A 114,779-nucleotide genomic window follows, 5' to 3' on the forward strand; every position below is an offset into this window, starting at 1 on the left:
CATCGTGCACTTTGTGTAGTAGCTGTAGCAATCACGGCACTCATAGCGGGACCATGAGTTTTCTCGAAGGCGAAATCGCTCACTTCGAGAATATTCTAAATGATTTTAGCCAATCTGCCTTGAAACACGAACACGCGAAGACGAAGTTAGCGCGTTTGCACGAAGCGAAGCAATATCACCTTGCGGAGTATGAAAGAAATAAAAAGATAACTATTGAGATATTCCCTGTTCCAGCATAGAAACGGGACGCTGATGCATGGAAAACCAATTTTAAAAGACTATGCAAAAAGATTCAAAAAAAGGTTCTGACGCTTTTTCATCTGCCCATATATCGCAGGTGTCGCACAGCACTGCAAGAAAGAAAATTGAGGTGAAAGTAGCGCTCCTTGAATATTGGGGTCGAACAGGCGTTCCCTGGAAAAGAGATGTAGAGGGAAAATACGTGTTTGATCAAAATGGACAAAAGATTCTTGAACACGTGCCTGACTCTGAGAATGAGGTGCGCCGCTGGAAACAAACAGACAACAGTGATGGAATCATTGCTCAAGCATTAAACGAAATGCTTCAACAAGAGCTAATCCAGCCAGATCATGTCGATGCATTTGGCAGTTACGACGCAGCAGCCTTGACACCAGGGGGAATTCAGAAAATAAGGAATAAAGAGGAAAAAGCGCATTACTTTACGTTAAAACAAAACTTAAATCGGGCGCTAGAAATTCTTAAGGCGACGAAAGAAAGACAGTTCGAGTCGGAAAACAAGCAAGGCTTGATTTCCGAATTGAACAGCCGACTTAAAACCATGGATAGCCAGCGGGAAAGCGCTGCATTACAGTCTCTGGCGGATCGGAAAGAACTACGGGCATTGTTAGCAAGATGGAAAGAAGCGGAAGAAAGGTACATGCGCCGAGAAAAAGAGATGAAAGCGCTTCTTGCTGAAAAAGATGAACAAATTGCGTTGCTTGACGCCAAAGTTCGCGATTTGGTGAAAGAAAGACAAAAGGTGATCGGGTTAAACAACACAAAAGGGTCACCAAATGAAACGTGAAACGGCCAGTAATAACGAAAAGGCGGCAACATTTGTAAAAAAAATGAGGGAGTTTGTTGACGAGGCACTACAAGGTAAAGCCGAAGTTCCAATGAGGCATGGGCAGGTGAATGTCACAGCGGTAGCTGAGAAACTTGGTTTTGCGCGGGAGCGCTTTCATTCAAACAAAGCTTTGGCACAGGAAATGGCGCGACTGCTGGGATTTATGGGGCAAGTCGCTATAACAGAAGCCAAGCCAAGTCATTCCAACAAGGAGATGAGAGCACTTGAAGCGCGTGTGAAAACATTAGAGAAAGCTTTATTGTTGAAGACAATTGAATTGGAGGCAGTCCGGGAGCAGACGCTCCGCAGAGACCAGGCTGAGGAGTATCTACTGCGTACAGGTCGTGTGATCCACCCATACCACCGACAGCATCCGGACGGAAGTTGCAACTCTTTCAATAGTTAAAATGCAATCCCCCTACCCGACATTTTCAGGCATCGTGGAGAAGTCGTGGAACAGGTTTTTCACGATGAGGCGTGGAGACAAACTCTACCGCGTTTGCCTTCAGACCGACGTGAACGATGCACGACCTCTGCCAGGGGAAGTATGGCAAGTCAGCGGCGAACCGTTTATTGATGAAAAAAATAGCCGATATGGCTGGCAACTGCTCGCTCATGAAGCGTGCATGATTATGCCGTCCGGGGAGTTGCTCATTGATTTCCTTGCCACGCAGTTTGATGGCATCGGTCGAGCGAAAGCTAGTGCAATGTGGCGTAGTGCGGTGGAACAATCTATAGATTTACACGATGCATTAGATAATAGGAAAACTGATCTTCTCTCAGCGTTATTAGATAAAAAGAATAAAAAGTTGTTAGCACCTGAATTTATTCCGATTTTGCTGCGTCGCTGGCATGAGGTCTTAGCCGAATCGAAAGCCATGCGGTGGATGCAAGAACATGGCTTTTCAAAAACGTTGGCTCGCCGGGCAAGACAAGCTTGGGGAGCGGACGCCGTGGAAGCCATAGAAGATAATCCTTACCGTCTATTGGCGTTCGTACCAAGCAACAGCGCAGCCGCATCGTTTGCCAAAGTCGATAATTTGGCCATCCGTAAATTCAAACTTGCCCAACACGACAGTCGCCGCCTTCTCGCAGCGTTCGAGTGTGCGATGTACCAGGAATGGGATAATGGCAATACAGCAGCAACTTTAAGCAAACTTAGTGAGCGCCTTGACTTGCTGCTCGGCCGGACCAGAACAAGTAATGACAATATCCTCAAAAACGCAGCAGCAAATTTAGCCGTTGAGTTCACTGAGGGATCAGGTGACGAAATACTTGTTCAACTGCGTGGCGTGGCCTTGATGGAACGCACAATATCGGAGCGGTTCATCGCGATGATCGACGGGCGAGAAGAGTTTCAAGGCGCACTTTTCCGAGCAAAATTCGATTTATTTCAGCTTGAGTATTTTGAAGAAACGACTCGCATCCGAAGTGGTTCTCCCGATTTCGCATTAAATGGGCACCAAAAATTAGCGGTAGAGATGTCGCTAAGTGCACCGTTATCTATAATTGCAGGCGATGCAGGCACCGGCAAAACAACGACCCTTAACGCGTTATTTGATCAAATTATTTCGCAAGGTGGCGCTATTTTTCCGATGGCACCGACTGGTAAAGCTGCAAAGCAGATCCGTGAGGCAACTGGTCAAGGACATGCCAGCACAATTGCGAAATTCGTCCTTGACAGGAAAAAGGGTCGAGTTTCCCCCCAACCGGGTGCGTACTTTGTCATCGATGAAGCCAGTATGGTTGATACTTCGACATTATATGAACTACTAAAATTTATCCCTTCGGGCTCACGAATCGTATTTGTAGGAGACCCCTATCAACTTCCGCCGATCGGGGCTGGATTAACCTTTCACATCCTGGCCAAGTCGCCGGAAGTACCACAGACGTATTTAACGGAAGTTCACAGATCTGCTGTAGAGACCGGCATACCAGCAGCCGCTAAGCTTATCCGCGACCAAGTGATGCCCCACATGGCACGTTGTCAATATGTGCCGGACGCCCCTGGACGAATAATTACCAGCGACACAGGCGTCCTTTTTATAACCACCGAAAGAAACGAAATTCAGAGTGCGATTATTCGCGCCTATCGCGAAATGAGAACAAAAGGCGAAGTTCAGATTATCGCTGCTATTAACCGTGCTAGCACAGAGAGCCCAGCAGTAGGTGTAGCAAACCTTAACGAGAATTTGCAGAATGTTTACTCCACTTCCAGCCGAAAAACCTTAGAGATCACTCAGTACAAAAAATTTGCAGAAGACGATCCAGTGATTTTTACTAGAAATCTTGCGGCGCGAGATTTATGGAATGGAAGTATGGGCCGCATCGTGGAAATTCTTCCGAAACCGCAGTACGGATCTCAGACATGGGACCATGAAGAAAAGGCAGTTGAGATCGTGGCCATTGCGGAGCTTGACGGGATCCGTCGAAACATGGCATTAGAAGATTTCGACTGTTTAGAATTGGCTTATGCTATTACCTGTCACAAATCACAAGGAAGCTCATTCGAACGGGTCATTATCGTATCGAATGAATCTGCGGTGTTAGACAATACCTGGTTTTATACTGCGTTTACTCGTGCAAAAAAACAGATTGTTCTAATAGGCGACTGGAACACCATGAATAAGCATGTGGTTCGACCCCCAAGGTCGTTTAACAGGATCGTAGGCTTAAGACTAAAGGTGAGAAAACATGGCTAGCGAAGAAATCGCCATTGAGTTGGTATGGGTTGGAAAAGACTTACTCACGTCGTATAAGCTTCCCGTATATTTCACTTCTGACGGTGAACTGTTGGTCTGGCTCAATGATTACATGTTGGATTTCGCAAAACCAAAACGCCAATCGAAAGAGACAAACAAAAACACGTTTGATGCACGTGCCCGTGACCTCAAGGCTTTCGCAGCATATCTCTATAAATACAAGATAGATTGGAAAAACTTTAACAATGAAAATTTCCAGGAATTTATAGAAAAAGAGGTTATAAAGGTTAAGGCTTGGCAAGCCAATCAGCGATATGAACAAATAGATGAATCTGGAGCAAACCTTAATGTGAACCGGAAAATTCATGCCATTTACGATTTCTATGAATGGGCACAATCCGAAAAGATGGTCGCTAATGTAATAGGGCCAGGATGCCAAATTGACACTCTAATTTCGACAGACAAAGATAGTAAAGGCGTACTGAATCACAAAAGCTCCCGTACCCAGCCTAATAAACTTTCAAAAAAGGTGATATCTGTTCTTTACCGCCCCCTCACATTGCCGGTGCCAATATCAAGAAAGACTATAAAGCATTTCCCAACGGACAAAGAACTTAATCTTTTAAATATTATGATAACGCAGGGTACCGAGAGCCTATTCATAGCTGAGCGGGACTCACTCTTTATCGCTATCCTTCGGGAAACCGCATTGCGTGCAGAATCTGCAAATTCATTAACAACGTTACAAATCCCTCCGCTCGCCGAGTTAGAACAAGAAACCGACACCCGAAAAGAGTTCCCTGTAAGACCGTTCATGCAAAAACTGGGCTACCAAAATACTTTTATGCTGAGTTATCCGCTTTGCTTGGAAATACGGAAATTCATAGATGGTCCACGGGCAGACTTACTTACCACTCTTGGCATAAATGATTCCTTAGTAGACGATGCTATCTTTCTTAACTCTAAAACAGGGAAAGCAATGACCGCCAAATCGATGCGGGAAAATATCCGAAATGGATTTAGGAAAGCTGGAATTACTGTGCGAAGAACTGGCGCTCCTGCGATAAGACGCGCACGCGCAAATCAGGAAGGCGTGGACACAATAAGAAGAACACGTGAATCTGGTGGAATGGTAACTAAAGACAGCGTGCAAATGGCAATTGCCAGAAAACTCGGGCATTCCAGCATGGCCTCTCAAGATGCATATATTTATGCACTGAATGCAGTCGAAGCTGAGACTGACGAGGCGGAAATTGCCAAAAGACGCACGGAACTTGAATTACGAGAAAATCGCATTGCGTTAAAAGAAGCAGAGCTTGCGCTGAGGGAGAAACGTTTGCAGATGCCTAAAAAACGGGATATTGGTCTCGACCGGAATAATATGGGAGAAGACGAATCAGGTAGTTTTTAAATGGAATGACCTTTCATTCATGGTCGTTGTTGCGTTGCAAATCGAAACCCGGCTGACGTTAAGTTCATGCAGGAAAGAAACTGTCGTATGCTGTTTTACCCAAAACGATTGAGGCCATTTTCGCCTTCCAGCCATAATCGTAGCGCAATACCTTCACGCCCCAGTTCGCCGCCGACTCGTCGATCGCATTGACGATGGCGGTATTGATGTGCTCGCGCTCCTCGAAAGTCTTGTCCAGTTCCATGCGGCCGATCACGGAACGCAGCGTGGTCTGCGCCAGCTGGGTGATCGCGGCGACATAGTTCGACGAGCCGTAGGACGCGCGCATTGGGTCGGTCACCTGGAAATACAGGATGCCGTCCACCTGCAGCTGGGTGTTGTCGCGCGTGATGCAAACCTGTGGCGGCACATCCAGCGGGATCTCCTTCAGGATGTGCTTGTAGGCCACCCGGTCGATGAAGGGAATCACGATATTCAGGCCAGGCCCGAGTATCGCGTGATACTTGCCCAGGCGCTCCACCACCCAGGCATGCTGCTGCGGCACGACCTTGATGGTCTTGATCACGAACACGACGGCGAGGATGAAAAAGACCAGGGTCAAAGAGCCAAACGTGATTTCCATAGGTGCTTACTCCGGTTGATTGCTGACGATGAGACGGCTGCCGCGGACCTCACGTATGACGAACTGCCCTGCCCTCGCGTGCGCGCCATGGGCCAGTTCCACATCCCACAGGGCGCCGCGGTACATGGCCCTTGCGGTTCCTTCGTGCCAGTGGCTGACATGCAGGCTCTGGCCGATGTCGAGATTGATGTTGGGGTCGCGCGCCGCATCGGTCTTTCGCGGACGGCGCCGGCGCAATGCCAGCGCACCCGCGGCGCCGACCAGGGCCGCCAGAAGGATCTGCACTTCCGCCGACAGGCCGAGCAAGGCGGCCAACGCGCCGGCCGCCATGCCGAGCGCAATCATCAGCAAATAAAATGTCCCGAAAAACATTTCCAGAATGACCAGCATGCCGGCCAAGGCCAGCCATACCATCCAAGCCGTCATATTTTCTCCAGTGGGAAATAAGAAACCCCTGGAACCGTATGGTTGCAGGGGCATGAGAAAACAGCAAGAAACTTTGTTGTTGGTTGTTATCCGGCTGGAATGAAGGCAAGTCTAGCGGATGGGTTTTTCGTCAGCAACTCTTTTCCGGCAGACTGTGCCTAATTCACCACTTAACCGAGGCGCTTGGCCAGGTTCTGCCAGGTATCGACAACCGAGTCCGGGTTGAGCGAGATGGAGGTAATGCCTTCCTTCATCAGCCACTCGGCGAAGTCCGGATGGTCGGACGGGCCCTGGCCGCAGATGCCCACGTATTTGCCCTGCTTGCGGCAGGCGCCGATCGCACGCGACAGCATCGCCATCACCGCCGGATCGCGCTCGTCGAAGTCCGCCGCCAGCAGCGCCATGCCGGAATCGCGGTCCAGGCCCAGGGTCAGCTGGGTCAGGTCGTTGGAGCCGATCGAGAAGCCGTCGAAATATTCCAGGAACTCATCGGCCAGGATGGCATTGGAAGGCACTTCGCACATCATGATCAGGCGCAGGCCGTTCTCGCCGCGACGCAGGCCATTCTTGCCCAGCAGGTCGATGACCTTCTGCGCCTGGCCGAGGGTGCGCACGAAGGGCACCATGATCTCGACGTTGGTCAGGCCCATGTCCTCGCGCACCCGCTTCATCGCCGCGCATTCCATCTCGAACGACTCGGCGAAATCCTCGGCCAGGTAACGGGCCGCGCCGCGGAAACCCAACATCGGATTTTCCTCGTCCGGCTCGTAGCGCGAGCCGCCGATCAGCTTCTTGTATTCATTCGATTTGAAGTCGGACAGGCGAACGATCACCGGCTTGGGCCAGAATGCCGCCGCAATCGTGGCCACGCCTTCGGCCAGCTTGTCGACGTAGAACGCCTTGGGCGATGCATGGCCGCGCGCCACCGACTCCACCGCCTTCTTCAGCGAAGCGTCGATGTTCGGGTATTCCAGAATGGCCTTCGGATGGACGCCGATATTGTTGTTGATGATGAATTCCAGGCGCGCCAGGCCGACGCCGGCATTCGGCACCGACTGGAAGTCGAATGCCAGCTGCGGATTGCCGACGTTCAGGCTGATCTTGACTGGCAGTTCCGGCAGTTCGCCGCGCATCACCTCGGTGACTTCGGTTTCCAGCAGGCCGTCATAGATCCGTCCTTCATCGCCTTCGGCGCAGGACACGGTGACCAGGTTGCCGTCGATCAGCACGTCGGTTGCGTCACCGCAGCCAACCACCGCCGGCACGCCCAGTTCACGGGCAATAATAGCGGCGTGGCAGGTGCGGCCGCCACGGTTGGTGACGATGGCCGAGGCGCGCTTCATCACCGGCTCCCAGTTGGGATCGGTCATGTCGGCCACCAGCACGTCGCCCGGCTGCACCCGCTCCATTTCAGACGGATCGCGGATCACGCGGACCGGGCCGGCGCCGATCTTCTGGCCGATTGCGCGGCCAGAGGTCAGCACCACGCTGCTGCCCTTCAACTTGTAGCGCTGCTGGGCATCGGTCGATTTCTGTTGCGACTTTACGGTTTCCGGACGCGCCTGCAGGATGTAGAGCTTGCCGTCGCGGCCATCCTTGCCCCATTCGATATCCATCGGGCGGCCATAATGCTTCTCGATGATCACCGCATACTTGGCCAGCTCGACGATTTCCTCGTCGTTGAGCGAATAGCGATTGCGCATCTCGATCGGCACATCCACCGTGCGCACCGAGCGGCCAGCCTTGGCTTCGCCGGTGAATTCCATCTTGATCATCTTGGAACCGATGTTGCGGCGGATGATGGGCAGCTTGCCCTGCGCCAGCATCGGCTTGTGGACATAGAACTCGTCCGGATTCACGGCGCCCTGGACCACCGTCTCGCCCAGGCCGTAGCTGGAGGTGATGAAGACCACGTCGCGGAAGCCGGATTCGGTGTCCATCGTAAACATCACGCCGGCGGCGCCGACATCGGAGCGGACCATACGCTGCACGCCGGCCGACAGGGCCACTTCGGCGTGGGTAAAGCCCTTGTGGACGCGGTAGGAGATGGCGCGGTCGTTATACAGCGAAGCGAACACGTGCTTCATTGCTTCCAGCACGTTGTCGATGCCGACCACGTTCAGGAAGGTTTCCTGCTGACCGGCGAAGGACGCATCCGGCAGATCCTCGGCGGTTGCCGAAGAGCGGACGGCAAAGGACATTTCCGCGGTGGAATCGGCGACCAGGCGCTCGTAGAACTGGGTAATTTCCTGCTGCAGACGCGGCTGGAAGGGAGTGTCGATGATCCACTGGCGAATCTCGGCGCCGGCGGCGGCGAGCGAGCGCACGTCGTCGATGTTCAGGCCGGCCAGGCGATCCTCAATGCGTTGCGCGAGAGAAACACCGCCGACTTCGCTATGGGACAGAAAGTCGCGGAAGGCCTGCGCGGTGGTGGCAAAACCCGTCGGCACGCGAACGCCGGCGCCGGCGAGCTGACTGATCATCTCGCCCAGCGATGCATTCTTGCCGCCGACCGACTCGACGTCGGTCATCCTGAGTTCTTCAAACGATGCTACGTAGGTGGCCTCCGGGGAGCCCCCCTGGTTTGCTGCATTGGACATAACAACCTCTGGTTTGATGGGAAATCGGGACGTGCGCCGTCGCACCCGGGGGTTTTTGGTATTCTTCTGCGGGTCTGCGCGGTTTTCATTTGCGGCATTTTACAGGCGCGGCCGGATTTTTGGCTTGCACTCTCGACAATTCACTCTTTCCATCAAACTCTCCCATGCGCGATATCGTCTCTCCCCACCTGCCAGCAGCCGAACGCACGGTGTTTTTCGTCTCCGACGGCACCGGCATCACGGCCGAGACCTTCGGACACTCGGTGTTGACGCAGTTCGAGCTGCGCTTTCGCCAGATCCGGCTGCCGTTCATCGATACGCTGGAAAAAGCGTACGACGCGGTGCGCCGCATCAACGAATGCTGCGCCGCCGACGGCAAGCGGCCCATCGTGTTCTCGACCCTGGTCAAGGCCGACCTGTCGGCCGTGGTACGGCGTTCCAGCGGTATGCACATGGACCTGATCCATACCTTCGTCGAACCGCTGGAACAGGAACTGGGCATCAAGTCCAGCCACACAATCGGTCGCAGCCATAACATTGCGGATTCGGACGAATACAAGAACCGGATCGAGGCGATCAACTTCTCGCTGGCGCATGACGATGGCCAGTCTGACAAGAACCTGGCGATGGCCGACGTAATCCTCGTTGGCGTGTCGCGCTCCGGGAAGACCCCGACCAGCCTGTACCTGGCGATGCAGTACGGCATCAAGGCAGCCAACTACCCGCTGATTCCGGAAGATTTCGAGCGCGGCAGGCTGCCTGGCAACCTGGTGCAGTTCAAGTCCAAGATCTTTGGCCTGTCGATTGCCCCGGAACGGCTGGCCGAGGTCCGCAACGAGCGCCGGCCAGGCAGCAAGTACGCGGCGCTGGAAAACTGCCGGTACGAGATCAACGAAGCGGAAAATATGATGCGCCGCGAAGGGATACGCTGGATGTCTTCCACTGTCAAATCCATCGAGGAAATCGCCACCATGATCCTGCAGGAGATTCGCCTCGACAAGCGTTCCTATTGACAGCACGATCCGCGTCCCGTTTGCAGCAGACACGCGGCTGCGCAAGGCCTCCGGCGCTGGTCTTTGCTAGCATGGAATCGACGTCTGGAGGACATATGGACATTGTGCTTCTGGAACTGGTGCTGTGGGCCGGGCTGATCTGTTTTCTCTGGGTAATGAAAGACTCACTGGGCAAGATCGAGTCCGAACTGGAAAGGACAGCGGCGCAAAAAGCGGCCGGGCGCGGCGCGCGCAGCGAGGACACGGTCCATATCGACCGCCTGTACGATCCGATTGGCCGGCTCGGCGATACCACGATTTATCGGTTCGCCATTATCGATGGCCAGAATTACGAATTCGACTACGTGGCTGCTGACAAGGACATTCGCCTTGCAGCCAACCAGCGCTGCCTGCCTCCCGGGCTGGTGTACACCCTTAGTAAGGATACCAACGCCGCAATTGCCGGCTGACGCAACACTTCCTATGGAACCCTCAGGGTCTGCTCTCACACGAACGTTCCTTTTTTTGATCGTCGTGATCAGGGATCCATGGACCATTTTTTCCGGCGCCGCAGGCGCATCCTGCAAGCTATTCCGTCGTTACTCGTAGCCTCTGTCTGCCCTGCCTGCACTTCCCACGCACCAGACCAGCTACATTCCGCACTTCTTGCGTTAGACCAGTTCGCATCGGAGACCCTGAATAAGTCAGGCATACCAGGCATGGCGATTGCGGTTGTGCACAATGACCGCGTCGTCCATCTCAAAGGCTACGGCGTGCGCGAGGCGGGCCGTCGCTCTACAGTCGACACCGACACTATTTTTCAACTGGCATCGGTTTCCAAGCCCATGGCTGCGACAGTGCTGGCTGGCCTGGTCGGGGATGGCGTGATTGGCTGGGATGACTTGATTACCAAGCATGTGCCGGGCTTCGCACTGGCCGATGCAGCAGCGACCCGGCAAGTCACCTTGCGTGACATGTTCTGTCACCGCTCCGGCCTGTCCGAGCACGCCGGGGATCTGCTGGAAGACATCGGTTACGATCGCGACGCCATTCTTTACCGACTCAGGTATTTGCCGCTCGACAAGCCACTGCGCGCCGGGTTTGCCTACACCAATTTCGGGATAACCCAGGCGGCGGTGGCAGCAGCACGGGCAGCCGGGCAATCCTGGGAGGACTTGGCCGCACAACGTCTGTTCCGGCCGGCCGGGATGACTTCAACCAGCTTCCGCTACCAGGACTTCGTCGCCTCAGGCAATCGAGCCAGGCTGCATGTGGCCGAAGACGGCACAACCTACGTTGCGAAGTACGAACGTAATGCCGATGCACAGTCGCCTGCCGGAGGCGCAAGCGCCAGCATCGCTGACATGGCACGCTGGTTGCGGATCATTCTCAACGATGGCCAGCTCGACGGCGTTCGCCACGTCGCCGCCACCGAGCTGGCGCAAACGCGTCAGCCGCAGATCGAAACGCTTCCAGCGGCCCTGTCACCGGTAGGCAAGAACTCGTATTACGGTCTTGGCTGGACTGTCGATATTGACGCCAACGGACGCGTGTTTAATGGCCACTCCGGTGGTTTCATGCTTGGCGCAGCCACCAACGTGACAGTATGCGTCGAGCAGCGCCTGGGCATTGTCGTGCTCACCAACGCCTGGCCGGTGGGGGTGGCAGAGGGCATTGCGAGAACCTTCATGGAGTGGGCGCTCGACGGCACGCTCAGCCGGGACTGGATGACCCTGTACAGGGAAGGATTCACCGCCAAGCTCCAGGCCGGATTGCGCGGCCCGGGCGATTATGTCCAGCCATTGCCTGAAGCGGAACCTGTCAAGGATCTGCAAGCTTATGCCGGCGACTATCGCAACGACTACTATGGCAATGCCTCTGTCGTGCAGAACGGGAATGCGCTGACGCTGACGATCGGCCCTGACAAGGCAGCGTATTCGCTGCGCCATTGGAACGCAGATGACTTTCTGTACGAGCCGTACGGCGAGAATGCGGTCAGGATCGCGAAAGTCAGTTTCGGCGTGGCAAATTCAGGCAAGGCGGAGCGCCTGCGGGTCGAGTATCTCGACCAGAACCGGGAAGGCGACTTCCTTCGCGTCCCATTGCCGCAGTCATAGGCACCTGCCACGAGAATACCGGTGCGGCGGCGTGCGTCATGTCGCGGTTTTCTGCCTGACCTGCTCGAACAGACAGATCGCAGCGCTGGCGGCGACATTCAGCGACTCCATCTCGCCCAGATGCGGGATGCTCACCTGCCGGCTGGCCAGGGCGATCAGCGGTTCCGACACGCCCTGCCCTTCATGGCCGAACAGCCATGCCACGCTCTGCCGCAGGTCGACGTCGTAGATCCTTGCATCGGCATGGGAACTGGTCGCCAGCACCGGGATGGCGCTGGAACCGATCAGCGCAGCCAGATCGACCTGCTCATGGATTTCCAGCCCAAAATGCGCACCCATGCCGGCCCGCAGGACTTTCGGCGACCAGGCGAAGGCAGTGCCGGCGCTGCAGTACACGGCCTTGATGCCGGCCGCGGCAGCGCTGCGCAGGATGGAGCCCAGGTTGCCGGGATCCTGCAGGTTGTCCAGCAATACCGCATCGCCGGTGAGCGCATTCGCCGGCGATGCCTGCGGCGTATCGATTACGAACAGCAGGTCGATGCCGTTTTCCACCTGGCTCAGCGCGTGGTAGAGCGCGTCCGGCAGAACCACGCACTGTGCGTCGCCGCAGCGCGCCAGCAGCGCCGCGACTTCCGGGTTCGACTGGGCGCTTTCCCCAACCACGCACAAGGCCGGCAGGCCACGCTGCGCCAGGAAGGCGCCGCACAGGTGCACGCCGTCGAGCAGCGTGCGACGGGCGCGGCGGCGCGCCTGTGAACTGGTCGCCAGTTGCTTCAACTCCTTGTACAGCGGGTTGTCGCGCGAACTGATGAACTTGATGCTCATGGCTGCGGGTCCAGCATCGCCCGCACCGGGGCATAGGAACGCCGGTGCGCGGGCGACACGCCGTGCAGTTGCAGCCGTTCCAGGTGCAGCGCGGTCGGATACCCCTTGTGCTGGTCGAAGCCATATTGGGGATAGGTCTGGTGCAAGGCCACCAGCGCGGCATCGCGTCCGGTCTTGGCCAGGATGGAGGCGGCGGAAATCGCCTCCACCAGGTCGTCGCCGCCGACGATGGCTTCACAGCGCACTGCCGCCGGCGGACAGCGATTGCCGTCGATCAGCGCCAGCGTCGGCTGCCGATGCAGCCCTTCGATTGCGCGCCGCATCGCCAGCATGGTGGCGTGCAGGATGTTAAGCGTGTCGATCTCGTCTTCACAGCATTGGGCGACCGACCAGGCCAGCGCGTCGCGCCGGATCAGCACCGCCAGTTCCTCGCGGCGCGCGGCGGTCAGTTTCTTCGAATCGCGCAGGCCGGGAATCGGGCGCGCCGGATCGAGAATCACGGCTGCGGCAAACACCGGGCCGGCTAGAGGCCCACGGCCCGCCTCGTCGACGCCGCAGACGATTTCATTGGCATGATCAAACAGCGGCAAGGTGCGCTCGCGGGGTGTCTTTTTCAAGGGCGTCCTCGATGGTTGGCTATCATTTCAAGCACCGCATCCGCGCTCAGGCGGGCGGTGTCGCGCAGCAGCGTGTGGTGCATGTCGGTAAAGCGCTGCACCAGCGCCTGCCGCGCATTGCCGTCAGTCAGCTGCTTCCACAGGGCATCGGCGATTGCTTCCGGCGTAGCCGCATGCTGCAGCAATTCCGGCACCAGGAATTCGCGCGCCAGGATGTTGGGCAAGCCAATCCAGGGTTGGTAGCCCATGTGCCGCATCACCTGCCAGGAAGCGGCCATCATTTTATAGGCAATCACCATCGGCTTCTTGTAGAGCGCCACTTCCAGCGTCGCCGTGCCCGAGGCCACCAGGACCGCGTCGGCGGCCGCCAGCGCCGCATGCGACTGGCCATCCAGTACCTGCAGCGGCAGGTCCCCCAGCCCCGCGCCGGCCAGCAGGCTTTCGAAGTACTCCCGCTGCGCCTGGCCTGCCATCGGCGCGATGAAGCGGATCGACCGGTCGCGTGCGGCCAGCAGTTTTGCTGCCGACAGGAAGGCAGCGCTGTTGTACTTGAGCTCGGACATGCGGCTGCCGGGCAGGATCGCCACTACGGGCGCGCTGCCTTGCAGGCCCAGCGCAGCGCGTGCCGCGCCGGTGTCGGGCTGCATGGGAATCACTTCCGCCAGCGGATGCCCGACGTAGGTGGCCGGGATGCCGGCCTCGCGATAGATTTCTTCCTCGAACGGGAAGATCACCAGCATGTGCGACACGGCGCGCGCAATCTTCTTGATGCGGCCGCCTCGCCAGGCCCAGATCGATGGACCGATGAAATGCATGGTGGGTATGCCTGCCTGTTTCAGCTCGGCTTCCAGCCCGAGGTTGAAATCCGGCGCATCCACGCCGATGAAGGCAGCCGGCCGCTCGCGCAGCAGCTGGTCGCGCAGCGCAAGCTGGATGCCCTTGATCTCACGGTAGTGCGCAAGCACTTCGAACAAGCCGCGCACCGACAGCTTTTCCATCGGCCAGTCGCTGATGAAGCCATGCTCGGCCATGCGCTCGCCGCCGATGCCGTGCAGGCGGGCATGCGGCAGTTGCGGACGCAGGCCGGACAGCAGGCGCGCCGCCAGCAAGTCGCCCGACGTTTCGCCGGCTACCAGCGCGATCGACAGTTCAGCGGACGATGCCACGGGAAGCGTTGTCGAGGAAGGCGCGCAAGTTGCGCAGCCGTCCTGCGGGATTGCCGTCCAGCCCGGATTCCTCCTGGGCCAACGCAGCGCGTGCCTCGTCGAGCGTGAGGCCGGACTTGTAGATCAGCTTGTAGGCGCGGCGCAGCGCGGCGATTTCATCGGCGCCGAAGCCGCGTCGCTTCAAGCCTTCGATATTCAGGCCGCGCGGCGCGATCGGCGTGCCGGCGGCCAGGATAAACGGCGGCACATCCTGCGACAGGCTGGCATTCATGCCGACGAAGGCATGGTCGCCGATCTTGCAGAACTGATGCACCGCGGCGAAACCGCTCATGATGACCCAGTCGCCGACGTGAACGTGTCCGGCCAGCGTGGCATTGTTGGAAAAGATGGTGTTGCTGCCGACCTGGCAGTCGTGTGCAATATGCACATAGGCCAGTATCCAGTTGTCATTGCCAAGGCGCGTGACGCCGGCGTCCTGGACGGTGCCCAGGTTCAGGCTGCAGTATTCGCGGATCGTGTTGCGGTCGCCGATCTCCAGGCGCGTCGGCTCTCCGCGGTATTTCTTGTCCTGCGGCGCGCCGCCCAGCGAGCAGAACTGATAGATCACGTTGTCGCGCCCTATTGTGGTATCGCCCTCGACGACCACATGCGACGCAATGCGGGTGCCAGCGCCAATGCGCACCCGCGGGCCGATCACGCTGTAAGGGCCAACCTCGACCGAGGGGTCGAGTTCAGCCTTCGCATCGATGATGGCGGTGGGATGAATCAGGGCCATTACTGTCCCGCTGGCTGGCTGGCGTCGGTGCTGCTGCGCATTGTGCACATCAGTTCCGCTTCCAGCGCAACCTCGCCGTCCACCAGGCCGCGCGCGTTGTACTTGTAGATGCCGCGCGAGGAACGGGTGATTTCGACTTCCATGCGCAACTGGTCGCCAGGGCCGACCGGACGCTTGAAGCGCGCCGCGTCGATGCCCACGAAATACACCACCGAGCTGCTGTCGGGCTTCTTGCCCATCGTGAGGAAGGACAGCAGCGCAGCCGTCTGGGCAAGCGCCTCGATCATCAGCACGCCGGGCATGACTGGCTTGTGCGGGAAATGCCCGTTGAAGAATTCCTCGTTGATGGTGACGTTCTTGATTGCGGTAATCGACTTGCCAACTTCGTAATCCAGAACCCGGTCGACCAGCAGCAAGGGGTAACGGTGTGGCAGATATTCCTTGATCTGGTTGATATCCAGCGTGTTCATAGTGGTTTCTTTCATTGCTCGTTCTTGTTTTGACTGGTCAGCATCGCTACCGTTTTTTCCAGCTCCCGCATCCTGCTGCGCATGCCGGAGAGATTGCGCACGATGGCGGCCGACCTCTCCCATTCCGCATTGGTGGCAAGAGGATAAAACCCGGTGTACTGGCCTGCTTCGGCGATGGAGCGGCTGACCAGGCTTCCTGAAGAGATATGGACATTGTCGGCGATCGTCAGATGTCCCAGTATCATGGCCGCGCCGCCAAAGGTGCAGTACTTTCCTATCGTCGCGCTGCCGGCTACGCCAACGCAGCCGGCCATCGCGGTGTGGGCGCCGATATGGCAGTTGTGCCCGATCTGTATCTGGTTGTCCAGCTTGACGCCATCCTCGATCACGGTATCGGCCAGCGCGCCGCGGTCGACGGTGGTATTGGCGCCGATCTCGACATCATTGCCGATCACGACCCTGCCGGTCTGCGGGATCTTGATCCAGGCGCCGCCCTCATTGGCGAACCCGAAGCCATCCGCGCCGATCACGGCGCCGGCATGCACAATGCCGCGCTCGCCGATGATGCATCCGGCTAGAAAACACACACGGGGGTGGAAATGGGTGTCGGCGCCGACCACGGTGTCGCGGCCGATCACGCAGCCGCTGTCGATGGTGCAGCCCTCGCCGATCACGGCCCCCGCCTCGACGGTGACATGCGGACCGATGCAGGCGCTTGCCGCCACCTTCGCACTTGGGTCGATTGCCGCGCTGGGATGAATGCCGGGCTGAACCGGCGGCGCCGCCAGCGCTGCAAACAGCTGGGCTGCGCGCGCGAAGTAGGCATAGGGCCGCTCGGTCAGGATGCGGGCGCCGGCATACTGGCTGCCGATGCGTTCGCTATCGGCTTCCGTCAGTATCAGCGCGGCGGCGGCGCTGGCCGCGGCCTGGGTCCGCAACTTGGGATTGGACAGAAAGCTGACATGGGAAGCGCCGGCCGCGTCGAGCGGCGCAATGCCGGAGACCAGCGTGTCCGGATCGCCCTGCAGCTGTCCGCCTACCTGTTCAACCAGTTGCCGCAGGGGTATCGCCATCGTATCGCACCGCTTACTTGTTCAGCGCCTTGAGCACTTTGTCGGTGATGTCGATGCGTGGGCTGATATAGACGGCTTCCTGGAACACGATGTCGTATTTTTCCGCCTCGGCGATCTGCTTGATCACGCGATTGGTGCGTTCCAGCACCGTTGCCAGTTCTTCATTGCGGCGCTGGTTCAAGTCTTCGCGGAACTCGCGCTGACGACGCTGGAAGTCCTTGTCCAGATCGCTCAATTCCCGCTGGCGCCGGACGCGGTCAGATTCCGACAGAACCGGCGCATCCTTGTCGAGCTTGTCGGCCATGGACTTCAGGCGCGCGCCCATGTCCTGCAGGTCCTTGTCGCGCTTGGAGAACTCCTGCTCGATCTTGGCGTTGGCCGATTTTGCCGGCGCTGCCTCGCGGAAAATACGCTCGGTGCTGACGAAACCGACTTTCACTTCCTGTGCCTGGACTGCGCCCATGCATACGACGGAAGCGGCAAACACGGCCGCACAGCGTGCGACCAGAGACTGTTGGATGGAAAACTTCAAGGATCTTCTCCGCAATTCAAAAAATCTGTTATCGCCGCAACATATCAGAAACCGGTTCCCAACTGGAACTGGAAGGGCTGCGTCAGGTCGGCGTCCTTGGCATTGAGCGCCTTGCCGAAGCTCAATTTCAACGGACCGATCGGCGAGACCCAGCTGATGCCCACACCTGCCGAATAGCGCAGATTGGACACGTTGACCTTCTCGTCGGCGGTAGTGTTGAAGACCTGGCCGGCGTCGAAGAAGGTGAACCAGCGCAGCGTGCGATCCGCGCCTGTGCCCGGGAACGGGAACTGCAGTTCGGCATTCATGATGAGACGCGCATTACCGCCGGTAATATTCGCCCGGTCGCTTCCCTTCACCGACAGCGACGAACTTTCGTAGCCGCGAACCGATCCTATGCCGCCGGCATAGAAATTCTTAAAGACCGGATAGGGACGACTGCTCAGTGCGTTGCCGTAATCGACTTCACCGTTCAGCGCCAGCGTCATGGTGCTGGAAAGCGGCTTGAAATACTGGTGCTGATAGACGGCGCGATAGTAACGCAGGTCGCCCAGCATGGAAAGCTCCAGGTTGGCCCTCTGGTAACGGCCAGTGGTCGGTATCAGGGCGCTGTCGCGGTTGTCGCGCTGCCATGCGACGGTCAGGGGAAACGACGTTGCCTTTGCAGTGTTGTCGCTGCCGAAGTCAGAGACAAACCTGCGGTACAGCAGCGGGCTGGTTTCATCCACGTCGACCTGCGTATGCTCGGCGCCGGCGCCGAAGAACACCGTGTCGACCTCGGAAAACGGCACGCCGAACCGGACGTTGCCGCCAATTGTCCTGATGCGGTAGTTGCTCGTCGTGACAATGGGTGGCCGCGTGGTGCGCACGAATGCTTCATAACTGCGGCTGACGCCGTCGTCGGTGAAATACGGGTTGGTCTGCGACACCGCGATGGTGCGATAGCGCCGGCTGGTGTTGACATCGAGGCCGATGGTATTGCCGCTGCCGAATGCGTTGGCCTGCTGGATCGAGCCGGTCAGGGTCAGCTTCTCGCTGCTGGAGAAACCGGCGCCCAGCGAAATCGCGCCCGTCGGCTTCTCGACGATGTTCATGTTCAAGTCGACCTGGTCGGTCGTGCCCGGCACTTCCGGCGTATCCACGTTCACCTCGGTGAAATAACCCAGGCGATTGACGCGGTCGCGCGAGAGCTTGATCTTCGAGGCGTCGTACCACGAGCTTTCCAGTTGGCGCATCTCGCGGCGGATGACTTCATCGCGCGTGCGGGTATTGCCGCCGATATTGATGCGCCGGACATAGACGCGCTTGCCGGGATCGACCAGGATGGTGAATGCAACCTGCTTCTTTTCCCGGTCGATCTGCGGGTTGGCATTGACGTTGGCAAAGGCGTAGCCGAAGTTGCCCAGGCGCTCGGAGATTTTCTTGGTGGTCTCGGTCAGCTTGGCGCCCGAGAACACGTCGCCGGACTTGATCTGCACCAGCGACTTGAGCTCTTCCTCGCGGCCAAACATTTCACCTTCCAGCTTGACATCCGATACCGTGAACTTGTCGCCCTCGGTGATGTTGATGGTGACGTAGATGTCCTTGCGGTCAGGCGTGATCGACACCTGGGTCGATTCCACCTGCATTTCGAGATAGCCGCGGTTGAGATAGAAGGACTTGAGGGTCTCGATGTCGCCGGTCAGCTTCTGCTTGGAATACTGGTCGTTCTTGGTGTACCAGGTGAACCATCCGGGCGTGGTCAGCTTGATCACGTCCCGCAGTTCCTTGTCGGAGAAAGCCTTGTTGCCGACGATGTTGATCTCGCGGATGCGCGAGATGTCGCCTTCGTCGACGGCGAAGTTGATATTGACGCGGTTGCGCTCGATCGGCGTGACGGTGGTCGTGATCTGCACGCCGTACAGGCCGCGCGACAGGTATTGCCGTTTCAGTTCCTGCTCTGCACGGTCCAGCAATGCCTTGTCGTAGATGCGCGATTCGCCCAGTCCGATTTCCTTCAACGCCTTGGTCAGGGTGTCCTTGTCGAATTCCTTGGTGCCGGTAAATTCAACCGCGCCGATGGCCGGGCGCTCTTCCACGGTCACAACCAGAACGTCGCCTTCCGCTTCGACCCGTACGTCCTTGAAAAAACCGGTGGCGTACAGGGCCTTGATCGATGCCGCGCCCTTCTCGTCAGTGAAGGTATCGCCGACCTTCACGGGCAGATAGTTGAAGACGGTGCCGGCTTCAGTGCGCTGTATCCCTTCCACGCGGATGTCTCGTACCGTAAAGGGATCGACTGCCAGCGCGGAGCCGGAACAGAGTGCGATGATGGCGGAGACAATCAGACGACGAGGACGAAGAGACAGAAAAAAACGCTCTGAATGTAATTTCATTTGCTGTTGTTGTGTAATGGACTGGTGTGAGGCGAGCCCGAGATATGTCGGGCTTCTGCCTCAGGAGATCAGGCGGACGATGTCGTTAAAGACCGCCACCATCATCAGGGTCATCAGGATGCCGATGCCGGCACGTTGTGCCAGCTCACCGAAACGCTCGGACACGGGGCGCCCGGTCAAAACTTCCAGCGAATAATACAGCAAAAGGCCGCCATCAAGCACCGGTATCGGTAGCAAATTCATCACGCCCAGGCTGATGCTGATGAAGGCGATAAAGCTGATGTAACTGACCATGCCGATACGTGCGGTCTGCCCCGCGTAATCGGCGATGGTGATCGGCCCGGTGATGTTCTTCAGCGAGACTTCGCCGACGATCATGCGGCCCAGCATGCGGATGGTCATCACGCTGGTATCCCAGGTCTTCTGGGCGCCGCGCGCGATCGCCTGCAAGGGACCGGACCGGACATTGACCATTTCCGGCGCCATTGCCACTTCGGCCTGTATGCGGCCAATGCGCTTGCCGCCGCTTTCCACGACCTGCGGCACCACGCTGATTTCCATGGGCCTGCCGTCGCGCAGTATGGACAGCATCAGCGCCTGGCCAGCCGACTTCTGCACCGTCTCGACGAATACGCCGCCGTCGGCTACCGGCTGGCCATTGATCGCTTTCACCGTGTCGCCGGTACGCAGTCCGGCGCGGGCCGCGGGGCCATCGACGACGAGCTTGCCCAGCACCGCCGGCGGCCGCGCGAGGTCGAGGCCGAGCCGCGGCATAAAGTCGGTTTCGAGTTCGGATGCATCGAGCATGTTGGTTGGCAGCGTGACGCTGGCGGCAACGACACCGTTCGCGCCGGCAGGATCGGGCCGCTCGACCTCCAGCCGGGCCGGCGCCTTGTCCACCGCCGCGCGCAGCAGCGTCCAGCGCAGGTCGGACCAGATATGGATAGGTTCGCCATTGACCGATTTCACTAGTTCGCCGCCGCGCAGGCCTGCGTCGTAGGCGGCGCTCTGCTGCGGCACGGCCCGCAGGCGCGGCGCCGGCTCGGGAATGCCGTACATATAAAGCGCGCCAAACAGCAGGATGGCCAGAAGGAAGTTCGACAGCGGTCCGGCGGCAACGATGGCGATGCGCTTCCAGACCGACTGTACGGTGTATTCCCGCTTGCGGTCGGCTGCGCTGACCAGCGACATGTCCTGTTCGCGCGCATCCAGCATCTTCACGTAGCCGCCGAGCGGCAGCGCCGACAATGCCCATTCGGTCTGGTCGGGCCCGAACTTGCGGGACCAGACGATCTTGCCCATGCCGACCGAAAAACGCAGAACCTTGACCCCGCACCATTTGGCAACCCAGTAGTGGCCGAGCTCGTGCACCACCACCAGGATGCCCAGCACCACCACGAACGCCACCAGCGTCTGCAGCAGCGTGATCATTGCAGGCACTCCCGCGCCAGCGCGCGCGCCCTTCCGTCCTGTTCCAGCAGTGCGCCGATATCGGCCACAGGCTCGTGGGGAATGGTATTCATCACCCGGTCTATCAGCTGGTCTATCATGCGAAATCCAATCTGGCGGTTGAGAAAGGCTTCGACGGCGATCTCGTTGGCGGCATTGAGCAATGCCGGCGCGGAGCCTCCGGCCTGCAGCGCATCATACGCCAGTTTCAGACAGGGAAAGCGGCGCAGGTCCGGGCGCTCGAAACGCAGCTGGGCCATGGCGGTCAGGTCGAGCGGCGCGACGCCGGAGGCGATACGTTCGGGATAGGCCAGCGCATGCGCAATCGGCGTACGCATGTCGGGATTGCCGAGTTGCGCCAGCACCGAACCGTCGATGTAGGACACCATGGAATGGATCACGCTCTGCGGATGGATCAGCACTTCGATCTGGCCGGCCGAGGCGCCGAACAGCCAGGCGGCCTCGATGACTTCCAGCCCCTTGTTCATCATGGTGGCGGAATCGACGGAAATCTTGCGCCCCATGACCCAGTTCGGATGCGCCACCGCTTCCTCCGGCGTCACCGTGTCCAGCGTCTCGACCGCGCGGTTCAGAAAGGGGCCGCCGGAGGCGGTCAGCAGTATTCGGGAAATGCCGTGGCGCTCGGGCTGCCGCGAGAAGTCGCCGGGCAGGCACTGGAAGATCGCATTGTGTTCGCTGTCGATCGGCAGCAGGGTCGCGCCGCTTTCGGCCACAGCGCTCATGAACAGCTGGCCCGACATCACCAGCGCTTCCTTGTTGGCCAGCAGCACCTTCTTGCCGGCACGCGCGGCGGCGAGCGACGGCGCCAGGCCGGCGGCGCCGACGATGGCGGCCATCACCGTGTCGCAGCCGGATGCCGACGCCACCTGGCACAGCGCTTTCTCGCCCCACAGCACCCCGGTGGCGACGCCGGCCTGCTTCAGCAGCACCGACAGCGCGGACGCCGCCTCCGCGCTGCCGACCACCGCCACCTCGGGCTGGAAGCGGGCGCATTGCGCGGCCAGTTCGTCGACCTTGCTGTGCGCAGTCAGCGCGTAGATCCGGTAACGGTCGGGATGGCGTGCGATCACGTCGAGCGTGGAAACGCCGATCGATCCGGTCGCACCCAGAATGGTGATGTTTTGCATTAAAACGATTCCAGCCTTGTAGCCTTGTGGCGTTATAAACGGAAGGCGATCACGATTGCCAGCGGCAGCACCGGAACCAGTGCATCGATGCGGTCCAGCACGCCGCCGTGGCCCGGCAGCAGGTTGCTGCTGTCCTTCATGCCGGCGCGACGCTTGAGCATGGATTCGAACAGGTCGCCGACCACGCTGGCGGCAGCCACCAGCGTCATCACCGCCAGCATGCCGAACCAGCCCAGGCTGCGCTGCAGATGCACCGCGAAGGTATCCTGCAAGGCGCCTGAAAAGACGCTGGCCGATGCCAGCAGCAGCACTGCCAGCCAGCCGCCGATGGCGCCTTCCCACGACTTGCCGGGCGAGATCGTCGGCGCGAGCTTGCGCTTGCCGAACGCCTTGCCGGCGAAATAGGCGCCGATGTCGGCAACCCATACGATCGCCATGACAGACAGCAGGTAGATGGGAGAACGGTGGTAGAAGGCGGCAATCGCGGCAAAGCAGCCGAGGATGGCAATGCCGTACACCACGGACACCAGGCGGTTGGGCAGCGTGCCGAGCGGCGGCAGGCCCAGGCCCAGCGCCGGCGCAAGGCGTATCGCCCAGATCGCCACGCACAGCATGCAAAGCGGATACACCGCGCCATCGAGATAGCGCAGCAGCACGAGCAGCAACGCCACCGACCACAAAGCCGGGGCCAGCAGGGGCATGGGCAATTGAAACAGGCGGGTGCGCTCCCAGATCGCGGCAGCGAAAAAGAGCGTCAGGACGACATTGAACAACAGCGTCGAACCCGACCACACCACGCCCAGCAGCACTGCCAGGAGCACGACCGCGGTAACGACTCTGGTCGCCAGCATCAGGAAGCTTTCTTCGGCGTGATGAGTTGGGCGCTGGTGCGTCCGAAACGACGCTCGCGCTGCTGGTAGGAGACGATGGCTTCGTCGAGCGCATCGCCGCCAAAGTCGGGCCAGTAGGTCTCGGTGAAATACATCTCGGTATAGGCCAGCTGCCACAGCATGAAATTGGAAATGCGCTGTTCGCCGCCGGTACGGATGAACAGGTCAGGCTCCGGCGCGAAGGCCAGCGCCAGATGGGGGGCGAGCTGTTCCTCGCTGAAGTCGGTGGCGCCGGGATTGGCTGCCACCATCTTGCCGACCGCCTGCATCACGTCCCAGCGGCCGCCGTAGTTGGCGCAGATATTCACGGTCAGCCGGGTATTCCCGGCGGTGCGCCGCTCGGCGCTGGCAATCATTTCCTGCAGCTTGGGATCGAACCGCGACAGGTCGCCAACCACCTTCAGGCGGATGCTGTTGACATGCATCTTGGTGACTTCACGTTCGAGCGCCGTCATGAACAGCCGCATCAGCACCGAGACTTCCTCGGCCGGCCGGCGCCAGTTCTCGGAGCTGAACGCAAACAGGGTCAGGTACTCGACGCCGCGCTCGACGCATTTTTCCACCACATCGCGGACCCGCTCGACGCCCTTGGCATGACCCGCCACGCGCGGCAGGAAGCGCCGCGTGGCCCAACGGCCATTGCCATCCATGATGATGGCAATGTGACGCGGCACCGCCGATACTTCAGGCACCCCTTGCGTCGAACTGGTTTGCTTCATGAGCTTGCTTTTCATTAATGATTGGCGGGCCGCTACGGTATGACAAGGCTATGCCGCCTGTCAAACCGTCAGCACTTCCTTTTCCTTTTCAGCAACCAGCTTGTCGATTTCCGCAACGAAGCGATCGGTCAGTTTCTGCACGTCGTCCTGGGCGCGCCGCTCGTCATCCTCGGAGATTGCCTTGTCCTTGAGCAGCCGTTTCAGGCCCTCATTGGCGTCACGGCGGATATTGCGCACGGCGATCTTCGCGTCTTCGGCCTCGGTCTTGACCAGCTTGACCATTTCCTTGCGGCGCTCTTCCGTCAGCGGCGGCGTCGGCACGCGGATCAGGTCGCCCTGGGTGGCCGGATTCAGGCCCAGGTCGGACTCGCGGATCGCCTTTTCGATGGCGCCCACCATTTTCTTTTCCCATGGCTGGACGCCGATGGTGCGGGCGTCGATCAGGGTGATGTTGGCAACCTGGCTCAACTGGGTCGGATTGCCGTAGTAGTCCACCTTCACATGATCGAGGATGCCGGCGTGGGCGCGGCCGGTACGCACCTTGGCCAGGTCGGCCTTGAGCGTCTCGATCGACTTGTTCATCTTCTGTTCGGTACTTTTCTTGACGTCGGCGACAGTCATGCTGCTCTCCTGTTATTCACAAATGTTGGAGTTCGTATGCTCGTATTAAACATGCACCAGGGTGCCCTCGTCGTCACCCATCACGATGCGGCTCAGCGCACCGGGCTTGACGATGGAAAACACCCGGATCGGAAGCTTCTGGTCGCGGCACAGCGCAAAGGCGGTGGCGTCCATCACCTGCAGGTGCTTGGAAATGGCCTCGTCGAAGCTGATGCTCGCATAACGCGTGGCGGAAGCATCCTTGTTCGGGTCGGCGCTGTAGACGCCGTCAACCTTGGTTGCCTTCAGGACAACCTCGGCGCCGATTTCCGAGCCGCGCAGCGCGGCGGCGGTATCTGTGGTGAAGAACGGGTTGCCGGTGCCGGCGGCGAAGATCACCACCTTGCCCTCTTCCAGATACTGCAGCGCCTTGGGCCGCACGTAGGGCTCCACGACCTGCTCGATGCTGATGGCCGACATCACGCGCGCGGTCATGCCGAACTGCCGCATCGCGTCTGCCAGGGCCAGGGAATTCATCACGGTGGCCAGCATGCCCATGTAATCGGCGGTGGCGCGGTCCATGCCCTGCGCGCCGGGTGCGACGCCGCGGAAGATATTGCCGCCGCCAATCACGATGGCAAGCTCGACACCCATTTTGACGACTTCGGAAACATCGGCCACCATGCGCTCGATCGTGGCGCGGTTGATGCCGTAGGAGTCGTCACCCATCAGGGCTTCACCGGAAAGCTTGAGGAGAACGCGCTTGTACGCTGGTTGGGTCATGAAATGGCTCCTTATGGTGATCCGGTTTTGCTTGAATGCAATATACCGCCCGGATAGCTGCTTGATGGTGCGACATTTTACAGCGATGAAGCAAGAGCCCGGGCGCGGTGCGGCGACATGGGCGCCGCACCTTGAAAAAAACGGGCCTTTCGGCCCGCTTGCTGATTACGCCTGCTTGGCGGCTGCCACCTGGGCAGCCACTTCGGCCGCGAAGTCATCCTGCTTCTTCTCGATGCCTTCACCAACGATGAACATCACGAACGATTTGATCGTGGTGTTATTGGCCTTGAGCATCTGCTCGACGGTCTGCTTGTCGTTCTTCACGAACGGCTGGGCCAGCAGCGACACTTCCTTCAGGAACTTCTGCACCGAACCTTCGACCATCTTGGCGGCGATATCGGCCGGCTTGCCGGACTCGGCAGCCTTCAGGGAGGCAACCGAACGCTCGCGCTCGATCAGTTCGGCCGGCACCTGGTCGGACGACAACGACACCGGCTTCATTGCGGCGATGTGCATGGCCACGTCCTTGGCGACCTGCTCGTCGGCGCCGTCATATTCGACCATCACGCCGATGCGGGTGCCGTGCAGGTAGGACACCAGCTTGGAGCCGCTGTCGAAACGCTTGAAGCGGCGGAACGACATGTTCTCGCCGATGCGGCCCACCAGCTCGGTGCGCTGCTCTTCCAGGGTTTTGCCGTCCAGCTGCAGCGCGCCCATCGCGGCGACGTCGGCCGGATTGCCTTCCGCCACCAGGCGGGCAGCTTCGGAAGCCATTTTCAGGAAGTCGTCGTTCTTGGTCACGAAGTCGGTTTCGCAGTTGACTTCCACCAGCGCGCCAACGGTGCCCTGGATATAAGCGGCAACCACGCCTTCGGCGGTGATGCGGGAAGCGGCCTTGGAAGCCTTGCTGCCCAGCTTGACGCGCAGGATCTCTTCCGCCTTGACCGGATCGCCGCCGGCTTCGGTCAGGGCCTTCTTGCATTCCATCATCGGTGCATCGGTCTTGGCGCGCAGTTCGCCTACCATTGCTGCTGTAATTGTGGCCATCGTATTCTCCTTGCTGATCGGCTGCCGCTCGGGCCTGCCGGATCGAAATTGTGGGGATTCAGCTCGAAAAAAAGGGGCGAACGGATGTTGCCCCTTTTCTATTCACCCGCGGACGCTGCCGCGGGCAGAGGCGTATTATGCCTGCTCGTTGACTTCGACGAATTCGTCGCCGGCATCGCTCTTGATGGACTCGACCAGCTCGCTGGCGGCGCTGTCGCGGCCTTCGAGGATCGCGTCGGCAACGCCGCGTGCGTACAGTGCGATGGCTTTCGAGGAGTCGTCGTTGCCTGGGATGACGTAAGCCACGCCGTCCGGGGAGTGGTTGGTATCAACCACGCCGATGACCGGGATGCCCAGCTTGGCGGCTTCGGTGACGGCGCCCTTGTGGTAGCCGACGTCGATGACGAAGATGGCGTCAGGAATGCCGTTCATGTCCTTGATGCCGCCGATGGACTTCTGCAGCTTTTCCATTTCGCGGCTGAACATCAGCCCTTCCTTCTTCGACAGCTTCTCGACCGAACCGTCTTCGATGGCCTGCTCCATTTCCTTCAGGCGCTTGATCGAGGTCTTGATGGTCTTGAAGTTGGTCAGCATGCCGCCCAGCCAGCGCTGGTCAACGTAAGGCACGCCTGCGCGCTGGGCTTCCTGGGCAACCAGGTCGCGCGACTGGCGCTTGGTGCCAACCATCAGAATGGTGCCGCGGTTGGCCGACAACTGGCGAATGTACTTCATCGCCTCGTTGTACTTGGACAGCGTCACTTCCAGGTTGACGATATGAATCTTGTTGCGATGACCGAAAATGAACGGGGCCATCTTGGGGTTCCAGAAGCGGGTTTGGTGACCGAAATGGACACCGGCTTCCAGCATTTCACGCATGGTGACAGACATGTTTGCTCCAGGGTTGGGTCTGGAATCCGGCCAGTGACCCATATAGGGCACCCTTGTGGACCGGATTCGCGATTTAAAAAGAATTGTCGATTGATGACTGGCCCGACGCTGCGCCGGCAATTGCCGGCTCGGCTTGACTTCAGGCAAGACAATCAAAGGAACCCGAGATTCTACCCCAAATTGCCCTGCCCTTTCAAGTCTGCTTTCGCCCTCCCGGGCGAACGCCGGGCCGGTGGTCTATAATTGCCGATTCCAGCGCTTCTGCCGCACTGCGGCAATTCCTTCCGGACTTTCCCGACTATGCCTATCACCATCAAGACTGAAGAGGACATTCGCGGCATGCGCGTGGCCGGCCGGCTGGCCGCCGAAGTTCTCGACTACATCACGCCCTTCGTCAAGCCGGGCGTGACCACTGCCGAACTGGACCGCCTCTGCCATGAATACATGACCAATGTGCAGGGCAGCATTCCGGCGCCGCTCAACTACTGCCCGCCGGGCTACACGCCTTATCCGAAAGCGATCTGCACCTCGGTCAACGACGTGATCTGCCACGGCATTCCCGGCGACAAGGTGCTGAAGAATGGCGACGCGGTCAATATCGACGTCACCATCATCAAGGATGGCTACCACGGCGACACCAGCCGGATGTTCTACGCCGGCCAGCCGTCTATCCTGGCCAAGCGCCTGGGCGACATCACCTACGAATGCATGTGGCTGGGCATCTCGAAGATCAAGCCGGGCGCGCACCTCGGCGACATCGGCTACGTCATTCAGCAGCATGCGGAAAAGGCCGGCTACAGCGTGGTGCGGGAGTTCTGCGGCCACGGCATCGGCAAGATATTCCATGAAGAGCCGCAGGTGCTGCACTATGGCCGTCCCGGCACGCTGGAAAAGCTGGAAGCCGGGATGATCTTTACCGTCGAGCCGATGATCAATGCCGGCCGCCGCGATATCCGCGAGATGGGCGACGGCTGGACCATCAAGACCAAGGACCGCAGCCTGTCGGCGCAATGGGAGCACACGGTGCTGGTGACCGAGACCGGCTACGAAGTGCTTACCGTGTCGCCGGGCATGCCGGCGCCGCCGGCCTTCATCATCAAAAACGCCAGCCAGGCGGAAACGGCCTGATCGATGAACACGCTGGTGCTGCCCCTGAAGGAGGAGCTCAAGTCCGGGCGCCAGAATGAGATCGTCTCGTACGAAGCCCACGGCAAGCCGGAACGGCTGACCACGGCGCTGCGGCAGCTGGTGGACCGGGTGCTAACCCAGGCATGGCGCGCCTGCGGCATGCCCGAGAAAAGCGCGCTGGTGGCCGTGGGCGGCTACGGCCGGGGCGAACTGTTCCCCTATTCCGACGTCGACGTGCTGATCCTGCTGGCCGCACCGCCCGATGCCCAGGAGCAGGCGCAGCTGGAGGAAATGGTGCAGTTGCTGTGGGACCTGGGCCTGGAAATCGGGCACAGCATCCGCACGGTGGAGGAATGCCTGAGCGAATCCGCTGCCGACATCACGGTGCAGACCAGCCTGCTGGAAGCGCGTCTCGTCACCGGCAACCGCGCGCTGTTCGGCGAGCTGGTGGCGCAATGCCGGCAGGCGATGGATGCACAGGCCTTCTTCGAGGCCAAGATCCTGGAACTGCACCAGCGCCATGCGAAGTACGAGGACACGCCCTACAGCCTGGAGCCGAACTGCAAGGAAAGTCCAGGCGGCCTGCGCGACCTGCAGGTCATCCTGTGGGTGGCCAAGGCGGCCGGGCTGGGCGACTCGTGGCGCAAGCTGGCCGAACGCGGCCTGATCACGCCTACCGAGGCGCGCCAGCTGACGCAGAAGGAACGCGCCTTCAAGGACATCCGCATCCGCCTGCATATCCATGCCAGGCGGCGCGAGGACAGGCTGGTGTTCGACGTGCAGACGCCGATCGCGCAGTCGCTTGGCTTCCAGAACACCGAGACGCGGCGCGCCAGCGAATACCTGATGCAGCGCTATTACTGGGCGGCCAAGGCGGTCACCCAGCTCAATACCATCCTGCTGCAGAACATCGAGGCGCAGCTGTTCCCGCAGTCGACCTGTCCGCTGGCGATCAACCCGCGCTTCAATGAAGTCAATGGCCTGATCGACATCGCCCGCGACGACCTGTTTTCCGAGACGCCCTCGGCGATGCTGGAAATTTTCCTGCTGATGGAACAGCGACCGTCGCTGCGCGGCATGACGGCGCGCACGCTGCGCGCCCTGTGGCATGAGCGCTTCGGCATCGACCGCGATTTCCGGCGCGACCCGGCCAACCGCGCGCTGTTCCTGGAGATCCTGAAGGCGCCGGAAGGCATCACTCATGCGCTGCGACGCATGAACCAGCTGAGCATACTCGGCCGCTATCTGCCCAACTTCCGGCGCATCGTCGGCCAGATGCAGCACGACCTGTTCCACGTCTACACCGTGGACCAGCACATCCTGATGGTGGCGCGCAACCTGCGCCGCTTCACGATGTCCGAACATGCGCATGAATACCCGTTCTGCAGCCAGCTGATGGCCAACTTCGCCCAGCCCTGGCTGCTCTACATCACCGCCCTGTTCCACGATATCGCCAAGGGACGCGGCGGCGACCATTCCAGGCTGGGCATGGTCGATGCGCGCCGCTTCTGCCGCGACCATGCGCTGTCGGACGCCGACACCGAGCTGGTGGTGTTCCTGGTCGAGCATCATCTGTCGATGTCGCAGGTGGCGCAGAAGCAGGACCTGTCGGACCCGGACGTGATCCGCGATTTCGCCGCGCTGGTGAAGGACGAACGCCACCTGACGGCGCTGTACCTGCTGACCGTGGCCGACATCCGCGGCACCAGCCCCAAGGTCTGGAACGCCTGGAAGGGCAAGCTGCTGGAAGACCTGTACCGGATGACGCTGCGGGTGCTGGGCGGCGAGGCGCCGTCGGCCGACCGCGAACTGAAGAACCGGCAGGAAGAGGCATTGAAGACGCTGCGCCTGTACGGCCTGCCGGCGCAGGCCCACGACGCGCTGTGGAACCAGCTCGACGTCGCCTACTTCCTGCGCCACGACGCCTCCGACATCGCCTGGCAGACGCGCATGCTGTACAACCGCATCAACAGCAGCGTGCCGGTGGTGAAAAGCCGGCTCGCGCCGATCGGCGAAGGCCTGCAGGTGACGGTGTATGTGAAGGACCAGCCCGATCTCTTCGTGCGCATCTGCAGCTATTTCGAGCGCAAAAACTTCAGCATCCTGGATGCGAAGATCCATACCACCCGCAACGGCTATGCGCTCGACACCTTTCTCGTGACCGAACCTGCGTTCGCCAACAACTACCGCGACATCATCAACCTGATCGAGCACGAGCTGGGCCAGTCCCTGTCGAGCAGCCAGCCCCTGCCGCCGCCGCGCAAGGGACGGCTGTCGCGGCTGTCGCGCACCTTTCCGTTTACGCCGACGGTCGATCTGCGGCCGGACGAGCGCGGCCAGTATTACCTGCTGTCGGTCTCGGCCAGCGACCGCAACGGCCTGCTCTACGCCATCGCCAACGTGCTGGCCAAGTACCGTGTCAATCTGCATACCGCCAAGATCATGACGCTGGGCGAGCGGGTGGAAGACGTGTTCCTGGTCGATGGCCCGGTGCTGCAGCATGCGCGCAGCCAGATCCAGCTGGAGCGCGAACTGCTGGACGCGCTGCATACCTGATTCCGATTTCCTTAACGATTGCTTCTGATTCACATGACTGAACCGCTACGCCTGTCCAAACGCATGTCCGAACTGGGCCTGTGCTCCCGCCGCGAGGCCGACGAATGGATTGCCCGCGGCTGGGTGCGGGTGGATGGCGTGGTCGTCTCCGAACTCGGCAGCAAGGTGCTGCCGCACCAGAAGGTGACGGTGGAGCGCCAGGCCGCCGCCGAGCAGTCCAAGCGGGTGACGGTGCTGGTGCACAAGCCGGTCGGCTATGTCAGCGGCCAGGCCGAAGACGGCTACCGGCCGGCGCTGGTGCTAGTGACGCCGGAAAACCGCTGGGAGGAAGACCGCGCACCGCTGCGCTTTCATCCGACCCAGCTGCGCAGCCTGGTGCCAGCCGGACGGCTCGACATCGACTCGACGGGTCTGCTGGTGCTGACGCAGGACGGGCGCGTGGCCAAGCAGCTCATCGGCGAAGACAGCGCGGTGGAAAAGGAATACCTGGTGCGGGTGGAGTACACCCGGCCGGGGCGCCTGCCCGACAGCGACCTGAAACGCCTGAATTACGGCCTGACGCTGGACGGCAAGAAACTCAAGCCGGCGCAGGTGCGCTGGCAGAATGAAGACCAGCTGCGCTTCGTGCTGCGCGAAGGCAAGAAGCGCCAGATCCGCCGCATGTGCGACATGGTCGGCCTGAAGGTGCTGGGCCTGAAGCGGGTACGGATAGGCGGCGTTACGCTGGGCGACCTGCCGCCGGGCCAGTGGCGCTATCTGGGCGCCGACGAGCGTTTCTGACGGCCGGTTGCCGACCTGTCAGAGGCGAATCCTCGCCCTGTTCATCCGAGCAGCTGCGCGAGGGAGAAGGCGGAACGGTCGCGGGATGACTGCGCGGCCCGGCGCTTCTTCACCTGCGCAATTTCGCGCTGGATCACTGCCAGCGCGTCCTGGTTGAGCACGATCTCGAAGTGATTGCAGGCGATATCCACCAACTGGATATCGTCGCGGTGGCGCATCGAGTCCTGGGTCACCACGCCGTCATTGGCCGCCAGCATGAACGGCGAGGCGCCGGCGGTGCTGACCAGGTTGGTCCAGGGCACATTGAGCGCAATCTGCTTGCCCTCGAGAATTGGCGCGCTGCGCGGGCGGATATCCTTGAGCACCTGGCTGAAAGGGAGCAGGCAGGCAACCATCTCCGCCGCCTCGCTGCCGCCGTAAGGTGTGCTCATCGTCACGCCGCCCAGTACCTGCTCGCCCAGTTCCGCCGCCAGGTGCAGCGCATGGATGCCGCCCAGGGAGTGCGCGATGAAGAACAGGTCTGGCATGTCCGCCAGGCGTTCCAGCATCCTGGCGTGATTGCTGTAGAAGCCGTGGGCGCTGTCGTATTCGAGCAGGATGTCGTTATGGCCGGAAAGCTTGCTGCGGATAAAGTTAAAGCTGTCGGCGGTGGCGTGGTTGCCGTGTATGTACACAAGATTCATCGGTGTCCTTATCGGCGGCGCCCAGGCGCAAGGTTGCGCAGAGGCGGGTTGATCACCATAAGGCGACAGTCTATGCTGCATCGCAGCATGCTGCCAATGCCGATTTGGAATGTCTGGTATCGCCGACACGTAATCCATCAAGAAAGCGGCAAAAAAGACTATTTTGCCGGGACGGATGTTTGTCAGTCGTCGTCAGCGTCGCTCAGGCCGGGAAACAGGACGTCCGTATAGCCAAAGCGGGTGAAGTCACGCACCCGCATCGGGTACAGGATGCCGGCGAGGTGGTCGCATTCATGCTGGACCACCCGGGCATGGAAGCCGTCGACTTCGCGCCGGATCGGCGCGCCGTGCTGGTCAACCCCCTCGTAACGCAGCTGCGTCCAGCGCGGCACCACGCCGCGCAGGCCAGGCACCGACAGGCAACCTTCCCAATCCTCATTGGTTTCCTGCGACAGCGGCGTCAGCACCGGGTTGATCAGCACGGTTTCAGGCACCGGCGCGGCATCCGGATAGCGCAGGTTCTGCTTGAAGCCGAAAATCACCAGCTGCAGATTGACGCCGATCTGCGGCGCGGCCAGGCCGGCGCCGTTGGCGGCGTACATCGTGTCGAACATGTCGGCGATCAGCTCCCGCATCGCCGGCGTATCGAACTCGGTGACCCGCTCGGCCTGACGCAGCAGCCGCGGATCTCCCATTTTCAATATTTCACGGACCGTCATTGTCTGCTCTGCAGGTATTCGGCCAGGGCCGGGCCGGTTTCGGGATGACGCAGTCCCATTTCCACGGTGGCCTTCAGATAGCCCAGCTTGGAGCCGCAATCGAAGCGCTGGCCGCGGTAGCGATAGGCCAGCACCGATTCGCGCTGCATCAGCGCGGCGATGCCGTCGGTCAACTGGATTTCGCCGCCAGCGCCCTTGCCCAGGTTTTCGATGCACTCGAAGATCCGGTTGGAGAGCACGTAACGGCCCACCACCGCCAGCGTCGACGGCGCGCTGTCGGGGTCGGGCTTCTCGACGATGGCATTGACGCGCTCCAGCCCCGGCTGGTATTCGGTGGCGCTGACAATGCCGTACTGCCGGGTATCGGCGCGCGGTACGTCCTGCACCGCCAGCACGCTCAGCCCTTCCCGCTCATAGACTTCCGTCATTTGCGCCATCACCGACTTTTCGCCCTCGGGCACATCCATGAAGTCGTCGGCCAGCAGCACGGCAAACGGCTCGGTGCCGACCACCGGCTTGGCGCACAGCACCGCATGCCCCAGGCCCAATGGCTGGGACTGGCGGATGAAGATGCAGTTCACATGCTTGGGAATCACATTGCGCACCAGGTCCAGCAGCTGCTTCTTGCCTGCCGCTTCCAGCTCGGTTTCCAGCTCGTAAGCCTTGTCGAAATGGTCTTCAATGGCGCGCTTGTTGCGGCCGGTGATGAATACCATTTCAGTGATGCCGGCGGCGACCGCTTCTTCCACTGCGTACTGGATCAGCGGCTTGTCGACGATGGGCAGCATTTCCTTGGGCTGCGCCTTGGTGGCGGGAAGGAAACGGCTGCCGAGTCCGGCAACGGGAAAGACAGCCTTGGTGATTTTTCTCATGCTTCGCTTTCTTTGGTCTGATGCAGCATTTCCAGCAATGCTGCTTCATCGATCACAGGAACACCCAGCGTCTCCGCTTTTGCCAGCTTGCTGCCGGCATCGTCGCCGGCCACCAGGTAACTGGTCTTTTTGGATACGGAACCGGCCACCTTGCCGCCGGCGCCCTCGATCCGTTCCGCTGCTTCGTCACGGCCCATGGTAGGCAAGGTTCCGGTCAGCACGAAGGTCAGCCCGGCCAGCGGCTTGGGACGGGCTTCCGAGGCGCCCTCTTCCCAGTGCACGCCATTGGCCCGCAACTGCTCGATCAGCTCGACATTCATCGGGTCGGCCAGGAACTGCAGTATAGAACGGGCGACAACCGGCCCGACATCGGCAACATCCAGCAATTGCACTTCATCAGCTTTCAACAGCGCATCAATTCCACCGAAATGCCTGGCCAGCTCCTTGGCGGTCGACTCGCCGACATGACGGATGCCGAGCGCAAAGATGAAGCGCGCCAGCGTGGTCGACTTCGATTTCTCGATTGCCTTGATCACGTTGCCGGCCGACTTGTCGGCCATGCGGTCCAGGCTGGCCAGCGAGGTCAGGCCCAGCCGGTAGAAGTCGGCCGCTGTGGTGACCACATTGCGGTCGACCAGCTGTTCGACCAGCTGGTCGCCCAGGCCCTCGATATCCATCGCGCGGCGCGACACGAAATGCAGCAGGCCGCCCTTGCGCTGCGCCGGGCACTTGACCCAGCCGCCGGAACAGCGTGCCACCGCCTCCTCCTCGGGACGCACGATGGGCGAGGAACAGACCGGGCACAGCGCCGGCATCACGAACGGCCGGGCGTCGGCCGGGCGCAGTTCCGGCACGAAGGACACGACTTCCGGGATCACGTCGCCGGCCCGCCGCACGATGACGGTGTCGCCGATCTGGATATCCTTGCGCCGCACCTCGTCCTCGTTGTGCAGGGTGGCATTGGTGACGGTCACGCCGCCGACCAGCACCGGGGCCAGCCTGGCCACCGGCGTCAGCGCGCCGGTGCGGCCCACCTGGACGCCTATGTCCTGCACGATGGTCATCGCTTCCTCGGCCGGGAACTTGTGGGCCAGCGCAAAGCGCGGCGCGCGCGACACGAAACCGAGCTGTGCCTGCTGGGCGACCGGGTTGACCTTGTACACCACGCCATCGATCTCGTAGGCCAGCTGTGCCCGGCGCAGGCCGATGTCGCGATAGAAGGTCAGCAGCCCTTCGGCGCCGAGAGCCACCCGCCGCTCTGCCGCGACCGGGATGCCGATCTGCGCATACCAGTCCAGCAGCGCCGCATGCGACTGCGGCAGCTCGGCGCCTTCCAGCACGCCGATGCCATAGGCGAAGAAGCGCAGCGAGCGCTGCGCCGTGATGCGCGGATCGAGCTGGCGCAGGCTGCCGGCGGCGGCGTTGCGCGGATTGGCGAATTCACGCTGGCCGGCATCGCGCTGGCGCGCATTGAGCTTGGCGAAATCGCTTTTGAACATCAGCACTTCGCCGCGGATGTCGATGATCGCCGGCGGATTGTCCATCTGCAGCCGCAGCGGAATCGCGCGCACGGTGCGGATGTTGGCGGTCACGTTTTCGCCGGTGGTGCCGTCGCCGCGGGTCGCCGCCTGCACCAGCAAGCCGTTCTCGTAACGCAGATTGATGGCCAGTCCGTCGAACTTGAGCTCGCAGTTGTATTCGACCTCGGTTTCCGACTTCAGCGCTTCCCGCACGCGGCGGTCGAAGTTGACGATGTCGTCGTCGCGAAAGCCATTGTTAATCGACAGCATCGGTGCGGAATGGCGCACCTGCTCGAACTGCGGCAGCGGTGCGCCGCCGACCCGCTGGGTGGGCGAGTCGCTGGTGATCAGTTCGGGATGCGCCTGTTCCAGCGCCTGCAGCTGGCGGAACAGGCGGTCGTATTCGGCGTCCGGGATGGTGGGGTTGTCGAGGACGTAATAGGCGTGGTTGTGGCGGGCAATCTCGGCGCGCAGGCGCGCCGCCCGCTCCAGCGCATCGGGCGGCGTGGCGGTGGAATCGTGTGGCATGGGTCAGGCAAAGAGTCGCAGCGCGCGCGTCGATCCGGCAGGAATTTCAGAGCTTTCCATCTCGGCATAGAACGCGTGCACCTGGGATGCTATTTCTTCCAGGGTGGCATCGGACAGGGCTTGGTTGGAGTCGTCGACCACGGTGCCGTCGAGGCGCGCGGCGAGCGACTTGGCGCAGGAGATCATCGCGCCATAGCCATCGCGGGCGGCGGCCACCAGGGCGACATCAAGCAGCAGCGTCAGCCGGGACGTGGTTTCGTCGCCGCCGCTGGCGTTGGTCGAAATGGAAAACAGCACGCCGCCGTCGCCGTCGGGCATCACCAGCCTGCCGTCCGGGCGCAGGTCGAAGCCCTGGCGCGCCAGCGCGGCCAGCAGCGTGCTGATCTGCCAGGGCGCGCGGTTGGACTGGACGTTGACGCTCAGTTGCGCGCCATACTCGGCAACGAATTGATGCAGGCCGCGCGCAATTGACACGATGCGCGACATGTCAGGCACGTCGCACTCGGCGCCGAGCTCGTCGGCCACCTGGCGCAGCCGGCTGACGAACTCGGAATATTCGATCTCGTTCAATGCCGAGGTGCGGCTGGCGAGCTGGATGCCGGCCTGCAGCATGGTGTAGGTGCGGCCATGCGCAATCGCTTCCCAGCGGCCGTCGTCGGCCAGGCCGATGAAATGCACCGGCTTGTTGCCGACGTGGCGCAGCGTATGGACGATGGGCAGCACGCGGTCGCCGCGCAGCGGCGACTCCAGGCCGAGGCCGATGGTGCAGTCGATCAGTTGGTCGACCGGCAGGTCATGGCGCGGCGCATGCAGCACCGTTTCCTCCATGGCGCTGGGTTCATGCTGCGGCACGGGCGCTGCTTCCGCTGCCGCTGCGGCCGGGTCGTCGGCCGCGGCGCCGGCGGGCATCGCCGATGGGGCATATTCCGGCTCGGCCTGCTGTTCCGGCTGCGCCGCCGCCGCGCCGAAACCCGGCTCCACCCGCTCGTGCGGCGCCGCATCCCCATGCATCAGCACGTCGTGCTGGTCATCCGCAAAAGCCCGCTCTACAGTCTTGCGGGTCTTGTATTCCTGCCATTTGTTATAGGAAAACACGCCCACGACAATGGCGCCGCCGATGGCGATCAGACTGGCTTGTAAATCGGTCATGCAGCTGCCTTCAGGGCATGCGAAACGCCGGCCGGGGCCTGCGCCGTGCGGTCTCGGTTGCTGGCCCACGCGGGGGATACGAATCGGGTCATTATTGGTTCCAGAAAGTCGACGGGCTGTAGCGTTTTCCACGCTTTCGTAGCAGGGATAAGCCGCTTGAGCGCGGCCGGGGCGTCAACCGCGCTAGGGTAAGTGTTCGTATGTCAAGTTGTCAAGCCGATGCAAGGGCGCCATCCGGCCGCCAATTCCCTGTTCCATCAGAAATTTAGCGATGAATCCGGCCGCAGAAAACGTTGACAACAATCAATACAATTTGTCGTTTTGACCATAGAATGAATTCCTGGCAACTGGCCCGCGCTTTTTGCCCAAAAGAAAAATCCGGACAACCGTCACGCCCATCCAGAGAGGAAATCATGTCTGACGTCAAATCGCTGAAATTACACGAGCTGACCATGTTGCCGCTCAATCCGATCAAGGCCATGGTGCGGCGCTGGTGGTGGAAGCGGGCCGAGTCGCATTACCTCATCTGCGCCGACGTGGAGCAGGACCGCATGCGCGAAGCCCAGCAGAATGCCGCCTACTTCCAGAAGAAAGCCGCGCTCGCCCGCTCCCAGTGGCTGGGCATGCACTGAGGCCGGCTTCATTTCCCCTGTCAAGCCGCCCGCGCTTCGGTGGCGAAGCCCGCGGCTGCTTCCATGTCCACTGCCACGATGCGCGACACGCCCTGTTCCTGCATGGTCACCCCGATCAGCTGCTGCGCCATTTCCATGGCGATCCGGTTGTGCGAGATGAACAGGAACTGGGTCTGTGAAGACATGCGCTGCACCATCTTGCAGAAGCGCTCGGTGTTGGCATCGTCCAGCGGCGCATCGACCTCGTCGAGCAAGCAGAACGGCGCCGGATTGAGCTGAAACATCGAGAACACCAGCGCCGTCGCCGTCAGCGCCTTTTCGCCGCCCGACAGCAGGTGGATCGTCGCGTTCTTCTTGCCCGGCGGCTGCGCCATCACCTGCACGCCGGCGTCCAGGATTTCCTCCCCCGTCATGATCAGGCGCGCATTGCCGCCGCCAAACAGCACCGGGAACAGCTCGCCGAAGTGATGATTGACCTTGTCGAAGGTGTCCTGCAGCAGGTCGCGGGTTTCCTTGTCGATCTTGTGGATCGCGTCTTCCAGCGTGGCGATGGCCTCGGCCAGGTCGGCGGTCTGCTCGTCCAGAAACTGCTTGCGCTCGGAGGCCTGCGCCAGTTCGTCCAGCGCGGCCAGGTTCACCGGGCCGAGCGCGGCGATGGCGTTGGTCAGGCGCGTCACCTCGCCCTGCAGCCAGGATGGCTTCACATCGCCGTCCAGCAGCGCGGCCAGGGCCGCCTCGTCGGCGCCGGCTTCGGCCAGGTGCTGCGCATACTGTTCCTGGTTCAGGCGCGCCGCCTGTTCCTTTAACTGCAGTTCCATGATGCGGTCGCGCTGCGGCTGCAAGCTGCGCTCGATCTGCATCCGCGCCTCTTCCAGGTGGCGCAGTTTCTGGGTCAGCTGGTCGAGCTCGTGACGGGCGTTGGCCAGCGCGCGCTCCTGCTGGCTGCGCCGCTCCAGCAGGTCCTGCAACCCGTCCTGCGCGGTCTGGTCGTCGAGGCCCGCGAGTTCGCTCTGGCCAGCCTGCATGCTGGCGTTGATCTGGACCACCTGCTCGGCGGCAGTGGCGATGCCGCGCCGCAGTTCCTCGATCCGGTTGCGATGGGTTTTTTCGGCGAACTGGGCTTCCTGCGCGGCCCGCTCAAGCTCGCGCAACCGGGCGCGCGCCTCGTTGAGCCGCTGTTCGCGCCCGATGTAGTCGTTCTGGCCTTCCTCGTGCCGCTCCTGCAGCTCGCCCAACTCGATATCGAGCTGCTCCAGCCGCGCCTCGGATTCGGCGCTGGCCTCCTGCTGCTCGGCTTCCTGCGCCGCGATTTCCGACAGGTCGCCGACGATCTGCGCATGGCGCTGGTCGTAGCGGGTCTGCACTTCGGTCTGCTTCATCAGGTCGATCTGCAGCGCGTGGGCGCCCTGCGTCAATGCATTGACCCGCTGCCGCAGCTCCTGCAGCCGCTGGGTCGCCTGCGTGAGTGCCGAGTCGGCACTGGCTGCCGCCGCGCGCGCTTCCTCGGCCAGCATCTGCTGCGCCCGCAACTGGCGCACGATATTCTCGATGTCCTGCTGGCGCGCCAGCATGCCGTCCTGCTCGGCATCGGCCGCATAGAAACGCACGCTGGAGCGGCTGACCAGGTGGCCTTCGCGGGTCAGCAGCATCGCGCCGGCCGGCAGCCTGTCGCGGCCGGCAAAGGCGCTGGCCGCGTCGTCGGCGACATAGACCTGGTGCAGCCAGTCCTGCATCAGCGCCCGCAGGCCGGGATCATTCACATGCAGCAGGCTCATCGCGCTTTTCAGGCCGGCAACGCCGTCGACGCGACTCTCCACCGCGTCGGCGGCGTACAGCGCCATCTTTCCCGGCGGCGGGTCGGCGAGGAAGCCCTGCGCCCAGTCGAGCTTCGACACTTCCAGCGCCGACGCCCGCTCGCGCAGCACCGATTCCAGCGCGGTTTCCCATCCGTGCTCGATCTGCAGCTTCTGCCACAGGCGCGGCAGCGTATCCAGGCCATGTTTCTTCAGCCAGGGCTGGACCTTGCCCTGCGATTGCACCCGCTCCTGCAGTTGCCGCAGCGCGTTCAGCCTGGCTTCGAGCTGGGCATTGGCCGCGTTTTCCGCATTGACCCGGGCCTGCGCCTCGCGCCGTGCCTGCTCCAGCGCCGGTTGCTGTTCCTGCGCCTGTTCCTGCAGCAGGCGCGCCTCTTCCAGCTGCGCCTGCTTTTCCTCCAGCTGTGCCCGCAGATTTTCCAGGTGGACGCCGTCGGGCTGATGCAGCCCCTGCTTTTCCTGCGTCAGCCGTTCGCGCCGGGCCGCCAGGCTGTTCAATATTTGGGACGCGTTGCGCTGCTGCGCCGCTTCCAGTTCGATGCGCTGCTGTGCCTGCAGGATGCGGGTGCGCGACTCGGCGCTTTTCGCCTGGGCGTCGCGCCAGGCCTGTTCCAGTTCGGGCAGCAACGCAGTCTGCTGCTCGGCCGACAGCTCGGCCTGCTCGACCCGGGCCGCGTGTTCCTCCAGCCCGATGTCGGCTTCGGCCAGGTCTTCCATCTGCTGGTCATGCTGGCGCTGCCACTGCTCGCGCTGGGTGGCCAGCGACGTCAGCTGGGATTGCAGCCGTCCGCGCGACTCGATCACGAAGCGGATCTGGGCTTCCAGTCCGCCAATCTCGGAATTGGTCTGGTACAGGTGGCCCTGGGCCTGGTGCATCCGGTCGCCGGCGGCATAGTGTCCCTGCCGCATCTGCTCCAGTTCGGCTTCCACATGGCGCAGCCTGGCGGTCTGCTGCTCCAGCTCCAGCTGCCCCAGTTCGATCTCGCGGAAATGCTTCTCCTGCTCGGCCTTGGCCTCATTGCGGCGCAGCAGCCACAACAGCTTCTGCTTCTGCGACTGGTCGGCCTGCATCTCGTGGAACTTGCGCGCCACCACCGCCTGCGCCTGCAGCTTGTCCAGGTTGGCATTGAGCTCGCGCAGGATGTCGTCGACGCGGGTCAGGTTCTCGCGCGTGTCGTGCAGGCGGTTTTCCGTCTCCCGCCGGCGTTCCTTGTATTTCGATACCCCGGCCGCCTCTTCCAGGAAAATCCGCAGGTCTTCCGGCCGGGCTTCGATGATGCGGGAGATCATGCCCTGGCCGATGATGGCGTAGGCGCGCGGGCCGAGGCCGGTGCCGAGAAAGATGTCCTGGATGTCGCGCCGGCGCACCGGCTGGTTGTTGATGTAATAACTGGAGGTGCCGTCCCGGGTCAGGGTGCGCTTGACCGCAATCTCCGCATACTGGCCCCACTGCCCCGCCGCCCTGGCATCGGCATTGTCGAACACCAGCTCGACCGATGCCCGTCCGGCCGGCTTGCGGTTGGTGCTGCCGTTGAAGATCACGTCCTGCATCGACTCGCCGCGCAGCTCCGAGGCCTTGGATTCGCCCAGCACCCAGCGCACCGCGTCGATGATGTTGGACTTGCCGCAACCGTTGGGGCCGACCACGCCCACCAGCTGGCCGGGAACCTGGAAATTGGTGGGATCGACGAAGGATTTGAAGCCGGATAATTTAATCGAGGTTAAGCGCACTTTTTGATTCTTCCAGACCGAATTGCATACACGGGAAAGCTTGCCCGGTGGGTGATGGCCGGCACGGGCGGCGCCAGCCGTCAGGCACGGGATGATACCACCGGGCGCCAGCGCTTCCGCGTTCAGGCAGGCGAATTGATTCCCCGTTTTTGGCCGGGACGGATGCGGCAACAGGCCGGCACGGAACTGAAGCCGATCCGGGCCCACGTAGTTGACGTCCCTTCAACAATCCACTCACCGAGCGAGGAACCATGCAGATCGATCCGAAAGACGTGTTGCCCATCAAGGAAGTACTCAAGGAATCGGGCCTTACCATAGCCGATGGCCAGGTCGAGAAAATTGTCGACGCGTTGAACAAGCTGCTGCAGTACAGCGATGACCTTGAAAAACAGAGCGAAGCCGAACTGGGCCCGGAAGAGTGGGCCAAGGTGAAGGCGGAAAGAGAGGAAACCGTCGCCAGGTTCAGCAATGACTTCACCGAAAAGCTGCAGAAAATTCTCGGCAGCATGGAGCCAACCGACAAACTATAATGCCGCCTTCATTTGCTTTTCTGGCCGGCATTCGTGAATCCACTCCTTGACAAGCTCCAGCCCTATCCCTTCGAGAAATTGCGCCGCCTGCTGGCCGACAGCCAGCCGGACGCGGCGCGCCGCCCCATCAGCCTCGGGATAGGCGAACCCAAGCATCCGACGCCGGACTTCATCCGGCAGGCGCTGGCCGACAACCTGGGCGGTCTGGCGGTCTACCCCAGCACGCCCGGCGGCGATCCGCTGCGCCAGGCCATCGCCGGCTGGCTGGAGCGGCGCTATGGATTGCCGGCGGTCGATGCGGCAACCCAGGTGCTGCCGGTCAATGGTTCGCGGGAGGCGCTGTTCGCGCTGGCCCAGGCCGTGATCGACCCGCGCGCCGATGCGCTGGTGATCTGTCCCAATCCGTTTTACCAAATCTACGAGGGCGCGGCGCTGCTGGCCGGCGCCACGCCGTGGTTCGTCAATTCCGACCCGGCGCGCAACTTCGCGCCCGACTTTTCCAGCGTGCCGGAAGAGGCCTGGAAGCGCGTGCAACTGCTCTATATCTGCTCGCCCGGCAACCCCACCGGCGCGGTGCTGTCGCTGGCCGACTGGCAAGAACTGTTCGACCTGTCCGACCGCTACGGTTTCATCATTGCCGCCGACGAGTGCTATTCCGAGATCTATTTCAAGGCGGAAGCGCCGCTGGGCAGCCTGGAGGCCGCGCACAAGCTGGGCCGCACCGGCTTTGAACGCCTGATCACCTTCTCCAGCCTGTCCAAGCGCTCCAACGTGCCCGGCATGCGTTCCGGCTTCGTCGCCGGCGACGCCGCGGTGCTCAAGCGCTTCCTGCTCTACCGCACCTACTGCGGCGGCGCGATGAGCCCGCCGGTGCAGGCCGCCTCGATCGCCGCCTGGAACGACGAAGCCCATGTAGAGGAGAACCGCGCCAAGTACGTCACCAAGTTCAACCAGGTCACGCCGCTGCTCAGGGAAGTGCTGGATGTGGAACTGCCGGATGCCGGCTTTTACCTGTGGGCGAAGGTCGACAAGCTGACGCAGATTTCGGATGTTGATTATGCGAAACGTCTTTATGCCGAATATAATGTGACGGTCCTGCCGGGCAGCTATCTGGCCCGCGAGGCGCACGGCATCAATCCCGGACAGAACCGCATCCGCATGGCGCTGGTGGCAGAGGTGGACGAATGCCTCGAAGCCGCGCACCGCATCGTCGAATTCACCGGCAAGCTCGCCAGCCGCTGAGCGCCGCAACCGCAAACCTCAACTCACCAAGCAAACAAGATGACCCAACAGCTGCAGCAACTCATCGATCAGGCATGGGAAGACCGTGCCAACATTTCCTCCAAGTCGGCGCCGGCCGAAGTCCGCGACGCCGTCGCCCATGTGCTGGAGCAGCTCGATGCCGGCACCCTGCGCGTGGCCGAGAAGGCCGGCGGCAGCTGGACCGTGAACCAGTGGATCAAGAAGGCGGTGCTGCTGTCGTTCCGCCTGGAAGACAACGTCGTGATGCCATCCGGCAGCCTGCAGTTCTACGACAAGGTGCCCAGCAAGTTCGAGAACTACAGCGCCGAAGACTTCGCCCGCGGCGGCTTCCGCGTGGTGCCGCCGGCCGTCGCGCGCCGCGGCAGCTTCATCGCCAAGAACGTGGTCCTGATGCCTTCCTACGTCAACATCGGCGCCTACGTCGATGAAGGCACCATGGTCGACACCTGGGCCACCGTCGGCTCCTGCGCCCAGATCGGCAAGAACGTCCACCTGTCGGGCGGCGTCGGCATCGGCGGCGTGCTCGAACCGATGCAGGCCAACCCCACCATCATCGAGGACAACTGCTTCATCGGCGCCCGCTCGGAAATCGTCGAAGGCGTGATCGTCGAGGAAAACTCGGTGATCTCGATGGGCGTCTACATCGGCCAGTCGACCAAGATCTACGACCGCGCCACCGGCGAAGTCAGCTACGGCCGCATCCCGGCCGGCTCGGTGGTGGTGTCGGGCAACCTGCCCTCCGCCGATGGCAAGTACAGCCTGTACTGCGCCGTCATCGTCAAGCGCGTGGACGCCAAGACCCGCGCCAAGACCGGCATCAACGAACTGCTGCGCGAAGCGTAATCAGTTCCCCGGCGCACGGGTCCGTCGCGGCCCGTGCCGCAGCATGTTCCCCACTACGCAAGCAGATAGCAGGAGCCGATGATGGCGATGGAACGTCTGTTCCAGCTGATGAAGGAAAAAGGCGCGTCCGACCTGTTCCTGGCGGTGAACTCGCCGATCCAGGTCAAGATCAACGGCAACCTGATTCCCGTGAACCAGCAGCGCATGGACCAGGGTTCCATCATGGCCCTGCTCTCCGAAGTCGTGCCGGCCGACCGGCTCGACGAACTGCGGCGCGAGCATGAGCTCAATCTCGGCATCCAGGCCAGCGGCATCGGAAGGCTGCGCCTGTCCGCCTTCCAGCAGCGCGGCTCGGTCTCGGCGGTGCTGCGCTTCGTGCCCTACCAGATACCGGCGCTGTCTGAACTGCGCCTGCCCGCGGTGCTGCCGGAACTGATCATGGCGCGGCGCGGCCTGCTGCTGGTGGTGGGCGCCACCGGCTCCGGCAAGTCCACCACCATCGCCTCGATGCTGGACCATCGCAATGCGATGTCCAACGGCCATATCCTGACGCTGGAAGACCCGATCGAATTCCTGTTTTCCGCCAAGCGTTCCATCGTCAACCAGCGCGAGATCGGCACCGATGCCCACAGCCTGGCCATCGCGCTGAAGAATGCGCTGAGGCAGGCGCCGGACTGCATCCTGATCGGCGAGATCCGCGACCGCGACACCATGACCGCGGCCCTGTCCTACGCCCAGTCCGGCCACCTGGTGGTGGCGACGCTGCATGCCAACAACAGCTACCAGGCGCTGAACCGCATCATCAGCTTCTACCCGGTCGAGGCGCGGCAGTCTCTGTACCCGGACCTGGCGGCCACGATCCGCGCCATCATCTCGCAGCGGCTGGTGCCGGCCATCGATGGCGGCCGCCGCGCGGCGGTCGAAGTCATGCTCAACACCCGCCATGTGTCCGAGCTGATCGAGCAGGGCGAGATCGGCCAGATCCGCGAGGCGGTGGAAAAGAGCCTGTCAGCCGGCTCCCAGACCTTCGAACAGGCGCTGATGGCGATGATCAGGGAAGGCGTGATCACCGAGGAGGAAGCGCTGGCGCATGCGGATTCGGCCAGCAACCTGTACTGGCTGCTCAACAATGGCCAGGCGCAGGAACAGGTGGAGGAAAGCCGGAAGGATGACGACGAGCCGACCTTCACCGAATTCACCCTGAACATTTGACGCGGGCCGGCGGCTCGCCGCCCAGGCCCGCCGCACCTGCATCCACCAACCATGACCATCACCCTCTACGGCATTCCCAACTGCGACACCGTCAAGAAAGCCCGCGGCTGGCTGGCCGACAACGGTATCGACTACGTTTTCCACGATTTCAAGAAAAGCGGCGTCACCCGGCCGATGCTGGAAGCCTGGCTGGCCGACATTCCCTGGGAAACCCTGCTCAACCGGCGCGGCACCAGCTGGCGCGGGCTGCCGGAGGAGCGCCGCAACGCGGTCGGCAGCGCCGACGATGCGATCGCACTGATGCTGGAAACGCCCTCGCTGATCAAGCGGCCGGTGCTGGCGCTGGAAGGCGGCGTGCACTGCGGCTATAGCGAAAGCCAGTATCGGGATCTGTTTCAACGTTGAGAAGGCAAGGCTGCGCGCTTTCCCGACCGGGCGCTGTCCGTCAAATGCATGGCGCCCGCAAATCCCACGCCGCAAGCCAGAACGACTGGCCATGCCTCGCAGGGTCCCATCCACATGGCACGGACCATGCGCAGCGGTATGCCGAGCGCGGCGACGGCCAGTAGCGACAGCATCAACTGCAGGCCAAATTTCCACGCGCAGGAAAGACACCCGGCGCGCGAAGCGATCCAGCGCCGCTCACGCGCCCCGGCCAGCACCATCGCATGTCCGGTGTACAGCATGAGCCCGGCGCCAAGCAGCAGTTCGCCGAACCGGGTCTGGATGAAAAACGCCGTCTCGTCTTGCGGCGTTACAGCGCCAGCGCCGCCCGCGACATCGATGGCGGCAAACACGAGAATCAATGACAGCGCGCCACAACTCCATCGCCGCATCTGGCTTGCACTGAGCCAGCCGAAGCCGCTGAGCCACAACACCGGCAAGAAGAGACTGGCCATCAGCAATGCGGAAAAGAGATAGGACGACTTGCCGGGCCAGAGATTGTCGTGATGGATGACGAGCAGGCCCGACAAGGCCGCCGCCTGTAGAAAGCCGATCAGCAGCCGAAGAGGCGCCAGTGCGCCGGTTTGTCCGGCTGGCATGTCGGGTAGCACAGTTTGCATCGCGGTCCTTTCGTGGTCGGCGCCTGGCTGGACGAAAGGCGAAGAATAAGACAGCGCAATGCCCTGGCAGGCGGATCGCGCCCGACAATTAGCATTGTTAGCCCGGGCGATCTGCCCAGCCATATCGCGCCACCGCGAACCGTATTAGAATCCCGGTCTTTCGTCCCAACTACCGCCCCGCAGCCCGCCCATGAATGCCAACGATTCCACCTTGTCCAGCCGCACCCGCGCCCTCACTGAAGAGCTGATCGCCCTGTCCTCGGTCACGCCGGACGACAACGGCTGCCAGCGCCGCCTGGCCGAACTGCTCGCGCCGCTGGGCTTTGCCTGCGAGACGGTGCAGTCGGGCGAGGTGACCAACCTGTGGGCGCGGCGCGGCACCGCACAGCCGCTGGTGGTGTTTGCCGGCCATACCGACGTGGTGCCGACCGGGCCGCTGACGGCCTGGCAGTCCGACCCGTTCCAGCCCACGGTGCGCGACGGCAAGCTGTATGGCCGCGGCGCGGCCGACATGAAGACCTCGCTGGCGGCCATGGTGGTGGCGGTGGAGGAATTCACCGCAGCCCATCCCGACCACAAGGGCTCGATCGGCTTTCTGATCACCAGCGACGAGGAAGGCCCCGCCATCGACGGCACGGTGGTGGTCTGCGACATGCTGCAGCAGCGCGGCGAACGGCTGGACTGCTGCATCGTCGGCGAACCGACCTCGGTGGATCGCCTCGGCGACATGATCAAGAACGGCCGCCGCGGCACCATGTCGGGCAAGCTCACGGTGAAGGGCATACAGGGCCATATCGCCTATCCGCACCTGGCGCGCAACCCGGTCCACCAGGTTGCGCCGGCCCTGGCCGAACTGGCCGCCACCGAATGGGACGCGGGCAACGAATACTATCTGCCGACTTCCTGGCAGGTATCCAACATCCACGGCGGCACCGGCGCCTCCAACATCATTCCAAGCGAGGTCGTGATCGACTTCAATTTCCGCTTTTCCACCGCCAGCAACGTGGAAGGCCTGCAGCAGCGGGTGCGCGACCTGCTCGACCGGCATGGCCTGGAATACGACCTGAAATGGACGGTCGGCGGCCTGCCCTTCCTGACCCCGCGCGGCACGCTGTCGGATGCGCTGTCGGCCGCCATCCAGGCTGAGACCGGCATCGCCACCGAACTCTCCACCAGCGGCGGCACGTCCGACGGCCGCTTCATCGCCCGGATCTGTCCGCAGGTAGTGGAGTTCGGCCCGGTCAATGCCAGCATCCACAAGATCGATGAACATATCTCCCTGTCCGATATCGATCCGCTGAAAAACATCTACCGCCGCACGCTCGAAAACCTGCTGCGCTAAGCGTTCACCTCCATCACGGGCAAGGCCGCGCCGCCGGCCTTGCCCATCCCCGGAAATCCACTCATGACCTCCACCTACTTTGCCACCCTGCGCGACGTCCTGCGTTTCGCCACCACCCGCTTCAATGGCGCCGGCCTGTTCTTCGGCCACGGCAGCAGCAATGCCTTCGACGAAGCCGCCTACCTGCTGCTGCACACGCTGAAGCTGCCGCTGGACCGGCTCGACCCTTTCCTAGACGCCCGCCTGCTGCCGGAGGAAGTCGATGCCCTGCTGAAGGTGGTCGAGCGGCGCGCGGTGGAACGGGTGCCGGCCGCCTACATCACCCGTGAAGCCTGGCTCGGCGCCTACCGCTTCTACGTGGATGAGCGCACCATCGTGCCGCGCTCCTTCATCGCCGAGCTGATCCCGGAACAGTTCGCGCCTTGGGTCAGCGACCCTGAGGAAGTCACCAGCGTGCTGGAACTGTGCACCGGTTCGGGGTGCCTGGCGGTGCTGCTGGCCGACACCTTCGGCAATGCCCATGTGGACGCGGTGGACCTCTCGGCCGATGCCCTGGAAGTGGCCGCGCGCAACGTCGCCGACTACCAGATGCAGGACCGCATCACGCTGCTTCGCTCCGACCTGTACGACGCGCTGCCCGACACCCGGAAATACGACCTGATCGTCACCAACCCGCCCTATGTGAATGCCGGCTCGATGGCCAAGCTGCCGCCGGAATACCAGCGCGAGCCGCAGATGGCGCTGGCCGGCGGCGACGACGGCATGGACCTGGTGCGCCGCATCGTCGACGGCGCCCGCTCGCGCCTTGCGCCGGGCGGCGTCCTGGTGGTGGAAATCGGCAACGAGCGGGAGCACGCCGAAGCAGCCTTCGCCGACCTGGAACTGACTTGGCTGTCGACCAGCGCCGGCGACGACATGGTCTTCCTGCTGACCGCCGAGCAACTGGGCATCCTGGAATAACGGGCAGGCGACCATGATCCGTTTCCAGCAAGTGAGCCTGATGCGGGGCACCAAGGCCCTGTTCGAGAATGCCGACCTGACCCTGAACCCCGGCGAGAAGATCGGCCTGGTGGGGGCCAACGGCGCCGGCAAGTCCAGCCTGTTTGGCCTCCTGCGCGGCGAACTGCATGCCGACCAGGGCGACGCCGGCTTCCCCTCGACCTGGCGCGTGGCCTACGTGGCCCAGGAAACACCGGCGCTGGACCGCTGCGCGCTCGACTATGCGATCGACGGCGACGCCGGTCTGCGCCGGCTGGAAGCCGAACTGGCCGCCGTGGAAAGCCAGCCGGAAAGTGCCGCCAATGGCCATCGCATCGGCGAGCTGCATGCCGCGCTGGCCGATGCCGACGCCTACACGGTGCGCTCGCGCGGCGAGCAATTGCTGACCGGCCTGGGTTTCACCCAGGAACAGATGGGCCAGCCGGTGGCCAGCTTTTCCGGCGGCTGGCGCATGCGCCTGAACCTGGCGCAGGCGCTGATGTGCCCGTCCGACCTGCTGCTGCTGGACGAGCCGACCAACCACCTGGACCTGGACGCCATCATCTGGCTGGAAGACTGGTTGAAGCGCTATGCCGGCACCCTGGTGGTGATCTCCCATGACCGCGACTTCCTCGACGGCGTCGTCAACGTGATCGTGCATATCGACGAGCGCAAGCTGAAGCGCTATTCCGGCAACTACTCCGCCTTCGAGCGCCAGCGCGCCGCGCAGCTGATCCTGACGCAAGGCATGATCGAGAAGCAGACCCGCGAGCGCGCCCATCTGCAATCCTTCATCGACCGCTTCAAGGCCAAGGCAACCAAGGCGCGCCAGGCGCAGAGCCGGATGAAGGCGCTGTCCAAGATGGAGGAACTGGCGCCGCTGCGCGCCGCCGCCGAGTTTTCCTTTACTTTCCGCGAGCCGCAGAATGCGCCGAACCCGCTCTTGGTGATGGAAGACGTGAATGCCGGCTACCGCGTGGAAAATCCGGACACCCATGCCGTCACCGAAAAGACCATCGTCAGCAACATCACCTTTTCGATGCAGGCCGGCCAGCGCATCGGCCTGTTGGGCATCAACGGCGCCGGCAAGTCCACCCTGATCAAGACCATTGCCGCCGAACTGCAGCCATTGGCCGGCGACGCCCGCTTCGGCAAGGGCCTGGCGATCGGCTATTTCGCCCAGCATCAGGTCGAGATGCTGCGCCATGACGAATCGCCGCTGTGGCACCTGGCGCGCATCGCGCCCGACGTGCGCGAGCAGGAGCTGCGCAATTTCCTCGGCGGTTTCAACTTTCCCGGCAACATGGTGACCAGCCCGATCGCGCCGTTCTCCGGCGGCGAGAAGGCGCGGCTGGCGCTGGCGCTGATCGTCTGGCAGCGCCCCAACCTGCTGCTGCTGGACGAACCGACCAACCATCTCGACCTGGAAACCCGCGAGGCCCTGACCGAGGCGCTGGCGCAGTTCGAGGGCACGCTGCTGCTGGTATCGCACGACCGCCACCTGCTGCGCGCCACCACCGACGAATTCCTGATCGTGGCCGACGGCCGGCTCACGCCCTTCGACGGCGATCTCGACGATTACCGCGACTGGCTGTTCAAGACCAAGCTGGCCAACCGGGAAGCCCAGGCAAGCGCCCAGAAGGAAGCGTCGGGAACCGCCGACCGGCGCGAGCAGAAGCGGGTCGAGGCGCAGGACAGGCAGCGGCTTTCCACCCTGAAGAAGCCGATCGAAAGCCGCATCAAAAAGCTGGAGCAGCAGATCGCCGCGGCGACGGAGAAGAAAGCCGCGCTCGATGCCCGGCTGGCGGACGCGTCCATTTATGAAGCCGGCAAAAAGGAAGAGCTCAAGACACTGCTGGCCGAGCAGGCTGCCTGCGCGCAGTCGCTGGAAGAACTGGAGATGGCATGGCTGGAGCAGCAGGAAGCGCTGGAAACCATACTGGCATGACGCCGGCGCAAGCGACCGGCCACATTCCGGCGAAGGCAGGCGAAAACATGCTGCCCAGGCTCTCCCTGGTCGGCAGCGGCCACGTCGCCAAAACGCTGGGCCGCCTGTGGCATGACGGGCAGCGTGTGCTGCTGCTCGACGTGCTGAGCCGCTCGAAGGACAACGCGCAGGCCGCCTGCGAATTCATCGGCGCCGGCCGCCCGGTGCAGGACTACGCCGCCCTGCGGCAGGCCGACATCTACCTGATCGCCACGCCAGACGACCAGATCGCCGCCTGCTGCAAGCTGCTTGCCGACAGCGGCCGCATCCTGGGCGGCACGGTGGTGTTTCATTGCAGCGGCGCCCTGCCCGCCTCGGTGCTGCAGCCGGCGCTGGCCTGCGGCGCGCTGGTCGCCAGCGTTCATCCCATCCGCAGCTTTGCGCTGCCGGAACAGGTTGCCGCATCCTTTGCCGGCACCTGGTGCGGCATTGAAGGCGATGCGCAGGCGCTGGCCGCGGTGGCGCCGCTATTCGAAGCCATGGGCGCCCAATGCATCGCCATCGACCCGGGCGCCAAGACCGTCTATCACGCGGCCGCGGTATTCGCCAGCAATTACCTGGTCACGGTGATCGATGTCGCGCTGCAGGCCTATGGGCAGGCCGGCGTGCCGCGGGAGGTGGCGATGAAGCTGATGGAACCGCTGGTGCGCAAGACGGTGGACCAGGTGTTCGAGGCGGGCACGGCGGCGGCGCTGTCCGGCCCGATCGCGCGCGGCGACATGGCGACCGTGGAAAGGCAGGCACGCGCCTTGAACGAATGGAACCAGGGATACGGCAGCCTCTACGACTGCCTGGCGCAGGCCACCCTGCAGCTTGCCGGGCAACGCCGGCGTTGACCGGCATATCAAGGGCAATGCCCGCTTTGGGCACGGCGGCCGCGGCACGCGGCCTGCCGGCGCATGCCTTCCTGCCTCATCGCCAGTCCAGCAGCTTGTTGCGCCATGACAGGATGGCATGCGCATGCGCCTCATGCGCGAGGGAGCTGCGGCCAACATAGCCGTCCATGGAATCGTCGGCCTTGCAGCCGTTGCCGACCAGCGAGCAGGGATCCCAGGCATTGACGATCAAGGTCTTGCCGGTTATCCAGGCGCCCGGCACTCTGCCCTCGTAGCCAATCGCGGTCTTCAGGGCCCGATTGACCTCGTTCCAGAATGGGGAGGCCTGTGCTCCGTCGGTATAGCCCAGGGGCTTGTCCAGTTCCTGCAACTTTTCAATCAGGGCCCGCATGCTGGCCACGCCAATGGCGAACGCTTCCGCCCTGGCGTCATCGGTCAATCCGCTGAGGTAGTTGTTCATCCCGAATGCGCACAGCACCACCTTGTGGTCCGGGTAGCACGATGCGGCGTCGACGATCTGTTCCGCAATCGTTGCCATGGCAAGCACGTAGGCTTTCGTCCTGAGCGCGCCATTGGAATCGACGTATTCGTTCCATTCGGGTTCGTCGGATTCGTCCAGCGCAGGCGCGCAGACCGACAAGATCAACGGACTTGCAGTGACTTCCCTGTCAATGTCTCGTGGCTGCCCATGCCCCGTCCACATTGGCACCCGCATCAGCAGCGCCAGCTGATTGCCTGGCGTGCGCGCCTGCGGCAAATCGCGCATGGCTGCCCTGGCGTTGCCAAGAACTGCTTCATTGACTCCGGACGGAAAATGCGCGCGACCGTCGCGCGTCTCCAGTTCGCGTTCAAACACCACCGTCTGCGTGCAGGCCGCGGGCATGGCGCAGAATGCCTGGATGTCGCTTGCAAAATGCGCTTCTTCATTACCGAACAGTGCGTACAAGCGGTTTTGTGCTTCGCTGCGGTCGAGAAATCGCTGGCGGTAGCGGTGCATTCCTTCATTGACGGCGTAAGGCAGCGCGTTTTCCTGCCGCACTGTCAGCACGTAATGGTTTTGCCTGGCGGCTGCGGAAAAATGCACCCCTGCTGCCGGACCTGGCGCTGCGAGCCGTTCCCGTACGCTCACATTCAAGGCCCCGTCCATGGGACTGTTGGCGTTCGCCGGTACAGTGCTGCCGGACGCGTTGCCTGTCTTGAACTCCCGCAGGTCTTGCCGGACGTGCGTCTCCGATTGAGGCGCTTCGAGACCCGTGGGCAATTCGGCCAGGAATGTGCCCTGCTGCGCAAGCACCTCGAGCCTGTGCAGCTTCACTTGCAGGCCGTCCCTTGCTTGCGCTCCAGCATTGCCAAACGCCTCCCGGGGATATCCGGCCGCGTCTATCAGCGCTTCATACTGCTGTGACAGGTACACCGGGAGGCTTGCGCGAACCATGGCCAGCGACGCCCGCCGTATCGAGCCCGGCTCGGCGCCCGTGCGCTTCGCAGCCTGAAGCAGGCGGTGCCCGGTTTCAAGGCCCGTCCAGACGGAATCATATTGGCGTGCCTGGTAATGCCTTCCCGCCGCTTCCGGATCGATCAGGTGGCGCAGCACGGCGATCTTGTATGCCGGCGTCGCGCGCCGAAGGTCGCCGACGACGTATCGTGCCTGATCGTCCAGCGTTGCATCCGTGGGCAGCGGCATGCCTGTGTTCGCAATAGGAAAGACGCGATTCGAATACTGCAAAGGAATCATGGAAGGCCTCGCAAGGTTGGACATCAAACAGCAGCGCGCCACGGCGCGGCGATCTCTGTAACGAGGGCCATAGGCGATATCCAGAGCCTGGGCCAGGCGTCAGGACGTGCTTGCCGGCATGCTGGGTGATTCGATCATTGAACGGATGTCGCCATGCCTTGTGACACCGCGCAGGCTGCGAAGCAGAAGGCGGCGCGGCCTGAACGGCTTATTGCCCGTATCAGAGGCAGCCACGCCATGGTCCGGACCGCCTGGCGCCGGAGAGCCCGCTCATCAAGACACAAAGGACGCCGAGCGCCCGCCCAGTACACGCTGCGGCAGCGAACGCCAGGCCGCGAACGCCCCGCCGGGGCCATACATGGGCTGGACGGTTACTCGCTCTTCTCGGCCGCTTCTAACGACAGGGCCGCCACTTCCGCTTCGAACTGGTAGTCGATTGTCGCATCTGCATGTTCGGGCTCATTGCCCTTCACGCCTGTCGCAGAGGGCTGTGGCAAGACATCCGACGGGATCGCTTCATGTTCCCGCGGCAGGGCGGCACCGACCACAGCGGCCGTAGTGATCGCAGGCGCCATCTCGCTCACAGGCGTCGGGATACCGAACCACGCGGCGGAAACCGCATCCGGCGCTTCGAGGAAGTTCAGAATCGCCACTTCCAGTGCTTCCTTCCGCTTTTCGTAATCAGGTTCCGTCATGACTTTCTTGAAGCACATCTTCTGATTTTCAGGAAGGCCTTCGATCAGCAACGCATTGAAACCGTCCTTGTAGGCAAAGCCGACTTGCTGCGGACTCAGATAAGGCTGCTTGTACGCCTCATAAAGCCCGGGCAGGCCCATGGCTCTCAGGTCCTCCAGGAAGAATCGGGAGTGCGAAAACCCAAGTAGCTTGAGCTTGGTCTGGTTGTCGCATTGAGAAAAGTGACATACCGCCGCCGCGCCTGCATGCTGCGCCGCGCACATGGCGTCCACTTGGTCGATAAAGGCACGGTCGACATTTGAACGATGCTGCACCGGCTCGCCAATCGCTTCACGCATATAAGCAGGCAGGCTTGCCTTGATCCCCTGCAGCAACGTGACCCGCGCCGACTCAGCCTTCGCCCTTGCCACTTCCAGCGCGACAAGGCTTTCCTGCACCTCACGAAGAACCGGGTCGGCGTCTCCGGCGCTGAACGATGACTGCTGCGGATCGCCCGGTATGGTGTGCCGCGACAGGAACGCCAGCAACTCCAGCCTGTCCGCAACACGCACTTGTTCGATCCCCTGGAGAAGGCCAGCCACCACTTCCCTGGCGTACAGGCCGGGAAGGTTGTCTTGCCGATGCGCGGGGTTAAAGCGGGACGACGATGAGTTTCTGTCAACAACATTCTCGTGGAGCCGTGCTGCGGGAATATCCATTGCTTGCCTTCCTGGTCTGGTAAGTGGGAGCGCTTATGCGCGACGCCATCAGTAACGGGAACGGGAGATTTGATGCAGCAGAGCCGGATATCTTGTCGTGCCCTGCTCTTGCGGCGGCAATAAGCATGCGCAACTGCACCGTTGGATCACGCGGCATGTTGATGATGCCGGAGGAATTTTGCCGGGGTTTGCAGCCATGGGCAGGCTGGCGCCCATGGCGGCGCGCTGCATGGCTGCATGGTCGATGCCGCCCTGCAACCAGTGGCTCGGCGTACGCGTCAAACCCGCGGCGCAAGCGCTTGCGCCTTTAACAAGCCTTCCCGGAAGGCCTGAATCAGCAGGACATGTGCCTCATGGACCAGAGAGAACCTGCCGATGATGCCATCAATCGAAGTGTCAAAGATACAGCCATTTCCGATGACGGAGCACGGGTCCCAGGCATTGACGATGATGACCTTGGATGAAAGGCCTTTTCCCGGCAAGGCGCCGAAATACTCAATTTCCCTGGAAATTCCGCCATTGACCATTTGCCAAAAGGCGCTGCCTTTTTCTCTATCCGTGTACTTGACTTCGATATTTATTGCCTGCAAATCCGTTATTAATTTCCTCATGTTTGCAACGCCAATAGCTGTCGCCCTGGCATGGGAATCGCCAATCTTCAGGCCACTGATAAAATTGTTCATGCCAAATGCGCTCAAAACCACCTCATGATCTGGATTGGCCTTCACAGACTCAATGATCTGTTTCGATATCGTACTAAGTCCGTCGCCGTAGTCTTCGTCCCTCAAGTTGCCGTTGTGGTCGACATATTCCTTCCATTCAGGCTGGCTTTTGAAATCAAGCGCGGGCGCGCACACTGACAACACCAGGGGCGATGCTGTTTGCTCCCTTGTTAGCGTTTCGGCATTGCCCGTTCCATTCCACATTGGCACACGCATCAGAAAGGCAAGCTGATTTCCTGGCTTGCGCGCATCCACGGAAGTTCTCATCTCCGCACGATCATTGCCAAGTACCGAATAATTTGCGTTCTCCGAATGCTCATTGCGCCCATTCACGGTACTTAGTTCACGGTTGAAAGCCACTTTTTGGCTCGTATCCAATGGTGCCGTGCAGAATATTTGGACGTCGCTCACAAAGCGATCCTTGTCATCCTTGAATTCTTCGTAGAGCTTTTTCTGTACCTGACCGCGGTTTCTATTAAAAATCTTCGTGTAGAGCGCCATCTTGTCTGCGATGGTTTCATTCGACATGATTCCCGGGTCCAGCGTGAAGAGGTAAGAATTCTGCTCCTTTCCACCGTCGAGATAAGCCTGTGCGGCCACAATCAGTGCATGGAAATCGACATCATCATTTTCTTCGGCAACAGTCGTGGCTGCAGCCGTTATTGTCGGGAGCGAAGCCGTTGTGGTTGTGGTGGCGGTGGTATTGGTTGTTGTAGTAGTTGTAATAGTTGCGGTAGTGCTGGTCAGGGAAGAATCGTGAGCGCCATCGTCTGTCTCTTTGGCTGCATTGTCTTGATCTGCAATGAAACGTGAATCGCGAGAAAGCACTTCGATCAAATCCAGTGTTTTTTTCTTCCGGGATTCATAATCCGGATCCGCCAAAGCCACGTCAAATCTTTCCTTACAATCCGGAGGAAATTTTTCCAAAATTTTTGAAATAAAGCCCTCTTTATATTCAATGCCCAGCATACTTCCTTTTGCGTACATATTGTGGCTGCCATGAGTCTGGGCGAATTCAGATTTCTTTTTTTCAAATTCCCGGGCTGCGTCCCTTATTTTTTTTGAATATTGACCACAGAGCGCAAAACCAAGCAGCGGAAGCTTCACGGAAAGAGACAGACCGGAAAATTCTCCTGCGGCCTCAGCCCCATCCTTTCGTGCGAATTTAATCTTCTGCTGTAACTTATCCAACTTTTCATCGCATTCATCTTTTGGGCGCGACAATATATTTTCCGGAATTTCTTTCGCAAGATAAGCCGGCAAACTAGCTCGGATTTTATTGAAGGCAATATTACATACCGCGCTTTTATCAAGCCTTTCATCATTCATCGATTTTTGCAAGCGAGCGCGAAACTCATTGACCTTTCCCTCATCGGCTTTACTGAAAAATTCGGTCTTATTCTTTCTCTCAGAGATAATCGTCAGCATTGAAAATTTTTGGGCAGTACTGGCATCAGCCAAGTTGCCAACGATCGTTTCAGCTTCCTTGTTTTCCGTCTCGTTTCCCCGAAACAGATTTAGCAAACGGTCCATCCAAGCTCCTAAAATTTTAAATTGAAGGTTCAATGATCGAACCTGGAAATCTTAGTGTCGCTTATCCGCTCATCGATCCGACCTTCTTCCGGGCAATACGTAAAGGATGTTTGTCCCCGCTGCTTCGGTAGTTCTGTTGGTGTTGAACTCCGCGCTCCACGCCTGTATCACAGCTGCGGATAAGATGGGTGGCGAGCGCTTTGACGGGAAAGATGATGTCCCTGCATGGACTGGCGCATAAATGGCGCCGGGATTGCCGTAAAGAGGTTCTGGCTGTATGCCTGCTGTTCATCGCAAGTGAAGATCTTGTGATGGCAAAACTGCTCTGGCGGGCTTTCATCGCGGCGCGATTTCCTACCCGGCAAGCGGCAGAGCGTCTAACGGAATGAGCGGAACGGTCCTTGGCAAGGCATGCAAGCGCTGGCGGTGCAAGTAAAGGGGCAAGCCGGTGTCGCAACGCCGGAGGCGTTTTGGCAGACGCTTGTGGCGTATTTTTCGCACAGAACCGCTGGGTGATGCACAGGGCATATCCGCGACCCGCCTTGATGTTTGTGTGTGCAATGAACCGGCATCATTCCGCGAATGCGCCGGCCGCATACCCACAAACGCCGATTCAACCCAGGTGCCGTGCTTCGTCCGGTCGGGTCAGGCGCTTCTTATCTCGATGCGTCCCTCGCGCAGCTTCAGCCTGCGCACGCCTGGCAGATTGATCAGGTCGCGGTCGTGGCAGGCCATCACCACGCTGCTGCCGGCATGCACCAGCGTCGGTATCAGCCCGATCACCGCCTCGCGCGCGGCGCCATCCAGGTTGGCGGTGGGCTCGTCCAGCAGCAGCAGCCTCGGCCGCAGCACGCGTGCGCGCGCCAGCGCGACCCGCTGCTTTTCGCCGCCCGACAGCGTGGCCGGCGGGCTGCGGCGCAGGTGATCGATGCCAGCCCAGGCGATGGCCTCGTCCACCCTGCTGCGGATCTCCTCGCGCGACAGCCCGCGTCCCTTCAGGCCGTAGGCAATGTTGTCGGCAACGCTGGTGGAAAACATCACCGGGTGCTGGTGCACATAGGCGATTGCTTCCCGCATCGCGCGCGGATAGGGTGAGAGCCGCAGGGACTCGCCCATGAAGACGAGACGGCTTACCTCGGCCGGCTCCAGGCCGCACAGCACCCGCAGCAGCGTGCTTTTGCCGGCGCCGTTGGCCCCGGTCAGCACATAGGCCGCGCCAGCGTCGATGTGGAGATGGTCGATATCGAGCAGCAGGCGCTGCCCGAAGCGCTTGCGCAGGCCGTTGATCTGCAGCAGCCCGCTCATCGCGCCGCCGGCGCCGCATGGGCGTCGCCCTGCAGCAGCATCAGGCCGGCATTGATCACCAGCGAAATCGACACCAGCACGATGCCCAGCGCAATGCCCTGGGCAAACTCGCCCTTGCTGGTTTCCAGCGCGATTGCGGTGGTGATGGTGCGGGTCTCGCCGGCGATATTGCCGCCCACCATCATCGCGCAGCCGACCTCGGAAATCACCCGGCCGAAGCCGGTGATGACGGCCGCCATCACGCCGAAGCGCACTTCATGCAGCACGGTCAGCATCACCCGCCAGCGCGAGGCGCCGAGCGTGATCGCGGTTTCGGCCAGGCGCACGTCGGCTGCCTGGACTGCCGCCAGCGTGAAGGCGATCAGCACCGGCAAGGCGATCAGCACCTGCCCGGCGACGATGCCGGTCTGCGAGAACAGCCAGCCCAGTTCGCCCAGCGGGCCGCGGCGCGACAGCAGCAGGTACAGCAGCAGGCCGATCAGCACGGTGGGAAGGGAAAGCGACACCTGGGCCAGCCAGATCAGGATGCGGCGGCCGAAAAAGCGGTGGGAGGCGATTGCATAGCCGCAGACAACCGAAAACGGGGCGGCGATCAGCAGCGCGAGCAGCGTGGTCTTGACGGAAATCCAGATGATGCGCCAGAGGTTCGCATCGCCGGAAACAAGCAGTGCGAAGGCGTCGTGGATAGCCTGGATCAAATGCATTGCGTGGTGTGAGAGGCGGCGGCCGCCCGCTGGATTGCCGCCGCCATTCAGGCAACGCGACGCGTCTGCTCGGCCAGGCCCGGCTCGAACTGCAGGCGTTCCTTGCCGGTCAGCAGCAGGAAATGCTTGCCGGTGCAGCGCGCCAGCAGCGACATGCCCAGCTTGTCGGCCACCATGTGGCCCATCTGGGTGGTGCCGGAGCGCGACAGCAGAAAGGGGATGCCCATCTGCGCACCCTTGATCACCATTTCGGAAGTCAGCCGGCCGGTGGTATAGAACACCTTGTCGTGGCCTTCCATGCCGTCCAGCCACATCTTGCCGGCGATGGCGTCGACCGCATTGTGGCGGCCCACGTCCTCGACGAAATGGATCAGCTCGCCCTCGGCGGAGAACAGCGCGCAGCCATGCACCGAGCCGGCCTGCTTGTAGATCGAGGGCTGGGTGCGGATGGTGTCGACGATGCGGTACAGCACCGACTGCTTCAGGCGCGCGCCCGGATCAAGGGTGATGGCGTCGACATCGTCCATCAGGCCGCCGAACACCGAGCCCTGGCCGCAGCCCGTGGTGACCACGCGCCTGGAAGTGCGCTCCTCGACATTGGCGATGCCGTGCCGGGTCGTGACCGCCACAGCGTCGACGCTCCAGTCCACCTGCACCGACGCGATGTCTTCCAGCGACTTCACCAGGCGCTGGTTGCGCAGATAACCCAGCACCAGCGCCTCGGGCGCGCCGCCCAGGGTCATCAGCGTGACCAGCTCGCGCTTGTCGACATACACCGTCAGCGGCCGCTCGGCCGGTATCGCGATGGTGGAGATGCGGCCGCGCTCGTCCATCACCTCGACCTCATGGGTGAGCGCGGCGGCGGCGTTGCTGAGCTGGGGACGGCTGGACATGGCGGTGCGGATGGCTACTTCCTTCTTACTTCTTCGCCTCGCCAGGCACGGGCGGCTTGCCGGCGGCCGGCACCGGCAGCGAATCGGCGACGCCGACCTTGGCATCGGCCGCGGCGGCGACATAAGGGCCGGGATCCTGGCATGGCGGGATTGCCGGCGCGGCACTGGCGGCCGGCGCAGCGGGCGCCGCCGCGGCATCCGCCGGAGCGGCAACCGGCTCCTTGGGCTGCGCGCCCTTGGCCTTGCGATAGGCCGCGGCCACGCGGTCCTGCGCCTGGCACAGCTGGTAGGCGGCTACCTTATCCGACCATGCAGTCTTGTGTTTTGCTTCATCCGCCTTGGCCTGCGCTTCCGGACTCAGCGGCGGCAGCTTGGCCAGTGCCGCGCCAGCCAGGGACATGCCCAACAGGGCGATCAGTAATTTATTCATCCATCACTCCTCAAACCGCCTTGACCGGCGTGCCGACGCGGTTCGCGCCTTCCTGGGTGCGCACCCGCGGCACCTTGCCGCTTTCGATGTCGTCGTACCAGAGCTGGTGGTGTTCCTTGGCCCAGGTGTCGTCGACGTAACCATGGCGCATTGCCGCATACGCGCCTTCCATGCCTATCGTGCCCAGATAGATGTGGCCCAGGGACATCGCGGTTACCAGCACCGCCGCCACCAGGTGGATCACATTGGCGATCTGCATGTTGCCACGGCTGTAGATGATGCCGGGCACCAGCATGTCAAGCACGAAGCCCGATGCGCTGACGATCAGGCCCAGCACCACCACGCCCAGCCAGAACCAGACCTTCTCGCCGCCGTTGAAGCGTCCGGCCGGCGGATGGCCCTTGCCCAGCACGCCGCCCAGCCGAGCCAGCCAGCGCAGGTCGGTCAGGCCCGGTATGTTGTCCTTCACATAGGTGATGAACATCACCACCAGCGAACCGGCGAACAGCGGGCCCACGAAATTGTGGATATTCTTGCCAGCATAGTTGATCCAGCCGAACAGCGTATGGCCAAAAATGGGCATCAGCACGTATTTGCCGAACAGGATCATCATGCCGGTCAACGCCAGCGTGACGAAGCTGATCGCCACGGTCCAGTGCACGATGCGCTCGAACGAGGTGAAGCGTTCGATCAGGCGGCCCGTCATCGGCGCCTTCATGCGGATCTTGCCCGCTATGAAGTAGACAGCGGCCAGCAGGATCAGTGCCCCAAGCAGCAGCCAGCCGCCGAATTTGGTCAATGGGCCGTTGCGGTACTGGCGCCAGGCTTCGCCCGCGGTGGTGGCGCGCATCTGGCCCGGGAACTGGGCCTTGGGCTGGATCAGCACGCCGGCGTCCAGCGCCGGCAGGCTGGAATAGTTGGTGGTGCCTTCCTTGACCACGCGCCAGGTCGGCGCGGCATTGCCAGGCTGCACCTGGGTGCGCTCGGCCTGGTTCTGCTTCAGGATATCGGCCGATTCCACACCCGGAAAGCCGGGGCTGGGCGCGGAAGTGATGCCGGGCGGCGACTGCGGCGGTGTGCTGACGACGATGCCGCCCGGCGGCACCGGTGTCTTGTCCTGCGCCGGCGCGATGGCCGTCGTTGCCAGCAACGACAGGCCCAGCGCCAGGCTGGCTAAGCATTTTTTCATGGCTGCTCCGATACAGAGGGCATCAATTGGTCTTGTTGTACTCGTTCTGGGTCTGCGCGCGGTTGCGCAGCTGGGTTTCCCAGCCGGCCTTGTCGCTCGGCGTCCAGTTCTTGGCAACAAATTCATTCTTGGCGCCCTGCCATGGCTGGTCGGGCGACTTGTTGCGGCTGGCGGCCAGCGTCTGTTCCCGCTCGCCGCAGGCCGACAGCGTCAGCATGGCGGCCATCATCAAGGCGACGCGCATCATGACTTGGCTCCGGCCGAGGTCTTGGTAGCGGCGGGCGCCGGCGCCGGAGCCGGGGCCGGCATCGGCGCGGTCGCATTGGCGTTCGGCGCGCGGCCGTAGGCGGTGCCCCAGCCCCACACTTCGCTACCCTTGCCGCGACGCAGCACGCGGTTGCGGAAGATGTCCGCCACCACGTCGCCGTCGCCGCCCAGCAGCGCCTTGGTCGAGCACATTTCGGCGCAGGCCGGCAGCTTGCCTTCGGCCAGGCGGTTGCGGCCGTATTTCTCGAACTCCGCATGCGAGCCGTCGGCTTCCGGGCCGCCGGCGCAGAAGGTGCACTTGTCCATCTTGCCGCGCAGGCCGAAGGTGCCATTGGACGGGAACTGCGGCGCGCCGAACGGGCAGGCATACGAGCAGTAGCCGCAGCCGATGCAGATGTCCTTGTCGTGCAGCACCACGCCTTCGTCGGTGCGGTAGAAGCAGTCGACCGGGCACACTGCCATGCAGGGCGCGTCGGAGCAGTGCATGCAGGCCACCGAGATCGACTTTTCCTGGCCGATCACGCCGTCGTTGATGGTCACCACGCGGCGCCGGTTCACGCCCCAGGGCACCTCATGCTCGTTCTTGCACGCGGTCACGCAGCTGTTGCACTCGATGCAGCGCTCCGCGTCGCAGATGAATTTCATTCTTGCCATTTGCTATTCCTCTTTATTCGCTGTTGGCTACGCCGCATCAGGCCACGATCTTTTCGATGTTGCAGATGGTGGTTTTGGTTTCCTGCATCATCGTCACCACGTCATAACCGTAGGTGGTGGCGGTATTGACCGCCTCGCCGCGCACGATAGGCGACGCGCCTTCCGGGTAGTACTCCTTCATGTCGCGGCCCTGCCACCAGCCGGAGAAGTGGAAGGGAATGAACGCAGTGTCCGGGCCAACTCGCGGCGTCACCAGCGCCTTGACCTTGATGCGCGCGCCAGTCGGCGTGGCCACGATCACGTATTCGCCATCACGGATGCCGCGGTCGGCTGCCGCCTTCGGGTTGATCTCCACGAAGTTTTCCTGCTGCAGTTCGGCCAGCCACGGATTGGAGCGGGTTTCCTCGCCGCCGCCCTCGTACTCGACCAGGCGGCCAGAGGTCAGGATGATGGGGAATTTCTCGTACAGCTTCTGCTCGACGTTCTTGTCCTGCACCGACTTGTACAGCGTCGGCATGCGCCAGAACGCCTTCTTGTCGTCATGCGTCGGATACTTGGCGACCAGGTCGGGCCGGGTGCCGTACAGCGGCTCGCGATGCTTCGGAATCGGGTCCGGGAAGTTCCAGACCACGGCGCGCGCCTTGGCATTGCCGAACGGATGCACGCCATGCACCTTCATCGTCACGCGCTGGATGCCGCCGGACAGGTCGGTCTTCCAGTTCTTGCCTTCGGCGGCCTTCTTCTCCGCCTCGGTCAGGTCGTCCCACCAGCCCAGCTTCTTCAGCAGGATATGGTCGAACTCCGGGTAGCCGGTGGTGATGTCGGAGCCGACCGAATGCGAGCCGTCCTCGGCCAGCAGGCTCACGCCGTCGCGCTCGACGCCGAAGTTGGCGCGGAAGGTGCCGCCGCCATCCATCACGTGCTTGGTGGTGTCATACAGGTTGGGCGAGCCCGGATGCTTCATTTCCGGCGTGCCGAAGCACGGCCATGGCAGGCCGAAATAGTCGCCGGTAATGTCGTAGCCGGTCGCCGCGTCCTTGCCGCCCTTGGCGCGCAGGGTCTTCACGTCGAACAGGTGCATGTTGCGCATGTGCGCCTTCAGGCGCGTCGGCGACTGGCCGGTATAGCCAATGGTCCAGGTGCCGCGGTTGATCTCTTCCAGCATCGACTCCGGTTCCGGCTCCATCATGCCGCCCTTGCCCGGCACCAGCTTGATCTTGGCCACCAGCTCCTTGGCGAAGCCCAGCTTTTCCGCCAGTTGGTACATGATCATGTGGTCGGTACGGGACTCGAACAGCGGCTCGATGACCTTCTCGCGCCATTGCACCGAGCGGTTCGACGCGGTGGCCGAACCCGAGGTCTCGAACTGGGTGGCAGCCGGCAGCAGATACACCGCGCGGTTGGGGTTCAATTCCTGGCCGTCGACCTTCATCGCCGCCATGGCCGCGGTGGCCGACGGATACGGGTCGATCACCACCAGCAGGTCCAGCTTGTCGAAGGCCTTCTTCATTTCCAGGCCGCGGGTCTGCGAGTTCGGCGCATGGCCCCAGAACACCATTGCCTTGACATTGCTGTCCTGGTCGATCATCTCATTCTTTTCCAGCACCGCATCGACCCAGCGAGACACCGTGGTGCCGGACTTTTCCATCATGGCCTGCGAGGCGAACTGCTTCTTCACCCACTCATAGTCCACGCCCCAGACATTGCACCAGTGCTTCCATGCGCCGGTGGCCAGGCCGTAATAGCCGGGCAGCGAATCCGGGTTGGGGCCGACGTCGGTCGCGCCCTGCACGTTGTCGTGGCCGCGGAAGATGTTGGTGCCGCCGCCGGCCACGCCGACATTGCCCAGCGCCAGCTGCAGGATGCAGGAAGCGCGCACCATCGCATTGCCAATGGTGTGCTGGGTCTGGCCCATGCACCACACCACGGTCGAGGGCTTGTTCAGCGCCATCGTCTGCGCGGCCTTAAAGACTTCCGCTTCCGGCACGCCGCAGGCTTCCTCGACGCGCTCGGGCGTCCATTTCATTACTTCTTCCTTGACCGCTTCCATGCCGTAGACGCGGTCGTGGATGTACTTCTTGTCTTCCCAGCCGTTCTTGAAGATGTGGTACAGCATGCCGTACAGGTAGGGAATGTCCGAGCCGGAACGGATGCGGATGTACTGGTCAGCCTTGGCCGCGGTGCGGGTGTAGCGCGGATCGACCACGATCATCTTGCAGCCGGTTTCCTTCGCATGCAGCATGTGCAGCATCGACACCGGATGCGCCTCGGCCGCGTTGGAGCCGATATACATCGCCGCCTTGGCGTTCTGCATATCGTTGTAGCTGTTGGTCATCGCGCCATAGCCCCAGGTGTTGGCAACGCCGGCCACCGTGGTGGAGTGGCAGATGCGGGCCTGGTGGTCGCAGTTGTTGGAGCCGAAGAAGGAAACGAACTTGCGCAGCAGCTGCGCCTGCTCGTTGTTGTGCTTGGACGAGCCGACCCAGAACACCGAGTCCGGGCCATTGGTCTTCTTCATGTCCAGCAGCTTGGCGGCGATCTCGGTATAGGCCACGTCCCAGCTGATGCGCTGGTATTTGCCGTTGACCAGCTTCATCGGGTATTTCAGGCGGTACTCACCATGGCCATGCTCGCGCAGCGCCGCGCCCTTGGCGCAATGCGCGCCTAGGTTGATCGGCGAATCGAACACGGGCTCCTGGCGCACCCAGACGCCGTTCTCCACCACCGCGTCGACAGCGCAGCCCACCGAGCAGTGGGTGCAGACGGTGCGGCGGACCTCGATCTTCGCGCCCGGCGCGCCGGACTTGGCGCCGTCGGCCGCATTGGACTTGCGGATCAGACCCAACTGCGCCGCCGCGATGCCGGCGCCTACGCCGATGCCGGAGCGCTTCAAGAACATGCGCCTGTCCATGGTCGGCAATGCGCGCGACAGGGTATCGGCCAGGCTGGATGAAAAACGCGTGTTCGAACGCTGGCCCGACTGGCCTTTGCGAGTCAACAGCATGGGGGTCACCTCGAAATTAGATAGTGGTAGTGCGGTAGTACTTCTTGACGTGCTCGCTTAAGCGATAGCTATTGCCTTCCGGCTCGGCAGGCTGCTCGGCGATGGCTTCGGCGACGTTGGCGGGGGCCAGTTTGGCTGCCACGCCCGCGGCTGCAACCAGCCCCAGACCCGCGAAAAAACTCCTGCGCGCGATTTTTTTCTGTTCGGACATGATGTCTTCCTGGTAGTAGTGCGTGGTTGTGTCTTTGTTATTTTTATGGCGCCACGCAGGGCGATGAAATGACTGTCTTATTTATACAAATCTTGACCTGTCGCATTGTAGGTCGAAAATAAACAAATGCAACGGAGAAATGCACTCAACAGTACGCGATTGTGGAAAATACGTAGAGACATGAAACGCATTTCATGTTGCGGCGCCGCAAAATTGCGGCGCCAGGCAGGCGCCTAGCTCATGTCGAACGCCTGCATCTCGACTTCGAAGAAGGTCTGCGCAAGTCCCGTCACCACGCGGTAAAAACGGGCTTGCGGGTGCGCGGCGATGGCTTCGCACAATGGCATCACCCACGGCTGCAGGTGCGTGGCGAAGAATCGCTTCTGCCCGGCGATGCCCACAGGGGCAATTTCATTGGACGCAATCAAATAGCGCATGACTTCGCACAGCATGGCGATATGGTCCTCGCTCTCGGTGACCGATGCGTCGCGCTCAAGGCCGAGTTCGGCCAGGTCGGTGCGCAATGCCGCCAGCGGCTTTTCCATCAGGAAGCCCGACAGGTAGTAGGAGCCGTACAGCATCACCTCCGGCTTGCCCACGCCGATGAAGAGCGATTCGTATTCATCCCGCAGGCTTTCCGCATCGGCCTCGCGGCAGGCTGCCACCAGGCCGGCCCATGCCTGCTCCAGCACGCCCTCGCCCTCGCTGCGGGCAGAAGCGATGGTATCGATCAGGTCCTGCGAAGGCGGCGCCGCGTACAGCGTGGCCAGCAGGCCGTACAGGTCTGCGCGGGCGGTTTCCTCGCCACGGTCGGCGGATTCGAATCTGATCGGCTGGGAACTGCTCATGGACATCGTCTTTCTCGGACTGCGGCGCTCAGTGCGGCCGCTTCAGGCTGGTAATGGTTGCTTCGGTCTTGTTTTCCATCATGTCCACCACACGGCAGTCGCCGCACATCTTGATGCGGTTGATGTTGCCGGCGAACGCGCCATGCAGGGACAGCTTGGACACCATGTTCTCGATCATCTGCAGCGTGCCGAACGGCGCATTGCAGCGGATGCAGTGGAAGGGCTGTGCCTCGTTGAGCACCACCGGCTGGCGCGCCGCCTCGGTCAGCAGCAGGCGCGGCGCCAGGCTGATCGCGTTCTCCGGGCATGTCTTCTCGCACAGGCCGCACTGCACGCAGTTCTTTTCCACGAAGCGCAATTGCGGCGAATTGGCATTGTCCATCAGCGCCGACTCGGGACAGGCGCCGACGCAGGACATGCACAGCGTGCAGGCATCCCTGTTGACGATGACCTGGCCATACAGCGCGCCAGCCGGCAGCGCGATCTGGTCGGGCTTTTGCGGCGCGTTCTTCAGCAGATGGTCCAGCGCCAGGTCCAGGGTGCCGCGCTTTTCGGCTGCGGCATTGAAGCCGGCCCGCCGTTCCGGCGCCTGGGCCGGCGCGAGCGCCGCCAGGCCGGCATCGAGCCCGGTTGCCGTATCGGCGCGCAGCAGCGAGAAGTGCACGCCTTCATAACCCAGGCCACCGACGATGGTTTGCGCCACCGCCATCTGCGCCTGCAGCGCATCGACATACTGCGGCGCTTCCTGGCTGGTGATCAGCACGGTGATATTGGTCGCGCCATAGGCGATGGCCGACAGCCACAGGTCGAGCCCGGTGGCGGCGGCATGATGCATGCCGACCGGGATCACCCGCGCCGGCACGCCATGCAGGCGGCCGCCGGCGCGCGCCATGCGCCCCAGCTGGCCCAGCAGTTCGGCGCCGCGCTCATGGCCATGCAGCAGCAGCGCCGGCGCCTTGCCGCCGGCGCTGAAATAGGTTGACAGCAGGGTCTTGAAGCGGCGCGCCGTATCCGGCGCACGCGGATAGGCATAGGTCAGCGCGCCGGACGGGCATACCGTGGTGCAGGCGCCGCAACCCACGCACAGGTTGGGATTGACCTTAATCAGGTTGCCATCGTGGCTGACGGCCTCGGCCGAGCAGACGTCGATGCAGGCGGTGCAGCCGACCTTGCCATTGCGACCGTGGGCGCACAGCTTGTCCTTGTAGGAGAAAAACTTGGGCTTTTCGAACTCGCCTACCATCTGCGCCAGCTTGAGCGCCGCCTCGGCCTGCGCCATCTCGCTGGCGCCGGGCGCGAAATAGCCCTGTGGCGGCTGGTGCATGGAAAGAAGCGGCGTGTCCGACAGGTCCAACACCAGGTCGTAGCTGCCTTCGCGCGCCGTGTCTTCCCGCATGAAGTCGATGGCGCCGATCGCGCCGCATGCCTTGGTGCAGTCGCGATGCGAGGTGCACTTGCTCATGTCGATCTGGTAGGTCAGGTCGATCGCGCCCTCCGGGCACACATCGACGCAGGCATTGCAGCGGGTGCAGACTTCCAGGTCGATCGGATTGGCCTGCTGCCAGCGCACGGTGAAGGCGCCGAGCCAGCCTTCGACGTCGATGCCGCTGCCGGAAAAGGTCGGGAAGGTGCGCTCCTCCAGCATGTCGCCGGCGCTGCCCGACGTCAGCAGCAGGCTCACGTCCAGTTGCACGGCCAGGCGTTTCGCCCAGGGCAGCGCGCGCGCCGCCGGCCCGACCACCAGCACATGGCCGGCCGAGTCATAGCTGACGGTGGGCACCGGCTCCGGGTCGGGCAAGGCGGCGGCGGCCAGCAGCGCGGCCATCTTGGGCAGCGCCGCCCCGCCCTCCTTGCCCCAGCCGCCGGTTTCGCGGATGTTGACGAAGCGCAGCGGCGCCACCGACTTGCGTTCGGCGGCCAGTTCGGAAAACAGCGCCTGCTCCTGGGTGCAGGCTACGACGACATCATCGACGCCTTCGATTGCGCCCAGGAAGCCGCCGACTTCACGGCGGCAGAGTTCGGTGGCGACCGGCAAGGGCTCAACGCCCAGGGCTGCGCCCAGCGCGGCGCCCGATCGGGCTTCCAGCGGCATGGTCCGGTTACAGTTGCAGACTTTGAATTGGGTGGTCATTTTCGGGTGTTGCAAAAATCTTGAGAAGTGGGGTCAGGCAGGTCGGCTTGCGGCTCCTCCGCCGCCATATCGGCAGCAGCAGCGCCAGCGGCAGCATCGGCGCTGACAGTACCGGCCTGCGGCGCGTGGTCGTCCGCATCGCCGGATTCATCCTGCGTGGCCTCGCTGGCAGGCTGCGCCTCGGCGGCCTGCGCATCGGCTTCAGGCTGCGGTTCCGTCTGCACGGGCGCTGGCGCCAGATCCAGCATCCGCATGACGGGCTGCTGCAACTGGCCAAGCGGATCGAGCAGCGGCTTGGCATGCTCCAGCATGGCCAGCATCGCTGCCGGCAGGGGTTCGAACTTGTTGTAGTCGTCTATATAAATGTCCAGGCCATCCATCACGTTGAAATGCGGATCGGTGAACAGCTTCTTCATCGCGGTGCGACGCACTGTTTCATCCACGCCGGGCGCAACGAAACGCCGGAAGTCGGCTTCATGGGTCAGTGCCGCCACGTCGTCCAGCGTCGGGGGCGGCAGCGGTTCGGCTGGCGCCACGGGTGCAGCCGGCGCCTCATGAGCAACAGGCAACGCATCCGGCGCCTTTTCGCCAATCGACGCCTGCTTGCGCCGGGACCAGCGGCTGAAGAAATCATCGGCGCTCATGCGGCACCCTTTTCCCGGTCCGCCATCTGCTGCACAGCCGCGCCCCCTTCGAACGAAGGCTTGCGCCGCTTGCGCTTGGGCTCGGGGCGGTAATGCTCGGCGGCGAAGCCCGCCACCAGCGCCACCATCTCTTCCGACAGCGGCACGGTATCGACCTGCTCGCCGCCGTCCATCAGCCGCGCCGCTTCATTGTAGGAAAGGGTGACTGACTTCGGCACAGCCACCTCGACGCCATCGATCTCGTCGATGCGCCACATGATGAACCAGCACGGCTGCGGCGCATCGACGTTGAGGTGATAGCCCTCGCCTTCATCGCTGTACAGCGCCACCTCCAGCCCGGCATGCAGCCAGCGGCTATCGGCATCATCCTCGCGCAGGCAATAGACGCCGGGCGGCCTCTGCAGCAGGTCGCCCGCGATGACTTCCAGCGGCCGCCACTGATGCGACTGCCAGCGGTTATCGAGCCGGCGCCGTTGCATCACGACGCCGACTGGCATTGCTTCCGTATGCATGATTGCTTTCCTGGCCTGTCCGCTTCGTCAGTCGTTGCGGATGACGATGTTGGGGAACTTGCCGGACATGTCCTTGGCCTTTTCCGCCACCTTCACCGCGATCTTGCGCGCAATCTCGCGGTAAATGGCAGCGACCTTGCCATCCGGGTCGGCCACCACGGTGGGCATGCCGCTATCGGTCTGCTCGCGGATAGACATCGTGAGCGGCAGCGCGCCGAGGAAGTCGACGCCATACTCGCCACACATCTTCTGCCCGCCGCCTTCGCCGAAGATGGCTTCGGCATGGCCGCAATTGCTGCAGATGTGCATGCTCATGTTTTCGACGATGCCGAGAATCGGGATGCCCACCTTCTCGAACATCTTCAGGCCCTTGCGCGCATCCAGCAGCGCAATGTCCTGCGGCGTGGTGACGATCACAGCGCCGGTGACGGGCACCTTTTGCGACAGCGTCAGCTGGATGTCGCCGGTGCCCGGCGGCATGTCGACGATCAGGTAGTCGAGCTCGTGCCAGTTGGTCTGCTCCAGCAATTGCTGCAAGGCCTGGGTAACGATGGGGCCGCGCCAGACCATGGGCTCGTCCGGGTCGATCATGAAACCGATGGACGACACCTGCAGGCCGTAGTTCTCCATCGGCTCCATGGTCTTGCCGTCGGTGGTCTCGGGACGGCCGGATATACCCATCATCATCGGCTGCGACGGTCCGTAGATATCGGCATCGAGAATGCCGACGCGCGCGCCCTCGGCCGACAGCGCCAGCGCCAGGTTGACCGCCGTGGTCGACTTGCCGACGCCGCCCTTGCCCGAGGCGACCGCAATGATGTTTTTCACATTCGACAACAGCTTCACGCCGCGCTGCGCGGTGTGCGCAACGATCTTGCTATAGGCATTGACGCTGACATTGCCGGCGCCGGGCACGGCGCGGATGGCGGCGATCACGGACTTGCGGATGCCATCGATCTGGCTCTTTGCCGGATAGCCCAGTTCGACATCCAGCGTCACATCGTCGCCTTCGACCTTGATGTTTTTTGCGGACTTGCCGCTGACCAGATCGCGGCCGGTGTTAGGGTCGATAACCTGCGTTAACGCGGTCTTGACTGCTTCTATCGTGATGCTCAATTCGTTCTCCTGGCTGGAATGGCGCAAGTCTAAACCAAACGGTCGTGCTGCGCTGCGCGTGTCGGGTGCGGATTATATTTCTTCGTGGGAAATGTTGCCGGGTGTGGCGGAACGGCACATCAAACCCGAAGAAGATGCCAATGTTTTTGGCGAGGCTGTTGATGGAATGGAACGGGAGTGGCGCTATCAGCAGCAAGCGCCAAATGCGTGTCAGATCTCCATTGAACCAATTCAAGGAAAACTGCTACAGACAGCAGGACGCTTCAGCAAGCGTTGCGTTCATATGCTGATCAGCGTGGAATTCCAGCTTAAGTCTCGACGAATATCTTTCGTTGATCTCAACACTCTTTTAAAAAGGCAAAATACCATGACGAAAAATTTTTCTTCCTTTGGCAACGAACTTTCATTGGGTGAACTGGCGACTATCGCAGCAGGCAAGGATGGAGAACTGTTTGCTGGCGAATATGAAAATTCAGGCAAGCAAGTTGGGAAGATGACCAGAACGGAACTCCTGAAATTCTATAAAACCCTAGATATCGGTTATTGCATTAGCGACGACGACGCCAACCTGCGCTTAGGTTTCTTGTCTATTTTCCCAGTGACTCTTCAAACAGAAGGCTGGTAACTCCCTGAATTAAACATGCGGCAGGACATGCCTCAAGATTTGACAGGGGCAGCACGTAGCCTGGGTTGAGCGCAGCGAAACCCGGGTGCAACCGCAACTGCAACAGCCGTGCAATACCCCTCCGGGGTATTGCACCCTAAGGGCCTCGAGAGTTCAGGCCCGATCCATCTCCTCCAGTATCTGCCCTCCCCCGTAGCTGCTTTGCCTCGGCGGCTCGCCACCAGGCGTTACCCTGATCGCGCAGTACTTGAACTCCGGGATCTTCGCGAACGGGTCCAGCGCGTCATTGGTCAGCGTGTTGATCGCCGCCTCGTAATAGCAGAACGGCACGAACACGGCGCCGCGCGGCGTGCCTTCATCGGCGCGGGCATAGAGCGACACCTGGCCTCGGCGTGAGGCAATGGTGATCACATCGCCCGCCGCGACGCCCAGCCCGGCCAGGTCCAGCGGATGCACCAGCGCCACCGGGTCCGGCTCCAGCGCGTCCAGCACCGCGGCGCGCCGCGTCATGCTGCCGGTGTGCCAGTGCTCCAGCTGGCGGCCTGTGATCAGCACATTCGGATACTCGGTGTCGGGCCGCTCGGCTGCGGGAATGATGTCGGCCGGGACGAACCGGGCGCGTCCGGTGGCGGTCGGGAACTGGTCCTGGAACACCACCGGCTCGCCGGGGTCGCCCTCTTTCATGCAGGGATAGATCACCGCGCCTTCATTGGCCAAGCGGTCCCAGGTGATGCCGGCAATGCTGGGCATGCTGCGCCGCATCTCGTCGAACACTTCCGACACATGGCCGTAATTCCACTGCAGGCCCAGCCGCTCCGCCAGCTGCTGGATGATCCACAGGTCCTGGCGCGCATCGCCTGGCGGGTTGATGGCCTGGCGGCCCATCTGCACCAGGCGGTCGGTGTTGGTGAAAGTGCCGGTCTTTTCCGGGAAAGCCGAAGCCGGCAGGATCACGTCGGCAAGATAGGCAGTCTCGGTCAGGAAGATGTCCTGCACCACCAGGTGGTCCAGCGCAGCCAGCGCTTCGCGCGCATGGTTGGCGTCGGGGTCGGACATGGCCGGGTTCTCGCCCATGATGTACATGCCGCGCACGCTGCCGGCCTTGATCGCCTTCATCACTTCCACCACGGTCAGGCCGGGCTGCGGGTCCAGCGGCTGGCCCCACAGCTTCTCGAAGCGCTCGCGCGCCTCGGCATTGTCCACGCGCTGGTAGTCGGGATACATCATCGGGATCAGGCCGGCGTCAGACGCGCCCTGCACATTGTTCTGCCCGCGCAGCGGATGCAGGCCGGTGCCTGGACGGCCGATCTGACCCGTCATCAGCGCCAGCGCAATCAGGCAGCGCGCATTGTCGGTGCCATGCACATGCTGCGACACGCCCATGCCCCACAAAATCATCGACGACTTCGAGGTCGCATACAGCCGCGCCACATAGCGCAGCGTCTCGGCATCGATGCCGCAGATCGGCGCCATCTTCTCCGGGCTGTATTCCGCCACGTTGGCCTTCAGCTCCTCGTAGCCTATCGTGCGGCTCTCGATGAAGGCCTGGTCCACCAGCCCTTCATCGACGATCACATGCATCATCGCATTGAGCATGGCGACGTCGGTATCGGGCTTGAACTGCATGTAGCGGTGTGCGAAGCGCGCCAGTTCCGAACGGCGCGGATCGCAGACAATGAGCTTGCTGCCGTTGGCCACCGCGTTCTTGATCCAGGTCGCCGCCACCGGGTGGTTCACGGTCGGGTTGGCGCCGATGATCACGATGACTTCAGCCTTGGTCACATCCATCACCGGATTGGACACCGCGCCCGAGCCTATGCCTTCGAGCAGCGCCACCACCGAGGAGGCATGGCACAAGCGGGTGCAGTGGTCGACGTTGTTGCTGCCAAAGCCGGTGCGCACCAGTTTCTGGAACAGGTAGGCTTCCTCGTTGCTGCCCTTGGCCGAACCGAAGCCGGCCAGCGCGCCCTTGCCATGGGTGTCGCGGATGTCGCGCAGGCGGCCGCCGGCAAAATCCAGCGCCTCTTCCCAGGTGGCTTCGCGGAACACTTCCATCACGCGGTCGGGGTCCATCGTGAAGTCGCCGGTCTTGGGCATGCCTTCGCGGCGAATCAGCGGCACGGTCAGGCGTTGCGGATGGCGCGCATAGTCGAAGCCATAGCGGCCCTTCACGCACAGCCGGCCATGGTTGGCGGGGCCGTCGCGGCCTTCCACGTACAGGATCTTGTCGTCCTTGACGTTATAGGTCAGCTGGCAACCCACACCGCAATACGGGCACACCGAGTCGACCTTCTTATCCGGCACCGCCAGGCCCGCTTCACGCGCCGGCATCAGCGCGCCGGTCGGGCAGGCCTGCACGCATTCGCCGCAGGACACGCAGGTGGAATTGCCCATCGGGTCGTCCATGTCGAAGACGATCTTTTCCATCTGGCCACGCAATGCCAGGCCGATCACGTCGTTCATCTGCTCGTCGCGGCAGGCGCGCACGCAGCGGGTGCACTGGATGCAGGCATCGAGGTTGACGGTAATGCCAGGGTGCGAATAATCGGGCGGCACGCTGGGGCGCGGCTCGAAGCGCGGCTTGCCGACCGCAAGCGCTTCGGCCCACTGGTCGACTTCATTGTGCAGCGTGTAATCGGCTTCCGGCATGTCCGACTGCAGCAGTTCCAGCACCATCTGCTGCGCCTTGACCGCGCGCTCGCTCTCGCTGCTGACCTGCATGCCGGCCGTCGGATGGCGGCAGCAGGACGGCGCCAGCGTGCGCTCGCCATTGATCTCGACCATGCAGGCGCGGCAGTTGCCGGCGGTGTCCATGCCGGGCTTGTAGCACAGGCGTGGAATCGACATGCCTTCGCGGTCGGCGATCTCGATGATGGTTTCGCTGGCCCGCCCCTGCACCGGGCGGCCATTCAGCGTGAACTCGACCACGGGCGCGTCGAGCTGGGCAATTTCATTACGGGTAATGGCATTCATGTTCAGTTCCCGGTCAGTTCATGGGGGAAGTAGCGGACCACGCAGTCCACCGGATTCGGCGCGGCCTGGCCCAGGCCGCAGATCGAGGCGTCGCGCATCACCTGCGACAGCTCCGCCAAGAGCGGCACATCCCATACCGGCTTCTCGATCAGCGTCAGCGCCTTGGCGGTGCCCACGCGGCACGGCGTGCACTGCCCGCACGACTCGTCCTTGAAAAAGCGCATCAGGTTGCGCGCCGCGCCCTTGGCGCTGTCGGCGTCCGACAGCACCACCACCGCCGCCGAGCCGATGAAGCAGCCATGCGGCTGCAGCGTGTCGAAGTCCAGCGGAATGTCGTTCATCGTCGCCGGCAGGATGCCGCCCGATGCGCCGCCCGGCAGATAGGCATAGAAGGCATGGCCCTGCTGCATGCCGCCGCAGTATTCGTCGATCAGCTCCTGGATCGTGATGCCCGCCGGCGCCAGCTTCACGCCCGGGTTCTTCACCCGGCCCGACACCGAGTACGAGCGCAGGCCCTTCCTGCCATGCCGGCCATGCGAGGCAAACCAGTCCGCGCCCTTTTCCAGGATGTCGCGCACCCAGTACAGCGTCTCGAAGTTGTGCTCCAGCGTGGGCCGGCCGAACAGGCCGACCTGGGCCACGTACGGCGGGCGCAGCCGCGGCATGCCGCGCTTGCCTTCGATGGACTCGATCATGGCCGACTCTTCGCCGCAGATATAGGCGCCGGCGCCGCGGCGCAGCTGGATGCGCGGCATGCCGGGCATCGGCGGCTGGGCCTGCAACGCCGCCAGCTCGCGCTGCAGCAGCGCGCGGCAGCCGTGATACTCGTCGCGCAGGTAGATGTAGATGTCCTCGATGCCCACTGCCCAGGCGGCAATGAGCATGCCTTCGAGGAAGCGGTGCGGATCGGTTTCGAGATAGACCCGGTCCTTGAAGGTGCCGGGCTCGCCCTCGTCGATGTTGACCGCCATCAGACGCGGGCCGGCCTCGGCGCGCACGATGCGCCACTTGCGCCCGGCCGGAAAGCCGGCGCCGCCCAGGCCGCGCAGGCCGGACGATTCCATCGTGGCCAGCACGCTGTCGACATCGCGCTCGCCGGAGAGGCACTGGCGCAGCAGCTGGTAGCCGCCCTGCTGCAGATAGCCGGCATGGTCGAGATAGCCGGATGCGGGCGTGTCAAGGACTTCGCCTGCCTGCACCGCAGCCTGCACGGTTTCGCATTGGGCCTGCGGAATCGGCTTCTGGCCGACCACGGCCACCGGCGCCTGCTCGCAGCGGCCGACGCAGGGCGCGGCCAGCACGCGCACGTCGGCGCCCAGGATGGCGGGCAGGCGCTCGATCAGTTCGCCGGCGCCGGCCAGTTCGCAGGCGATGCCGTCGCAGACGCGCACGGTCAGCGCGGCCGGGACATCCTCGCCTTCGCGCACGATGTCGAAATGATGATAGAAGCTGGCGACTTCATAGACCTCGGTCTGGGCCATGCGCAGTTCCTGGGCCAGCGCGGCGAGATGCTGGGTCGACAGGCAGCGGTAGCGGTCCTGGATCAGGTGCAGGCACTCGATCAGCAGGTCGCGCCGGCGCGGCATGTCGCCCAGGAGCGCCTGCACTTCGGACAAGGCCTGCGGATCGACCCGCCGGCCCTTGGGCGCCTGGCGCTTGCGTTCGCGGGTGGCGCCGACGGCCAGGATGGGAATGACGATCTGGTTCAAGATGTTCCTCGCATGGGATGGGTGGCGACAGCTTCTGGGGCTGCCTCTGCAGCGCCTTTATGTTTTCATGAACATAAAGACTTATGCATTTTTTAACCTATGTGCGCAAAATAGCACTGGCCCGCCGACATCGCAATAAGCTATATTAAGCCGAATGTACAAGGTCACCATCAGTCCCCAGTGGGAAATCAGCAGCGGCGCGGAGACACCGCTGGACACCGGCGCCCTCTTGCGGCTGCTGCGCGCCATCGATGAGACCGGCTCGATTGCCGAAGCCACACGCTCGGTCGGGCTGTCCTACCGTTATGCCTGGGGACTGTTGCGCGATGCCGAACGCATCTTCGGGCATAGCCTGATGCAGAGTGGCCGCGGCCGCGGCACGCGGCTGACGCCACTGGCCGAGAAACTGATCTGGGCCGACCGCCGCATTGCCGCCCGCCTTTCTCCCACGCTGGAAAGCCTGGCCTCGGAACTGGAAGCCGAACTGGCCAGGCTGGTCGGCGCGGACACGCAGGCGATCCGGCTCGATGCCAGCCACGGCTTTGCGGTGGCGGCTTTCCTGAACCACATCAACGCCGCCGGCCTGCCGATCGAACTGCGCTACCGCAACAGCAGCGACGCGGTGGCCGCGCTGGCGCGGCGCGAATGCGACCTGGCAGGCTTTCACGTGCCGCTCGGCGAGCATGAGCAGCAGGCCGCCGCGCGCTACCGGCAATGGCTGTCGCCGCGCTCCCATTGCCTGGTGCACCTGGCTACCCGGACCCAGGGCCTGATCGTGGCTGCCGGCAATCCGCTGGGCATTGCCGGCCTGGCCGACCTGGCCCGGCCGGGTGTGCGCTTCGTCAATCGCCAGGCCGGCTCCGGCACCCGCATGCTGCTGGAACTGATGCTGGCCGGCGCCGGCCTGAAGCCGGACGCCATCAACGGTTATGAGAATGCCGAATTCACCCACTCGGCGGTGGCCGCCTACATTGCCAGCGGCATGGCCGATGTCGGCTTCGGCGTGCAGACCGCGGCCCAGCGCTTCGGCCTGGGTTTCGTGCCGCTGCTGGCCGAACGCTACTTCCTGGCCGCGCGCAGCGCCTCGCTGGAAGAACCGTTGATGAAACAGGCGCTGGCTATCCTGCGCTCGGCGCCGTTTCGCACCGCCGTGGATGCGCTGGCCGGCTATGAAGCCAGCGACAGCGGCGCCATCCTGTCGCTGGGCGAGGCCTTCGGGCCGGCATTACAATAGCGCCCGCCCGGCGCCGCCAGCGGCTTATACCAATCCCAATCCATAACGTCCCAGATGGAACCGATGGATTTTTATGTCTGGCAAGACGGGTGAGGAGTCAACAGCCCAGCTATTGACGACGATCCCAACGCAGCCAGGCGGAAAAAGACACGGTTTCATGGGACGTTATGGGTTGGGGTTGGTATTAAACACCATGCAGCAAAGGACGAGAGAAGAATGGACACTGAACAGATTACCGGGCTGATCCTGGCCGGCGGACGCGGCAGCAGGATGGGCCACGTCGACAAGGGCCTGCAGAACTTCCGCGGCGCGCCGATGGCGCTGCACGTGATGATGCGGCTGCAGCCGCAGGTGGGCGAACTGATGATCAATGCCAACCAGAACCTGGGACCGTACGAGTCCTTCGGCCTGCCGGTCTGGCCGGATGAGATCCAGGGTTTCGAAGGGCCGCTGGCCGGCATGCATACCGGCCTGGTTCACTGCATGACCGACTACATGGTGACCGCGCCCTGCGATTCGCCCTTCCTGCCGACCGACCTGGTGGCGCGCCTGGCCGCAGGCCTGTCCGATGCCGATGCGGACCTGGCGGTGGCCGTCACCGAAGGCCAGGGCAAGCGCCAGGCGCACCCGGTGTTCTGCCTGATGAAAGCGTCGCTGCTGCAGCACCTGACCGAATACCTGCGCGGCGGCGGGCGCAAGATCGATGCCTGGTATGCATCGCTCAGGACCGCCGAAGTGCTGTTCGAGGACGAGGATGCGTTCCGCAACATCAACACGCTGGTGGAGCTGAAGCAGTACGAATGAGGTGAGTCGGAGAAGCGCCTTAACAGACGCCCTTGGCTGCCAGCACCGGCGGACAGAACTCGCCGACGATGCCTCTCGGTTCGGCAACCACCGGCAGGTTCTGCAGGGCGCCGACCTGCGACGGCAATTCCGACAGCGGCTGCGAGGCATGCAGTCCGCTCTGGCTGCAGGCGCCGAGCAAACTCGCCAATAGCAAGGGATAAGCCAGGCGGTGCATGCCGGCGCTCAGGAAACCTGCTGCAGGCCGCAGTCGCTGGCCGTGAAGCGTGCGGTACCCAGCGGGCGGCCGTCCTTGCTGCGATATTGATAGGAAATGGTGACGCCATGCTTGAGGAAGCCGCGCATTTCATTGCTTACGCACAGGCGCGCCTGCAGCGGCGGACGAACCAGTTTCAGGAACTCGGTGCGCTTGATGTCCCTGGATTCGACCGACGTCAGCGTGTAGTGATACGTCAGCTTGTGCCCGGGCTCGGAAGTGACCTGGTCGAGCCGCGTATCGGCGTCGAGCGTGATGGGCACATCGCGGTTCAGATGGGCGCTGACATTGGCCAGCGTCTGGTCGAGATTGCGGCCCTGGCCGCCGTCATTCCATCCGCCGCCCAGGCCGTCCATGAAGTTGTTGAATGGCCCGGCGTGGGCCAGGGTGCTTGCTGCGCATGCCAGGAAAATGGCCAGAACGCGGAATCTCATCTCCATCCCCCTTGTTAAAAGATGGCGAAATCTTACCCCGGCATGTGCCAAAAAGTTTCAATATTGTCCAGATTACTGAAGGAAACTTGATTTAACTTAAAGGTTGGCGCAACCCCGCCTCCAGCGCATACGGCCGGCTTTCCCCTTCGTCAGGCAGCCTCAGGCGCTATGGTGGCGCACCGGCAAACGGGCGCGCAGGCGCTCGATTTCCTGCTCCAGGGCATCGATGCGCTGCATCAGCCGCAACGCCAGCGCCAGGCCCGCGCGGTCGAGCTCGAAGTCATCGCGCAGCCGGCGCGCCAGCATCGCCACCGGCAACGCAGCCGCGGGAAAACTGAGGCTTTCCTGCGCCTGCTGCTGCGGCGGCTGCGGTTCCGTCTGCGCCGCCGACAGCGGCATCAGGGCGCCGCTTTCCATCAGCCATTGCACTTCCTCGCCAGTCAAGCCAGATGCTTCGATCAGGGTGAGGAAGCTGCAGGTCTGGCCCTCGGTGAGCCATACCGCTTCCATCGTCATGCCATCCATGCTCAGCCTTTCCGGGAAAAGTGACTGCGCGGATTGAATGCCGACACCTTGGCCAGCTCTTCGTACAGTTCACGCTCGCGCGCAGTCGGCGACGATGGCACCTCGATGCGCACCACCGCATACAGGTCGCCGTGGCCGCCATCGGCGGTTGGCAGGCCGCGGCGCGACAGCCGCAGCTGGCGCCCGCTGGCGGTGCCGGGCGCCACCTTCAGTTCCACCCGACCACGCAGGGTCGGCACCTCGACGCTGGCGCCCAGCACGGCTTCGGCCGGCGTCAGCGGCAGGTCGATATACAGGTCGCGGCCGCTGACCCGGTACAGCGGGTGCGGCTGCAGCCGGATCACGATGTAGAGGTCGCCGGGCGGACCGCCATTGCGGCCCGGCCCGCCCTTTCCGGCCAGGCGCAGCCGCTGGCCGTCGCCGGCGCCCTTGGGGATGCGCACGCGAAAGGTGCGGGGAACATGGTGCAGCAGGCCGCGCGCATCGTATTCCGGCAAATTGAAGCGCAGATCGACTTCGGCGCCCTCGCTCACCTGCTCAAGCGTTACCGGCGCGGCTGCTTCGGCATCCTGCCCGCGCTGCGCCCGCCGCCCGCCGCGCCCGCCGCGCGCGGAAGCGAAGGCGGCCAGCAGGTCGGCCAGGTCGACATCGGAAAAATTTTCGCCGGAGCCGAAGCCCTGGCCCCAGTCGGGCGGCGGCTCGAAGCTTTCGCCGGCGGGCCGGCGGCCCAGCTCGTCATAGGCGGCGCGCTTCTCCGGGTCTTTCAGGGTGGCATAGGCTTCCTGCACTTCCTTGAACTTGGCCTCGCCTTCGGGGTCCTTGGAAATGTCCGGATGATACTGGTGCGCCAGTTTCCGGTAAGCCTTCTTGATCTGCTCGGGTGTGGCATCGCGTTCCACGCCGAGGGCGGCGTAATAGTCCTTGTATTTCATCCGCAGTGTTTTCCTCTGCCCGGTGGCATCCATCGCCGGGCTACGGGTCGCCCGCTTACCGGCCGGTTCGCACAGGTTCGGCGATACGTGGCGAACAAGCCTTGATCAAGCACAAATTTTTTATTGGCGATGAGAAAGCGGCTTGAGGAAGGCGCGGGAATCGATTGGACAGGCGGGTTCGACGACCCGGCCTGTGTTTGCCTTATCGACGCCCGGCATCGGGCGGGCAATGCTCAGGGCCGGGGTGCGGGGCTGTCCGGCAGGTGGTAGGCGTCGGCCACGTAGGCATGGCCTTTCATGACCATCACGATGGCGCACAGGATGGCCGCCTGCATCACGACCATCCAGTTGAACAGGATGGCGCCGGTGGCAAGATAGCGCGACATCTCCACTTTGCGCGCCATGCCCTCGCCGCTGTCGAGCGTGAACAGATGCAGAAGGAGAATGTAGACGGCCGGCAGCATCGTGCCCAGGGCCAGCACGCCGGGCAGCGCGCGCCAGATGCGGCGCTCCAGGCCGGGCGGCGCGGTTCTGGAATTTGGTAGACGGTTGAACAGATTCATGGCCTGGCCCCGACGACGCGAATGGATGTCGCAGCATAGCCCCATTGCCATTGCTCATGCAGTCGGACAGCCGGCCAAGCTGGTGTAGGACTCCACGAACCGGCGGCGCCTGCCCGGCTTGCCCGGGCAGGCGCCGTTGCCGCTTATTGCATGCGGATCACGCCACAGGCAACGCGCTTGCCGGAGTTGCCGGCCGGCTGGCTCGCCAGGTCGTCCGGATCGGCATGGATCACCAGCGCCTTGCCGGCGATGGTGTTGCTGGCAAGCTTGCTCATGCCGAAGCGGGCGGTATCCAGAGTCACATCGAGGGTGGCGTCGCCGTTGGCATCGGCGGTGAGATTGCCGAGGTCGCCGCCATGATGTTTTGCGCTGCCCGGCGCGCCGTGCGGCTCGCCGGTGGGGTTGTAATGGCCGCCTGCGCTCATGGCATCGGGCGCGCTGCAGTCGCCCTTCTCATGGATATGAATGCCGTGCTGGCCGGGCGTGAGGCCCTTGAAATGGCCATCCACCAGGATCTTGCCGCTGCGCTCAACGAAGGTGATGGTACCGCTGGCGGTATTGCCCTGGGTCGGACTCAGGTCGGCCACCGCGATCGGCACGGGCGGCAGAAAGGCACACCCGGACAGCGCCGCAAGCGAAAGGGAGGCGGCCAGCATGGCGGTTCGTTTCATCGGGATTCCTTTGGATTATTGTCAGATGCAGAACATTAACCGATCTGGAAAGCATCTGTCGATTCCGCAGGCTGCCGCGCATGGATTGACTGCGCCTGCGCAGCCCGGTCGCGGTCCGCGCAGCGCAGGCAGGCCGGCAGCTTGTTATGGACGTCGGTGGCGGCAACCGCCGCCTGTCCGGTCGACACGCTGATCTGGTTGATGCCCACGACCACATCGCCGATCGCATACAGGCCATCGACCGCGGTGCGCTGGTGTATGTCGACGATCAGGTCGCCGCAATCGCCCAGTTCCGCGCCCAAATCAGCGGCCAGCCGCGACCGCGCGTTTTCACCGAGCATCGGGTACAGCACGTCGAAGGCATGCTGCTGGCCATCGGCGGTATGCACCAGCGGCGTGCGGCTGTCCTGGGTCGACACATCCAGCGCCGGCGTCTCCAGCCAGGCCACGCCCGCCTCGCGCAGCTGGACCTTTTCCTCCTCGTCCAGCGGCGGTGCATCCTGCGGCAGCAGCAGCGTGATGTCGGCGCTGAAGGTGCGCATGAAGCGGGCATGCGCCACCCGGTTGTCCTGGCCGCAGACGATGGCGATGCGGCGGTCGGTGACATCGTAGCCGTCGCAAATCGGGCAGAGCCGGATCGCGCCATGCTTGACCGCGGCGCGCCAGTTTTCTGTCGGAAGGCCGATGTCGACGATGCCGGTGGCCATGATCACCTTGTGTGCCCGCACCCGGCCGCCGTTCCAGTCGGCATAGAAGCTCTTCCCGTCGCGCCCGACGCAGGTGACTTCGCCCTGCGTGACTTCGCCGCCCGCGGCCCTGAGCTGGTCGCGCAGGCTCTGCAGCAGGGCCGTGCCCTGGACGCCCTCCGGGAAGCCGGGATAGTTATGGCTTACCGGAATCAGCGATAGCCGGCTCTCGCCCTTGTCGATCAGCATGATGTTGCGGTGAAAGCGCCGCAGGTAGATGGCGGCCGTCAGCCCGCCCGGGCCGCCGCCGATGATCAGACAGTCCAGCACAGGTATCTCGTCCGGCGGATTCAGTGCATTGCCCATATCGTTTCCGACATTCATTGATTCTCCCTTGTGCTGCGTGGCGCCACATGCGTCGTTTGGCTTGGTATGAACTCGCCGTAGGGCGGTCCGGGCCAGCGCGGGCGCATGTCAAAGCGTTTTAGGCAAAGTGGTGCAGACGCAAGTTCCATGAAAAGCGTGCGGTCATGGGCATTATCAATCATGCATGAAACAGACGCCTGCCCTCCACCTTGCGCTCGCACAAGCCGGAGGTATAGTAGCGGCTCGATACAGTGCGCCTCCTGTACCGCATTCCTTCATGTCAACGCGCCTGGCTGCGCCCTCAATCCGGAACTCATCATGGACCAAACATCAAGCAAGGAAGACCAGCTGCGCGACGCAGCCCTCGAATACCACCGCAGCCCGACCCGCGGCAAGATATCGGTCACGCCGACCAAGGCGCTGTCGAACCAGCGCGACCTGTCTCTTGCCTACTCGCCCGGCGTTGCCTATGCCTGCGAGGCGATTGCCGCCACGCCAGCCATGGCCGCCGAATACACCTCGCGCGCCAACCTGGTGGCGGTGATCACCAACGGCACCGCGGTGCTCGGGCTGGGCAATATCGGCCCGCTGGCGTCCAAGCCGGTCATGGAAGGCAAGGGTTGCCTGTTCAAGAAATTCGCCGGCGTCGACGTGTTCGATATCGAACTGGCCGAGCATGATCCCGACAAGCTGGTGGACGCGATCGCGATGCTGGAACCGACGGTAGGCGGCATCAACCTGGAGGACATCAAGGCGCCGGAGTGCTTCTACATCGAGAAGAAGCTGCGCGAGCGCCTGAACATCCCGGTCTTCCACGACGACCAGCACGGCACCGCCATCATCTCCGCCGCAGCCCTGCTGAACTGGCTGAAGGTGGTGGGCAAGCAGATCGGCGACGTGAAGATGGCCGTGTCGGGCGCGGGCGCCGCCGCGATCGCCTGCCTGGACATCATGGTCAGCATGGGCGTCGAGCGTAAAAACATCTTCGTGGCCGACTCCAAGGGCGTGATCTACGAAGGCCGCGAAGCCAGCATGGAAGCCAACAAAGCCCGTTATGCGCAGGACACCAGCGCCCGGGTGCTGGCCGACATCGTCAAGGGCGCCGATGTCTTCCTGGGCTGCTCCACCGCCGGCGTGCTGACCGGCGACATGGTCAAGACCATGGGCGAGCGTCCGCTGATCCTGGCGCTGGCCAACCCGGAGCCGGAAATCCGCCCCGAAGTCGCCAAGGCCGCGCGGCCCGACTGCATCATCGCCACCGGCCGTTCGGACTATCCGAACCAGGTCAACAACGTGCTGTGCTTCCCCTACATCTTCCGCGGCGCGCTCGATTGCGGCGCCACCAAGATCACCGAGGAAATGAAGCTGGCCTGCGTGCGCGCGATCGCCGACCTGGCCGAAGCCGAGACCAACGACGCGGTGGCGGCCGCCTATGCCGGCCAGGACCTGACCTTCGGCCCCGACTACCTGATCCCCACGCCCTTCGACCAGCGCTTGATCGAGCGCATCGCGCCTGCGGTGGCCAAGGCCGCGGCCGAGTCCGGCGTGGCGACCCGCCCGATCGCCGACATGGAGGCCTACCGCCAGCAGCTGAGCCAGCTGGTCTATCACACCGGCCTGATCATGAAGCCGGTGTTCTCGGCCGCCAGGAGCGCGCCGCGGCGCGTGGTCTATACCGAAGGCGAGCAGGAGAATGTGCTGCGCGCGGTGCAGACCGTGGTCGACGAGGGACTGGCCCGGCCCATCCTGATCGGCCGTCCGCACGTGATCCAGATGCGCATCGAGAAGGCCGGCCTGCGCCTGAAGCCCGGCGCCGACTTCGAGCTGATCAACCCTGAAGACGATCCGCGCTACCGCGCCTACCACGAGGCCTACCACGGCCTGCGCGGCCGCGACGGCGTCACGCCCGACATGGCCAAGTCCGCGCTGCGCCGCTCCAATACCCTGATCGGCGCGATGCTGATGCACATGGGCGATGCCGACGCCATGCTGTGCGGCACGGTGGGCCGCTTCGAGCATCACCTGGAACATGTGCAGGACGTGATCGGCCTGGCGCCGGGCGCCAGCACCTTCGCCGCGATGAACGCGCTGATGCTGGACAAGTTCACGCTCTTCATCACCGACACCTACGTCAACGACGACCCGAGCGCCGAGCAGCTGGCCGAGATCACCCAGCTGGCCGCGGAGGAAGTGCGCCGCTTCGGCCTGCAGCCCAAGGTGGCGATGCTGTCACACTCGATGTTCGGCTCGTCGAACCGCCCTTCCGCCAGGAAGATGCGCACCGCCCATGACCTGGTGGCGAAGGCAGCGCCCGAACTGGAACTGGAAGGCGAAATGCAGGGCGACGCGGCCTTGTCCGAGGACGTGCGGCGTCACTACCTGCCCGGCACCAGCCTGGCCGGCGGCGCCAACCTGCTGGTGATGCCCACCCTGGACGCGGCCAACATCGCCTTCAACCTGCTGAAGATCACCGGCGGCCAGGGCGTGACGGTCGGTCCCATCCTGCTGGGCGCGGCCAAGCCGGTGCATATCCTGACGCCAAATGCCACGTCGAGGAGGATCGTGAACATGACGGCAGTTGCCGTGGCCGGGGCGAATGCCAGGGTGGAGAGGACCAGGCAAGGTTGAGTTAAACGAAGAAGCAGGCGTATCAAACCTAGCCTGGGTTGAGCGTAGCGAGACCCGGGCAATTCAAGCGAACCATCAGGAATGCACCCGGCAAAACCGGGAAGGCCATGCCTGATATCGTCTCTCCGCTGCAAAAAACGTCTTCATCGTTGCTGTGCCGAACCGGGCCGCAACCTGACTGGCTGATTAAATCAGGCTTCCGTACAGTGCCTTGCGTGCATGACATGGAGGCAGGCATGTGCCTGTTTCGCTTGCTATGGGTTTGTCTGGTAGCCAGCCGCACCGCCCGCTTCTTCAATAGCCAATGTCACGTCCGGATTAGCAAGAACATATCCAGCGCGGTCCAGGTCAATTGCATCTTCCATCCGGGATAAGGCAATCGTTGCGACAACGTTGCCGCAAAAGTTTGTGAATGCGCGCGCCTCGGAAATGAACCGGTCTACACCCAGCAGCAAGATCATCGCTTCAACGGGGACCTTGCCTGCGACGGTAGCAAGCGTAGCCGCAAGGGTGATGAAGCCACCACCAGTCACCGTTGCCGATCCCTTTGACGTTAGCAGCAGGACACCGAAAATCGTCAGTTGATCAAGCCAGGTGAGATGGATATCAAGCGCCTGGGACATGAAGGCAATTGCCATCGTGTAGTAGATGCAGGCACCGTCCAGATTCATCGCATAGCTCATCGGAAGTACCAGACCAACAACGGCTTTTCTGCATCCGAGTTGCTGCAGCTTGTGAACCAGCGCCGGCAGTACTGCTTCATTTGATGCACAGCCGAATACGATCAGCGCTTCATCCTTGAAGTACTTCAGGATTGCCCACAATGAGAAGCCGCACAGACGAGTGATGCTTCCCAGAATCACCACAATAAAAATGGCGCAGGTCAGATAGAAGCATGCCATCAGCAACCCAAGGCTCGTCAGTGAGCCGATACCGAATTTTCCAATAGTGAACGCCATCGCACCGAATGCCCCTACCGGCGCACATTGCATGACGATTCCAATGATCCTGAAAAGAGGAACCGTCATCCATTCAAGAACCTCAACGAGTTTCTTGCCGGCGTCCCCGCTTAAGGCCAATGCGAACCCCACGATGATCGCCAGGAATACGACCTGCAGCATTTCACCCTTGTAGAACGGCTCGATCAGTGACGTTGGGACGATGTTGATGAGAAATTCAATAATGGAAAATGGCTTTCCGGCGGCTTTGTAGGAGGCAACGGCGCTGGTATCGATCAAAGCCAGGTCCACATTCATTCCACTTCCGGGCTTGAAGATCAACCCGACCGCCATTCCCGTCACCATCGCAAGAAATGTGACGATTTCAAAATACATGATTGCTTTAAATCCCAGGCGGCCTAACTTGATTGCATTGCCGCTACGGCCTTTGGCGATACCCACCGCAACGGTGACAAAGATAACCGGGGCCACCATCATCTTGACCAGCCGTATGAACAGGTCGCCAAGTGGCTTGAATTTGACAGAAAGATCAGGCGCAAGATGGCCTAGCATGATGCCGAATGTGATCGCCAACAGCACCTGGACATAGAGCTTTTTTGTCTGTTTGAGATGCATTTATCTGTCGCCTTCAAGACTCTTTATCGTTGATATGGAAATGAGCAGCGGCACTCAGCCGTATCAATTGACCGACTCGCTCATTTTTCAAAACCGAAGTCCCATACTGGGAAGTCCTCTGAAAAAGCGCGCTTGAGCGTGCGCCAGCCCATTAGGTAACAAGCAAATTGTGGAAAGCCATTGGTAGATGGCTATGTGGACGTTGACGCGCTCCGTGGGCAGGCAAGCAAACCCGGACATGGAATAGGCTCGGCGATCCATCGACTATTGCGCAGGCCATTGCCATGCGATTGGCGCTGGCAAGGATTCGGTGCAGCAAGCGCAGACGGGATCGGGCGCAACGAAACCGGGTCAAGCAAAACAGGCGCACCCGGCCTCGCTTGATCAGGATTTTGTTTTCTTTTTGCAACTTATCACGATGAATTCTGCGCAATCCACCATAAAGTATTTCTTGGACCGAACCCCTGAATTTACCAATTCAATCCTAGACAAATCTCCATTTGACCTAGACAATCTGTCGAGCAGAGTTTTGTTGACCATAAATTCTCCGACCCCCGATGACTTCGAAACCGACCACCTTCAGTGAAGCCGGCTTATCGATTGCATTTGTCAGGCCTGGCGCCGGCGAGAGCAGAAACAATGCCCCTTCAGTGCAAAGGTATTATGGATTCCGCCACCGTTTGAGCCTCGCAAAAGGTAACGAGCCGTATAGAGTAACGCGGGACCAGCAGCTTGAGTTAATCAGTGTGCTGCCCTATTCCGGCACGCGTCGCGGCACGAGGGTTGCCATGGCCATGCCCCGTTTCAAGCCTTGTTGGCGTAGTACAGCACTGCTAAACGCTTCTTTTTGTCCAGGACATGCAGTGCGGCGTTGTTGCGACACCGCTCAGATGGAATTGCCTTGGGTCATATATTGGCCCTACCCGCGTGACGTGCGGCATAGCCATTCACTGCGCCATTACCACTGCGGCACGGTCTGAACCTTGAGCTCTGAAACACGCAACTTTTATCAACCTTGGATAAGGGAGGTGAGAAGGCAATCGACATCCTAAGGCTTTGACATCCACCTACAACCCATTAACTGATTTCAGTTCTCTGGAGGACGATCATGCTGCGCTGGATCACAGGACTTATAAGTGTTTTGCTGTTTGCTGTCACGGCCGGCTGCGGAGGCAGTGATGACCATCCCAAAAATGTCGTACAGGTAGCCCAGAGCGACAGCCGTTTCAGCATTCTGGTCGAAGCAGTTCAGGCTGCTGGACTGACCGATACCCTGGCCGCACCCGGCCCGACCACCGTATTTGCGCCCACCAACGATGCATTTGCAGCGCTGCTTGGGGAACTGGGGGTAAGCAAGGAACAATTGCTGGCCAACAAGACGTTGTTGACCGCGGTGCTCCAATACCATGTCGTGGCCGGGCAAGTCCCGAGCAGCGCGGTTCCGCTGAACAAGGCCGTGAATCCCGTCGGTGGCGGATTTTTCAAAATCGACAAAGTCGGCGACGGTCTGGTGATTACGGATGGGCGCAATCGGACGAGCAAAATTGTCCAGGCTGATATCGCCGCCTCCAACGGTGTCATTCATGCCATCGACAAGGTGCTTCTGCCTGCAAACAGGAACGTCGTGCAAACGGCAGTTGCCACTCCTGACTTCAGCATCCTGGTTGAAGCGGTTACAGCCGCAGGACTGGTTGAAACCCTCAGCGCGCCAGGGCCTTATACAGTTTTTGCGCCAACCAACGCCGCATTTGCATCGCTGTTAACCGAGTTGGGCCTCACCAAGGAGCAACTGCTGGCGAACAAGCCTCTGCTGACAAAAGTGCTGACCTACCACGTGGTTCCGGGCCTGGTGCTCAAGAGCGGCGTGCCAATCAATACGCCGATCAAGACCGTCGAGGGTGAGACATTCACGGTCAGTCCGGCGTTGGCCATCCTGGATCAGCGTGGAAGGCAGTCGAACATTGTCGCCACGGACGTGCTTGCCTCGAATGGCATTATTCACGTGTTGGACAAGGTGATTCTGCCCGCACCGTAAGCGGATCTGCGGTGGACGGTCAATGGCCGTCCACCGCCACCGTCCTGACACGCTGCCTGTTGTTTTAGCAGGCCGGAGACAGTGGTAATGCGAAACAACGACAAGCCGAGTGCTGCTGAGCCTTTTCAGTTAGCGTTGTTGCATGACGGGCCGGAAGGCGGCATCGGGTAAGCAAATGCATGCTTTTCTCCCGGCATGCCAGGCAGGCATGAAACTATGGTGAATGTCGGGTGGAGATGTTCGCCCACCCGGCTGGCTACTCCATCAACGAAGCTTCAACCGTCTATGGCAATCACCCCGTCCCCGCCCTGCTCCAGCGCGCTGACCATCTGCGCCCGCCGCACCAGCACGGCGGACTGGTTGATATAGCCCTTGTCGGTGATCTCGCCGGCGTCCACCGATGCCGGCTCGCTCATGAGCAGCGCGCGGCTGGCATAAGTTGAACTGCCGCCGCCAAGCTGTCGCATCGCCTGCAGGCCCTGCCGCACCTTGCCACGCACCACCGGATGCGACAGCGCCTCCGCCGCCGGCGCATCGACCGGCAGGCCGGCCAGCGCGCGGCAGGCCGGCAGATTGGCGAACACCAGAAAGCCGATCTGCTCGCCATCATGGCCGGTCACCACGATGTCCTGCGCCACCGGCGCCAGCAGTTCGATGCCCTTGATGCGCACCGCGCCCACATTGACCCAGGTGCCGCTGGAGAGCTTGAAGTCTTCCGCCACGCGGCCGTCGAACACCAGCCCTGCTTCCGGATTGCCCTCGTCGGCAAAGCGTACTGCGTCGCCGATGCGGTAATAGCCTTCCTCGTCGAAGGCCCTGGCGGTCAGCTCCGGCTGGTCGAGGTAGCCGGGCGTGACATTCGGGCCGCGCACCCGTATTTCCAGCTTGCCGCCGGCCGGCAGCAGCTTCAGTTCCACGCCGGGTGCGGGCAAGCCGATCACGCCCGAGCGCGGCGCCTGGTAATGGCAGTCGGTGGCCAGCGGCGCGGTCTCGGTCGAGCCCCATGCGGTCACCATGGGCACCGGCTGTCCGGTTTCCTGGATCGACAGCGCGATCAGGTCTTCCCACAGGTTCTGCGGCAGGGCCGAGCCGGCATAGAACATCAGCTGCAGCCTTGAAAAGAAATTGCGGCGCAGCGCGGCATCAGTACGCAAGGCCGACACCAGCATGTCGAAGCCGCGCGGCACATTGAAGTACAGCGTCGGCGCGATCTCGCGCAGATTGGCGATGCTGGCGTCGAACAGGCCGGGCGCCGGCTTGCCGCCATCGATATACAGCGTGCCGCCATGGCGCAGCACGAGGTTGAAGTTGTGGTTGCCGCCGAAGGTGTGATTCCAGGGCAGCCAGTCGACGATCACCGGCGGCGTATCAGCCAGGAAGGGCCAGAGCTGGGCCTTGGCCTGCTGCGAGGCGCACAGCATGCGCTGGGTATTGATCACGCCCTTGGGCTCGGCGATCGAGCCGGAGGTGAACAGGATCTTGGCCACCGTATCCGGGCCAACCAGCGCATGCCGCGCGTCCACCGCGGCCTCGTCCTCATGCGCCAGCAGGCTGGAAAACGGCTGCGCGCCGACGGGCACGTCGCCATCGTCCGCCACTACCAGCGCCGCCTGGTGCAAGCCCTCGATGGCCGCCAGCGCGGCGCCGTAGCGCTGCGCCGACGCCGCATACAGCAGGCCGGGTTGCAGGCGCGACACCAGCGAGCGCAGCTTGGCATGGTCGCGCGACATCAGTGAATACGCCGGCGACAGCGCGGCATACGGTATGCCCACGTGCAGGCAGGCCAGCATCAGCAGCGCATGCTCGATGCCGTTGTCCGACAGCACCGCCACGGGTCGCCCTTCAGGCAGGCCCATCCGCAGCAGGCTGGCGGCGATGCACCTGACCTGTTGCCGCGCCTGTCCATAGCGCAGTTCACGCCACGCGCCGTCGGCGCCGCGCTCGGCCAGGAACATCCGCTGCGGCGCATTGTCGGCCCAGTGTTCCAGGTCCGCGCCGACGCAGCGCGGATAGGCCTGCAGCGGCTGCGGCGAAGACAGCAGGATCGCGCCGTCTTCGCGCCGTGACAGCCGCACCTGCGGCGCGGCGAACAGCTGCGCCGGGTCGCGTGATGTGATCACGGTGGCCATGTCAGCCTCCTATTTGGCGTCGCCCAGCAGCTTCCATTCGCCCTTGTCGATACGCACCAGCACCCGGGCCCGGTCGTCGTGGCCGTAATGGTTGGTCGGGCTCATGTTGAACACGCCATGCGCGCCCACCACTTCCCGTCCCGACTCGATAGCGTCGCGCAGCGCCTGGCGGAAGGCCGGCGTGCCCGGCTGGCCGCTCTTGAGCGCGGTCGGCACCGCGGCCTCGAACAGCTTGTAGGCATCGAGCATGTGCGCGCCAAAGGACGACACCGTGCCGGCGCCGTATTTTTCCTCGTACTGGCGGGTGTATTCAACGCCGACCTTCTTCGACGGATGGCTGTCGGGCAGCTGCGCCGCCACCACCACCGGCCCCACCGGCAGCACCGCGCCTTCCACCGCCTTGCCGCCCACGCGCATGAATTCCTTGTTGGCCGCGCCATGGCTCTGGTAGATCTTGCCCTTGTAGTTGCGCTCGGCCAGCGCGGTCTGCGGCAGCGCCGCCGGGGTGCCCGAGCCGGCGATCATGATCGCGTCCGGGTTGGCCGCGACCAGCTTGACGACCTGTCCGGTGACGCTGGTGTCGGTCCGGTTGTAGCGCTCGCTGGCCACCACCTTGATGCCGGCCGCTTCCGCCGCCTTGGTCATCTCGCGCGCCCAGCCTTCGCCATAGCCGTCGGCAAAGCCGATGAAGCCCAGCGTCTTGACGCCGGCCGCCTTCATGTGGCTGGCCAGCGCCTGCGCCATCAGCGCATTGTGCTGCGGCACGACGAAAACCCAGTTCTTCTTCGCGTCGGCCAGTTCCACCGGCGCCAGCGCAATCTGCGGCGTCTTGGTTTCGCTGGCGACTTCGGCAATGGCCAGCGCGGTAGGCACCGCCGATGAGCCGAAGATGATGTCGGCATTGTTCTCGGTGACGAACTTGCGGGCGTTCTTGTTGGCTTCGGTCGGATTGGTGGCGTCGTCGAGAATCACGTAGTTGATCTTCTGCCCCGCCACGCTGGTGGGCAGCAGCGCCGCCGTGTTCTTCTCCGGTATGCCCAGGGAAGCCGCCGGGCCGGTGGCGGATACGGAAATGCCCACCGTGATGTCGGCCCACGCCGGCAGCGCGGCGAAGGCAAGGGTGATGGCGGCGGCGATACGGTTTGCTGATGTCATGCTGGTCTCCTCTGTCGTTGTTTTATAAGGTGTGACTGCTCAGGCTGGTCGCTTGCGGCTAGCCTGGTGATTCGGGTGACGGCCGGCGCAGCACCGACATCGTCAGGCGCGACACGCATACCAGCGCATCGGCCTCGTTGGTGATATGGATCTGCCACACATGGGTGGACTTGCCGATGTGCAGCGGACGCGCGGTGCCGGTGACCCAGCCGCTGCTGGCGCCGCGCACATGGTTGGCATTGATGTCCAGGCCCACGCAATAGAATTTTTCCTGGTCCACGCACAGGTTGGCGGCGCAGCTGCCGACCGACTCGGCCAGCAATACCGAAGCGCCCCCATGCAGGATGCGAAACGGCTGCACCGTGCGGGCGTCGACCGGCATGCGCGCGGCCAGCCAGTCGTCGCCGATGGCGCAGAACTCGATGCCCAGATGGCCTTCGGCGGTGTCCACATGCCGCTCTCTCAGGTCTTCCAGCGTGAATGACTTTTTCCAGATGGCCATGTGGCTCCCTTGATCGTGTCCAGCGGTTCAGCAGTTCAGCGGTTCGGCGTGGCGGCCAGCGACTGCTTGTCGAAGCCGGCCAGGCGCTTGTAGCGTTGCGAGATGGCTTCCCGCTCGGCATACGGAATCACCTCGTCGATGCTGGAAAAGCCGTTGGGCGCCCTTTCCTCGGCCATCTGCATCACCTGCTCCGGTCCGTTCATGCGGTTGCGCAGCACGATGCCGGCGGTGCGCGGCAGCCGCTCGGCCTCGTACTCCTTCAGCGCATACAGCAGGCTGCTGCGTCCGGCGCCGCAATCGGCCAGGCAGTCGGCCAGGTAACGGGCATCGAGGATCGCCTGCGCGCTGCCATTGGAGCCGATCGGGTACATCGGATGGGCGGCGTCGCCCATCAGCGTGACCCGGCCCACGGTCCAGCGCGGCAGCGGGTCGCGGTCCACCAGCGGGAATTCGTAGATGGTGGCGGCCCCTTCGATGATGGCCGGGATGTCGATCCAGTCCCATTTCCAGTCGGCGAATGCGGGCGCGAACACCGAGCGGTCGACCCGCTTGTTCCAGTCGGTCGGCGGCGGCGCGCCGTCCGGCACCCGCAGCTCCGCGATCCAGTTGATCAGCGAGCGGCCCTGCTGCCGCAGCGGCTCGGAAATCGGATAGGCCACGAATTTCTGGTCCTGGTGCCCCGCCATGAACATCGAGCGGCCATCCATGAACGGCTGGGTCTCGGTGATGGCGCGCCACAGCATGCGCCCGGAAAAGCGCGGCTCGTCGCCGACCGGATGCAAGAGGCGCCGCAGCACCGAATGGATGCCGTCGGCGCCGACCAGCACGTCGGCCCGGGTTTCCACCAGCGCATTGTCGGCGCGGCGCCGCAGGCGCGCCACCACGCCGCCGTCGTCCTGTTCGAACGACTCCAGCGTATGGCCCTGATGCACCAGGCCGGCGCCGATGCGCTGCGTGGCGGCCCGCAGCAGCGCCATCTGCAGCGCGCCGCGATGGATGGAGAACTGCGGCCAGTCATAGCCGGCGGCGCGGCCGCGCGGCTCGGCCCAGATCTGCTGTCCGTGCCGGTTGTAATAGGCCAGCTGCGAGGTCTTGATGCCGATCTCGGCCAACGTGTCTTCCAGCCCGAGTTCGGATAGTTCCTTCACTGCATGCGGCAGCAGATTGATGCCCACGCCCAGCGGCTTCAATTCCTCAACCGCTTCCCATACTTCAGCCTCGATGCCGCGCTTGTGCAGCATGAGCGCCAAGGCCAGCCCGCCGATGCCGGCGCCGGCTATTGCAATCTTCATAGTCATCCCCTGATCTGGCACGCCAGTTTCCCTGGTCGCGTCGCCGCTATGGCGGTAGTGCGGCCGATTCTATAACACAAGTGTGCGTCATTCGCCCTAAACAGACTAAAGCGGAGGGACATCGCCGATTTTTGAACGATGTTACAATGTTGCCTCAAATCATTATTCATATCTGCGATCGCGAATGGATTCCTCCTTGCCCTATCTGACCGGCAGCTACCATCCGGGTCTCGTGCTCCTTTCGGTTGCGGTTGCCATGATGGCTTCCTATACCGCGCTCAACCTGACCGGCCGGGTGACCGAGACCGAAGGGCGCACCAGCCTGCTCTGGCTGGCCGGCGGCGCGGTGGCAATGGGCAGCGGCATCTGGGCCATGCACTTCATCGGCATGCTGGCCTTTTCCTTGCCGATCCGCGTGAGCTATGAGATCAAAACCACCCTGCTGTCGCTGCTGGTGGCGATCGGCGTATCCGCCTTCGCGCTGCGCATCGTCACCCGGCCTACCGTACGCACGCCGCATTTCCTGATCGGCGGGCTGCTGATGGGACTGGGCATCTGCGGCATGCACTACATGGGCATGCATGCCATGCGGATGGACCCGGCAATTCACTACGACACCGCCGGCTTCCTGGCATCGGTTGCGATTGCCGTGGTGGCCTCGATCGCGGCGCTGTGGCTGGCCTTCACGCTGCGCGCCGGCCATACCCTGGCGGCGCATGCGAAGAAGGCCGGCGCCGCGGTGATCATGGGCCTGGCCGTGATTGCGATGCATTACACCGGCATGGAAGCGGCGCGCTTCGATATGGCGAGCATCTGCATGGTCGACGGCGGCGTCGACGGCAACTGGCTGGCCGCGCTGGTCGGCCTGGCGTCGTTGTCGCTGCTGAGCATCACGCTGCTGCTGTCGGTGGTGGATTCGCGGCTGGCTTCGCGCACCGCCGGCCTGGTGAATTCCCTGAGCCATGCCAACCGGCAGCTGCACCACATGGCGCTGCATGACAGCCTGACCCGGCTGCCCAACCGCAGCCTGCTGGAAGACCGGATCTGCCAGGCCATCGCTTCCGGCGAACGCTCGGGCAAGGGCTTCGCGCTGATGTTCCTCGATCTCGACCGCTTCAAGACCATCAATGACTCGCTGGGCCATCATTACGGCGACAAGCTGCTGCAGGGCGTGGCCGAGCGCCTCGGCCAGGCGCTGCGGGCGCAGGACACCGTGGCGCGCCTGGGCGGCGATGAGTTCGTGGTGCTGCTGGCCGATGTGGCCGCGCCCGAGGTTGCCGCCAACGTCGCCCAGAAGCTGCTCGACCGGCTGGCCCTGCCGATCGAGGTGGAAGGCCAGGAGCAGACCGTGTCGGTCAGCATCGGCATCAGCCTCTACCCGGAAGACGGCAGCCAGTTGCGCGACCTGATGAGCAATGCCGACAGCGCGATGTACCACGCCAAGAAGATGGGCCGCGCCAACTTCCAGTTCTTCACGCCGCAGATGAATGCCGCCGCCGGCGCCCGCCTGGCGCTGGAGCGAGACCTGCGCCGCGCGCTCGACCTGGGCGAGTTCGAACTGCATTACCAGCCCAAGGTCGATGTCGAAAGCGGCGCGGTGCAGGCAATGGAAGCGCTGGTGCGCTGGCGCAGCCCGGAACGCGGCCTGGTGCCGCCGAATGAATTCATCCCGGTGGCCGAGGACATCGGCCTGATCATCCCGCTGGGCGCCTGGGTGCTGCGCGAGGCCTGCCGCCAGAACCGCGCATGGCAGCTGGCCGGCCTGGCGCCGCTGCGGGTGGCGGTGAACCTGTCGGCCTACCAGTTTGCCCAGAACAATCTGCCCGACTTCATCGCCAGCGTGCTGGCCGACACCGGCATGGCGGCGAGCTGCCTGGAACTGGAGGTGACGGAAAGCGTGGTGATGCACAACCCGGCCGAAGCGGCGCAGATCCTGGAGCGGCTGCATGCGCAGGGCATCCATATCTCCGTGGACGACTTCGGCACCGGCTATTCCAGCCTCAGCTACCTGAAGCAGTTCCGCCTCGACACCCTGAAGATCGACCGCTCCTTCGTGCGCGACATCAGCTCGGATGCCGACGACGCCGCCATCGTGCGCTCGGTGATCGCGCTGGCCCATAGCCTGCGGCTGCGGGTGATCGCGGAAGGCGTGGAAACCGACGAGCAGCTGGCCTACCTGCGCCAGCTGGGCTGCGACCAGTACCAGGGCTACCTGAGCAGCAAGCCCCTCCCCGCGGCGGAATTCGAGGCGCTGCTGCGCGCCGGGCAGGCGGCGGAGCCGAAGGCGGCCTGATGCAACATGGCGGGCTGGGCGGGCACCGTGCCGGCTCGGCTACCGCCCGCGTTTTTCCAGTCGCCCTTAGAATGACGCCCAGACCAGCATCCCGTCATCAAAAGGAGAACCATGGAGACCAGCCAGCCAGCAGCAGCGCACGTACTCGACACCGCCATCGCCCTTGCACCCGATAACGCAGGCGGCCCCGGCCGCTATCTCGGCCACACCAGCCCGGCCTATGGCAACATGGTCGGTCCGTTCGGCGGCACCATCGCAGCCACGCTGCAGAACGCGATCCTGCTGCACCCCGACAAGCTGGGCGACCCGCTCTCGCTGACCGTGCATTACGCAGCGCCCATTGCCGACGGCCAGTTCGAGGTGCAGGCCCGCCCATTGCGGACCAACCGCTCCACCCAGCACTGGATGGTGGAACTAAGCCAGCAGGGCCAGGTGGCCGCCTTCGCCACCGCCGTCACCGCGATCCGGCGCGACACCTGGGGCGCCACCGATGCCAGCTTCCCGCTGGCGCCGCCGCCGTCCAGCGTGGCGCAGGCGCCGGCCCATCCGCGCGCCGCCTGGACCGGCCGTTACGAGATGCGCTTCATCGCCGGCGGCATGGGCCCGGACCAGAGCGACGCCAGCGGCCATCCGTCCGAAACCCGGCTCTGGATCCGCGACCAGCCGCCACGGCCGCTCGACTTCCCGGCGCTGGCATCGATCTGCGACGCGTTTTTCCCGCGCATCTTCCTGCGCCGCGCCAGCTGGACCCCGGCCAGCACGGTCTCGCTGACCACCTATTTCCATGTCGATGCGGCGCAACTGGCGGCACAGGGCGACGCGCCGCTGCTGGCGGTGGCCCGCGGCCAGCACTACGGCAAGGGATTCTTCGATCAGAACGCGGAGATATGGAGCGCCGGCGGCGTGATGCTGGCAGCCAGCCACCAGGTGGTGTACTTCAAGGAATAAAGGCAGGGAGTCTGCGCGGCGGAAGGGTCGGCGGCCGCCTGCCTGCACGGCCGCCGCAGCAGCGCATCAGAGCTGCGCGACCAGCGTTTTGGAACGGCGTGACGGCTTGGCGTGGCGCGTGGCCTTGCGCTTGGGCGCCGGCGTTGCCGCGGCTTCCATCAGGGGCTCGCCGCGCACCAGGCGATGCAGGTTCATCGCGTCGGCGGTGCGGATCACCGACTCGCGGGCATTGAGCAGCACCATCACGGTGGAGCGGCCGGCCGCCTTGACCCGCATCACCAGGCAGCGGCCCGCCTCGCGGGTGAAGCCGGTCTTGGACAGGCGGATATCCCAGGCGCTGTTGCCGACCAGGCGATTGGTATTGCGGTAATGGGTGGCCGCGCCCTCGACGTCGATCAGGTCGGCCGACGAGGTGGTCAGGCGCTCGATCTCGGGGTACCGTCCGGCCGCCGTCACCATTCTCGCCAGGTCGGTGGCGGTGGAGGTGTTGTGCGGCGACAGCCCTGTGGGCTCCTCGATATTGGTGCGGCGCAGGCCGAGTTCCATGGACTTGTTGCGCACCGCCTGGCGGAAGCCGTCCAGCCCGCCCGGATAGGTGCGCGCCAGCGCGAAGGCGGCGCGGTTGTCCGACGACATCAGCGCCAGTTCCAGCAGCGTGCCGCGCGAGAAGGTGGCGCCCACCGGCACCCGGGAGGAACTGTGTTTCAGGGTATCGACATCCTGCTCGCTGATCGTGACCGGCTCCTGCAGGTCCAGCCCGGCATCGAGCACCACCATCGCTGTCATCAGCTTGGTGAGAGACGCGATCGGCACGATGTCGTTCGCATTCTTTTCGAGCAGCACAGCGCCGCTGTCCTCGTCGATCAGAAGCGCATGCCGCGAACCCAGCGATACCGCGCTGGCCGATACCGTGAAGCTCAACAAGGCCGTCACCAATGCTGTCTTGATCATTGCCGCACCATAATTGTCCAAAAGAAAGAATGATATAGAGAAATTGGGTGCGATTATGAAATAAATAGTTCGATACCAATAAAAATTTTCAGCCAGGTGTTGGGCATCAATCGAATTCGGCGCAGTCGAACGGGCTGCTCGGGCCATGGCGGTACGTACCGGATCAAACATTGGCCTGCTGTGCGCTGACATGGCCGGTTTGCTTGCCTAGAATCGGGCTATCGGCATTTTTCTTTTTGCAACGATTATCTTCATGCCGTCCAACGACATCGCTTCTCCCCTGCTCCTGCATTCCAAGGCCCCGGCTGTTACCCAGCGCATTGCCAATCCCATCAATTTCATCCTGCTCGGCGTGGTGTATGCGAGCTGGGCCGCCCGGGTGCCGGCAGTGCGGGACGCACTGCAGCTGGATGCGGCCGAACTGAGCTTTGCGCTGCTCGGCGGCGGCGCCGGCGCGGTGCTGTCGTTTCCGGTGGCGGCCGGCCTGGTGCGCTGGCTGGGTGCGCGGCTGGCCTCCTGCACTGCCGGCCTGACGATGATGCTGTCACTGCTATGTATCGCGCTGTCGCCGTCGCTGCCCTGGCTGGCCGCCTCGGTGTTCCTGTTCGGCGCGTCGACCAGCTGTTTCGACGTCTCCATCAATGCGCTCGGCGCCGTCAGTGAAAAGGCTGCCGGCCGCTCCATCATGTCCATGCTGCATGCCTGGTTCTGCGCCGGCGCGCTGGCCGGCGCCCTGCTCGGCAGCGCGGCGGCCAGCGCCGGCCTGCCGGTGCTGCAGCATTTCACCCTGATCGCCCTGCCGCTGGCGGCACTGCAGCTGGTCAACAGCCGCTGGCTGCCGCGCGACGAGGCCGGAGCGTCATCCCATGCGCCGCTGTATGCGCTGCCGCATGGCCCGCTGGCGGTGCTGGGCACGATCGGCTTTTTCGGCGCGATGGCCGAAGGGTCGGTGGGCGACTGGAGCGGGGTTTATCTGAAGGACATCCTGCATGCCGCCGACGGCATGGCGCCGCTCGCCTTCGCCGGATTCACCGGCATGATGCTGTTGGCCAGGCTCTTCTGCGACCGCCTCAAAGACCGCTTCGGCGCGCGCCGTGTGGTTGCCTGCAGCGCGCTGTGCGCGGCCGCCGGCCTGGGCCTGGCGACGGCGGCGCTGAACCTGCCGCTGACGCTGGCCGGCTTTGCGCTGACCGGCGCCGGCCTGGCCGCGGTCTTCCCCTTTGTATTCAGCGCCGGCGGCCGCCATGGCCCGACCGCGCTGGCAGGCGTTGCGACGCTGAGCTACAGCGGCAGCCTGCTGGGTCCGCCCGTGGTCGGCATGATCGCCCACAGCCAGGGCATGCAGGCCGCGATCGGCTTCCTGGCCCTGGTCTGCGTCATCATTTCGCTGGCGTCGCTGAAGGCGTCGGCGCTGGACTAGCCAGACAACACGAATTCCACTGATACAGGCAACGGAGTCATTTTCATGCTTACCCAAGACCTGCCCGACAGGGCCCTCTCCGACATCCCCGCCACCACCTACGGCGCCACATTGCTGGCGCCCGACCTGACCAGCTTCCGGTTCTGGGCGCCCAACGCCGGCCGGGTCGACATCGTGCTGAACCATGGCGAGCGCAGCGTTGCGATGCGCTCGCTGGCCGACGGCTGGTTCGAGGCCATCGTCGACTGCGGCGCCGGCACCCGCTACATGTTCTGCCTGGACGGCGAGCTGCAGGTGCCGGACCCGGCCTCGCGCGCCCAGGAAAGCGATGCGCATGGCCCCAGCGTCGTGATGGACCCCGGCAGCTACCAGTGGCGCGACCGCGACTGGCGCGGCCGGCGCTGGGAGCAGACCGTGCTTTACGAACTGCATGTGGGCGCCTGCGGCGGCTTTGCCGGCGTGACGGAAATGCTGCCGGCGCTGGCGCGGCTGGGCATCACGGCGGTCGAGTTGATGCCGATCGCCGCCTTTCCCGGCAGCCGGAACTGGGGCTACGACGGCGTGCTGCAATACGCGCCCGAAGCCAGCTATGGCACGCCCGACCAGTTGAAGGCGCTGGTCGACACCGCGCATGCGCTCGGCGTGCAGGTATTCCTGGACGTGGTCTACAACCATTTCGGGCCGGACGGCAACTACCTCAATGCCTATGCCCGCTCCTTCTTCCGCCACGACGTCGACACGCCCTGGGGCGCGGCGATCGATTTCAGGCGCGCGGAGGTCAAGGAGTTCTTCGTCCAGAACGCGCTGTACTGGCTCAATGAATTCCATATCGATGGCCTGCGCATGGATGCGCTGCATGCAATCAACGAGCAGGAATGGCTGCCCGAGCTGGCCAGCGACATCCGCGCCCGGGTTGCCTCCAACCGCTGCGTCCACCTCGTGATGGAGCACGAGGACAATGCGGCCCACCTGATGCCGTCGGCATTCAACGCGCAGTGGAATGACGACGGCCATCATGCGCTGCACGTGCTGCTGACCGGCGAGACCGAAGGCTATTACGCCGACTATGCGGAAGACACCGCGGCCAAGCTGTGCCGCTGCCTGGAACAGGGCTTCATCTACCAGGGCGAGCCGTCGCCGCACCGCAAGGGCGTGGCGCGCGGCCAGCCCAGCGGCCACCTGCCGCCCTCGGCCTTCGTGCTATTTCTGCAGAACCACGACCAGATCGGCAACCGCGCCTTTGGCGAGCGCCTGACCACGCTGACCCGCCCGGCCGCGCTGCGCGCCGCAATGGCCCTGCTGCTGCTGTCGCCGCAGATACCGCTGCTGTTCATGGGCGAGCCGGTGGGCGCCACCGAGCCGTTCCGCTATTTCACCGACTACAGCGACGAGCAGCTGGCCGAGTCGGTTCGGGAAGGCCGGCGCAGCGAGTTCGCCGCATTCGAAGCCTTCGAGGACCCGGAAACCAGGGCCGCGATTCCCGACCCGAACGACGCCGGCACCTTCGAAGCATCGATCCCTTCCACCATTACCGACACCGACCTCAGCGCCAACCGCCGGCGCTGGCTGAAGTGGACGCGCTCGCTGCTGGCCGCGCGGCATGCCCACATCATCCCGCGCCTGGCCGGCTGCAGCGCCGACCGCGCCCGGGTGCTCGGAAGCCATGCGGTGGAAGCGCGCTGGAAGCTGGGCGACGGCACGCTGCTGCAGGTTGCGGTGAACCTGTGCGACAGCCCCATCCCGTACGAGATGGATGCATTGCCTGGCGAGATCGAAGGCATGCTGCTGTTCGAAACCCCGGGCGCGCTGGAGGGCGCGCGGAACCGGGTGCTGCCCGGCGATGGCCTGATTGCCCTGCTGATACCCTCTGCGTCTGCGCAAGCCGGCGCCGGGCAAATCGATGTAGCCTGACTTCAACAGGAACTTGCCTAAGACACAAGGGTCACAAGGCCAATCACGGACTTACTTCAACCAGACTGCTCGATGCCGAACTTAAAACACAACGACACCGTCAGGCAGGTCGGCGGCGCCCTCCTCGCCACCGGCGCGGTGCTGGCGGCTTCCGCCCTCTACGCCAAGCTGCGCACCCGCCAGGCTGAACGCAACAATCCGCCGCAGGGCGAATTCATCGATATCGACCGCGTGCGGCTGCATTACATCGACCGCGGCACCGGCCCGGCCGTCGTGCTGGTGCACGGCAATGGCAGCATGATCCGGGATTTCGAGCTGAGCGGCATCGTCGACCGGCTCGCCCAGACCAACCGCGTGATCGTGTTCGACCGGCCGGGCTATGGCCACAGCGACCGTCCCGACTTCCGTAACTTCGACCCGCGCTCCCAGGCCGCGCTGCTGCGCCGGGCGCTGCTGCGGCTGCATGTCGAAGACCCGGTGATCGTGGGCCATTCCTGGGGCACCCTTGTGGCCTTGTGGATGGGCATCATGCATCCGAATGCGATCCGCGGCCTGGTGCTGGTGTCGGGCTATTACTATCCCTCGCTGCGGCTGGATGTGCCTCTCCTGTCGCTGCCGGCGGTGCCCTATCTGGGCACATTCCTGCGCTACTCGATCTCGCCGATGATGGGCCGCCTGATGTGGCCGCTGATCAAGCGCCGCATCTTCGGCCCGCCCTCCACGCCGGAGCCGTTTGCCTCGCAATATCCGGTATGGATGGCCTTGCGTCCCGGACAGCTGTATGCGAGCGCCAGCGAAACCGCGATGATGCAGGGCGCCGCCAGCGAACTGGCGCCGCAGTTCGATCGCCTGAAGGTGCCGGTGACGCTGGTTGCAGGCAGCGCCGACCGCCTGGTGTCGACCAAGGCCCAGACGCAACGGCTGCACAAGGCGATCCGCACCAGCAAGCTGCATCTGATCAAGGGCGCCGGCCACATGGTGCATCATGAAGCGCCCGATGAAGTCGTGATGGCCATCCGCGAAACGCTGAAGGAACCCGCGCCCAGCCAGCCCCGCCTGTCCGGCGCGGCCAACACGACTGCCCACGACCTGTACGGCACCCACAAGGGCATTTCACATGGCTGATCCGATTCTTCAGGTGGCGCTGCGCGCACTGGCTTCCGGCACCGTGGCCGGCATCACCACCGCCGCAACCGCGGCCGCCGCCGGCAAGCGCGAGGACAATTCCTATGCGGCGCCGATCAATGCCACCAGCCATATCGTCTGGGGCGACAAGGCCGCGGCGCAGGACGCCGCATCGCTGAAATACACGCTGACCGGCTTCCTGCTCAATCATGCGTCGTCCGTGTTCTGGGCGATGTTCTATGAAAAGCTGTTCGGCCGCCGCCGCCGCGTGCTGGGCGCGAAAGACAGCCTGGTCAAGCCCCTGCTGGGCGCGGCCGCCGTCAGCGCCGGCGCCTACCTGACCGACTATTACCTGGTGCCCAAGCGGTTCACGCCGGGTTACGAGAAGCGGCTCTCCGGCCAGTCCATGACCGCCATCTACGGCATGCTGGCGCTGGGCCTGGTGGCCTATGACCTGTTCGACGCCGCCAACGCGCGCCGCAAGGTGACCTACCCGCGCCGCGGTTAGAGCGCCTCCGGCCGGGAGCGGCCTACGGTTGCCGGGGCTCGCTTCCGGCAAGCGACTGCAGCAGCGCGGCCCGCAGTTGCCGGTAAAGGATGTCGGGCTGGTCGTCCGTCCTCATCTGCGACAGATTGAACAGTCCGTTTGCACCCAGTGTTTTCATCGCGGTGCGGATGCCCCGGGTGATCGCGCTCGACAGCATGCCCTCGTCTCTCAGCACTCCCCAGAACGGAATAACGCGCAGCGCCTTGTCCGCCTTGACGTACTTGAGAAGGTCGAACATGCGGCCGTCGTCGAAATGCACGCCACAGGCGATCATGTCGACATCCGGCGTCAGCGCCGCCTGCGCTTCCTGCAACGAAGTGCACATGACCAGGTCGAATTCGTCGCCCATCACTTCGCGCATCAGCCCGGCATCCTCAGGGCGGATGGCAACAACGATCCTGTATTTCATGCCTGCTCCTCATCGGTGTTCATGACGTCGACCGCGCGTCTTTCGACAGCCATGCAGGCGCGAGTGTAAATTCCTCGCGGCCCGATGTAAATCAGGATGATTGCTCAGACCTTCCGCAACGGCTGGCCGCAGGCGGGACCGGCGCGCTTGGCAATGCAGGCCCGCGGTGCATGCATGTGATCCGCCAAAAGAAAAAGGCCGGTTGACGATGTCAACCGGCCTTTCAAATTGTGGTGCCCACGGAGGGACTCGAACCCCCACACCTCGCGGCACATGGACCTGAACCATGCGCGTCTACCAATTCCGCCACGTGGGCTTCGCTTCGCGCTGCTGCCTGTTTCTGCTTCAGCGCTTGCGGAGAGCCAGAACTATATAGAACATACGGAACCCGGTCAATGCCTTGGCAACATAATTTTTCCAGTTGTACTGGCCCGGCCAGAATCCGTTGCGCTGCGCGCGCTCAATAAAAAACGCCGGACTTGATCCGGCGTTTCGAAGGCTCCAGGCGCAGCGCTTACTTGCTCTCGCCCTTCTTCATCCAGGCCGACAGCTGATGCGGGCGCAGGCCGTCATACTCTTCGAACGGCTGGTGAATCCAAGGGTTGGTGTCCAGGTACTGGAGGTAAAAGTCCGGGCGCACCGAGGAGCAGGCCTTGCACCAGATCACCGCCGACTTCACTTCCGTCACCGCCGGGAAGTTGCTCTTCAGATGCGACTGCACCTGCTCCAGCGTGACGCCGGAATCGACCAGGTCATCCACCAGCAGCACACGGCCCGACAGCGCGCCGCGGGTCATCGTGATGTGCTTGGCGATGTCCAGATTGCCGCGCACCGTGCCCTCTTCCTCGCGGTAAGAGCTGGTCGACAGGATCGCCAGCGGCACGTCGAAGATGCGCGAAAAGATATCGCCGGGACGCATGCCGCCGCGCGCCAGGCACAGCACGTGGTCGAAGCGCCAGCCCGACTCATGCACCATCAGCGCCAGCGCCTCGATGGCGCGGTGATAATCATCCCAGGAAACCCACAGGTCCTTGTCCGTAGAAACCGGCATTATTCTCTTCCTTCTTTGCAGACTTATTGAAACGGGTGGCGCAGCACGATGGTCTCTTCCCGGTCAGGACCGGTGGACACCATGTCGATCGGCACGCCGACCAGCTCCTGGATGCGCATGATGTAGGCGCGGGCATTGGCCGGCAGCGCGTCCATGGACTTGGCGCCAACGGTGGACTCGCTCCAGCCCGGCATCTCTTCATAGACCGGCTCGCAGCGGGCGGCATCCTCGGCGCCCGACGGGAAGATGTCGACCGTCTTGCCGTCGATGCGATAACCGGTGCACAGCTTCAGCGACTCCAGGCCATCCAGTACGTCCAGCTTGGTCAGGCACATGCCCGACACGCCATTGATCTGCACCGAACGCTTGAGCAGCGCGGCATCGAACCAGCCGCAGCGGCGGGCGCGGCCGGTGACCGTGCCGAATTCATGGCCAACGCTGGCCAGATGCTTGCCCACGCCCTGGTCGGTCGGCAACTCGGACGGGAAAGGACCGGAACCGACGCGGGTGGTGTAGGCCTTGGTAATGCCCAGGATGTAATGCAGCATGTTCGGGCCGACGCCCGAGCCGGCGGCGGCATTGCCGGCCACGCAGTTGCTGGAGGTAACGAAGGGATAGGTGCCGTGATCCACGTCCAGCAGGCTGCCCTGTGCGCCTTCGAACAGCAGGCTGGCGCCACCCTGGTAGGAGGCATGCAGCGCGCTCGAGACGTCGGTCACCATGGGCGCCAGGCGCGGCACGTCGGCCAGTGCGCGATCCAGCGTCTCCTGGTAATCGACAGGCTGGGCCTTGAGGTAATTGACCAGCACATGGTTGTGGTAGTCGAGGTTCTCGCGCAGCTTCTCGGCGAAGCGCTCGGCGTTCAACAGGTCGGCCACGCGGATCGCGCGACGCGCCACCTTGTCTTCATAGGCCGGGCCGATGCCCTTGCCGGTGGTGCCGATCTTGGCCGCGCCGCGTGCCGCCTCGCGTGCCGCATCGAGCGCGGTGTGGTAAGGCAGGATCACCGGGCAGGCTTCCGATACCTTCAGGCGCGACGCCACTTCCACGCCGGCCGCCTCGAGCTTGTCGATCTCGCGCAGCAGGTCGGGCACGGACAGTACCACGCCGTTGCCGATGTAGCAGGCCACGCCGTCGCGCATGATGCCCGACGGGATCAGCTGCAGCGCAGTCTTCTTGCCGCCGATGACCAGCGTATGGCCGGCGTTATGGCCGCCCTGGAAACGCACCACGCCCTGGGCATGATCGGTGAGCCAGTCGACGATCTTGCCCTTACCTTCATCGCCCCACTGGGTGCCGATGACAACCACGTTTTTTGCCATGCTATTTTGTGACATCACTAACCTAACGTTTTGAGATTCCAGTTTCCATCCTCGAGCACGATCGCGCGATCGTAATCGAACTCCTGCTGATCGGCCTCGTGGCCTGGCATGTGCTGGATGACGATTTCACCATCCGAGCGCAGTGCGGCGATCTTGCTGCGCAGCGCCGGGTCCCGGCTCCACGGCGCATGGATCGCCGCCCTGGGTTGCGCGCTTGGCAGCAGACGCGCCAGTTCACGCAAATCCATTGAAAAGCCGGTCGCCGGCCGGGCGCGGCCGAAGGCCTCGCCGACATGGTCGTAACGGCCGCCGCGCGCCACCGCGTTCGGCAGTCCCGGCACATAGAGCGCGAACATGGCGCCGCTTTCATACTGATAGCCTGACAAGTCGGCCAGGTCGATCGTGACGGCCGCATTTCCCGCCAGGTCGATCAGTGCTTCCAGTTCCTCCAGCGCGCGCAGAACGCCGGGCAATGCCGGCAGCTTCCGGCGCGCCAGCGCCAGCACCGAACGGTCGCCATACAGACCGGGCAAGGCCAGCAGCGCGTCGCGGGTGACAGGCTCGTAATCTTCCACCAGCACGGACAGGCCGGGCACGTCCTTGGCGCGCAGCAGCATCAGCAGCGCAGCCTCGTCCTCGCGGGCATTCTCGTCATGCTCGATCAGGCTGCGCAGCAGCCCGGCATGCGTCAGGTCCAGCCGCACCTCGTCGAAACCGGCAAGCGCCAAGGAGGCCAGCGCCAGCTCCTGGATCTCGGCGTCGGCTTCAAGCCCGGCGTGGCCATAGATCTCGGCGCCGATTTGCAGCGGTTCGCGGGTGGCATGCAGCCCGGACGGGCGCGTATGCAGCACGCTGCCGGCATAGCACAGGCGGGTGACGGAGCGACGGTTGAGCAAATGGGCGTCGATGCGGGCAACCTGGGTCGTCATGTCGGCGCGCAGGCCCAGCGTGCGGCCGGACAGCTGATCGACCAGCTTGAACATGCGCAGATTCATGTCGTGGCCGCCGACAGGCAGCAGCGAATCCAGGTACTCCAGCATCGGCGGCATTACCAGCTCGTAACCGTACAGCCGGAAGTTGTCGAGGATGGCGCGACGCAGTTCCTCGATCTTGCGTGCCTCGGAAGGCAGCACGTCGGCAATGTTTTCAGGAAGAAGCCAGTTAGGCATGAACGAAGAAGAGATACGTAAAAAGAGGAAAAACGGGTTCGACCTGCATGACAATGCCGACGGACCGATAACTCGGCGTCGGCATGGTGAACCGGGATTTCGTTAAAGCGGGCCCTGCATTTCAGCAAGGTCGAATGCCGGGCCGGCGGGTGCCGGCTCGGCCAAAGGCAGTATTGTTACCGAGACTAACGATTCGCGCCAGTATTACTTTTTGACGGAACCGCCATCGGCGCCGCGGAAATATCGGAAAAACTCGGTATTCGGGTCCAGCACCAGCAGGTCGCTGCGGCTGCGGAAGCTGCTGCGGTAGGCTTCCAGGCTACGGTAGAACTTGAAGAATTCCGGATTCTGGCCGAACGCCTCGGCATAGATCTGCGACGCCTTGGCATCGCCGTCACCACGGATCGACTCGGCATCGCGATAGGCTTCGGCAAGAATCACCGTGCGTTGACGGTCGGCATCGGCTCGAATCTTTTCCGATTCGGCAGCGCCCGTGGAACGCAGCTCGTTGGCCACCCGTGCACGCTCGGACTTCATGCGTTCATACACCGAGTTATTGATCTGCTCGACGTAATCGACCCGCTTCAGGCGCACGTCCAGGATCTCGCCGCCGATCTGCTTCGCCTCTTCCGACACCTTGTTGCGGATTGCGTCCATCACCTTGCCGCGCTCGCCGGAAATCACTTCACGCACCGTGCGCTTGGTGATTTCCTCGTTCAACGCCGCCTTGATGATCTGCGCCATCCGGTCCTGCGCCCTGCGCTCGTCGCCGCCAAAGCTGACGAAATACAGGCGCGGGTCGGTGATGCGGTATTTCACGAAGGCATCGACCAGGATGTTCTTCTTTTCAGCGGTAATGAAGCGGTCTGCTTCCGGCGTATCCAGGGTCAGGATGCGCTTGTCCAGGAACACCACATTCTGGAATGGCGGCGGCAGCTTGAAGTGCAGCCCCGGCTCATTGATGACCTTCTTGACCTCGCCCAGCGCAAAAACGATGGCGTACTGGCGCTGGTCAACGACGAACAGCGTGGAGAACAGAAGGAACAGGGCAACCAGGCCCAGCACCAGCATGGTAAAGGCGCGGCTCATCAGCGAGTCTCCCTGTCACGGCTCATGCGGCTTTCACGGCTGCGCGCGTCATTGGCGCGTGGCAGTTCGATTGTGGGCGCCGGTTCCACGGTCGGCGCAGGCGCCGCGCTTGGGGCCGGCGCAGGGGAACGTGCGGCGCCGTCGGCAGCCGCCTGGCTGATCAGCTTGTCCAGAGGCAAATACATCAGGTTATTGCTGGAACGGGAGTCAACCATGAGCTTTGTCGTGTTGGAAAAAATCTGTTGCATGACGTCGAGATACATCCTGTCGCGCGTGACGGCCGGCGCCTTCTGGTATTCGACCAGCACCTGCTTGAAGCGCGCCGCCTCGCCCTCAGCGTTGGCGATGATGCGGGCACGATATCCCTCGGATTCCTGCGCCAGCCGCGACGCCGCGCCGCGTGCCTTCGGCACCACGTCGTTGGCATAGGCCTGGCCTTCGTTCTTCAGGCGCTCGCGGTCCTGCCCTGCCTTGACCGCGTCGTCGAAGGCCGCCTGCACCTGCTCCGGCGGCTGCACGCCCTGCATGGTGACATTGGTGATCTGCACGCCGGCCTTGTAACGGTCAAGGATCTGCTGCATCAGCTGGCTGACCTCGAAGGCCACCTTTTCCCGGCCTTCATACAGCACGAAATCCATTTTGCTCTTGCCGACGATTTCGCGGATGGCGGTTTCAGCCACCTGCTTGACCGTCTCTTCCTGGTCGCGCAGGTTGAATACCCATTCGGAAGCGTTCTTGAGCTTGTATTGCACCGCAAACTGGATGTCGATGATGTTCTCGTCGTCGGTCAGCATCAGCGACTCGCGCGCCACCTTGTTGCGCACGCTGGAACGGTAACCCACTTCCACCGTGCGCACCGTCGATACGTTGACGATTTCGTGGCTCTGGATCGGCGACGGCCAGCGCCAGTTGAAACCGGCGGGAGTCATGTGGCTGTAGCGCCCGAAGGTCATCACGACGCCGGTCTGGCCCTCCTGAACGATGAAGAAACCGCTGATCAGCCAGAGGAAGAGAATGATGGCGCCAACGATGCCCGCGCCGATGCCGGCGCCGCGCATGTCGGGCCGGAAGCCATCGCCGCCACCGCCGCCGCTGCCGCCACCGCCGCGCCTGCCAAACAGGCGGTTGATGCGCTGGTTGAAGTCGCGCCAGAGTTGATCGAGGTCTGGCGGACCGTCGCTGGGACGCTTGTTGTCCTGGTTCTGGGGCGGCTCGTTGTTATCCGAGCCACGCCCCCAGCGCGGATCATTCAGCGAAAATTTAAGGCCGATCTTCTTCAATAAGGGTACAGGCATGCTGTCGCAATCCGGCTTAAAAGTTATAAATTTGTGTGCTGATCGGGCGCGCTGAATCGCACGTCTTCCTCATCGGACGACTGCTGCGCCCCGGCTTGCATGGCATGCTCGCCGACTGCGAATTCCCCTATCGCCTCCCGCAACAAGTCGATGCCGGCGCCGGTCTGGGCGCTGATGAAAACCCGGCGGATTTTATCATATTCATCACGTTCGACCGCCGGCTCCAGGCCAGCCGCGTCGATCTTGTTCCAGACCAGAATCTGGGGAATCCGGTCGGCGCCAATCTCGCGCAACACCGCGTTCACCTCTTCCACCTGCTCCAGCCGCGTCGGGCTGGAAGCATCCACCACGTGCAGCAGCAGGTCGGCGCGTATGGTTTCCTCCAGGGTGGCTCGGAAAGCCGCCACCAGCTGGTGCGGCAGTTCACGGATGAAGCCGACCGTGTCCGAGATCACGACGCTGCCCGCCTCGCCCAGATAGATCCGGCGCGAGGTGGTGTCCAGCGTGGCGAACAGCTGGTCGGCCGCATACACCTGGGCCTTGGTCATCGCATTGAACAGCGTCGACTTGCCGGCATTGGTATAACCCACCAGCGACACCGACAGCGTATTGCTGCGGCCGCGCGCCCGGCGCTGGGTTTCATGCTGACGCTGCAGCTTCTTCAGCTTGGCGCGCAGCGCCTTGACCCGCTCGCCGATCAGCCGGCGGTCGGTCTCGAGCTGGGTTTCGCCCGGACCACGCAAGCCGATACCGCCTTTTTGCCGCTCCAGGTGGGTCCAGCCGCGGATCAGGCGGGTGGCCAGATGCTGCAACTGGGCCAGTTCGACCTGCACCTTGCCCTCGTGGCTCTGGGCGCGCTGCGCAAAGATATCGAGGATGAGGCTGGTACGATCCACCACGCGCACCTTCAGCACCCGCTCGAGGTTACGCTGCTGGGCAGGCGACAGCGCATGGTTGAAGATAACGAGATCGAGGTTGCCGTCCTGGACGGCCTGGGCGATTTCCTGCGCCTTGCCCGAACCCACATACAGCGCGGGATCGGGACTGGCGCGCTTGCCTACGATGGTGAGCACCGGCTCGGCGCCCGCGGAACTGGATAACAGGCCGAGTTCTTCCAGGCTGGCGGCAAACTCCCCTTTGCCAAAATCAACGCCAACAAGTGCGGCACGCATGTCAGCAGCCATCCGCAGGACTGGCAGTATGCAAGGCGTTATTCAGCGTCGGACTCCAGGTTGAGGTTGACGGCACGTGCCGGCACGACGGTGGAAATGGCGTGTTTGTAGACCATCTGGGTTACGGTGTTGCGAAGCAGAACGACGTACTGGTCGAATGATTCGATGTGTCCCTGAAGTTTGATCCCGTTGACCAGGTAGATCGAAACGGGGACGTGCTCTTTGCGCAAGGCGTTGAGGAAGGGGTCTTGTAACAGTTGCCCTTTGTTGCTCATGAAAGCTCCATTGTGTTGTTGTGATGAGGAGTTGGAGGCAACTCGACCATATTCAAGTAGCGCGTTGCCGCGATGAATCCCGAATGTAATCGATTTCCCTGAGTATTGCCAAATCAATAGCGTTTTTAATCGGATTTCGCAAACGGATTTTTACCGGAACGCAGTTCTATACGCAGTGGAGTGCCGACCAGTGAAAAAGTTTCGCGGAAGTGCTTCTCCAGGTAGCGCTTGTAGTTTGCGTCAATCGCGTCGAGCGCATTGCCGTGGATGACGATGACGGGCGGATTCTGGCCGCCCTGGTGGGCATAACGCAGCTTGGGCCGGATCGAGCCCTTGCGGCGCGGCTGCTGGTGCTCGACCGCTTCCAGCAAGGCCCGGGTCAGCTTGGGCGTGGGCAGGTTGGCGGTGGCGGCGGCATAGGCGGCGTCCACCGACTTCATCATCTGCGCGATACCGGTCGACTTCAGCGCCGAAACAAAGTGAAACTTCGCGAAGGACAGGAAGGACAGCTTGCGGTCGAGATCCATCTTGATCTCGTCGCGGCGATCGCTGGTCAGGCCATCCCACTTGTTCACGCCCACCACCAGCGCCCTGCCGCTTTCGAGGATGAAGCCGGCGATGTGTGCGTCCTGCTCGGAAATGTCCTGTTGCGCATCCAGCAGCAGGATCACGACGTTGGCTTCGGAAATGGATTGCAGCGTTTTGACCACCGAGAATTTCTCGATCGCCTCGAACACCTTGCCGCGTTTCCTGATGCCGGCGGTGTCGATCAGCGAATAGCGGCGGCCATCGCGTTCGAACGGGATTTCGATCGAGTCGCGGGTGGTGCCCGGCATGTCGAAGGCGATGACCCGCTCCTCGCCAAGCAGGGTATTGACCAGCGTTGACTTGCCGACATTGGGGCGGCCGACGATGGCGATGCGGATGCCGCGGTCCTGCTCGTCCAGCAGTTCCTGCGGCGTCGTCTGCTGCGCAAAGGCCAGGTCCAGCGCCTCGTCCACCAGGTCCATTACGCCGTCGCCGTGCGCGGCGGAAATCACATAGGGATCGCCCAGGCCGAGTTCGTAGAATTCAGCGGTGACCGAAGTGTATTTCATGCCCTCGGACTTGTTCACCACCAGCATCACCTGCCGTCCGGAACGGCGCAGGAAGTCGGTAATGGTCTTGTCGTGCGGCGTCAGTCCCTGGCGGCCGTCGACGATGAACACCACGATGTCGGCCTCGGCGACCGCCTGCTTGGTCTGCTTGGCCATTTCATGCATGATGCCTTCCTTGGCCACCGGCTCGAAGCCGCCGGTGTCGATGACAAGAAAGGGACGTTCGCCGATGCGGCCTTCGCCGTAGTGCCGGTCCCGGGTCAGGCCCGGCAGGTCGGCAACCAGGGCATCACGCGAACGCGTCAGGCGATTGAAGAGCGTGGATTTGCCGACATTGGGTCGACCTACTAATGCGATAACCGGCTTCATGACTTTCTTACTCGGCCCTTAATGCGGCCACAGTTCCTGCTTGTGTTTGAAAAATGAGACTGCTGCCCGCCACGACCGGGGTGCCGATCACGCGGCTGCCGTCGCTGGCAACGCGCGCCATCAGCGCACCGTCCTCGGGCGACAGGAAATGCATGTAGCCCTGGTAATCGCCGACGGCGACCGTGCGGCCCAGCGCGACCGGGGTTGCCAGGCGGCGATTGGCGAGGCTGGTGTTGCGCCAGACGCTGACGCCGGCGTCGCGGGTCAGCGCACTGACGTTGCCACGGTCATCGGCGCCATAGACATACCGCTCGTCGGCGCCGAGGCCGACTTCACTGGAAAACTCCTTGGCCCAGCGAGTGGCGCCACTGGTCGCATCCACGCAACCGAGCCGGCCCTGATAGGCCACCGCGCATACCTCGCGGCCCAGCAGCAGCGGTATGCCCGACACGTCGGCGATACGCTCCAGTTCGGTGGCGCCGCGCGGGTCGCCGACCGCCACTTCCCAGCGCGGGCCGCCATTCGACAGCGACAGCGACACCAGGCGTCCGCCCGGGAGTCCGACATAAGCGGACTGGCTGTCAACCGCAATGCCGGGGGCGCTGCGCAGGGCCAGGGCTGGCGCATTGCGCTGCAGCTGCCATTTGCGGGTGCCGCTGTCGGCATCGAAAGCGACGATGCGGTTGTCGATGCTGCGCACGATCACCAGGCCCTGGGCGACTGCGGGCGCGCCCAGAATTTCGCTGGAGGCCTGGGCTTTCCAGCGCTGCTTGCCATCGGCGCTGAATGCCAGCACCACGCCGCCGGCCGCGCCGACCGCGATGGTGTCGGCACTGGCGCCGACGCCGGCGGTCAGCGGCATGCCGGCCTTGATGCGCCAGACCTGGCGGCCGGTATCGGCGTCCAGCCGCGCCAGCGTGCCGTCGGCGGCAGCAACATAGATGCTGTCGCCGCCCAGCGCCGGATTGAACAGTGCATTGCCGGCGCTGCCGACATTGACGCTCCACGCGGTCTTGACCGTCATGGACGGCTTGAAATCCACCAGCGCGGCGGGCGGATTGCGCGGCGTCGGCTTGCTGGCAAACGGGTTGAGGGATTGCAAGGTCGAGCAGCCGCCCAGCACGGCAAGTGCGATCGAGATGGAAACGGCCTTTGTTGCAATGTGCATTGTTTTCCCTTCTTTTTCTGGTTTTCCTGGCGTGGCCGGGATCAGGCCGCAGCCTTGGCGCCACCGATCGCGTCCAGTTTCAGCTGGATCAGCTGCCGGCCCGGGCTCTTCGCATCAGACTTCTGCAGGGCTTCCTGATAAGCGGCCCGCGCCTCGGCAACCTTGTTCTGCGCCATCAGCAGGTCGCCCCGGCGATCGGCCAGCGCGCCGGCAAAAGCGACGGGCACGTCGGCGGACAACACCTTCAGGCCTTCGTCGTAGGCTTTTTCATCCAGCAGCACGCCGGCCAGGCGGATGCGCGCCAGCGCACGGTATTCCTCGTCGCGTCCGCTGTCGACCACCCACTGCAGCTGCGCCTTGGCGCCGTTGAGGTCGTTGGCGTCGAATGCGGCCTTAGCGGCGGTCAGCGCGGCCATCTCGGCATACGCGGTGCGGCTGAACTTTTCGCGCATGTCGGCGGCGCCGCGCAGCACGCGGGCAGTGTCCTTGGCCGCGACGGCACGGTTGATTTCATCGTAGAGCTGGCCGGCCTGCGCTGCCTGGCTGCGCTGGTAGTAGTTCCAGCCGGACCAGGCTGCATAGGCGCCCAGTGCCGCAATCAGCAGCCAGGTGACCAGGTTGCCGTATTGCTTCCACCAGCTTTTGAGAGTCTCAATCTGTTCCTGTTCTTCAAGATCGTATGCCATGGCAAGCCCGCTTAATGTTGCTTAATGTTTGTAGTGGACATGACCGTCGTGGTCATGATCATGCTCGTGGTCGTGGCCGGCGCTGATGATTTCAGTCACCAGGTAATCGGCCACCTTGTCAAATTCGACGCTGCGCTGCTGGCTGCTCTCGCCTTCCGCGCCGCGCAATGTCTTGACGCTGGCGGTATGGCTGGCGACTTCGTCCTCGCCGATGATGACGGCAAAGGCCGCGCCGCTGGCGTCGGCCCGTTTCATCTGCGACTTGAAGCTGCCCGCGCCGGTGGCGGCGGCGCAGTGCAGCACCACATCCAGCCCGGCATCGCGCAGCCGCTCGCCCAGCACGAACGCCTGCAGCTGCGCTTCGCTGCCCTGGTGCACCAGGTAGACGTCGCACTGGTTGGGCGTGAACTGCTCGCCCGCCTCCTTCATCAGTTCAAGCAGGCGTTCCACGCCAATGGCGAAGCCGCAGGCCGGCGTCGGCTTGCCGCCAAACATTTCGACCAGCGGATCATAGCGACCGCCGCCGCAGACCGTGCCCTGCGAACCGAGTTGGTCGGTCACCCACTCGAACACCGTGCGGTTGTAGTAATCCATGCCCCGCACCAGCCGCGGATTG

General features: G+C 62.8%; 102 protein-coding genes, 1 tRNA gene and 1 pseudogene (2 of these 104 cut by a window edge). 33 read left to right on the forward strand and 71 right to left on the reverse strand.

What is annotated here, in order from left to right:
* From ABC383_RS06420 to ABC383_RS06440, 5 genes are all read left to right on the forward strand, one after another.
* On the forward strand, positions 1-239 hold the end of the coding sequence (locus tag ABC383_RS06420) for a hypothetical protein (RefSeq protein WP_413012535.1). It extends 2,029 nt beyond the left edge of the window; the window shows 239 of its 2,268 coding nt (coding positions 2,030-2,268); its start codon lies off the left edge, out of view; it ends in the stop codon at positions 237-239.
* A gap of 41 nt (positions 240-280) precedes the next feature.
* On the forward strand, positions 281-1,045 hold the full coding sequence (locus ABC383_RS06425) for a hypothetical protein (protein ID WP_413012536.1): 765 nt from the start codon (positions 281-283) through the stop codon (positions 1,043-1,045).
* Entirely contained in the window at positions 1,035-1,493 is a 459-nt protein-coding gene (locus ABC383_RS06430; RefSeq protein ID WP_413012537.1) for a hypothetical protein, read from the forward strand. Before ABC383_RS06425 ends, ABC383_RS06430 begins: the two co-directional genes overlap by 11 nt.
* Positions 1,494-1,602: 109 nt before the next feature.
* On the forward strand, positions 1,603-3,789 hold the full coding sequence (locus tag ABC383_RS06435; RefSeq protein ID WP_413012538.1) for an AAA family ATPase: 2,187 nt from the start codon (positions 1,603-1,605) through the stop codon (positions 3,787-3,789).
* Complete coding sequence (locus ABC383_RS06440; protein ID WP_413012539.1) at positions 3,782-5,200, forward strand: site-specific integrase; 1,419 nt, start codon at positions 3,782-3,784, stop codon at positions 5,198-5,200. The genes ABC383_RS06435 and ABC383_RS06440 overlap by 8 nt, the downstream gene beginning before the upstream one ends.
* A gap of 136 nt (positions 5,201-5,336) precedes the next feature.
* Here ABC383_RS06440 and ABC383_RS06445 read toward each other — a convergent pair.
* The 3 genes and pseudogenes from ABC383_RS06445 to ppsA form a co-directional block, all read right to left on the reverse strand.
* Positions 5,337-5,822 (reverse strand): annotated as a pseudogene (locus tag ABC383_RS06445) (SPFH domain-containing protein); the annotation flags it as partial.
* A 6-nt stretch (positions 5,823-5,828) separates the two neighbouring features.
* Positions 5,829-6,248 (reverse strand): NfeD family protein, encoded by a 420-nt coding sequence (locus tag ABC383_RS06450; RefSeq protein WP_413012540.1) that lies wholly within the window; start codon positions 6,246-6,248, stop codon positions 5,829-5,831.
* 170 nt (positions 6,249-6,418) lie between these two features.
* Positions 6,419-8,848 (reverse strand): phosphoenolpyruvate synthase, encoded by a 2,430-nt coding sequence (gene ppsA / locus ABC383_RS06455; RefSeq protein WP_194712091.1) that lies wholly within the window; start codon positions 8,846-8,848, stop codon positions 6,419-6,421.
* A 164-nt stretch (positions 8,849-9,012) separates the two neighbouring features.
* Between ppsA and ppsR the strand changes: the two genes are divergently transcribed.
* The 3 genes from ppsR (at position 9,013) to ABC383_RS06470 (ending at position 11,957) form a co-directional block, all read left to right on the forward strand.
* The gene (ppsR, locus tag ABC383_RS06460) at positions 9,013-9,861 is read left to right on the forward strand and encodes a posphoenolpyruvate synthetase regulatory kinase/phosphorylase PpsR (RefSeq protein WP_413012541.1); all 849 of its coding nucleotides are present in this window, start codon (positions 9,013-9,015) and stop codon (positions 9,859-9,861) included.
* 95 nt (positions 9,862-9,956) lie between these two features.
* A complete protein-coding gene (locus tag ABC383_RS06465; protein ID WP_413012542.1) occupies positions 9,957-10,310 on the forward strand; it encodes a hypothetical protein in 354 nt (117 codons plus the stop codon).
* Positions 10,311-10,388: 78 nt separating this feature from the next.
* Complete coding sequence (locus ABC383_RS06470; protein WP_413012543.1) at positions 10,389-11,957, forward strand: serine hydrolase; 1,569 nt, start codon at positions 10,389-10,391, stop codon at positions 11,955-11,957.
* A gap of 36 nt (positions 11,958-11,993) precedes the next feature.
* Here the strand turns inward: ABC383_RS06470 and ABC383_RS06475 are convergent, their stop codons facing one another.
* The 16 genes from ABC383_RS06475 to rpsB form a co-directional block, all read right to left on the reverse strand.
* Positions 11,994-12,782 (reverse strand): TrmH family RNA methyltransferase, encoded by a 789-nt coding sequence (locus ABC383_RS06475; RefSeq protein ID WP_413012544.1) that lies wholly within the window; start codon positions 12,780-12,782, stop codon positions 11,994-11,996.
* Complete coding sequence (gene rnhB, locus ABC383_RS06480; protein WP_413012545.1) at positions 12,779-13,399, reverse strand: ribonuclease HII; 621 nt, start codon at positions 13,397-13,399, stop codon at positions 12,779-12,781. Before rnhB ends, ABC383_RS06475 begins: the two co-directional genes overlap by 4 nt.
* Complete coding sequence (gene lpxB / locus ABC383_RS06485; RefSeq protein ID WP_413012546.1) at positions 13,396-14,565, reverse strand: lipid-A-disaccharide synthase; 1,170 nt, start codon at positions 14,563-14,565, stop codon at positions 13,396-13,398. The genes rnhB and lpxB overlap by 4 nt, the downstream gene beginning before the upstream one ends.
* The gene (gene lpxA, locus ABC383_RS06490; protein WP_413012547.1) at positions 14,549-15,340 is read right to left on the reverse strand and encodes an acyl-ACP--UDP-N-acetylglucosamine O-acyltransferase; all 792 of its coding nucleotides are present in this window, start codon (positions 15,338-15,340) and stop codon (positions 14,549-14,551) included. The genes lpxB and lpxA overlap by 17 nt, the downstream gene beginning before the upstream one ends.
* Positions 15,340-15,810 carry a 3-hydroxyacyl-ACP dehydratase FabZ gene (gene fabZ, locus ABC383_RS06495; RefSeq protein ID WP_217346812.1) on the reverse strand — a complete coding sequence of 157 codons (471 nt, stop codon included), beginning with the start codon at positions 15,808-15,810 and terminating at the stop codon, positions 15,340-15,342. The genes lpxA and fabZ overlap by 1 nt, the downstream gene beginning before the upstream one ends.
* An 11-nt stretch (positions 15,811-15,821) precedes the next feature.
* Positions 15,822-16,883 carry a UDP-3-O-(3-hydroxymyristoyl)glucosamine N-acyltransferase gene (lpxD, locus tag ABC383_RS06500; RefSeq protein ID WP_413012548.1) on the reverse strand — a complete coding sequence of 354 codons (1,062 nt, stop codon included), beginning with the start codon at positions 16,881-16,883 and terminating at the stop codon, positions 15,822-15,824.
* Between the two features lie 13 nt (positions 16,884-16,896).
* The gene (locus ABC383_RS06505) at positions 16,897-17,346 is read right to left on the reverse strand and encodes an OmpH/Skp family outer membrane protein (protein WP_413016258.1); all 450 of its coding nucleotides are present in this window, start codon (positions 17,344-17,346) and stop codon (positions 16,897-16,899) included.
* A gap of 113 nt (positions 17,347-17,459) precedes the next feature.
* A complete protein-coding gene (bamA, locus tag ABC383_RS06510) occupies positions 17,460-19,790 on the reverse strand; it encodes an outer membrane protein assembly factor BamA (protein WP_413012549.1) in 2,331 nt (776 codons plus the stop codon).
* A 60-nt stretch (positions 19,791-19,850) separates the two neighbouring features.
* Positions 19,851-21,218: an RIP metalloprotease RseP gene (gene rseP, locus ABC383_RS06515; RefSeq protein ID WP_413016259.1), complete on the reverse strand. Its 1,368-nt coding sequence runs from the start codon at positions 21,216-21,218 to the stop codon at positions 19,851-19,853.
* A complete protein-coding gene (ispC, locus tag ABC383_RS06520) occupies positions 21,218-22,387 on the reverse strand; it encodes a 1-deoxy-D-xylulose-5-phosphate reductoisomerase (RefSeq protein WP_413012550.1) in 1,170 nt (389 codons plus the stop codon). Before ispC ends, rseP begins: the two co-directional genes overlap by 1 nt.
* A 32-nt stretch (positions 22,388-22,419) precedes the next feature.
* Complete coding sequence (locus ABC383_RS06525; RefSeq protein ID WP_413012551.1) at positions 22,420-23,238, reverse strand: phosphatidate cytidylyltransferase; 819 nt, start codon at positions 23,236-23,238, stop codon at positions 22,420-22,422.
* A complete protein-coding gene (uppS, locus tag ABC383_RS06530; RefSeq protein ID WP_413012552.1) occupies positions 23,238-23,996 on the reverse strand; it encodes a polyprenyl diphosphate synthase in 759 nt (252 codons plus the stop codon). Before uppS ends, ABC383_RS06525 begins: the two co-directional genes overlap by 1 nt.
* A gap of 60 nt (positions 23,997-24,056) precedes the next feature.
* Entirely contained in the window at positions 24,057-24,617 is a 561-nt protein-coding gene (frr, locus tag ABC383_RS06535) for a ribosome recycling factor (protein ID WP_194712078.1), read from the reverse strand.
* Positions 24,618-24,662: 45 nt separating this feature from the next.
* A complete protein-coding gene (gene pyrH, locus ABC383_RS06540) occupies positions 24,663-25,379 on the reverse strand; it encodes a UMP kinase (protein ID WP_194712077.1) in 717 nt (238 codons plus the stop codon).
* 165 nt (positions 25,380-25,544) lie between these two features.
* Positions 25,545-26,426 (reverse strand): translation elongation factor Ts, encoded by an 882-nt coding sequence (gene tsf / locus ABC383_RS06545; protein WP_194712076.1) that lies wholly within the window; start codon positions 26,424-26,426, stop codon positions 25,545-25,547.
* A 135-nt stretch (positions 26,427-26,561) separates the two neighbouring features.
* Complete coding sequence (gene rpsB / locus ABC383_RS06550; protein WP_194712075.1) at positions 26,562-27,314, reverse strand: 30S ribosomal protein S2; 753 nt, start codon at positions 27,312-27,314, stop codon at positions 26,562-26,564.
* A 300-nt stretch (positions 27,315-27,614) separates the two neighbouring features.
* Between rpsB and map the strand changes: the two genes are divergently transcribed.
* The 3 genes from map to ABC383_RS06565 are packed head-to-tail and all read left to right on the forward strand — an operon-like array spanning position 27,615 to position 31,778.
* Entirely contained in the window at positions 27,615-28,442 is an 828-nt protein-coding gene (gene map / locus ABC383_RS06555; RefSeq protein ID WP_413012553.1) for a type I methionyl aminopeptidase, read from the forward strand.
* Positions 28,443-28,445: 3 nt separating this feature from the next.
* Entirely contained in the window at positions 28,446-30,998 is a 2,553-nt protein-coding gene (locus tag ABC383_RS06560; RefSeq protein WP_413012554.1) for a [protein-PII] uridylyltransferase, read from the forward strand.
* 33 nt (positions 30,999-31,031) lie between these two features.
* Complete coding sequence (locus ABC383_RS06565) at positions 31,032-31,778, forward strand: pseudouridine synthase (protein WP_413012555.1); 747 nt, start codon at positions 31,032-31,034, stop codon at positions 31,776-31,778.
* Positions 31,779-31,819: 41 nt separating this feature from the next.
* Here the strand turns inward: ABC383_RS06565 and ABC383_RS06570 are convergent, their stop codons facing one another.
* The 5 genes from ABC383_RS06570 to ABC383_RS06590 all read right to left on the reverse strand — a co-directional run bounded on the left by ABC383_RS06570 (position 31,820) and on the right by ABC383_RS06590 (position 37,249).
* Positions 31,820-32,461, reverse strand: coding sequence for an alpha/beta fold hydrolase (locus tag ABC383_RS06570; RefSeq protein ID WP_413012556.1), 642 nt, complete (start codon positions 32,459-32,461; stop codon positions 31,820-31,822).
* A 182-nt stretch (positions 32,462-32,643) separates the two neighbouring features.
* Entirely contained in the window at positions 32,644-33,180 is a 537-nt protein-coding gene (def, locus tag ABC383_RS06575; RefSeq protein ID WP_413012557.1) for a peptide deformylase, read from the reverse strand.
* Positions 33,177-34,052: a UTP--glucose-1-phosphate uridylyltransferase GalU gene (gene galU, locus ABC383_RS06580; RefSeq protein ID WP_413012558.1), complete on the reverse strand. Its 876-nt coding sequence runs from the start codon at positions 34,050-34,052 to the stop codon at positions 33,177-33,179. The genes def and galU overlap by 4 nt, the downstream gene beginning before the upstream one ends.
* On the reverse strand, positions 34,049-36,100 hold the full coding sequence (gene ligA, locus ABC383_RS06585) for an NAD-dependent DNA ligase LigA (protein WP_413012559.1): 2,052 nt from the start codon (positions 36,098-36,100) through the stop codon (positions 34,049-34,051). Before ligA ends, galU begins: the two co-directional genes overlap by 4 nt.
* 3 nt (positions 36,101-36,103) lie before the next feature.
* Entirely contained in the window at positions 36,104-37,249 is a 1,146-nt protein-coding gene (locus tag ABC383_RS06590; protein ID WP_413012560.1) for a cell division protein ZipA C-terminal FtsZ-binding domain-containing protein, read from the reverse strand.
* Between the two features lie 413 nt (positions 37,250-37,662).
* Between ABC383_RS06590 and ABC383_RS06595 the strand changes: the two genes are divergently transcribed.
* The gene (locus tag ABC383_RS06595) at positions 37,663-37,881 is read left to right on the forward strand and encodes a hypothetical protein (RefSeq protein WP_194712066.1); all 219 of its coding nucleotides are present in this window, start codon (positions 37,663-37,665) and stop codon (positions 37,879-37,881) included.
* Positions 37,882-37,901: 20 nt separating this feature from the next.
* Here ABC383_RS06595 and smc read toward each other — a convergent pair whose 3' ends face one another.
* The gene (gene smc / locus ABC383_RS06600) at positions 37,902-41,426 is read right to left on the reverse strand and encodes a chromosome segregation protein SMC (RefSeq protein ID WP_413012561.1); all 3,525 of its coding nucleotides are present in this window, start codon (positions 41,424-41,426) and stop codon (positions 37,902-37,904) included.
* Positions 41,427-41,677: 251 nt separating this feature from the next.
* Between smc and ABC383_RS06605 the strand changes: the two genes are divergently transcribed.
* The 5 genes from ABC383_RS06605 to ABC383_RS06625 all read left to right on the forward strand — a co-directional run bounded on the left by ABC383_RS06605 (position 41,678) and on the right by ABC383_RS06625 (position 45,679).
* The gene (locus ABC383_RS06605) at positions 41,678-41,956 is read left to right on the forward strand and encodes a hypothetical protein (RefSeq protein WP_413012562.1); all 279 of its coding nucleotides are present in this window, start codon (positions 41,678-41,680) and stop codon (positions 41,954-41,956) included.
* Positions 41,957-41,989: 33 nt separating this feature from the next.
* Positions 41,990-43,198 (forward strand): succinyldiaminopimelate transaminase, encoded by a 1,209-nt coding sequence (gene dapC / locus ABC383_RS06610; RefSeq protein WP_413012563.1) that lies wholly within the window; start codon positions 41,990-41,992, stop codon positions 43,196-43,198.
* A gap of 39 nt (positions 43,199-43,237) precedes the next feature.
* Positions 43,238-44,062: a 2,3,4,5-tetrahydropyridine-2,6-dicarboxylate N-succinyltransferase gene (gene dapD, locus ABC383_RS06615; RefSeq protein WP_413012564.1), complete on the forward strand. Its 825-nt coding sequence runs from the start codon at positions 43,238-43,240 to the stop codon at positions 44,060-44,062.
* Positions 44,063-44,143: 81 nt separating this feature from the next.
* A complete protein-coding gene (locus tag ABC383_RS06620; protein WP_413012565.1) occupies positions 44,144-45,274 on the forward strand; it encodes a PilT/PilU family type 4a pilus ATPase in 1,131 nt (376 codons plus the stop codon).
* 51 nt (positions 45,275-45,325) lie between these two features.
* Positions 45,326-45,679, forward strand: a complete 354-nt coding sequence (locus tag ABC383_RS06625) for an ArsC family reductase (RefSeq protein ID WP_413012566.1) — start codon at positions 45,326-45,328, stop codon at positions 45,677-45,679.
* Here ABC383_RS06625 and ABC383_RS06630 read toward each other — a convergent pair.
* Positions 45,670-46,338 (reverse strand): hypothetical protein, encoded by a 669-nt coding sequence (locus tag ABC383_RS06630; protein ID WP_413012567.1) that lies wholly within the window; start codon positions 46,336-46,338, stop codon positions 45,670-45,672. The two genes, ABC383_RS06625 and ABC383_RS06630, sit on opposite strands and share 10 nt — an antisense overlap.
* Positions 46,339-46,528: 190 nt before the next feature.
* Here ABC383_RS06630 and dapE point away from each other — a divergent pair, with 190 nt between their 5' ends.
* The 4 genes from dapE to ABC383_RS06650 all read left to right on the forward strand — a co-directional run bounded on the left by dapE (position 46,529) and on the right by ABC383_RS06650 (position 51,481).
* A complete protein-coding gene (gene dapE / locus ABC383_RS06635) occupies positions 46,529-47,680 on the forward strand; it encodes a succinyl-diaminopimelate desuccinylase (protein ID WP_413012568.1) in 1,152 nt (383 codons plus the stop codon).
* 63 nt (positions 47,681-47,743) lie between these two features.
* Positions 47,744-48,640, forward strand: a complete 897-nt coding sequence (prmB, locus tag ABC383_RS06640; RefSeq protein ID WP_413012569.1) for a 50S ribosomal protein L3 N(5)-glutamine methyltransferase — start codon at positions 47,744-47,746, stop codon at positions 48,638-48,640.
* Positions 48,641-48,653: 13 nt separating this feature from the next.
* Positions 48,654-50,606 (forward strand): ATP-binding cassette domain-containing protein, encoded by a 1,953-nt coding sequence (locus tag ABC383_RS06645; RefSeq protein ID WP_413012570.1) that lies wholly within the window; start codon positions 48,654-48,656, stop codon positions 50,604-50,606.
* A complete protein-coding gene (locus ABC383_RS06650; protein ID WP_413012571.1) occupies positions 50,603-51,481 on the forward strand; it encodes a Rossmann-like and DUF2520 domain-containing protein in 879 nt (292 codons plus the stop codon). The genes ABC383_RS06645 and ABC383_RS06650 overlap by 4 nt, the downstream gene beginning before the upstream one ends.
* A gap of 76 nt (positions 51,482-51,557) precedes the next feature.
* Here the strand turns inward: ABC383_RS06650 and ABC383_RS06655 are convergent, their stop codons facing one another.
* From ABC383_RS06655 to ABC383_RS06665, 3 genes are all read right to left on the reverse strand, one after another.
* Complete coding sequence (locus ABC383_RS06655) at positions 51,558-53,216, reverse strand: hypothetical protein (protein ID WP_413012572.1); 1,659 nt, start codon at positions 53,214-53,216, stop codon at positions 51,558-51,560.
* 371 nt (positions 53,217-53,587) lie between these two features.
* Entirely contained in the window at positions 53,588-54,610 is a 1,023-nt protein-coding gene (locus ABC383_RS06660; RefSeq protein WP_413012573.1) for a hypothetical protein, read from the reverse strand.
* A 278-nt stretch (positions 54,611-54,888) separates the two neighbouring features.
* Positions 54,889-56,865 carry a hypothetical protein gene (locus ABC383_RS06665; protein WP_413012574.1) on the reverse strand — a complete coding sequence of 659 codons (1,977 nt, stop codon included), beginning with the start codon at positions 56,863-56,865 and terminating at the stop codon, positions 54,889-54,891.
* Between the two features lie 212 nt (positions 56,866-57,077).
* Between ABC383_RS06665 and ABC383_RS06670 the strand changes: the two genes are divergently transcribed.
* The gene (locus tag ABC383_RS06670; protein WP_413012575.1) at positions 57,078-57,254 is read left to right on the forward strand and encodes a hypothetical protein; all 177 of its coding nucleotides are present in this window, start codon (positions 57,078-57,080) and stop codon (positions 57,252-57,254) included.
* 256 nt (positions 57,255-57,510) lie between these two features.
* Here the strand turns inward: ABC383_RS06670 and ABC383_RS06675 are convergent, their stop codons facing one another.
* The 14 genes from ABC383_RS06675 to apbC all read right to left on the reverse strand — a co-directional run bounded on the left by ABC383_RS06675 (position 57,511) and on the right by apbC (position 70,773).
* Positions 57,511-58,170 carry an energy-coupling factor ABC transporter ATP-binding protein gene (locus ABC383_RS06675; protein ID WP_413012576.1) on the reverse strand — a complete coding sequence of 220 codons (660 nt, stop codon included), beginning with the start codon at positions 58,168-58,170 and terminating at the stop codon, positions 57,511-57,513.
* Positions 58,167-58,874: an ABC transporter permease gene (locus ABC383_RS06680; protein ID WP_413012577.1), complete on the reverse strand. Its 708-nt coding sequence runs from the start codon at positions 58,872-58,874 to the stop codon at positions 58,167-58,169. The genes ABC383_RS06675 and ABC383_RS06680 overlap by 4 nt, the downstream gene beginning before the upstream one ends.
* Positions 58,875-58,921: 47 nt before the next feature.
* Positions 58,922-59,767 (reverse strand): formate dehydrogenase accessory sulfurtransferase FdhD, encoded by an 846-nt coding sequence (locus ABC383_RS06685; protein ID WP_413012578.1) that lies wholly within the window; start codon positions 59,765-59,767, stop codon positions 58,922-58,924.
* 25 nt (positions 59,768-59,792) lie between these two features.
* The gene (locus tag ABC383_RS06690; protein WP_413012579.1) at positions 59,793-60,197 is read right to left on the reverse strand and encodes a hypothetical protein; all 405 of its coding nucleotides are present in this window, start codon (positions 60,195-60,197) and stop codon (positions 59,793-59,795) included.
* Positions 60,198-60,207: 10 nt separating this feature from the next.
* On the reverse strand, positions 60,208-61,386 hold the full coding sequence (locus tag ABC383_RS06695) for a formate dehydrogenase subunit gamma (RefSeq protein ID WP_413012580.1): 1,179 nt from the start codon (positions 61,384-61,386) through the stop codon (positions 60,208-60,210).
* 22 nt (positions 61,387-61,408) lie between these two features.
* Positions 61,409-61,633, reverse strand: a complete 225-nt coding sequence (locus tag ABC383_RS06700; protein WP_413012581.1) for a hypothetical protein — start codon at positions 61,631-61,633, stop codon at positions 61,409-61,411.
* Positions 61,630-62,307 carry a formate dehydrogenase FDH3 subunit beta gene (fdh3B, locus tag ABC383_RS06705; protein ID WP_413012582.1) on the reverse strand — a complete coding sequence of 226 codons (678 nt, stop codon included), beginning with the start codon at positions 62,305-62,307 and terminating at the stop codon, positions 61,630-61,632. Before fdh3B ends, ABC383_RS06700 begins: the two co-directional genes overlap by 4 nt.
* A 37-nt stretch (positions 62,308-62,344) precedes the next feature.
* A complete protein-coding gene (locus ABC383_RS06710; RefSeq protein ID WP_413012583.1) occupies positions 62,345-65,311 on the reverse strand; it encodes a formate dehydrogenase subunit alpha in 2,967 nt (988 codons plus the stop codon).
* 16 nt (positions 65,312-65,327) lie between these two features.
* Positions 65,328-65,522, reverse strand: a complete 195-nt coding sequence (locus ABC383_RS06715) for a hypothetical protein (protein ID WP_413012584.1) — start codon at positions 65,520-65,522, stop codon at positions 65,328-65,330.
* Between the two features lie 233 nt (positions 65,523-65,755).
* The gene (locus ABC383_RS06720; protein ID WP_413012585.1) at positions 65,756-66,370 is read right to left on the reverse strand and encodes a TorD/DmsD family molecular chaperone; all 615 of its coding nucleotides are present in this window, start codon (positions 66,368-66,370) and stop codon (positions 65,756-65,758) included.
* 28 nt (positions 66,371-66,398) lie between these two features.
* The gene (locus tag ABC383_RS06725; protein WP_413012586.1) at positions 66,399-68,501 is read right to left on the reverse strand and encodes a 4Fe-4S binding protein; all 2,103 of its coding nucleotides are present in this window, start codon (positions 68,499-68,501) and stop codon (positions 66,399-66,401) included.
* Entirely contained in the window at positions 68,498-69,145 is a 648-nt protein-coding gene (locus ABC383_RS06730) for a DUF3306 domain-containing protein (RefSeq protein WP_413012587.1), read from the reverse strand. Before ABC383_RS06730 ends, ABC383_RS06725 begins: the two co-directional genes overlap by 4 nt.
* Positions 69,142-69,657 carry a DUF3305 domain-containing protein gene (locus ABC383_RS06735; RefSeq protein WP_413012588.1) on the reverse strand — a complete coding sequence of 172 codons (516 nt, stop codon included), beginning with the start codon at positions 69,655-69,657 and terminating at the stop codon, positions 69,142-69,144. Before ABC383_RS06735 ends, ABC383_RS06730 begins: the two co-directional genes overlap by 4 nt.
* Before the next feature lie 27 nt (positions 69,658-69,684).
* Positions 69,685-70,773: an iron-sulfur cluster carrier protein ApbC gene (gene apbC / locus ABC383_RS06740; RefSeq protein WP_413012589.1), complete on the reverse strand. Its 1,089-nt coding sequence runs from the start codon at positions 70,771-70,773 to the stop codon at positions 69,685-69,687.
* Here apbC and ABC383_RS06745 point away from each other — a divergent pair.
* On the forward strand, positions 70,763-71,398 hold the full coding sequence (locus ABC383_RS06745; RefSeq protein WP_413012590.1) for a hypothetical protein: 636 nt from the start codon (positions 70,763-70,765) through the stop codon (positions 71,396-71,398). The genes apbC and ABC383_RS06745 overlap by 11 nt on opposite strands.
* Positions 71,399-71,551: 153 nt before the next feature.
* Here the strand turns inward: ABC383_RS06745 and fdhF are convergent, their stop codons facing one another.
* Positions 71,552-74,371 carry a formate dehydrogenase subunit alpha gene (gene fdhF, locus ABC383_RS06750; protein WP_413012591.1) on the reverse strand — a complete coding sequence of 940 codons (2,820 nt, stop codon included), beginning with the start codon at positions 74,369-74,371 and terminating at the stop codon, positions 71,552-71,554.
* A gap of 2 nt (positions 74,372-74,373) precedes the next feature.
* Positions 74,374-76,080: an NAD(P)H-dependent oxidoreductase subunit E gene (locus tag ABC383_RS06755; RefSeq protein ID WP_413012592.1), complete on the reverse strand. Its 1,707-nt coding sequence runs from the start codon at positions 76,078-76,080 to the stop codon at positions 74,374-74,376.
* A gap of 154 nt (positions 76,081-76,234) precedes the next feature.
* Here ABC383_RS06755 and ABC383_RS06760 point away from each other — a divergent pair, with 154 nt between their 5' ends.
* Complete coding sequence (locus ABC383_RS06760) at positions 76,235-77,314, forward strand: substrate-binding domain-containing protein (protein ID WP_413012593.1); 1,080 nt, start codon at positions 76,235-76,237, stop codon at positions 77,312-77,314.
* Between the two features lie 216 nt (positions 77,315-77,530).
* Complete coding sequence (mobA, locus tag ABC383_RS06765) at positions 77,531-78,118, forward strand: molybdenum cofactor guanylyltransferase MobA (protein WP_413012594.1); 588 nt, start codon at positions 77,531-77,533, stop codon at positions 78,116-78,118.
* A 19-nt stretch (positions 78,119-78,137) separates the two neighbouring features.
* Here the strand turns inward: mobA and ABC383_RS06770 are convergent, their stop codons facing one another.
* The 7 genes from ABC383_RS06770 to ABC383_RS06800 all read right to left on the reverse strand — a co-directional run bounded on the left by ABC383_RS06770 (position 78,138) and on the right by ABC383_RS06800 (position 82,551).
* On the reverse strand, positions 78,138-78,335 hold the full coding sequence (locus ABC383_RS06770) for a hypothetical protein (protein WP_413012595.1): 198 nt from the start codon (positions 78,333-78,335) through the stop codon (positions 78,138-78,140).
* 8 nt (positions 78,336-78,343) lie between these two features.
* A complete protein-coding gene (locus ABC383_RS06775) occupies positions 78,344-78,808 on the reverse strand; it encodes a PA3611 family quorum-sensing-regulated virulence factor (RefSeq protein ID WP_413012596.1) in 465 nt (154 codons plus the stop codon).
* Positions 78,809-78,967: 159 nt separating this feature from the next.
* Positions 78,968-79,333, reverse strand: a complete 366-nt coding sequence (locus ABC383_RS06780) for a chaperone modulator CbpM (protein WP_413012597.1) — start codon at positions 79,331-79,333, stop codon at positions 78,968-78,970.
* A gap of 2 nt (positions 79,334-79,335) precedes the next feature.
* Entirely contained in the window at positions 79,336-80,265 is a 930-nt protein-coding gene (locus ABC383_RS06785) for a DnaJ C-terminal domain-containing protein (RefSeq protein WP_413012598.1), read from the reverse strand.
* A gap of 233 nt (positions 80,266-80,498) precedes the next feature.
* Positions 80,499-80,828 carry a hypothetical protein gene (locus tag ABC383_RS06790; RefSeq protein WP_413012599.1) on the reverse strand — a complete coding sequence of 110 codons (330 nt, stop codon included), beginning with the start codon at positions 80,826-80,828 and terminating at the stop codon, positions 80,499-80,501.
* Between the two features lie 143 nt (positions 80,829-80,971).
* Positions 80,972-81,499: a superoxide dismutase family protein gene (locus tag ABC383_RS06795; RefSeq protein ID WP_413012600.1), complete on the reverse strand. Its 528-nt coding sequence runs from the start codon at positions 81,497-81,499 to the stop codon at positions 80,972-80,974.
* 35 nt (positions 81,500-81,534) lie between these two features.
* Positions 81,535-82,551: an NAD(P)/FAD-dependent oxidoreductase gene (locus tag ABC383_RS06800; protein WP_413012601.1), complete on the reverse strand. Its 1,017-nt coding sequence runs from the start codon at positions 82,549-82,551 to the stop codon at positions 81,535-81,537.
* 318 nt (positions 82,552-82,869) lie between these two features.
* Here ABC383_RS06800 and ABC383_RS06805 point away from each other — a divergent pair, with 318 nt between their 5' ends.
* Positions 82,870-85,179 (forward strand): NADP-dependent malic enzyme, encoded by a 2,310-nt coding sequence (locus ABC383_RS06805; protein ID WP_413012602.1) that lies wholly within the window; start codon positions 82,870-82,872, stop codon positions 85,177-85,179.
* Positions 85,180-85,433: 254 nt separating this feature from the next.
* Here ABC383_RS06805 and dctA read toward each other — a convergent pair whose 3' ends face one another.
* Positions 85,434-86,753, reverse strand: coding sequence for a C4-dicarboxylate transporter DctA (gene dctA / locus ABC383_RS06810; protein WP_413012603.1), 1,320 nt, complete (start codon positions 86,751-86,753; stop codon positions 85,434-85,436).
* A gap of 1,108 nt (positions 86,754-87,861) precedes the next feature.
* On the opposite strand from dctA, the gene ABC383_RS06815 reads away from it, so the two are divergent.
* The gene (locus ABC383_RS06815; protein WP_413012604.1) at positions 87,862-88,788 is read left to right on the forward strand and encodes a fasciclin domain-containing protein; all 927 of its coding nucleotides are present in this window, start codon (positions 87,862-87,864) and stop codon (positions 88,786-88,788) included.
* A 275-nt stretch (positions 88,789-89,063) separates the two neighbouring features.
* On the opposite strand, the gene ABC383_RS06820 is transcribed toward ABC383_RS06815, so the two are convergent.
* Genes ABC383_RS06820 through ABC383_RS06835 form a run of 4 tightly spaced genes read right to left on the reverse strand, consistent with a single transcriptional unit; the run spans position 89,064 to position 93,866 of the window.
* Positions 89,064-90,917, reverse strand: coding sequence for a feruloyl-CoA synthase (locus tag ABC383_RS06820; RefSeq protein ID WP_413012605.1), 1,854 nt, complete (start codon positions 90,915-90,917; stop codon positions 89,064-89,066).
* Between the two features lie 9 nt (positions 90,918-90,926).
* Positions 90,927-92,072, reverse strand: coding sequence for an ABC transporter substrate-binding protein (locus tag ABC383_RS06825; protein WP_413012606.1), 1,146 nt, complete (start codon positions 92,070-92,072; stop codon positions 90,927-90,929).
* Positions 92,073-92,130: 58 nt separating this feature from the next.
* The gene (locus ABC383_RS06830) at positions 92,131-92,574 is read right to left on the reverse strand and encodes a hotdog fold thioesterase (RefSeq protein ID WP_413012607.1); all 444 of its coding nucleotides are present in this window, start codon (positions 92,572-92,574) and stop codon (positions 92,131-92,133) included.
* A 35-nt stretch (positions 92,575-92,609) separates the two neighbouring features.
* Positions 92,610-93,866: a flavin-dependent oxidoreductase gene (locus tag ABC383_RS06835; RefSeq protein ID WP_413012608.1), complete on the reverse strand. Its 1,257-nt coding sequence runs from the start codon at positions 93,864-93,866 to the stop codon at positions 92,610-92,612.
* A 184-nt stretch (positions 93,867-94,050) separates the two neighbouring features.
* On the opposite strand from ABC383_RS06835, the gene ABC383_RS06840 reads away from it, so the two are divergent.
* Entirely contained in the window at positions 94,051-96,159 is a 2,109-nt protein-coding gene (locus ABC383_RS06840; RefSeq protein ID WP_413012609.1) for a putative bifunctional diguanylate cyclase/phosphodiesterase, read from the forward strand.
* 111 nt (positions 96,160-96,270) lie between these two features.
* The gene (locus tag ABC383_RS06845) at positions 96,271-97,107 is read left to right on the forward strand and encodes an acyl-CoA thioesterase (protein WP_413012610.1); all 837 of its coding nucleotides are present in this window, start codon (positions 96,271-96,273) and stop codon (positions 97,105-97,107) included.
* Between the two features lie 66 nt (positions 97,108-97,173).
* Here ABC383_RS06845 and ABC383_RS06850 read toward each other — a convergent pair whose 3' ends face one another.
* On the reverse strand, positions 97,174-98,058 hold the full coding sequence (locus ABC383_RS06850) for a D-alanyl-D-alanine carboxypeptidase family protein (RefSeq protein WP_413012611.1): 885 nt from the start codon (positions 98,056-98,058) through the stop codon (positions 97,174-97,176).
* 253 nt (positions 98,059-98,311) lie between these two features.
* Here ABC383_RS06850 and ABC383_RS06855 point away from each other — a divergent pair, with 253 nt between their 5' ends.
* The 4 genes from ABC383_RS06855 (at position 98,312) to ABC383_RS06870 (ending at position 103,022) form a co-directional block, all read left to right on the forward strand.
* Complete coding sequence (locus ABC383_RS06855) at positions 98,312-99,478, forward strand: MFS transporter (RefSeq protein WP_413012612.1); 1,167 nt, start codon at positions 98,312-98,314, stop codon at positions 99,476-99,478.
* 45 nt (positions 99,479-99,523) lie between these two features.
* Complete coding sequence (treZ, locus tag ABC383_RS06860; protein WP_413012613.1) at positions 99,524-101,389, forward strand: malto-oligosyltrehalose trehalohydrolase; 1,866 nt, start codon at positions 99,524-99,526, stop codon at positions 101,387-101,389.
* A gap of 72 nt (positions 101,390-101,461) precedes the next feature.
* On the forward strand, positions 101,462-102,514 hold the full coding sequence (locus ABC383_RS06865; protein ID WP_413012614.1) for an alpha/beta fold hydrolase: 1,053 nt from the start codon (positions 101,462-101,464) through the stop codon (positions 102,512-102,514).
* Entirely contained in the window at positions 102,507-103,022 is a 516-nt protein-coding gene (locus ABC383_RS06870; protein WP_413012615.1) for a hypothetical protein, read from the forward strand. The genes ABC383_RS06865 and ABC383_RS06870 overlap by 8 nt, the downstream gene beginning before the upstream one ends.
* A gap of 22 nt (positions 103,023-103,044) precedes the next feature.
* Here the strand turns inward: ABC383_RS06870 and ABC383_RS06875 are convergent, their stop codons facing one another.
* From ABC383_RS06875 to hisS, 13 genes are all read right to left on the reverse strand, one after another.
* The gene (locus ABC383_RS06875; protein WP_413012616.1) at positions 103,045-103,470 is read right to left on the reverse strand and encodes a hypothetical protein; all 426 of its coding nucleotides are present in this window, start codon (positions 103,468-103,470) and stop codon (positions 103,045-103,047) included.
* Between the two features lie 231 nt (positions 103,471-103,701).
* Positions 103,702-103,786, reverse strand: a tRNA-Leu gene (locus ABC383_RS06880).
* A gap of 198 nt (positions 103,787-103,984) precedes the next feature.
* On the reverse strand, positions 103,985-104,521 hold the full coding sequence (locus tag ABC383_RS06885) for a phosphoribosyltransferase (protein WP_194714810.1): 537 nt from the start codon (positions 104,519-104,521) through the stop codon (positions 103,985-103,987).
* A gap of 23 nt (positions 104,522-104,544) precedes the next feature.
* Positions 104,545-105,858 (reverse strand): adenylosuccinate synthase, encoded by a 1,314-nt coding sequence (locus ABC383_RS06890; RefSeq protein WP_413012617.1) that lies wholly within the window; start codon positions 105,856-105,858, stop codon positions 104,545-104,547.
* A 2-nt stretch (positions 105,859-105,860) separates the two neighbouring features.
* Positions 105,861-107,012: an ATP phosphoribosyltransferase regulatory subunit gene (locus ABC383_RS06895; RefSeq protein WP_413012618.1), complete on the reverse strand. Its 1,152-nt coding sequence runs from the start codon at positions 107,010-107,012 to the stop codon at positions 105,861-105,863.
* Between the two features lie 204 nt (positions 107,013-107,216).
* A complete protein-coding gene (hflC, locus tag ABC383_RS06900) occupies positions 107,217-108,101 on the reverse strand; it encodes a protease modulator HflC (RefSeq protein WP_413012619.1) in 885 nt (294 codons plus the stop codon).
* The gene (hflK, locus tag ABC383_RS06905) at positions 108,101-109,396 is read right to left on the reverse strand and encodes an FtsH protease activity modulator HflK (protein WP_413012620.1); all 1,296 of its coding nucleotides are present in this window, start codon (positions 109,394-109,396) and stop codon (positions 108,101-108,103) included. The genes hflC and hflK overlap by 1 nt, the downstream gene beginning before the upstream one ends.
* 23 nt (positions 109,397-109,419) lie before the next feature.
* Entirely contained in the window at positions 109,420-110,568 is a 1,149-nt protein-coding gene (gene hflX, locus ABC383_RS06910; RefSeq protein ID WP_413012621.1) for a GTPase HflX, read from the reverse strand.
* 38 nt (positions 110,569-110,606) lie between these two features.
* Positions 110,607-110,843 (reverse strand): RNA chaperone Hfq, encoded by a 237-nt coding sequence (hfq, locus tag ABC383_RS06915; protein ID WP_136418236.1) that lies wholly within the window; start codon positions 110,841-110,843, stop codon positions 110,607-110,609.
* A 125-nt stretch (positions 110,844-110,968) separates the two neighbouring features.
* Positions 110,969-112,309, reverse strand: a complete 1,341-nt coding sequence (gene der, locus ABC383_RS06920) for a ribosome biogenesis GTPase Der (protein WP_413012622.1) — start codon at positions 112,307-112,309, stop codon at positions 110,969-110,971.
* 7 nt (positions 112,310-112,316) lie between these two features.
* Entirely contained in the window at positions 112,317-113,477 is a 1,161-nt protein-coding gene (gene bamB / locus ABC383_RS06925; protein ID WP_413012623.1) for an outer membrane protein assembly factor BamB, read from the reverse strand.
* A 41-nt stretch (positions 113,478-113,518) separates the two neighbouring features.
* On the reverse strand, positions 113,519-114,163 hold the full coding sequence (locus ABC383_RS06930; RefSeq protein ID WP_413012624.1) for a YfgM family protein: 645 nt from the start codon (positions 114,161-114,163) through the stop codon (positions 113,519-113,521).
* A gap of 21 nt (positions 114,164-114,184) precedes the next feature.
* Positions 114,185-114,779, reverse strand: the end of a protein-coding gene (gene hisS / locus ABC383_RS06935) for a histidine--tRNA ligase (protein WP_413012625.1). 773 nt of this gene lie beyond the right edge of the window; 595 of the gene's 1,368 nt are visible here — the last part of the coding sequence; the start codon falls outside the window, past its right edge; the stop codon is at positions 114,185-114,187.

Source organism: Noviherbaspirillum phoenicis (assembly GCF_047237965.1).
Lineage (GTDB): Bacteria > Pseudomonadota > Gammaproteobacteria > Burkholderiales > Burkholderiaceae_D > Noviherbaspirillum_A.

Excerpts from the sequence above, each read along its gene's own strand:
- fabZ (WP_217346812.1), bottom strand. The coding sequence starts at position 15,810 with ATGAACACGCTGGATATCAACCAGATCAAGGAATATCTGCCACACCGT.
- ABC383_RS06885 (WP_194714810.1), bottom strand. The coding sequence starts at position 104,521 with ATGCCGGTTTCTACGGACAAGGACCTGTGGGTTTCCTGGGATGATTAT.
- galU (WP_413012558.1), bottom strand. The coding sequence starts at position 34,052 with ATGAGAAAAATCACCAAGGCTGTCTTTCCCGTTGCCGGACTCGGCAGC.
- ABC383_RS06560 (WP_413012554.1), top strand. The coding sequence starts at position 28,446 with ATGAACACGCTGGTGCTGCCCCTGAAGGAGGAGCTCAAGTCCGGGCGC.
- fdh3B (WP_413012582.1), bottom strand. The coding sequence starts at position 62,307 with ATGGCAAGAATGAAATTCATCTGCGACGCGGAGCGCTGCATCGAGTGC.
- lpxD (WP_413012548.1), bottom strand. The coding sequence starts at position 16,883 with ATGGCGATACCCCTGCGGCAACTGGTTGAACAGGTAGGCGGACAGCTG.
- ABC383_RS06695 (WP_413012580.1), bottom strand. The coding sequence starts at position 61,386 with ATGAAAAAATGCTTAGCCAGCCTGGCGCTGGGCCTGTCGTTGCTGGCA.
- ABC383_RS06895 (WP_413012618.1), bottom strand. The coding sequence starts at position 107,012 with ATGCCTAACTGGCTTCTTCCTGAAAACATTGCCGACGTGCTGCCTTCC.
- ABC383_RS06865 (WP_413012614.1), top strand. The coding sequence starts at position 101,462 with ATGCCGAACTTAAAACACAACGACACCGTCAGGCAGGTCGGCGGCGCC.
- ABC383_RS06845 (WP_413012610.1), top strand. The coding sequence starts at position 96,271 with ATGGAGACCAGCCAGCCAGCAGCAGCGCACGTACTCGACACCGCCATC.
- ABC383_RS06855 (WP_413012612.1), top strand. The coding sequence starts at position 98,312 with ATGCCGTCCAACGACATCGCTTCTCCCCTGCTCCTGCATTCCAAGGCC.
- dctA (WP_413012603.1), bottom strand. The coding sequence starts at position 86,753 with ATGCATCTCAAACAGACAAAAAAGCTCTATGTCCAGGTGCTGTTGGCG.
- fdhF (WP_413012591.1), bottom strand. The coding sequence starts at position 74,371 with ATGAATGCCATTACCCGTAATGAAATTGCCCAGCTCGACGCGCCCGTG.
- ABC383_RS06685 (WP_413012578.1), bottom strand. The coding sequence starts at position 59,767 with ATGTCCAGCCGTCCCCAGCTCAGCAACGCCGCCGCCGCGCTCACCCAT.
- ABC383_RS06620 (WP_413012565.1), top strand. The coding sequence starts at position 44,144 with ATGGCGATGGAACGTCTGTTCCAGCTGATGAAGGAAAAAGGCGCGTCC.
- uppS (WP_413012552.1), bottom strand. The coding sequence starts at position 23,996 with ATGAAGCAAACCAGTTCGACGCAAGGGGTGCCTGAAGTATCGGCGGTG.
- dapE (WP_413012568.1), top strand. The coding sequence starts at position 46,529 with ATGAATGCCAACGATTCCACCTTGTCCAGCCGCACCCGCGCCCTCACT.
- ABC383_RS06425 (WP_413012536.1), top strand. The coding sequence starts at position 281 with ATGCAAAAAGATTCAAAAAAAGGTTCTGACGCTTTTTCATCTGCCCAT.
- ABC383_RS06775 (WP_413012596.1), bottom strand. The coding sequence starts at position 78,808 with ATGAGATTCCGCGTTCTGGCCATTTTCCTGGCATGCGCAGCAAGCACC.
- ABC383_RS06835 (WP_413012608.1), bottom strand. The coding sequence starts at position 93,866 with ATGAAGATTGCAATAGCCGGCGCCGGCATCGGCGGGCTGGCCTTGGCG.
- ABC383_RS06675 (WP_413012576.1), bottom strand. The coding sequence starts at position 58,170 with ATGAGCGGGCTGCTGCAGATCAACGGCCTGCGCAAGCGCTTCGGGCAG.
- hflK (WP_413012620.1), bottom strand. The coding sequence starts at position 109,396 with ATGCCTGTACCCTTATTGAAGAAGATCGGCCTTAAATTTTCGCTGAAT.
- ABC383_RS06875 (WP_413012616.1), bottom strand. The coding sequence starts at position 103,470 with ATGAAATACAGGATCGTTGTTGCCATCCGCCCTGAGGATGCCGGGCTG.
- ABC383_RS06630 (WP_413012567.1), bottom strand. The coding sequence starts at position 46,338 with ATGCAAACTGTGCTACCCGACATGCCAGCCGGACAAACCGGCGCACTG.
- ABC383_RS06650 (WP_413012571.1), top strand. The coding sequence starts at position 50,603 with ATGACGCCGGCGCAAGCGACCGGCCACATTCCGGCGAAGGCAGGCGAA.
- ABC383_RS06645 (WP_413012570.1), top strand. The coding sequence starts at position 48,654 with ATGATCCGTTTCCAGCAAGTGAGCCTGATGCGGGGCACCAAGGCCCTG.
- ABC383_RS06665 (WP_413012574.1), bottom strand. The coding sequence starts at position 56,865 with ATGGACCGTTTGCTAAATCTGTTTCGGGGAAACGAGACGGAAAACAAG.
- ABC383_RS06465 (WP_413012542.1), top strand. The coding sequence starts at position 9,957 with ATGGACATTGTGCTTCTGGAACTGGTGCTGTGGGCCGGGCTGATCTGT.
- ABC383_RS06590 (WP_413012560.1), bottom strand. The coding sequence starts at position 37,249 with ATGACCGATTTACAAGCCAGTCTGATCGCCATCGGCGGCGCCATTGTC.
- ABC383_RS06730 (WP_413012587.1), bottom strand. The coding sequence starts at position 69,145 with ATGAGCGCCGATGATTTCTTCAGCCGCTGGTCCCGGCGCAAGCAGGCG.
- ABC383_RS06930 (WP_413012624.1), bottom strand. The coding sequence starts at position 114,163 with ATGGCATACGATCTTGAAGAACAGGAACAGATTGAGACTCTCAAAAGC.
- ppsR (WP_413012541.1), top strand. The coding sequence starts at position 9,013 with ATGCGCGATATCGTCTCTCCCCACCTGCCAGCAGCCGAACGCACGGTG.
- ABC383_RS06800 (WP_413012601.1), bottom strand. The coding sequence starts at position 82,551 with ATGGGCAATGCACTGAATCCGCCGGACGAGATACCTGTGCTGGACTGT.
- ABC383_RS06870 (WP_413012615.1), top strand. The coding sequence starts at position 102,507 with ATGGCTGATCCGATTCTTCAGGTGGCGCTGCGCGCACTGGCTTCCGGC.
- ABC383_RS06760 (WP_413012593.1), top strand. The coding sequence starts at position 76,235 with ATGTACAAGGTCACCATCAGTCCCCAGTGGGAAATCAGCAGCGGCGCG.
- ABC383_RS06525 (WP_413012551.1), bottom strand. The coding sequence starts at position 23,238 with ATGCTGGCGACCAGAGTCGTTACCGCGGTCGTGCTCCTGGCAGTGCTG.
- ABC383_RS06825 (WP_413012606.1), bottom strand. The coding sequence starts at position 92,072 with ATGACATCAGCAAACCGTATCGCCGCCGCCATCACCCTTGCCTTCGCC.
- ABC383_RS06805 (WP_413012602.1), top strand. The coding sequence starts at position 82,870 with ATGGACCAAACATCAAGCAAGGAAGACCAGCTGCGCGACGCAGCCCTC.
- ABC383_RS06840 (WP_413012609.1), top strand. The coding sequence starts at position 94,051 with ATGGATTCCTCCTTGCCCTATCTGACCGGCAGCTACCATCCGGGTCTC.
- map (WP_413012553.1), top strand. The coding sequence starts at position 27,615 with ATGCCTATCACCATCAAGACTGAAGAGGACATTCGCGGCATGCGCGTG.
- ABC383_RS06830 (WP_413012607.1), bottom strand. The coding sequence starts at position 92,574 with ATGGCCATCTGGAAAAAGTCATTCACGCTGGAAGACCTGAGAGAGCGG.
- prmB (WP_413012569.1), top strand. The coding sequence starts at position 47,744 with ATGACCTCCACCTACTTTGCCACCCTGCGCGACGTCCTGCGTTTCGCC.
- hfq (WP_136418236.1), bottom strand. The coding sequence starts at position 110,843 with ATGAGCAACAAAGGGCAACTGTTACAAGACCCCTTCCTCAACGCCTTG.
- ligA (WP_413012559.1), bottom strand. The coding sequence starts at position 36,100 with ATGCCACACGATTCCACCGCCACGCCGCCCGATGCGCTGGAGCGGGCG.
- bamB (WP_413012623.1), bottom strand. The coding sequence starts at position 113,477 with ATGCACATTGCAACAAAGGCCGTTTCCATCTCGATCGCACTTGCCGTG.
- bamA (WP_413012549.1), bottom strand. The coding sequence starts at position 19,790 with ATGAAATTACATTCAGAGCGTTTTTTTCTGTCTCTTCGTCCTCGTCGT.
- ABC383_RS06605 (WP_413012562.1), top strand. The coding sequence starts at position 41,678 with ATGCAGATCGATCCGAAAGACGTGTTGCCCATCAAGGAAGTACTCAAG.
- ABC383_RS06700 (WP_413012581.1), bottom strand. The coding sequence starts at position 61,633 with ATGATGCGCGTCGCCTTGATGATGGCCGCCATGCTGACGCTGTCGGCC.
- ABC383_RS06735 (WP_413012588.1), bottom strand. The coding sequence starts at position 69,657 with ATGCATACGGAAGCAATGCCAGTCGGCGTCGTGATGCAACGGCGCCGG.
- der (WP_413012622.1), bottom strand. The coding sequence starts at position 112,309 with ATGAAGCCGGTTATCGCATTAGTAGGTCGACCCAATGTCGGCAAATCC.
- ABC383_RS06505 (WP_413016258.1), bottom strand. The coding sequence starts at position 17,346 with ATGGGCGCAGTCCAGGCACAGGAAGTGAAAGTCGGTTTCGTCAGCACC.
- tsf (WP_194712076.1), bottom strand. The coding sequence starts at position 26,426 with ATGGCCACAATTACAGCAGCAATGGTAGGCGAACTGCGCGCCAAGACC.
- ABC383_RS06680 (WP_413012577.1), bottom strand. The coding sequence starts at position 58,874 with ATGCATTTGATCCAGGCTATCCACGACGCCTTCGCACTGCTTGTTTCC.
- ABC383_RS06690 (WP_413012579.1), bottom strand. The coding sequence starts at position 60,197 with ATGAATAAATTACTGATCGCCCTGTTGGGCATGTCCCTGGCTGGCGCG.
- ABC383_RS06820 (WP_413012605.1), bottom strand. The coding sequence starts at position 90,917 with ATGGCCACCGTGATCACATCACGCGACCCGGCGCAGCTGTTCGCCGCG.
- ABC383_RS06850 (WP_413012611.1), bottom strand. The coding sequence starts at position 98,058 with ATGATCAAGACAGCATTGGTGACGGCCTTGTTGAGCTTCACGGTATCG.
- ABC383_RS06660 (WP_413012573.1), bottom strand. The coding sequence starts at position 54,610 with ATGGATATTCCCGCAGCACGGCTCCACGAGAATGTTGTTGACAGAAAC.
- ABC383_RS06595 (WP_194712066.1), top strand. The coding sequence starts at position 37,663 with ATGTCTGACGTCAAATCGCTGAAATTACACGAGCTGACCATGTTGCCG.
- pyrH (WP_194712077.1), bottom strand. The coding sequence starts at position 25,379 with ATGACCCAACCAGCGTACAAGCGCGTTCTCCTCAAGCTTTCCGGTGAA.
- ABC383_RS06780 (WP_413012597.1), bottom strand. The coding sequence starts at position 79,333 with ATGGATGGCATGACGATGGAAGCGGTATGGCTCACCGAGGGCCAGACC.
- ABC383_RS06470 (WP_413012543.1), top strand. The coding sequence starts at position 10,389 with ATGGACCATTTTTTCCGGCGCCGCAGGCGCATCCTGCAAGCTATTCCG.
- ABC383_RS06565 (WP_413012555.1), top strand. The coding sequence starts at position 31,032 with ATGACTGAACCGCTACGCCTGTCCAAACGCATGTCCGAACTGGGCCTG.
- def (WP_413012557.1), bottom strand. The coding sequence starts at position 33,180 with ATGACGGTCCGTGAAATATTGAAAATGGGAGATCCGCGGCTGCTGCGT.
- hflX (WP_413012621.1), bottom strand. The coding sequence starts at position 110,568 with ATGCGTGCCGCACTTGTTGGCGTTGATTTTGGCAAAGGGGAGTTTGCC.
- ABC383_RS06890 (WP_413012617.1), bottom strand. The coding sequence starts at position 105,858 with ATGTCACAAAATAGCATGGCAAAAAACGTGGTTGTCATCGGCACCCAG.
- ABC383_RS06795 (WP_413012600.1), bottom strand. The coding sequence starts at position 81,499 with ATGAAACGAACCGCCATGCTGGCCGCCTCCCTTTCGCTTGCGGCGCTG.
- ABC383_RS06815 (WP_413012604.1), top strand. The coding sequence starts at position 87,862 with ATGCTGCGCTGGATCACAGGACTTATAAGTGTTTTGCTGTTTGCTGTC.
- mobA (WP_413012594.1), top strand. The coding sequence starts at position 77,531 with ATGGACACTGAACAGATTACCGGGCTGATCCTGGCCGGCGGACGCGGC.
- dapD (WP_413012564.1), top strand. The coding sequence starts at position 43,238 with ATGACCCAACAGCTGCAGCAACTCATCGATCAGGCATGGGAAGACCGT.
- ABC383_RS06670 (WP_413012575.1), top strand. The coding sequence starts at position 57,078 with ATGATGTCCCTGCATGGACTGGCGCATAAATGGCGCCGGGATTGCCGT.
- treZ (WP_413012613.1), top strand. The coding sequence starts at position 99,524 with ATGCTTACCCAAGACCTGCCCGACAGGGCCCTCTCCGACATCCCCGCC.
- ABC383_RS06770 (WP_413012595.1), bottom strand. The coding sequence starts at position 78,335 with ATGCACCGCCTGGCTTATCCCTTGCTATTGGCGAGTTTGCTCGGCGCC.
- ABC383_RS06715 (WP_413012584.1), bottom strand. The coding sequence starts at position 65,522 with ATGTCCGAACAGAAAAAAATCGCGCGCAGGAGTTTTTTCGCGGGTCTG.
- ABC383_RS06710 (WP_413012583.1), bottom strand. The coding sequence starts at position 65,311 with ATGCTGTTGACTCGCAAAGGCCAGTCGGGCCAGCGTTCGAACACGCGT.
- ABC383_RS06725 (WP_413012586.1), bottom strand. The coding sequence starts at position 68,501 with ATGACCACCCAATTCAAAGTCTGCAACTGTAACCGGACCATGCCGCTG.
- ABC383_RS06625 (WP_413012566.1), top strand. The coding sequence starts at position 45,326 with ATGACCATCACCCTCTACGGCATTCCCAACTGCGACACCGTCAAGAAA.
- ppsA (WP_194712091.1), bottom strand. The coding sequence starts at position 8,848 with ATGTCCAATGCAGCAAACCAGGGGGGCTCCCCGGAGGCCACCTACGTA.
- ABC383_RS06450 (WP_413012540.1), bottom strand. The coding sequence starts at position 6,248 with ATGACGGCTTGGATGGTATGGCTGGCCTTGGCCGGCATGCTGGTCATT.
- ABC383_RS06475 (WP_413012544.1), bottom strand. The coding sequence starts at position 12,782 with ATGAGCATCAAGTTCATCAGTTCGCGCGACAACCCGCTGTACAAGGAG.
- lpxA (WP_413012547.1), bottom strand. The coding sequence starts at position 15,340 with ATGGCCCTGATTCATCCCACCGCCATCATCGATGCGAAGGCTGAACTC.
- ABC383_RS06440 (WP_413012539.1), top strand. The coding sequence starts at position 3,782 with ATGGCTAGCGAAGAAATCGCCATTGAGTTGGTATGGGTTGGAAAAGAC.
- ABC383_RS06785 (WP_413012598.1), bottom strand. The coding sequence starts at position 80,265 with ATGAAATACAAGGACTATTACGCCGCCCTCGGCGTGGAACGCGATGCC.
- hflC (WP_413012619.1), bottom strand. The coding sequence starts at position 108,101 with ATGAGCCGCGCCTTTACCATGCTGGTGCTGGGCCTGGTTGCCCTGTTC.
- ABC383_RS06720 (WP_413012585.1), bottom strand. The coding sequence starts at position 66,370 with ATGAGCAGTTCCCAGCCGATCAGATTCGAATCCGCCGACCGTGGCGAG.
- ispC (WP_413012550.1), bottom strand. The coding sequence starts at position 22,387 with ATGCAAAACATCACCATTCTGGGTGCGACCGGATCGATCGGCGTTTCC.
- frr (WP_194712078.1), bottom strand. The coding sequence starts at position 24,617 with ATGACTGTCGCCGACGTCAAGAAAAGTACCGAACAGAAGATGAACAAG.
- ABC383_RS06790 (WP_413012599.1), bottom strand. The coding sequence starts at position 80,828 with ATGAATCTGTTCAACCGTCTACCAAATTCCAGAACCGCGCCGCCCGGC.
- rpsB (WP_194712075.1), bottom strand. The coding sequence starts at position 27,314 with ATGTCTGTCACCATGCGTGAAATGCTGGAAGCCGGTGTCCATTTCGGT.
- ABC383_RS06430 (WP_413012537.1), top strand. The coding sequence starts at position 1,035 with ATGAAACGTGAAACGGCCAGTAATAACGAAAAGGCGGCAACATTTGTA.
- ABC383_RS06655 (WP_413012572.1), bottom strand. The coding sequence starts at position 53,216 with ATGATTCCTTTGCAGTATTCGAATCGCGTCTTTCCTATTGCGAACACA.
- ABC383_RS06570 (WP_413012556.1), bottom strand. The coding sequence starts at position 32,461 with ATGAATCTTGTGTACATACACGGCAACCACGCCACCGCCGACAGCTTT.